We start from the raw sequence: 97,427 nt of genomic DNA on the forward strand, positions 1-97,427 counted from the left end.
ACTATTTAATATCGTCAGATTCATTTATTCATTCAGATCAAGGGGCACATTACACTAGTCCCATATTTCAGAAATTGCTTAAAAAATATAATATAAAACAATCTATGTCTAGACGAGGTAACTGCTGGGATAATGCTCCACAGGAGTCATTCTTTGGACATCTTAAGGATGAAACAAATATTAAAAATTGTAATACATTTGCTGAACTCTTGGAAGAAATTGATGAATATATGGATTATTATAATAATTATAGAGGTCAATGGAATTTAAAAAAGATGACTCCTGTAAAATACAGAAATCATCTTCTTAGTACCGCCTAGTCTTTTTTTAAACTGTCCTTGACAAAGGGTACATTTTAGTATTCTTCAATAGCCTAGATTTTTTAGATTGCCTTTGTCATAATTTGATTACTCCACTTGCTACATCTATCTCCAAAAAAGCCTACAACTTTTCCGGAACTCAATATTTTTATTACTTCACAGCAGTTTCCACAGCCATCACAGTTGTGTGTTTCTGTTTTAAAATTACTTTTCCAAAAGTTAAAGCCTTTAAATTCTGTATTTCTATTTTTTAAAGCTTCACTTTTTCCTAAATGAGATGCTCCTATAGCTCCCATCAATTTATGATTTTCAGGTACATATATTTCACAACCTAATGTTTCTTCAAAGGCTCTTTTTATGCCTTTATTGGAAGCAACTCCACCTTGGAAAAATATTTTTTCTTTTATTTCTTTTCCCTTTGCTACATTACTTAAATAGTTTCTAACTAAAGCCTTACAAAGTCCCCTTAAAATATCTTCTCTACTACATCCTATTTGCTGTTTATGTATCATATCAGATTCGGCAAATACAGCACATCTACCAGCAATTCTTACATCACCTTTTCCCTTTAAGGCTAAACTTCCCAGATCTTCTATGGAAATCCCCATTCTTTCTGCTTGCCTATCCAAAAATGAACCTGTACCTGCTGCACATACTGTATTCATAGCAAAGTCATTTATAATTCCATTTTGTAAGGTTATTATTTTAGAATCCTGTCCTCCTATTTCTATTATAGTTCTAACTTTTGGATCCAATTCTAAAGAAGCTACTGCATGAGCTGTTATTTCATTTTTAACAGCATCTCCTCCTATAAAAAAGGAAGCAAATTTTCTACCACTTCCTGTAATACCAATGGATGATATTTCTTCATCTCTATATTTTTCTCCTAATTTCTTAAAACCTTCTCCTAATATTTGTATAGGATTTCCCATGGTTTTTAAATAAAGACCTTCTACTAAGTTATTATTTTCATCTAAAATGACTATATCTGTACTAACAGAACCTACGTCAACTCCCATATGATACATTTTTAAATTTTCTCCTTTCTAATAAATCTACAAAAGCTTCCAATCTTGTGTCAAAACCTGATTCTCCCGTTAATTCATCTACTACTAAAGACATTATAGGAAAATCCTCTTCTTTAGATATAGTAGGAAGTATTGCCTTACAAACTATTTCTGGCATGCAACCCATAGGAAATATTTGTATAGCACCATGGAAGTCTTTTCTCTTAAATAAAACTGCATCTCCTACACTTTCTCTACAATGTCCTCCTACGTAATAGGGAAGATATTTTCTCGAAGCAAGCCTCATGTCTAAAGAATTCAATTTGATTACAGATAATAATGAATTCTTTATCCACCAACTAGGAGTTAGAGATTTTAAAGTACTCACTCCCATATCCATAAGTTTATCTTCCATATATAAATTAGAAAATGGTTCTAATATAGTATATATTTCTCCTATAATTGCTACTTTTATAGGATCTTTATTTTTATCTAACTCTATATTTTTTATCTCCTTTTTATATTTTTTTAAGACTTTTACTGTTTGCTCAGTTCCCCTACACTCTAAAGCTTCTTTTCTACAAGTTTCTAGAAGTTTTCTACATTGTCCTTTTTTCTTCTCATAACCTGCTAAAAATCTTAAATCCCCTTCTATGCTATCCATTAAATTTATTATTTCCTGGGCAAGCTTTATCGCTTTTATCTTTAATAGTGGATTTACTTTACTTTGTTTATTTATCTTGTTTATCCTATTCATAAATTCATTTTTTCCAATGGCTGCAGGTTTATCTAATAGTATAAGCTCTACTTTATAACCTAACTTTTCTAATGCATTTTTTTGAAGTTCTCCATATTCTCCAAATCTACATGGCCCACAGCTTCCTGGTAGCACCAGAGTATCTGCTCCCTCTTCTATGGCTTTTATATAGGAACCTAATATTAATTTATAGGGTAGACACATTTCCTCTGGTGAATGTTTAGAACCTATTTGTAGTATTTCTTTATTAGTAAATGGAGGCATTATATATTCTATGTCTAAATCATCAAGAAGAGCTTTAATTGCAAAGCAAGTATTCCCCAAGTGTGGAAAAGTTATATTCAATTTTATCCATCCCTTTCTCTATTAAACTAAGATATTTGTAACATGTCAGAAAAAGCTTCTAGTCTTGTATCTATACCAGCTTCTCCTCTTTGTTCATCTAATTTAATTTCAAGTATAGGAACTTCTTCATCTTCATTCTTTATAAGCTCCAAAATAACAGAGTCTACACCACATCCAAAGGAGGATATGTAAACTATACCATCTATCATTTTATTTTTTGTCATATAAGAAGCAAAACCATAGGAATTTCTCACAAAAGTCCAAAATGGCTTTTTGTATAATCTTTCTACTTCTTGATTTATATGATTTTGCCCTAAATACTCCTCTGTAATAACCCCTATACCTAATTTATTTAATTTTTCTGTTATATTCATATTTATATAATTATCAAATATATTGTAAGGATGCCCTATTAATGCTATTTTTCTAGAAAAATTTTCATTATTTATCCCTGCCATGTAATGTTTTTGAGCCTTTAGTGCTTTTTTAAAAGCATTATTTGTAACCATTCTATTTATTCCTAAAATGTTTCCTGTTTTAATAGCCCATTTTTTTAATTCTTTTTCTCCATAAGCGTAAATGGGCTCGCTTATAATAGGAGGTATATCATCTATACTATTTGCTACCATTTCTACTAATCCACAAAATTTCGGACAAATGTATTCATCCTTATTGATTTGCATAATTCTTGGCACAAAAAGTAGATCACATTTATCTTTTAAATAAGAACAATGACCATGAAATACCTTTACAGGAAGACAACTCTCATCTACACAGGTTTTAATGCCATCGTTTAAAATTTTTTCATTGGTATCTGGCGAAGTAATGACTTCAAATCCTAAATTTTTAAAAAAATTCATATAAAAAGGATAATATTTGTAATATAAAAGTCCTTTTGGTATACCTATTCTCATATTTCTTCTCCCCTAATTTTAATTTAATCATTTACATTATTGACCAATATATAAATTTTATTCATCTATATTAAATTATGGTATATTATATATAGCAATGAATAATTAACAGTAAATAAATAGAGACAATTTTTAAATATATAGAAAGAGGCGGTTTTAAAATGAGCAATAAAGTTAAAATTCATTATCTTTATCATGATGGTTTTGCAGTGGAAACGGAAAATCACTTTTTAATATTTGATTATTATATTGATACTCCTAAAGGAGAAGAAAGATCTATTGAAAATGGTGTAATTTCTAAGAAAGATTTGGAAGATAGGAAAAAAGTTTTAGTTTTTTCTTCTCATAGTCATCACGATCACTTTAATCCATTAATACTACAATGGGAAGAATATAATAAAAATATAAAATATATTTTAAGTAGTGATATTTTTTTAGAAAACTATAATAAAAATCACTTAATAGCCTATGAAAATAGAGAACTTAATATAGATGGTGTTAGGGTTAAAGCCTTTGGTTCTACGGATATTGGGGTTTCTTATTATGTTGAAGCAGATGGTATAAATATCTTCCATGCTGGAGATTTAAATTGGTGGCATTGGAAAAATGACCCTATGGAGGAGCAATCAGATATGGAACTTAAATTTAAATCTATTATAAATAAACTACATAATTCTGTGGATAATGTGGATATAGCTTTCTTCCCTGTGGATTATAGATTAGAAGAATTTTTCTATTTGGGTGGTAATTACTTTATAAATAAAATAAAACCTAAATTATTTATTCCTATGCACTATTGGGAAAATACTTACATAGTTAAAGATTTTATAGAAAAAATGGAAGACATAAATGAAGCAATACCTTCTGAAATAGCATTAATAAGAGAAAGAGGGCAGGTTATTAACTTTAGTAAAAGTGTTTGACACTTTTACTAAAGTTAATAACAATGAACAACTAATAATGAATAATGAACAATTGTGGATATTTTTCTTCGCTGTGCTCTGAAAAATTTTAATTTCGTTTTTTGGGCTCGTTAAGCTTTGCTTAACATCGCATACTTTGCTTAGCATCACATACTTTGCTTAGCATCACATACTTTGCTTAGCATCACATACTTTGCTTAACATCGCATGCTTTGCTTAGTGGCTGAAAATTCCACTTAATATTACAGCTATTTAATTAGCTTTTTTGCTTGTTTTAACTGTTGATTGTAGTATTTTTAGAAGTTCTAAACAATCTTGTTTAATATCTTTACTTTCAAATGGCGTAATATAATCTGATTCAGTTAATAATTCTATCCAGTATAATGTTTCACTTGTTTCTTTGAGTGCGATGCTCATTTTAGAGGCGAAATCTTTTTTACTTTCAGCAAATTTTGCTTCCCTAATATTTGCACCTATACTAGTGCCACTTTTTAGAAGTTGTTTTGATATAATATATTCTTTCTTTTCTTTTGTGGCTATTTTACATAGTCTTATTATTTTTAGTGCAAATTCTTTACTTTTAATTGATAAAATATCATGTTCCAAATTTAAGACTCCTTTCTAAATAAAAGTGATAGGCAATAATTACTTATCCTAATTATTACCTATCACTTTTATTTTATTCATTATTTATTATTTTAATAAATTCAATGTTTAGCTGTGCTAAACTAGCCCTTTATTTAATGAATATTGAATATTGAATAATTGTGGTTATTTTTTCTTCACTATCATTACGAAAAAATTTTAATTATCTGATTTATATATTAAGTAGTTCTTAACTAAAACAGCGATGTTTAGCGAAGCAAACGAGCCTACAAAACAAAATTTATAGATTATAAATTACGTTTTTTATCCATTTATTTGATTTAACTCTCTTATAACTTAATATAAACTTTCCAAATTCCTCTATGCCTGCCATACCAGCTACTACATAAACAGGTAATTTTATTATAAAAGCTGCTATTAAAGTTAAAGGAAGTCCTACAAGCCACATAGTTACCGCTTCTGAGATTAATGCATATTTTGCGTCTCCTCCACCTCTTAGAACTCCTACTATCATAACAGCATTAAATACTCTCATTACCATTATGATGGAGGTTATATATAGTATAAGTAAAGAGGATCTCATTACTTCTTGTGATACATTAAATAAATTTAGTATAAATGGTGCACTTATTGCCATGGAAACACCTAATATTATCCCAAGTATTATACCCATTTTGGTAAACTTTTTAGCATATTCCTTTCCTTCTTCTTCTTTTCCTTCGCCTATTTTATTTCCTATCATAACTGCTGAAGCATTTGCTACTCCTAATGTTACTACCATAAATAAATTTTGTACTGTAGTACATATTTGTATTGATGCAATTGCCTTTGTACCTATCCTTCCATATATAGCTGCATACATAACCATGGCTAGTCCCCAACAAGCTTCATTAAATAGTACGCTAGCTATAGTTCTATATATTTTATTTATAAATTTCATATTTATATCTGTCATTTCTTTTATGGATGCTGCTAAAACACCTTTTTTACTGTATACATATATTAAAAGTGCTACACATTCCACTAATCTGGCAATTACAGTGGCTAAAGCCGCTCCCTTAACTCCTAATGCTGGTAATCCAAAATTACCAAATATTAATCCATAGTTAAAGAATATGTTAGTTATTAATGCAATTCCGCTTATAGCCATTGGTATTATGGCTTCTCCAATACATCTTAATGATATACTATATGCTAAAGTTATAGCAGTAAGTATATAGCTTATAGCTATAGTTTTTAAATACTTTGCTCCAAAGTGTATAACTTGAGGATCTTTATTAAATAAAGATATTATAGTTTCTGGCATTAATAAAGCTATTAAAGTCATTAACAATGATATTGTAACACCTGCTATAACATTTACTCCTAATATTTTTCTTATGTTCTTTTCATCTCTTTTTCCCCAAAACTGAGAGATAAATATTCCTCCACCACTAGATATTCCAAGTGCGAGAAGGTTAAAGAAAAAGAAATATTGGTTTGCTACACCTACAGATGCTATTTCAACTTCTCCCAATTTTCCAACCATAACTGTATCTACCATATTTAAAAAAGCTGTTATGAAATTTTGAATTATTATTGGTAGGGCTAGTCTACCTAAAACCTTATAAAATTCACTATTGTTAACTTTTCCTTTCAATGTGTTTTCCAATAAAATCTCTCCTTTCTCCTAAAATATATCTGAAAATTAAAAGCAAACCCCTAGAAGTTTTTCAAAGTGGTTCGCTTCATCACTAATCTATATATTTTTGTTTTCCAAAATAACATTATACCATGTAAACTTGTCTTATTCAATAGTTTTTATCTTTAATCCATTTGTTTATATAGTTCATAAATTTAGCAAAGTCATCTAAATTATTTTTTAATACATTTCTTGTCATTTTAATTATCACCCCTAGAATTTTTTTCAATCCATTCATTAATATATTTCATTTGAGTTCTTCTAAATGGTTCCATATCCATGTATACATTTTAAGCTTAATTTATCCATAGGATTATAATTTTTATTATTTTTACCCTTTGCATAGGAACCAAATATATATAATAATTTAATTCCATAATCCTCAACCAACTTCTCTATATTATTATCTAAAATATCTATAACTTCTTTTAAGTTATTTTGTAACATAATACCACCTACCAAACTATCATTTAACCATTTAAATTATCTTTATTGTATTAATTATACCCTAAATATATATTTAAATTAAGATTTTTTCAGAGTAAAGCTAGGAACTAAATAATGCTGTGCATTAAAAAAGAGGTGTCCTTTCGGACAACCTCCATGTTATACTTTATTAATCATTTTCTGGACAATTACATTGACAACATTCTGGATTCAAATAATGTGTAATAATTCTTGCTTTAAATACTCTGTCATCTCCTTGTGGATCACATGCTTGTGCAATTGCAAAAGTGAAGTTTACATCTAAATCTGCACAGAAACATTGTTGACCTGTTGGACACTCTGCTTCATCCTCAAGAACTTGAACTGCTCTAACTATATCTTGATTTGCTACTCTTTCACATAATACAGCCGCTACTGAAACAGGTCTATTAGGACATAAATTTCTGATAGTTGCAGAAACATCTATTAATAATCCAGGATTTGTTGGGTCTACATCTCCAAGATCTATTTTTGTACAAGTAGTACAAGAATCTATATTAACCGGCTCACAAGGTTCTGCATCTATTGGATCACAAGTTTGTTGTCTTACAGTTAATTCATCTATCTGAATTTTCTTTTTCATTTATAAATCACACCCCACGTTTTTATTTTTAAAGTTTGATATTGTAGTAAAGATTAACAACAGTCTTCACTACAACAAGATTTTTTAAGAATTATTAATAAGATTATTATTATGAGTATAGGCTCTATATTAATAGTACATTTAACTGGCAGGGGCAATGGAGCATCTATATTTACATGTATATTAGCACACATGTCACAAGGTTTAACCTTTACCTCTCCTTGACCACATATAAAATTACAATATCCTCTATTATTAATCATCATTACCCCCCTCAACTTTTAGTGCTTAATTTATTATATGGAGTATTCTCTTTAAAAGTTACAAAATTATATAAAATTTTCATAAACTACTTTATTCTATGAAATTAAGATCAGTAATTTATATAACAAAATTAAACTTAAAATTTGTCACCTTTCTACAAAATATCCCATAGTATAAAAGTATAGGAGGTGATATAAATGGCAAATTTAAATTATAGTCTTGAATTAAAAGATGGTTTCCCACAGTGTAATGCTGCTGGCACTGAACAAACTTGGGTTTATGTTATTACTAAAACAGGAGATACTTCAGGTGCAGAAATTAGTCACTGGGATCTAGAGCTTTGTCCAGACCTTGAGGTATTAAGAGTTTCTAAAAATGGTGTAGAAGTTCCTGTAGAAAATGCAGATGATATAGATGTAGAAATATTTAATCCACCAAATGCAAATGCCTCTTGTTTATTCTTACCTGGTGAAAACGTAAGAGTAATAAAATGGGACGAATTAAGTGATGAGGAGGTTGCTCCGGCTGCTGCAGGTGAATTTAACTTCGTATTAGCAGGATGTTTCCAAGCAGGTGAAATTAGAGCATCCATTAAAGGTGGTAGTGATCAAACTGACGGTTGCGATATAAGAACTATAATAGGTCCTACTTGTCAGGAACAACCTACCCGTGGTATAGATTTTTCAGACTTAAAAGATATGGATATAGTAGAGAATGACTAAAAATAAAAAAAAATGGACCCTTTTAATTTATAGTAATGGAAATAACGAAATAGAGCCTGAAATATACAATAACTTTTCTACTCTTACACATCTTAAAGATATAAATAATATAAATGTAGTTACAGAAATAGGTAGAGCTAAAAGTAGTTTAGTTTCATTAATAAATCCCTCTAAACTTTTGTACCAAAATCAAAGTTGGAATGGAGTTAGACGATATGCATTGAAGGGTTCTGAAAATATATTAGTTGCGGATAGAGCCATTGCCAATATGGCTCATCCTCTTAATTTATATGATTTTATAAAATGGGGTATGGAAAACTTCCCCGCTGAAAACTATGCCTTACTCATATCCGGACATGGATTATCCTATATAGGTGGTATTACAGATTTAACCTTGGGAAACTTCTACACTATGGGTATACCTGAAATGTGTAAAGTTATGAATTTAATAGGAGAAGATTTAAAAGAGCATATAGACATATTAATATTAGATATGTGTAATATGAATTTAACAGAGATAATTTATGAACTTGGATTTTGTAAAAATAATGGATGTAAAAGGGTAATAACTTACTGGGAAAATGGTCCTCTTTTTGGTATACCTTTAAATAATATAGTGGAATTCTTAGATAATAATACCCAAAACACTAATATTGACAATCTGTGTAAAGATCTAATGGATTATTTAAAATCTCCACTTATTTCTTATAAATTAAATTGGAAAGAACTTAATAAAATAAAAGAAAATTTTAATTTTATGGGAGAATACTTTATTCAAAATAATATATATGATACAAAAAAAGTAAATAAATTATTAAAAACTGGTGTGCCTAAACCTTGTTCAAATTATATAGAAGAAATAAATTCATTGATTTCCTCTTTATGTATTTATAATAGTTCTTTTAATAAAACTATTTCTATAAAATTTATTTCCACAGATTTAGGTAGAGCTATAGCTTTATACAAAAGATTAGCTTTTGCAGAAAATAACGCCTGGACTAAGCTTCTTAGTAGATATGATATTAAAAGTAATCAGAAAGTTTCCGATTTAAATCCCCTTATATTATCAGATGCTGCTATATATAGTTTTTTGAAAAATTTAAATCCTTATTTATCTTCTCAGGAAATATTAGATATAATTAAAAAATTAAAATCTAATTCTATATAGTAAGACCCCAGTGCTGAATTTTTAGCACTGGGGTTCTTTATTTTTATTGCTCAAATATTACTATAAGAAGCATTTTAAACTTTTCTGTAGCATATAGAGCATGAGGTATACCTGATGGCATTACTATAGTTTCACCTTTTTTTACATTAAACTTTTCATCTCCAACAGTTATTTCTGTTTCCCCATCTATTACATAAACCATTGCATCTCCCTCAGAAGAATGAGAACTTATTTCCTCTCCCTTATCAAAGGAAAAGAGAGTTACGCTAGAACCTTTTCCTTGTGAAAGAGTTCTACTTATTACTTGACCATCTTGATATTCCACTAGTTCTTCTAAGTTAAAAATCTTTGCAAATTCTATGTTTTTAATTAAATCCTTTTTCATGATAATTCCCTCCAGTTTTAAATAAAATTCAATTTACCTCTTGAAAGTGATAATCTATGATTTTAGTATAGTATATTTTTCCTTTAACCTCTGTAACTTATGTTACTAATTTTCATTTAATTTTAGATTTCTTAATATTTTAATAAGAATTTAATGTTATAATTAAATATATGCACCAGTAAATATACTAAAATATAGTATGGATATTTGTAAAATAAAAGATTTAAAAGGAATTGTGATACTATGAGAAAAATTTATAAACTATTTAAAGTTACTATTCTTCTATTTATATTATTGGCTTTATTTACTTTTTTTAAAAGTATAAATAACAAAGAATTTATATCCAATTCTTCTTCTAAAGTCTATATAAATTCTTCAGACAAAATTAGCAAAGATATAGGTCTTCAAATAAATTGGAAAGAAGTTGCGGCTTTACATGGAGTTTATTTAAAAAATAATTTTTCTAATGCTTCAGAAGAAGAGGTTTTAAATTTAGCTAAAAAATTTGTAGATAAAAATACTCACTCCACTAAATTTAAAGGTTCTATCTATAAATTAGTTCCTTTAGAAGAAGTTATGAATAATCTCTCTTTTAAAGAAAAAGAAAAGAAAAAAGTCTATAAAAATTTAGATTTATTAAAAGATAAATATATAGTAAAAGTTTCTGAAGAAAAAGAGATTTTTATAAATGCTCTTACTCCAGAGGCTAAATCCATATATAAAGAATACGATATTCTGCCCTCTATAGTTATAGGACAAGCTATTTTGGAGTCTGATTGGGGTAAATCCAAATTATCTTCAAATTATAATAATTTATTTGGAATAAAAGCAACAAAGTCTTGGAAAGGTAAAACTGTTAAAATGGAAACTTCAGAAAACTATGATGATACCATAATAGATGTTTTTAGATCCTATGATTCAAAGGGAAATTCTCTAAAAGACTATGCTAAATTCTTAAAGGATAATAGACGATATAGGGAAAATGGAGTATTCAACTCTAAAACTTATATAGAGCAAGCCGATTCTATAACAAAGGCTGGTTATAGTACCAAAAAGGATAAAGACGGTAATCATATGTATGGAAACTTACTTACAGAAATTATAAGGGAATATAATCTTCAATTAATAGATAATGAGGTACAAAATGAATATTTTAAACAAATTTACTCTCAGCAAGAAAATTTTTAATTAAAGGGTATGTAAAACCCTTTAATTAAATTGATATAAATTGATCTATTGTTAATTGTTCAATTTTACTCTCTGAGAGATTAGACAATGTAAGACCTATAAGTCTTAAAGGTTCTTTTATATTTATGCTATCAAGTATTTTACATGCTTCAATATATATTTTTTCTTCTTCATTAATATAATCTTTCAAAGTTTTACTTTTAGTTGTGGTTTCAAACTTATAATTTTTTATTTTTACTGTTACTGTTTTTCCCCACATATGATTTTTCTTTAACCCTTCTGATATGCTTTTGGAAAAAGTATATAAATATTTTTTAATTTCTTCTGTATCTTTAGTATCTTTTCTTAGGGTTGTTTCATTTCCTATGGATTTTCTTTCTCTTCCAACTTGAACTTCCCTGTTATCAAATCCCCTTATTCTTTCATATATTTCTAATCCAAATTTACCAAAATACTCTATAAAAAGATCTAAAGGTAGCTTATACATATCTTCAATTTTAAAGATACCTATATTGTTCATTTTTTCTACTGATTTTTTTCCCATTCCATGCACTTTATTTATTGGTAAAGGCAATAATATATTTGGAATCATATCTTTTTTTATTATCTTAACTCCATTTGGTTTATTCCAATCAGAAGCTAATTTAGCTAAAAATTTGTTATAGGAAATCCCCATAGATGCAGTTAATCCTTCTCTTTTCCATATTTCTTTTTTTATATATTTTACTATCTCTAAAGGTTCCCTACCGCAATTTGTTATATCTAAATAAGCTTCATCTATGGATACAGGTTCTACAATTGGAGTTATTTCATAAAATATTTTAAATATATTCTTAGATACCTCTCTATATCTGTCATGTCTTGAAGGTACATATATACCATTAGGACATTTTTCTCTAGCCATAAAAACAGGCATAGCAGAATGAACACCATATTTTCTAGCTTCATAGGAAGCCGTTGCTACAACTCCTCTACCACTGGTTCCACCAACTATAACTGGTTTTCCTCTTAATTTAGGGTTATCCCTTTGTTCAACTGATGCAAAAAAAGCATCTAAATCTATATGCATAATAATTCTATCCAATTTACATACTCCTTTACATTTTAACCAAACTTATGTTCTTATATATTTTATCATATATTCTAAAATGTTTCTCCTAAATTTAAGAAATTCTTAATATAATATGTAATTTTTACTTAAGATTTAATTCTTATAATGTATATAACAAAACAAAGACAAGGAGATTTTAAAATGGAAATGCGTGAATGGAGAATTGGTTCTTTAACCTTAGGAATGTCTCTTATAATTTCAGGAATTACTTTCATAATTTTTAATATTTATGGCAATGAAGACATTTTAATAAAAGCTTTAAATTGGTGGCCTATTATACTTATAATTTTAGGATGCGAAGTTTTACTTTCCAATAAATTATATATTATGGGCAAAATAAGCTGTAAATTAGATTGGATAAGTATATTATTTATATTTATATTATTAGGTTTTTGTTTTGTTACTGCTTTATTTTGTTTTCTAATAAAAAATGGAATGCTACATTATCTATAACACCCCATCCAAAATAACTAGAGAATAGTTTTTATTCTCTAGTTATTTTAATATTAATTTAAGTTTTTTATAGTTAAATTAATCAAATAGGAATATATAATATCAGAATAAGAGAAACTAAGATTATAGTTTTATTATAAAGGAAGTGCTATATTTATGAAGAAAAAAACTATACTAGTTACTTTATTTATATTTTTATTAGTTCAAACAAATAGTGTTTATGCAGCAAAACGAATAAATAAAAATATTTCTAATGAAAAAATACAAGAAAGTATGTATAAAGATTCTATGCTTGTATTATTGTATCCATATATAACTCAAGCGATTACTGATTATTATGAATCACCTAAGCAGTTTGATTTAACTGATGCAAAAATTTTAAGTATCACAAAACCCAATAAGGAGGTAATGAAATATTATATAACCATTCAAGTAGAAACTTTTACTGGGGCACATAATCCTCCCCGTGGTATAGAAACTATCACTATAAGTACTAGTCCATTAGAAACTAAAATTATAAATTATAAGCATATTTCGGAGTAATAAATATACAACAGCTATCTGATGGATATCATTAGGCTATATAATAGCACTGCATTTTAACATTATGTACCTTAAAACGTATAAGAAGTTTCATCAACTACAATTGATTATTACTTGTTACATATAAATTGACGAAACTATACCTATTTTGCAAATAATACTCAACAATTAACAATTGAGTATTACAAAATGTTATATTAAAATATCCATACCATTTAAAGTAATATGAATATTATTAATAACTTGTTACGTCATAAAAATATATAATGTGAGGGATTTATAATGAATAAAAAAACACTAATTACTTTAGTGATTTTAATAAGTGTGATATCTGTAACATTTAAAATTTATGGACATAAGAATAAATGTGTATCAAATAAACATGAACAAATTAAAGCTCTAACTTTAAAAGATGCTTATAATGTAGCTCTAGTTAAGATCACCACCCTAGATTCAAACTCAAAATTGTATTTTATTACAAGTGTCGATGAGCCTGATAGCAATACTAGTTGTGGACTAGATGGTAAAAGGCGTTATTGGAATTTTATTTTTAATGTACCTAAAGCAAATAAACAATTTATTATTACTATACATGATGGACAAGTAGTAAATTATAATACTTCAAAAAATCCTTTAGATGAAAATGATTTAATTGATTTAACACAGCTTAAAGTTGATAGTACAGATGCTGTCAAGAAAGCTATATTAGAGTATAATCTTAAGCCTGGTCTGTCATGGGCTAGAGGCTATAATTTTGTACTAGCAAAAATAGATGGTAAGATAATCTTAACTGTAGTTGGAAACGATAAAGATGGAAACTTTTCTAGAATAAATATAAATTCCACTACAGGTGATATAGTATCAGCCATACATAAAATATCTACTGGAGGAGGACTATTCAGAAATAATTCTCAATTACCAATATTTCAAAGCCAAACAACAATACTAACAGGAGCATCCTACTCTGATAAGAATGGAACTATTGGTGTATGGGGATATGAAAACACTGACAACTCCAATGTTCTTCCTATTTTAAGTTTAACTGAGGATGGCGGTAACACATAAAGGAAAAACGTGGACAAAACTTGTTAATATTTCAGATGAAATTTTAGACGTGAAAATATTTAAAAATAAAATAGCAATATTGACAGATAAAAAAGCTATGATATCTAATAATTGTGGAATAAGCTGGAGTACTATAGATGTACCAAGTAAATCTCGAATGATAGGTTTAGGAGCTAATAATGCTGTAATAGTTCTATCAGATGAAGGCCTATTTCAAAGAAAAGGTACTTCTTGGGCAAGCTTTTACACTCCATTAAATAATATATTAGGATTTAAATTTAATGGTAAACATCTTGTAACCTATAATTCCAATTCAGTGGCATTACTAGATACTGATATTAACAAATGGCTATCTGTTAATACGTCATTAGAGATATTAGATGTATTGCAAACTACAAACTTTAAAGGCGATTGCAACTTTTATGTAAACTTAAAAGATGGTAGTTTATACAAGTTAAATAAAGGAGGTGATTCTATTGATTGTAATGAAAAAATGACCTTACCCCAAGATGGAGAGCTGGCAACTATCATCTCAGGGCTTGATAATGAAGTTTATTATATTATGATTCCATTACAAGAATGGAAACCAATCGAAGGATTGGTTCAATGACAAGGAGTTATTATTATACAATATTATTATGTGCTGTCAAACACTAAGTATGAAATTAATTAAAAATATAATTGATATTATATACATTGGTAAAGAAACATCTTCTTTTTTATTTGCAGCTAATTTAGCAATAGGATATGCTATAAAACCAAATGCCATACCATCTACTATGCTATAAGTTAATGGAATCATAGTTATAATTAAAAAGGCTGGAAATCCTTCTGTATAGTCTTTAAAGTTTATATTTAAAACATTTTTAATCATTAAACTTCCTATAATTATAAGTATTGGTGCTACAGCTGAATTTGGAATAACTTTTATAAGTGGAAGGAAAAATATTGAAAAAATAAATAAGATTCCTGTAAATATAGAAGTTAAACCTGTTTTTCCTCCAGCTGCAATAGCCGCTGCACTTTCCACAGTAGCTATAGTGGGACTAGTTCCTAAAATGCCACAAGTAATTGAAGATAAGGCTGTGGATTTAAAAGAGTTTTTAAATTTTTCTGGTTGTTTAAGCATAATATTTACATATCCATTAAGAAGTCCTAAATTTTCAAAAACTAATACTAATACCAATGAAAATACTGCTGTCCAAAAGCTTATAGATGTTAGTCCCCCAAAATCTAATTTAAAAAACACATTTTCATAACCTTTAAAACTTACTCCCCCAAAGCTTATTGAGTATAAATCCACTAACCCCAGTAAATAGGAAACTCCTGTACCTAAAATTATACTTATTAAAAAATTTCCTTTTATATCTTTTATGAATAGAAATAATGTTATAGCTAGATTTATAAGGGTCGCTAATACTAATGGATTTTTTAAGTCTGCTAAAGTTACAAAGTTACTTTGATGTGCCACTATTATTCCACCCTTTTGAAATCCTATGAAGGTTATAAATATTCCTATTCCTACTGTTATAGCTTCTTTTAATGAGTGTGAAATAGACTTTGTTATAATATCCCCAAGTTTAGTAAAGGTTATTGCTGAGAATATTATACCTGCTATAAACACTGCTGTTAAAGCTTCTGTTACAGAAAGCCCCATAGATTTTATAATAGTATAGGAAAATAGAGCATTTACTCCCATACCTGGTACCATCATAATAGGTGCATTGCCTAAAAAACCCATTATCATACAACCTAAGAAGGATGCCAATATAGTGGCTATAATTCCTGCTTCTAGGGCTATACCCGCGTCAGAAAGTATCGATGAATTAACAGCTATAATATAAACAACAGAAAAAAATCCTGTTAATCCAGCCAATAACTCTCCCCTAACTGTGGTTTTATATTTTGTTAAGTAAAATATTTTTTCAATTATTTTTTTCATTTTTTCTTACCTTTCTCATATCCCCTCAACCCACCCTCATTATTAATAATGATGTAATAATTATTATATCAAAGGATATATTAAAATGAAACTTAAGGAATTATTAATATTCTATACAATATTTCATTAAGAATTTTACAATACAATAGTATTAAAGAGGTGATAGTAAATGAGAAGTAACAAATTTTTAACTTTTATTTTTTCCTTTATTCCTGGAGCTGCCCATATGTATTTAGGATTTCAGAAAAAAGGAATACAAATTATGCTTTTATTTTTTTCGTTATTATTTTTAGGTAATTTTTTAAGGACAGATATGTTTCTTATTCTTTTACCTATAGTATGGTTTTATAGCTTTTTCGATGTAAGAAAGGCATTTAATCATAGTGACACTTTTGTAGATGAAATTAAATATTTTTCTTTAATTAATTTTGAACTTAAATATTTAGGATATTTCTTAATTTTTGCAGGTATTATTGGATTAATTAATGGAGCATTATTCCCTATACTAAGTGTTTATTTAGATTGGAGAATTATACAAACTATAAAAGATGTGCTTATGTCTCTAATTTTAATAATTATAGGAATTAAGCTTATATCTGGCAAAAAGGTTCATTTTCAAGAATATAAAAGATTAAATCCCCCTTCTGATGAGAATTAATAAGAAACAATTTTAAATTGAAAGGGACTGGAATTTTTAATAATTCTAATTTTCCAGTCCCTTAGTTTATATTAAGTTTCCCATTTTATCTTTTATCTACGTTCTTCTTAATGTATTTTATATATTAATAATATATGTCATCTATAAGTTTATGTTACTCTATTTAAATTCTTTTAGTGAATACTTGGATATACGGATTTTGTAGATTTTTTATTTAAAGTCATATTTCTTCTTTTTCCTAGTTCTTCTATTACATTTTCAATTTCTATATTCTGTTTCATCATAAGAACCATTAGATTATATATTAAATCAGATATTTCATGTACTTGCTCTTCTTTTGATGCATTTTTACAAGCAATTATAACCTCTGAGCTTTTCTCGCCTATTTTTTTTAATATTTTATCCGATTCTTCTTCAAATAAATAAGAGAATATTATGTCATTCTTTCTGTCTTTTATAACTTCTACTAATTCCTCTATTAATTTATTGACTTCCATAAAAATATCTCTCCTTTAATATTTTTTCTTTTCTCTTTTATATATTCTCCAAGATTCTACTTAAAATTACATCCTATTTAGTCTCTTATATAAAATTCAATGTAAAAATAAAGAAACTGTTTCAAAATAATTAAAAAATTATTTTGAAACAGTTTCTTTATATATTAAAATTGAAATGAACTCTATGTTGCATTAGTTCTGAGGGATTTATTCCCTGTCTTATAAGTTTTATTATGTTAGTTTTTATATTATCATATTTTTGAAACACACATTCTGCTTCTTCTAAATTATGATATACTTTCCAATACCCTACCTTAAGACAAGATTTATTAGGACAATGTACAAACATAGCTACATCTGCTATAGGATATCCTAAGAAAATTCCAACTTCATGAGGACAACTTCTTTTAAATCTAGACTTTAGATGTTTTAAAATTTCATCTAATTCCATATCTCCCTCGTATCCAAATCTTTTTAGAAAAGCTCTTTCTCTATCATTTTTCAATATTTTTTCTAAAATACCCTTATTGTAAATTAATACAGTTACAAAGTCTTCTTCTTCATTTAATTCTATGTAATCTATATTAAAACTTTCTTTAACTTTATCTCTTACATTATACCAACAGTCCATTAAATTTCTATTACTATTTTTTAATGTTACAAGGGAGGATGGTTTTTCTCCCGCCAATGTAGGCCCTGAAGAAATAGCTATTGTTGAAAATAAATATTCTTCATCACTAAAATTGTTAGCTTTTTCAAAATATCCTCTTATTATGTTTTTATACAAGTTCTCATCCTCCCTTTAATTACAAATTCTATATACTATCTATAACGTTATGCTTTTACTAAACTTTCTCCTAATTGTTTACATTTTTCTAATCCTTCATCATCTGGAGTATAATTTATAATAAGCCCATCTTCCACTAAATTCGCTCCATAGCCTTCCATTCTAGCTTGCCAATCTTCCATCCATTGTCCACTACCCCATCCATAGGATCCAAAAAGGGCTACATTTTTTCCTTTATATAAGTTGGAAGTCTGTTCTATAAAAGGTTCCATAGATCCTTCTTCTAAAACCTCGTCTCCCATTGATGGACAACCTAATGCTACTGCATCAGCATTCTTAACATCATCTTCTGAAACCTCATCTACACTTACAAGTTTAACTTGTCCACCTGCAGCTTTTGCTCCTTCTGCTAATGCCTCTGCCATAGCTTCTGTATTTCCTGTTCCACTCCAATAAATAACAGATATATTTTTCATGTATATCCCTCCTGGTAATTGATATTGATTATCACTTTCATATATTATATTATTACTTATTTCCAACTTTGTCAATACATAAAAACATAAAAACATAAAAAAAGAAACTATTTAAAATAGTTTCTAAAAGCTTTTAATTTATTTACTTTCTTTTAAAATATCTCTTATTTCAGCAAGTAATTTTTCTTCCTTAGATGGTTCTTCTACTTTAGGCTTCTCTTCTTCTTTTTTCTTAAAAGAATTTATAAGTTTTACAAATAAGAATATAGAAAAAGATATTATTATAAAATCAACTACTGATTGAATAAATTGTCCATATTTTAATACTATTTCAGAACCATCTATAGATGTTACTGTTAAACTTAATGTTTTAAAATTAACTTTTCCCAACAATAATCCTACTGCAGGCATTATTATATCTTGTACCAAAGAAGTTACTATCTTACCAAAAGCTCCCCCTATAACTACACCTACTGCCAAATCAATTGCATTTCCTTTTATGGCAAACTTTTTAAATTCCTCTACTACATCTTTAAACATTGTATTCCTCCTTTGTTCTAATAAAATATATTTAAATTAATTCTATATCTTTCTCTTTTCCTATTTCTCTTAAAATGCCTTCTATTATCTTATGTTCTGTATTTCTAAAGCTTCTAATTTTACACATAAATCTTAATGTTAAAATAATCTTTCCATCTATCATAGAAGTATATATAGTATGTGATAAATTTTGATAATATATAGGGTGCTTTTTGCAGGCTATATCTAATGATTCTTTTACCTCACCTTCTATATCTCCTAATACAGAATTTGCTACTTTATTTATTATATCTTTAGTCTTTTCCCAATTACTTTTAAGTGTTATATTTATTTCTATTTCATTCCAAGTAAATGGAAAATCTCCTGTTTCATTTATTACTTCTGTAGTAATAAGTTTTATATTTGGTATATAAACAAATCTCCCAGTACTTTGTCCATATATTTTATTAGTTTCAGTTACTTCTATTATGGTAGTATAAAACCAATCTATCTCTACCACATCACCAATATTATTTCCTATTTTTATTCTATCTCCAATTTTAAAAGGTTTATGAGAATTAATTATAACCCATCCTAAGAAATTTGACACTAAATCCTTAAAGGCAAATGCCATACCTGCTGAAAATAATCCTAAGAAAGTTAATATATCTCTAGATTCATATACCCATATAGGAATTAGAAAAATCAAGAAAATAATCTTATTCATAAAAGATATTTGTTTTTTTAATTTTATAGTTTTTTCAGAGCTTAGATTAGCTTTTTCTATAGATTTATATATAAACCTATAAATAATATAAAACATAATCAAAAGCATAATTGATACTAGAAATTTAGGAAATGTTCCTACATACTTAAATTTTAAACTTATAGACTTAAACATTGAGGTCAACTTTAATAAAATATCAGTCATTATAAAGTGTCCTCCCTTATCTACTCTTCCTTTTTATCTAATTCTTCTATTATAAATTTATCAAATTGTATATCTTCCATGAAATTATCTTTATTAAAAGTTGTTTTAGTCATTTTTTCAAATTCTTCATGATTTATAGGTAGCCAGTAAGGGTTAGATATATCTAACCTATTACATATTTCTTTTATACAAATTTCTAGATTTTTTTCATAGTCCTTTTCAGAATTATAAGCTACTACTTCTTCGTCAACCATTCTATTATCTTTCATGAGCTTTCCCCATATTCTAGGCATAATGTTCCTCCTACTCTATCCCCCTAATAACTTGTAAGAATTTCCATGAATTTTTCATAGGGTGATCTTTCTTCTCTCATTTTTAAGGTATCTCTTAATGCTTCTACTTCATCGGTTATTATATTATCTACTCCCATGTTTATTAATCTTTCCATTTTCCAATTATGGTTTACTGTCCAAACGTGTATTTCTTTACCATTAGCATGAATTTCATTTACAAGATTACTACTTATTATAGATTCTTCCATACTGTAAAAGTCTGACTTTATGTTGGTCAAATCTCCTTTTACTATATACATTATATATCCTGTTTTTATTTTAGGATTTAGTTCTTTTACCTTTTTTATATCGCTATATTCCAATGAAGTTACAACACAATTATTTATTATATCATTATCTTCTATTATTTTTACTACTTTTTTCACTAAATTTTTAGAGTAAATATCTCCCTTTATCTCTATATTTAATTTTATTTTATCTTTGGATACATCTATAACCTCTTGCAGGAGAGGTATTTTCTCTCCTTTAAACTTCTTATGAAAATGCATTCCTATATCTATATTTTTTATATCTTCATAATTCATTTCCCATACATTTTTATTTAATTTTGCCATTCTTTTTAAGTTATTATCATGAAATACTATAATTTCTCCGTCTTTAGTTTCTTTTACATCTATTTCTGCATAGTCTGATTTAGCCTCTATTGCCTTTTTTACAGATGAAATAGTATTTTCAGGAGCTTCTTTAGTATTTCCCCTATGTGCAGTTACTTCTACTGTATATTTTTGTTCAATTATTTCACTTGTAATCATTCCTATTAATAAAGTTGAAAATAAAAATATAATTGTGAATATCTCTATGAACATTTTTTTATTTTTAAATATTTTATCTAGCAAACTATCTTTTTCTTTTATCTTAAGGTTTAAACTAGGTATAGTTTTATTTTCATTTATATATGCAAATTTATAATACATTCTTGTAGTAAATTGAACCTGTATAGGTATGTATATAAAAGAAAGTAACACTGCTCCCATTTGATGAAAAAATACTATACCACCTAAAATAAATTTTCCTGAGTAAGATCCATAACTTATATTTTTAGATATATTTGCTACTAAACTCATCCATAATACAAGTATTATAAAATATAAAATACCATTTAATATAGAAAATGTTACATATCTTTTTATAAATTCTTTAAGATTTCTTTTAACCAGTTGACCACTTTCTTTTAAAGCCTTTGTTGCAGACTTATTTTCTAATATTATAATGTGTAGAGAAAATATCCACCTTAAAGCAAAATATATCATTATCATCATTAATATATATTGAAATACAATGAGAATATTATCACTATATATGTAATCCTCTATAAAGTCTGGAATTTTCACAAAGGATGTGAAACTACTATTGATTCCTATATCTAGTAATGGCACAAATAAAAAAAATTGAATTAAAATAAAGATACTTCCCACTCCAAATATTTTATAAAATCTTTTAAAGCAATATTTAAAAATATCTGCATAACTACTTTCTTCTTTTCTTAAATATAATTGATTACTTATTATTATTAATCCACCTATTTCACTTAGTATTATAATATAAGCTAATATAAACAACATAAAAAGTGTTATAGCTCCTTCTTTTGAAAGTCCAAATTTTATTATTTCACCATTTACTAAAGGGAATCTATCGCTCTTATGTATTAGTATATTTATCAAGAAATTAAATATAGGTAATATTATTATACTTAGTAGTATTTTCGTACCTATTTGATATTTTATTAATCTAAAAAAACCATATTTTATATCCTTAAATATATTTATTATATGGGCAAAAGCTCCATTTTCTCTCATACATGCACCCCCTTGTTATATAATACACATTTATAATAATAGGTTACATTATATGTACTGTAAATATTCTTATCTATTTTATAAGAAAAAAATAAGAAAACAGTCTTAATTTATATTAAGCTGTTTTCTTATTTCATATATTTTTAAATTTTAAACTGTGAAACATACAAATTATGATAAAATCCTTGGTCTTGCATTAGAGTTTCATGACTTCCTCTTTCTATAATCTCACCATTTTTTATAACCAATATTTTATCCGCTTCTTCTATGGTTTTTAATCTATGAGCTATTACAAAACTGGTTCTACCTTTCATAAGATTTTTTAATCCTTTTTGTATTTGAAGTTCTGTTCTAGTATCTATATTACTTGTTGCTTCATCAAGAATTAGTATATCTGGATTAGAAAGTATTACTCTAGCTATAGATAAAAGCTGTCTTTGACCATGACTTAGATTTTCACCCTGTGATGTAACAATAGTATCATATTTCTTTGGTAAATGCTTTATAAAGGAATGAGCATTGGCAAGTTTAGCCGCTTCTATTATTTCCTCATCTGTAGCATCTAACCTTCCATATCTAATATTATCCTTTATAGTTCCAGAAAATAAATAAGTATCTTGAAGAACTACTCCAACTCTATTTCTTAAAGATTTTATATTGTATTCTTTTATGTCTAAATTGTCTATTTTTATATCTCCATTATTTATATCATAAAATCTTGTTAATAGATTTATTATAGTAGTTTTACCTGAGCCCGTTGGTCCAACTAAGGCTATAGTTTCTCCTGAATTACACTGAAAGTTTATGTTTTTTAATATAGGAGTATCTTCTTTATATTCAAAATTTACATTTATAAAATCCACTTCTCCTTTTAAACTTTCTATTTCAATTGCACTATCTTTATCTTCTATATCTGGAACTTCATCTATAATTTCAAAAACTCTTTCTCCTCCAGCTATAGCTGATTGTATTGTATTATATAAACTAGCTAATTGATTTAAGGGTCTTGAAAACTGTCTTGAATAGTTTACAAAACTTGCAATTATACCTATAGTTGCCATACCCTTTAGTGTTAAAATTCCTCCTATAGCTACTACCAATGCAAAACCTAAATTGTTTATAAAATTCATAATAGGACGCATTGCACCAGATAATATTTCTGCTTTAGTTGTCTTTCCTTTTAACATATTATTTTTCTCTTCAAATTTATTAAATACATATTCTTCCCTATTGAATAAAGCTATTATATCCTGTCCTCCAATAGTTTCTTCTATTAACCCATTTAAATCACCTAAGATTTGTTGTCTTTCTACAAAAGACTTCTTAGTTAGTTTTCCCAAATACTTAGTTATGAAAAACATAATAGGTATTATTATAAGTGTGGATAGAGCCATAATTGGATTTAAAAGAAACATTGCTATTATAACTCCTACTATAGTTATAATACCTGTAAGTATTTCTACTACACCTTGAGTTAAGGCATTATTTAAATTATCAATATCATTAGTAGCACGGCTCATAATATCTCCATGAGCATTATTATCAAAGAATTTTAAGGATAACTTTTGTAGCTTTGAAAATAATTCTCCTCTTATGTCTTTTATAGTTCTTTGAGATACTATAACCATTATATAGGTTTGAATCCATGTAAATATAGATGTTAAAATATATATTATAGCTAATATAGCTATAATATATATAGTTCCCTTTAAATTTTTAACTGCTATATATTTGTCAATGGCAACACCTATAAAATAGGGGCCTAATATTCCTAATACAGATGTTACTAATACCAAGAAAACTACTGTCCATAAAGCCTTTTTGTTTTCTTTTTTTAAATATTGCCAAATTCTTTTAACTGTTCCTTTAGTATCTTTGGCTTTTTTTACAGATCTAAAGGCGTTTTTTCTTTTAGACATTTTCCTCCTCCTTTCCACCTTGAGAAAGGTAAATTTCTTTATATACATCACAATTATTTAATAATTCTTCATGGGTTCCCTGCCCTACTAATTCGCCATCATCTAATACAAGTATTACATTAGAATTAATTATAGAAGATATTTTTGAAGCAATTATAAATGTAGTAGTTTCGCTAAATTCATCTTCCAATGCTTTCTTTATAATTCTTTCAGATTGGGCATCTACTGCACTGGTAGAATCATCTAATATTAAAATAGATGGATGCCTTACTAATGCTCTTGTTATAGATAACCTTTGTTTTTGTCCTCCTGATAAATTTGTAGCTTTTTGAGTTAATTCATAGTTAAATCCATCCTCAAATTTATCTATAAATTCCATAGCACAAGCAGCCTTAGCTGCCTTTTTCATTTCATCTAACTTTGCATTTTCTTTACCATATTTAATATTTTCTTCTATAGTTCCAGAAAACAATAATGCCTTTTGGGGTACCATTCCTATAGATTTTCTTAGAGAAGGAAGTTTTATATCTCTAACATCCACTCCATCTATTAATATTTCTCCACTACTTACATCGTAAAGTCTTCCTATAAGTTTTACTAAAGTAGATTTACCGCTTCCTGTGGAACCTATTATGCCCACTTTACTTCCGCTTTCTATTTTAAAGTTAATATTTTTAAGAACTAAGTCATCTTCATTATAACTATAAGATACATTTTTAAATTCTAATTCTCCTTTAATATTATCAAGTTCTTTGGAGTTTGGATTATCTTTTATAGTTATTTCTGTATCTAATACTTCTATTGTTCTTTCCATAGAAGGAACAGCTCTAGTTATGTGAACAAATATCATAGCTATCATCATCAAAGATATTAGAATTTGAATAAGATAGTTTAAAAATGCCATAATTTGACCTATTTGAATAGTTCCTTTGCTTACATTAACTGCACCAATCCATAGTGCTGCTATCATAGCTGCGTTAATAATCAAACTTACTATTGGAATTAAAATAGATATTAATTTCATTGCATCTATGTTAGTTAGAGTTAAATTTTCGTTTACTTTTTCAAATTTTTTTATTTCATAATCTTCTCTTACAAAGGCTTTTACAACCCTTATGCCAGATAAATTTTCCTGTATGGATGTATTTACTCTATCTAAAGCTTCTTGAACTCTTTTAAATAAACCACCTACTCTTTTTCCCAGAAGTATTATAACTATAAGAATTAGTGGAATAACTCCTAAAAGTATTGGCGATAATTCATAAGCACTTATGAATACCATTACTATACTTCCTATAAATAAAAGAGGTGCTCTTACAACTATTCTAAGCATCATCATTACTGCCATTTGTATGCTGTTTACATCATTAGTTAATATAGTTATTAATTTACCACTTTGAAATTTATCTATATTTTGACCTGAAAACTTTTGTATTTTTTTATATAAATCCCTTCTAATATCTGTGGATAGATTCACTCCTGCTTTTGTGGAAAGTATTATACACATAACACCACCAAAAAGACCTAAAAAAGCAATTAATATCATAAGGGAACCTATTTTAAGTACATAGCTTAAATCTCTGTTTGCTATACCTATATCTATAATATTTTGCATAAGCCTTGGCTGATATAAATCCATAGCCACCTCTAAAACCATAAAAAGCGGTCCCATAATAGCTAGAAATTTATATGGCTTTAAATATGCAAATATTCTTTTAAAGGATGCCATATTATCTCATTTCCTTTCTTTTTAAATTATTATTTATTTTTGCCAAAATATTATCAAAAATCTCTCTTTCTTCTTTTGAAAGTCCTTCAAAGCAACTTTCTTCAAAGTCTTTATAAACTATTTTTATAGTGTCCATTACTTCATAAGCTTTAGAAGTTAAGTATATCCTGTTCACTCTTAAATCTTTTTCATCACTTTTTCTTTCTACGAAATCAGATGATTCAAGCCTTTTTACCATTTTTGTTATGGTTGCTGGTGCTATGTGTAGTCTACTACATAATTCTTTTTGAGTAAGTCCATCACTTTTAGAAAGAATAAATAGTAAGGCAGGTTGACCCCTATAAAGACCTATCTTATTTAATTCTTCTTCTAACCCCTTAAAAGTTCTACCACAAACTCTTAAATGATTCGTAATTAAACTGTTTTCTATATCCATATATACCTCCATTATTTAGCCGGCTAATAAATTGCATAGTATTTATTATATTCAATAGTATTATAAATGTAAACGGATATTTATGGAAAATTGCAGCACACTTTTCTTAGTTAATAGCTAAAATAGTCTATGTAGAAATTAGTTGGAAAAACCCCTATGTGTTAACACATAAGGGTTTTTATTAGCCTTGTAAATTTCTTAAAGAAATTTCTTTATTAGTTATTCTCTATTCACTAAAGAATATTTACTAAAAATTATTATTTTCTTAACATAATTTCATATACTAATTTTGCAGTATTATTTAGATTTTCTACAGTTATAAATTCTTCTGTAGTATGAACCTTTGACATACCAGTAGCTAAGTTTACTGATTTTATGCCATTTCCATTAAATACATTGGCATCACTTCCTCCACCAGAGGCTGCTGGTTCAAAGGTTACTCCTATTTTATCACAAGCTTTTTTAACTGTTCTAACTATTTCATCTTCTACATCTAAATTAACAGGATCATAGCTATGAATTACATCTATATCTATAGTTACTCCAAATTTTTCTGCTGCTTTATTAAAACATTCTAACATATGTTCTGTTTGTTTCTGTAATTTATCCTTATTTAAACTTCTAGCTTCTGCCATTATTTTTACTTCTGGACAAACTATGTTAGTTGCTTTACCACCTTCGATGATACCTACGTTTGCTGTAGTTTCTTCATCTATCCTAAGAAGTTTCATATTGCTAATAGCTTCTGCTGCTACTTGTATTGCACTTATACCTTCTTCTGGTGCTACCCCTGCATGGGCTGCTTTTCCGTTTACTTTAACATTTATTTTAGCCTGAGCTGGTGCTTTTATTATTACTTTTCCAACATCTCCACCACTATCTAATATAAATGCTTGTCTAGATTTTATTCTTGAATAATCAGCATTTTTAGATCCCTTTAAACCGATTTCTTCACAAACAGTAAATACTACTTCTATAGGACCATGGGATATATTGTTTTCTTTCATTGTTCTTATAGCTTCAAGTATTGAAACTATTCCTGATTTATCATCTCCACCTAATATTGTGTCTCCACTACTATATATAACTCCATCTTTAATAACTGGTTTTATACCTATCCCTGGAGTTACTGTATCCATATGGCAGCTAAATAATATTGGTTCTATATCTAAATCACCTTTTAAGTATCCATAAACATTGGTTCCATTGGATCCTACTTTTTCTCCAGTGTTATCTGTAGAAACTTCCATACCCAATTCTTTCATATCTTTTATAAGAGTTTCCATCATTTCTTTTTCATTTAGACTTTCACTGTCTATTTGAACATATTCTAAAAACTTATTTAATAATCTTTCTTCTTTTATCATTTCTTACCTCCTATGATGAATTATAAAATTTCATTTTTTAAATTTTCTTAATATATTTATACTACCATTTAAAGTATGATTTATCAATTATATAAAAAAATTTTTATATATAATATAATTTGCTTTTAGAGGAATACTATTTGTAACTCAGATAAATATCTATATTGTAGAAAGGGGTTTTTTATTTATGGCTCTTACAAATAAAGAGAAAGCATATATTGAAGATAATCTAAATGCTGAATACTTATGTATAAGAAAATATGAGCAATATGCATCTATAGCAGCTGACCCACAATTGAAGCAAATGTTTACAGACTTAGCAAATAAGGAACATGAACATGCAGATACTCTTAAAGGTATGCTTGCTGGCAGCAATATAACTCCTCAAAATATTTTTGAAAGTTATACTAGTCCTACTGGCGACCAATCTAACATTCAAAGTAGTCTTGGTATTACAGATGCTCAACTACTTGATGATGCTTTAGCCACTGAAAAACATGTTTCAAGTACTTATAATACTTCTGTATTAGAATCTATGGATCCTAATATAAGACAACAACTTCAACATATTCAAAAAGAAGAACAAGAACACGCTGAAACCTTATTTAATGCAATGCATTCAAGAGGATGGTATAAGGTAGATTAATTCAAAAGAGACAGACTTTAAAACATGAAAAGCCTGTCTCTTTTTATCATTTTATTAGAGAATTTTCGTTTATATTGCTTAATTTTATTAGTTGCAGTGCATCCCTTGCTGTTATTTCCGATAATAATTCTAGCTTGTCTATGTATTTTAATATTCCTTCACTTACTTGAATTCTTCCTGATGAATTTTTCACTCTTTCTATAAATCCTTTTACATTTTCTACACCTACTTTATAATCAAACACAGAGAAAACTTTAAATCTAAAGAAATCTAAGTAAATATCTTTACTCTTTTCCCATTCTTCAAAACTATTTACATTAGCAAATATTATTTTGATTATATTATCTATTACTCCATTTATGTTTTCTATGTTTTCTTCATATATAAAACTTATAGAATCGATTTCTACAAAACAATTAGCAAGTTCCTTCATTATAGAATTTACTATGTTTTCAACTTGATCTTCTTCAAATAAAAAGTGTAGTTTTGCAAAGCTTTTATTATTGTAAAATCTTCCTTTAAAATATGCTATAAAATCTTCGAAATCCTCTGCATTATTACCTAATTCTATTTCAAAAAGCATTTTAAAGAATAAATTCCATTGGAAATCATCATTTATGGAATTTAACATAACATTTCCAATGATTCCACAAAACTCGTCTTCTATACAAATATGCCTCTCAAATTCTATTTTCTTAGTAAAATCCATTTCATTCTTACCTATTTCATTTAATCTAGATAAGGTCTTTAATAAAGTTTGATTATAATCCTCTAAATTTTCCGCATTATTTGTTCTAAATATGTACTTCATTATAACATCACAGGATCTTCTAAAATCTACAATTAACCCCATATGATTTCTCATTTTTGTAGAAAAGATATCATAGATTATTTTAGCCATCATCATCTCTAGCTGTGATTTTCTAATGGTAGGATCTATAGTATTAAGTTGATTAACCTGTTTATAAATAAGTAATAGTTGATTATCTATCATAGATAAATTCTTTTTAATAGAACCCATTATGTTTCTAAAAAAACTGTCTTCTAACATATAATTATTATTTTTATATATAACTTTATGTTCTATTTCTCCCCAAAATATATTAACTAGAGATTTTATCTGAAGTTCAAAATTAAATTTTCTTTCTCCATATTCATAAAAACCATCTATTCTAAATATCTCAAATCCATTTCTTTGTTGTTGAGGTTGCTCTCCTGTTAATTCCAATTTTATATTCTCATTTATTTTATTATAATAATAACCATCCTCATCTTTTTCATGAAAATTCTTTTTAATTTTTTCATAGATATTATTTTCATCTTCAATGAATCTACATTCAATTCTTATACCTATTAGATCAGAAAGATTTTCAAATAACTCTTCTGAAGATTCATATTTTTTATAGTAATTATTTCTTATTATCTTTTCTTTAAGACTTTTAGGGGATTTAACTCTTGAATTTACATTTAAAAACCCTCCATTTTCCCCTTCTAGTGTTTCCTCAAAATACACCTCTATTTCTTTACATACATTTTCTAAATCTTCCTCTAAGTCTCTTAAATGTGCAAGAGACTTATCAATGAAGTGAAACATTCGCAGTTCCATAAACTTCCTCCTAATCTTACCAACATATGCTAATATATTTATTTTCAATATAAGTTTACCATATTCAACATAGAAATGGTAAAATCAATAAAAAATTTAACAAAAATTATACTTTTATTAATTTCAATAAAATATTACATATAAAAACAGACTAACCTTTTTAGTTAGCCTATTTTTAAATTAATATATTTATTTTTCCCAAGGATTTTTTTCAGGTTCTGCCCCAAAGTATTGATAATAGTAACATTTTATTCTTCCATTATACAGTTTTCTATTCTTATCTGATTTTTCACCAAAACAGTTCTCAAAATCTTCATAGGAAGTAATTACAAAATAGGACCAATCCTTTAGCTCTTGAAATGTTCTTCCCATATCTTCATATAAATTTTCTACTTCTTTAGCGTTTCCTATTCTTTCTCCATAGGGTGGATTTGTTATTATAAATCCATATCTTTTTTTATTTCTAAATTCTTTCATATCCATCCTTTGAAAGGCTATATAATCTGCTACTCCAGCTTTTTCGGCATTATCTCTGGCTGTTTTTAATACTCTTCCATTTATATCTGACGCTAATATTCTAAATTCTTTATCGTTAATTGAGTTTCTAGCATATTTTCTCATATCTTGCCATAAGTTTTTAGGTATTATATCCCAATCTTCTGATACAAAATTTCTATTAAGCCCTGGTGCTATATTTTTTCCTATCATAGCAGCTTCTATGGGGATAGTTCCTGATCCACAGAAAGGATCTGCTAATATTCTAGAAGGTTCCCATTTGCTTAAAAGCACTAAAGCTGCTGCCAAAGTTTCCTTTAATGGAGCTTCCCCTGCAAATTCCCTATATCCTCTTTTATGAAGTCCTGGTCCTGTAGTATCTAAAGTTAGAGTTACTATGTCCTTTAAAATAGCCACTTCTATTTTATAAGTAGCTCCGTCCTCTGAAAACATTTCCTTATTATATTTCCTTTTCATGCTTTCAACTACTGCCTTTTTAGTTATTGATTGACAGTCTGGTACACTAAAGAGTTTTGATTTTACAGACTTTCCTGTTACGTGCATAAAACCTGTTTCTGGAATAATGTCTCCCCATTCTACTTTTAATGTACCTTGAAATAATTCTTCAAAGCTTTCTGCTTTGAATTCTGCCATTTTTATAAGAACTCTATCTGCTGTTCTAAGCCACATGTTACAAGTGACTATATCCATTTCACTTCCTTGAAAGGTTACTTTACCGTTCTCTATAATTAAATCCTCATAACCTAATTCTCTTAGCTCATCTGCTACTACTTTTTCTAATCCAAAAGTGGCAGTTGCAATTAATGTATAATCCATATTTCTTCTCTCCCATATACTTTAGATTTTATACCTTATAGTATATCTTATTTTTATGATTTTAACCTATGAAATCTCTTTTACATCACCTAATGTAGATTCTTGAGATACTTCTTTCTTAAATTGCTTCTTTAGCCAAATGGCCATTATTATAGTTTCTAAAAAAGCTAGTCCATCCGCTGCTGTTTGACAAAACATTACACCATTTAACCCCATAAATTTTGGCAGTACATACATTAAAGGAATATAGAATATTCCCTGTCTAGAAATAGATAATATAAAAGCTCCTACTGCCTTTCCTAAAGCTTGAAATAGCACTGCATAAGTATTTACATACCCAAAGAGTGGAAATAATAAACTTGCTGCTCTAAATGCTTTTATACCTATATCTATAACTTCTCTATCTCTTGTAAATATAAGCATACATTCTTTTGCAAAAATTATAAATAAAAGAGATGTTATTATAGCAGCTATTGTACTCCATCTAATGGATATTTTTATAGATTCCTCTAACCTAGTAAAGTTTTTAGCTCCATAATTGTATCCTGCAACTGGCTGAAATCCTTGTCCTATTCCAAACACTATATAAAATCCTATAGACATAACTCTAAATACTATACCCATTGCAGCTACTGCTGCATCACCATAAGGTTTTGCTCCTAAGTTCATAAATCCTAGAGCAAAACTTGCCAATACTTGAGTTACAAAAATAGGAATACCTATCTTAAGTATTTCAAAAAACATATTAAATGTTGGTTTAAAAAGATTAATTTTAAAATTTATATAATTTCTATTTGAATAATAATATCTTAAAAGAAAAATAAAGGATGTTAATTGAGCTATAACCGTAGCAATGGCAGCACCTTTTATACCCATATTAAAGTTAAACATCAGTATGGGATCTAATATTATATTTACAACAGCCCCTACACAAGTAGCTATCATACTATACCTTGAATTCCCCTCTGCTCTAATAGTGTTGCTCATAATAGCTGTTCCAATAGTAAAAATAGAACCCAATACTATTACATATCCGTATTCTTTAGCATAGGGCATTATGGTTTCTGTTGCTCCATACATCAATAAAAATTCATCTAAAAATACTGTGGCAATTACCGTAAAAATCAAACTGAATATACATCCCATTATTATAGTAGATGTTAGGGTTTTATCTGCTTCCTCTTTTTTCTTTTCTCCCAACAGTCTTGATAAATAAGAAGCACCTCCTGCCCCAAACATAACCCCTATAGCTCCAATGAACATAAATAATGGGTAGACTATAGATACGGCGGCAATAGCACTGGTATTATCTAACATACCAACAAACATGGTATCTACAATGTTATAAATAGCATTAATTAACATAGCTATTATGGCAGGTACTGATAATTTTAAAAGCACCTTTGATATACTCTCTTTCTCCATCATTTCTGCTGTAGATATTGTATTTTTCATATTCTTTTTTTGTCTAATGAAAGCCTAGCAAAGCTTAGACTGTCCTCCCTTCATGGTCTTATTTTTTTAATTTTTTAAACCTAGGCTTTGTGAAATAAATATATATTCTAAGAATATAACATTTATTAATATACCACGTTTCCTATATTTTTTACAAACTTAAAATATTAATTTCTTTTAGTGAGGAAAATCACAGAATTAAACTAATATATGTGGTATTATAAAATTTGTGTAATCATATACATTTTGAATATTTATTAAGTTTTAAACAATATAAGGAGGACAATATGAAAAAAATTGGTATTATAAACTGTTATGAGGTTTCAAAACGTTGCTCAGGCTCTGGATGTTTTAAAGCTTTTAATAATAATACAGGTGCTTTTGAAGATTATTCTGATGAAGATAAAGAACTCATAAGTTTTGTTCATTGTAATGGCTGTGGTGAGCAATCTATAGAGGAAGTTTTATCAAGAGCTAAAAAAATGAAGAAAATCGGAGTAGAATATATACACCTTTCTTCCTGTATAAGATCTAAATGCCCCTGGTATGATGAATTTATTAAAGAACTTTCAAAGGACTACAAAGTGGTAGGGTATACTCATAATAAAAAGAAAAAAGATTAAATCCTAATATAATTTGAGGTATCATTTTCACTACATGAATATTTTTTTATGATCTACTAAAACTATATTTAAATTAACTAGTAAGGAGAAAGATTATGAATAGTGAAAACAAGTTACCTGATAATTCAATATCTTACTGGATTGAATCTACACCAGAAACAAATTATCCATCTTTAAAGGAGGATATAGAAGTAGATGTAGCAATTATAGGCGGAGGAATAGCTGGCATTACTTCCGCTTTTCTTTTGAAAAATGAAGGAGTTAAAGTTGCTATTGTAGAAGGTTATAAAGTTGCTAATGGAACCTCTGGGTATACTACTGCTAAAATAACATCTCAACATGACTTAATATATCATAAAATAGTTACAAATATGGGACTTGAAAAGGCTCAGCAATATGCAGATGCTAACGAATATGCTATAAAATTTATAAAAGATACTATTAGTGAGTATAATATAAATTGTGACTTTCGTACTCTTCCTGCTTATGCCTATACTATGGAATCTCAATATATAAATGAAATTGAAAAAGAAGCGGAAATCACTTCAAAATTAGGCATTAACTCAAAACTTTTAGATGAAATCCCCCTTCCATTTAAAATAAAATCAGCTCTTTGTTTTGAAAATCAAGCAGAATTTCATCCTCGAAAATATCTTTTGCCTTTAGTTGATAAAATACCCGGTGATGGAAGCTATGTATTTGAAAATACACGAATAGTAGATATAGAAAAAGGAAACCCTTGTAGTATTATAACTGAAGATGGCAATAAAGTTATGGCTTCTAATGTCATTATAGCTACTCACTATCCCTGTTATGATGGATTAGGCTTATATTTTACAAGGCTTTATGGTGACATATCTTATGTCCTCGGAACAAAAATAAATGAAGATTTCCCAAGGGGTATGTTTATAAATGTGGAAGAACCTGGTCGTTCTCTTAGAAGCCAAGTTTGTAATGGGGATAAATTAATACTTGTAGGCGGCGAAGGACATAAGACAGGTCATGATAACAATACAATACAGCATTATAATAATTTAAAACTATTTGCTGAAAATAACTTTACTGTAGATAAATTTTTATATAGATGGGCAACTCAAGACTATATAACCCTTGATTCTGTTCCCTACATTGGCAATTTAACTTCTTCTATAGAAAATATTTATGTTGCTACAGGATTTGGTAAATGGGGTATGACTAGCGGTACTGTTTCTGGCATTTTATTAAAAGACCTTATCTTACATAAGGAAAGTCCTTGGCAGGATGTATTTAGCCCTTCCAGAGTTAATTCTTCTAATGCCCTTAAAAACTTCTTTGTAGAAAACTTTGATGTAGCTAAAGAGCTTGTAAAAGGTAAACTCAGTACTATACCTGATAATATAGAAGTTAATAATGGGGAAGGAAAAGTTATTGAAATTGCAGGAGATAAATATGGTGCCTATAGAGATAATGATGGTGTTTTACATATAGTTGATATAACCTGTACGCATTTAGGTTGTGAACTTAAATGGAATGATGCAGAAAAATCTTGGGACTGTCCTTGCCATGCTTCAAGGTTCACCTATAAGGGAGATATTATGGATGGTCCTGCTATTAGAAAATTAAATTATTATAAAGATGAACCAAATAATATTGACCCAAATATACTCTGATCTTATTTATAATTTAAGAAAAGCAAAGGTGTTTAAAAATTTATTTTTTAAACACCTTTGCTTTTCTTAATTAATTTAATTCTCTTAAAGCTACTTCTTATTTATATTTTTCTTATCGCCCTAGACTTTTCCAATGTTCATAGGCTACATTTAATTCAGCTAGGGCTAAACCCTTATCTTTAGCCATAATGGCTCCCTTAAGACGAGCTAAGCTTGCATCTAATTCGTTCATTTCAGATCTTTCAGAACTAAATTGTATTCTCTTTACAATTTTATTCCAAGCATCTTCTAACTTTTCTCTATTTTTATCTGCTACTTCCCAATTTTCATCATTTACATCTTCTATAACTATTTCTATAAATCCCACTACATCATCATCTTTTCCCATAGGTCTTTTTAAATAATTACCACTAAGCATAACTAATATAAAAATGACTAATGTAATAATAGGGATACCTTTAGCTAAATTTTTTTTCATTTTATCACTCATAATATCACCTTTCTTACTATTATAGCGGTCCTTTATAGGTACCATCCTTAGTTACATTTTCTTTTTTCATTAAGTCATTATATTTATCTGCATAGAAATTTCCCGTATTATCCATAGTAGCTAAAAATACTTCTGATGGATCATTTATATTTCGTTTTTTCAATTCTTTCTTTAACCACTTTTTATCTTTTTTAAACCATTTTAAATGTTCTTCTATAATTAAACCATCATAAATTACTTCTATACTTATATCTGATGGAGAAGGTGATATATTCATATCCTGAGGCGTTACAGGTAAATATTCTTCCTTTTTAAGAACAGAAATTTGACCATTTGGCTCTATTATTGCAAATTTAACCTGTTTTAAATCAAATATATCTTTGTTTCTAAGAAGTTGTAAAATATCTGCTGCTCTATACTTCATGGTTTTCAATGCTTCTTCCATTATTTTACCATTAACAATTACAATTGTGGGTTCGCCATCTATATATTTTGCCATTGTTCTCTGTTTCAATGTTATAAGCTGCATTATGTAACCAAGTATTGCCCAACTTATTAGCGCAACCCAATGTGGCCATGCTCTAGTTGATAAATCCGTACTTAATGTACTAGCGGTAGAACCAATTGTAATACCTAGTACATATTCGAAAAATGTAAGTTGACTTACTTGTTGCTTTCCTAGAACTCTAGCAAAAATAAGAAGAGAAAAAAATCCTATAATAGATCTGATGACTACTACTAAACCTTCATTCATTTTCATTTCCCCTTTTTTGTTACTTACATATTATTGTCTATCAAAATTATATAATTATACTAAAATGTAGTAAAAACTTAATAAAAAATAGGCTATCTAAACAATATTATTTTAGATAGCCTATTTTTGATCAGGTTAGATTTATCCTAATACATATTCAGCTAGTACACTTTGCAATTCATATATATTTAAACTTTTATTAAATTGTTTTTCTACTGGTGTGGAACTACCTGAAATCCATATCTTTAACTCTGCATCTAAATCAAAATGTCCAACTGTTTCTATGCTAAAATGAGTTATTGCTCTATAAGGAATTGAGTGATATTCTGTTTTTTTACCTGTTACACCCTGTTTATCCACTAATATTAATCTTTTATTAGTAAATATAAACATATCTCTTATGAGCTTATATGACTTTTCTATTTTTTCATTTGGAGCTAAAATATGTGCGTATTCTTTTTTTACTTGTTCTGAGTTCACTTCTGAGGCATTTCCCATTAATCCATCAAAAATTCCCATGTTAATATCTCCTTTATTTTTTAATTTCATAAGCATTTAATAATAAACGTAAAGTATCATTCTTATCATTAATTTTTTGATATGGAACCATATAAGTAAATCTAGTACTTTTTTCATTCATCATTGTTAATGCTGTATTCCACTTTACTTCTCCTATATCTTCAAGAGGTACTCTTTTAGTATTTTCTATCTTATTCCCTTTAACTCTTCCAATACACGTATATGCCTTTTTATGCTCATTATCTACATAAGTATAAATTATGATATTAGTTTTAGGATTAAATTCTAAAAAAAGATATCCACTATTTTCATCTGAAATTGTAGTAAATTTATTTTTCAAAATATCATATTTTACAATTTTACTTTTTCTATGCCTTTTATTTGTCTTTTTATCATAAACTATAGAATAAATATACTTTCCATCATCAGATATTTCCATACAATCATACATGTAGTCTTTTTGGGTATTCTCTATCTTTTTTATTTCATTAGGATTACTAAGATTATATTCATATATATATTCATATATATTTTCACCTTTGCTTACATAAAAGGCATCTTTTTCTTTGCTATACATAAATGACTTAAATAGAGGTATTTTCATATCATTACTTTTAACAACTTTACCTGTATTAATATCTAACATTCTTATATTTTTAAATTCTTCTTTACCATATTTTTTTATAGTTACAATACTTATATATTTATCACTACCCTTTACAAAACTTATATTAGCACCATATTTACTCATTTCATCTTGAACTTCTGTTAAGTCCCATATTTCTTTAGATTTATTATTTATTAAATCATAAATCCATAATTTATTATTTTTTGAATATATAAGTTTATTATTTTTGACTTCATAGTTCATATAAGTAAATATTGTTACATCTTCAAGTGTATCCACTTTAGTTGCTTTAGATGTTTTTACATTTACATTATATATATCATTTATTTCATAATTGTCATGGGAGTGCATTCCAACAAAATTTTCATCATCCTTCCAACAATAAGGTCCAATGTTTACATATCCTAAATTTGAATTGTTAATTTTTGATATGCTTAAATTATCTTTATCTTGTTTTTTAAATTCTTCTTTAATGTTATCACTTATTATTATATCATTTTTAGAATTATTACATGCTGATAAAATTAAAATTACAAAAATACCCATAGAAATAATAATAAACTTTTTGTAACTTTTTATATTCATAATTCCTACCTCCTTGGATTGTATTGTAATCACTATATCATTTAATTGTTTCTGTTATTAGTTAAGTTATTTCCAAATTGTTTCCAAGACAAGGTATCTTTATTGTTACTTTAATTCGTTCTCCATTTTCTATTTTTATATCTCCATTATGTTCTCTTACTATTTCACTACATATATATAATCCTAGACCTCTACTATTACTATCCACAGATACTTTAGACTTTATAAATGGATTAAAAATATTTTTATAGATATTCACTGGAATCTTATTTCCTTTATTGTAAACCTCTAATATATAAAAATTATTTTCATTAAATGACTTTAAAAAAATCTTTTCTCTTCTCCAAGAGTACTTTATTGCATTATCTAAGACATTTATTATAAGTTGCCTTATTTTATTGCTTTGACCATATATAAATCCCTCATTTATGTTACTTATTAAATTCAAATTATACTTATTAGCCTTAATACTCATATCTTCCGAAATTTCTATTACAAGTTTTTTCATATCTATAACTTCTCTGGTTTCCTCTACACTAGACAATCCTTTAGAAACATCTATTAAATCTAAAACTAATCCATGAAGTCTTTCACTTTCCATATATATTCTATTATAAGCTCTTATTTTAAAATCTTCATCCTTTACATTTTCATCTGATAATATTTGAGCATATCCTGAAATAGCCGTTAATGGAGTTTTTAATTCATGGGTTACATTGTTAAAAAATTCCCTTCTTGATTTTTCTAACTTTATTACCTTTTCCTTTTCTGCATTTATATTATCTATTTGATTTTTTATCTTATTTTTCATATTCATAAATTCTTTTGATAATACCCCTATTTCATTATTACTTTTTACTTCAAAATCAATGTTATAATCTCCTTTAGAAACTTTATTTACTGCCTTAGTTAAATTTGTTATAGGAGTCGTTATTTTCGTAGTAAAAATATAAGATGCTATAAAAATTATTATAAAAATTATAATTTCTATAAAGGTAATTAAATTTATTGCATTTTTATTATAGTTATACAATTGATTATAATCTTTTATTATAGTTATAATTCCAATATGTTCATTTTCATAATACAGAGGATAAGAAAATATAACATAAAGCTCATTATTTATGTTATTAAGTTTTGCTACTACTTTTCCATTTAAGGCTGGTTTAACACTTTCATTAGCAATAGTTTTAAATCTTTCCTCTATATTTCTATATATAACTTCTCCATTTTTTCTTCTTATTTCTCCATCTGCATTATATTCTTTTGAGAAATAATCTAATATACTATTAGATTCAATTATTAAACTGTTTTCATTTAAAGGTAAATCTAACATAGTAAATTTATACTCTATGTGTTCTTTAGAATTTCTGATAATATCTTGAGTTGAGCTTTTAATAATATTTTCTATATTTGATTTAAACACCAATCTAATTAGAATATTTAACCCTATTGCTGATATACAATATATAATTAGTAATCCTAATAAAAATTTGAATTTTATACTATTTTTCAATGCATCACCTCATTACATAGCCTACGCCAAATACTGTTTCTATAATAGATTGTCCATTATTAGAGTCAAGTTTAGCTCTAAGTCTTCTAACATGTATATCAACAGTTCTTATTTCCCCATCATACTCTAATTCCCAAACCCTATCCAATATAGTTTCCCTTGAAAAAACTATGTTTCTATTTTGTGCTAGAAATACAAGTAAATCATATTCTTTAGGTTTTAATTTTATCTCCCTATTATTTTTAAAAACTTCCCTACTTTCTAAATTTATTTTTACTTCATCATTCAGTTCTATAAATTCTTTATTTTCTTTTACAACACTATATTTTTTAACCCTTCTTAATGCAACTCTTACTCTTGTCATTACTTCTTTTATATGAAAAGGTTTAGTTATATAATCATCTGCTCCTAATTCTAAACCTAATACTTTGTCAACTAAATCATTTCTTGCAGTAATCATAAGAATAGGTATTTTATATTTACATGTTATGAATTTACAAAGTTCAAAGCCACTTTCATCTGGTAAATTTATATCTAATAATACTAAATTAGGTCTAAATTCTTTCATTATTTTTCTCGCCTCTTGAGAAGAGAAAGTACTTTTCACTCTATATCCCTCTTCTTTTAATGCAAAAGTTAATATATCATTTATCGAAAACTCATCTTCAATAACAATTATTTTATGTTCCATAACAATACCTCACTTTTAATCTATAATTTAGATACTTTATACTCATTTATATTATAGAATTTCTTACAGTATTTAAGCAAATAAGTTCATTTTAATTAAAAGCAAGAAAAAGCAAACTATTTTATAAAAAGTTATAAAATAGTCTGCTTTTAAATTATATATAAATTATCCTAAGAACATTTTCATGTCATCTTCTACGTTTGTTATTCCACCTATTCCAAAGTTTTCTACTAAAACATTAGCTACATTTGGGGATAGGAATGCTGGTAATGTTGGTCCTAGGTGAATATTTTTTACTCCTAAGTGTAATAATGCAAGTAATACTATTACAGCTTTTTGCTCATACCAAGCTATATTATAGGATATTGGTAATTCATTTATATCTTCTAATTCAAATACTTCTTTTAATTTTAATGCTATTAGTGCTAATGAATAAGAATCGTTACATTGTCCTGCATCTAGCACTCTTGGAATTCCTCCAATATCTCCTAAGTTCAATTTATTATATTTGTATTTAGCACAACCTGCTGTTAATATTACTGTATCCTTTGGAAGCTTTTGAGCAAATTCTGTATAGTAGTTTCTTGATTTAGCTCTTCCGTCACAACCAGCCATAACAAAGAATCTCTTTATTGCTCCAGTTTTTACTGCTTCTACTACTTTGTCTGCTAATTGGAATACTTGGTTATGTGCAAATCCACCTACTATTTCTCCTTTTTCAATTTCTGTTGGTGCTGCACATTTTTTGGCATGTTCAATTATGCTTGAGAAGTCTTTTTCTCCCTTTTCATCAGCATCTATATGCTTTAGTCCTGGGAACCCAACTACCCCTGTAGTATAAACTCTATCTTTATATGAATCCTTTGGCGGTACTAAACAGTTTGTTGTCATAAGGATTGGTCCATTAAATTTCTCGAATTCTTCTGTTTGTTTCCACCAAGCATTTCCATAGTTTCCTGCAAAGTGTGAATACTTTTTAAATGCTGGATAGTAATGTGCTGGTAACATTTCACTATGAGTATAAACATCTACTCCTGTTCCTTTTGTTTGTTCTAATAGTTGTTCTAAATCTCTTAGATCATGTCCACTTATTAATATACCTGGATTATTTCTAACTCCTATATTAACTTTAGTTATTTCTGGATTTCCATAAGTTTGTGTATTAGCTTTATCAAGTAATGCCATTCCTTCTACACCATATTTACCTGTTTCTAAAGTTAAAGCTACTAAATCATCTACTGTTAATGTATCATCTAAAGTTGCAGCTAATGCTTTATGCATAAATCCATGTATTTCTTCATTATCGAAATTTAAATTATGAGCGTGCTCTACATAAGCTGCTAGTCCTTTTATTCCATAAGTTATAAGTTCTCTTAAAGATCTTATGTCTTCATCTTTTGTTGCTAATACTCCTACTTTTTCAGCCTTAGCATTAAATTCTTCTACATTATCAGCGAACCATGTGGCTGCATCTGGAAGTTTAGTTTCTTCTTCTTTTTTCAATCCAACAAAAGATAACATTTTATCTAACCAGTTTTTATTTGCATGAGAATTTTCTACATTTCCTCCTGCTTTTATAACTTGTTCTTTTAATTCTTGTCTTAATTGTAATCCTCTTTTAATTCTTTCTATAAATACTTCTCTGTCAAAGTTAGCGTTTGTTATAGTAGCAAATAGACCCTCTACCATAAAGTTATCCACTTCTTTGTTGATAACTCCAACTTCTCTTCCTTTTACTCCATATACTGAAATTCCTTTTAATATATATATTAATAAATCTTGTGATTTTGCTACATCTTCTGTCTTTCCACATACTCCTCTTACTGTACAGCCTTTACATCCTGCTGCTTCTTGGCATTGATAACAAAACATACTCATTATTTTTTCCTCCTTATATATAAAATTAATTTTATTTTCTCTCTTCTATGTTTTAAATTATACTAATTTAATCTAATTTAATCGGTAACAAATGTTACAATTTAAAAATAAAAACAACTGATTTTAAAAACCAGTTGTTTTTTGTTTTAAATTAATTTTTTAATCATTTCCATAGCTGGATCTATAATTTTTATAAAACTTTTGGCTTGTAACTCTTTATACAAATAAGGAAAATGAGTACATCCTAAAATAATAGCTTCACAGTTGTTTTTTATAAAAAATTCTATTGTCTTTTCTAATGCAAAATCTTCTACAATGTCTTTTACTGGTAAACTTTTCTCAATGGCATTTACTAAAGGTAAGATACCTATACCTATTACATAGGCTTTAGGGTTTACCTCTTGAATAGTTCTTTCTATTCCAAAAGTGCTTTGGTTATTTGCTGCCAACACTCCGATTGTATCAAATTGATTTGCCATTTCTCTATATATTTGTAAAGGTGTTATTATATTTATTTCATATTCTTCTTTAAGTTTATCCATATCAACTGCGCCACTTAAAGAATTGCAATGAATATATATGTTTTTTATTTTCTCTCTTTTTATTTCTTTAATTTTTTCTATAACCATCTCTCTTAATCTATCTGGATACAAAATTTGAAGCTTTGATTGTTCATTTGGAGTTTTCGAAATAGGATAAGCCCTTGAATCATAACCCTTTGTTTTTAGAAAATTCATGCCCATTTGGGTATCAAATGGGGTTCCTGCTATTAATGCAATATTCATATAAACACATCCTTTATTTAGCTAATAGCTAACAGTGAATAGTTGTGAATATTCTTAGAAAGCTAATTTATATATTTTTAAAACATCTTCTTCTTTAAGTGGTCTAAAACCTCCTACATCACCTCTTCTTGTAGCAGCCTTTGCCATTTCAGCTAATTTTTCTTCCTCTATTCCAACTTCTTTTAACGTTGATGGGATTCCTAAAGAAGTAAAATATTCTCTAGTTTTTTCTATGGATTTATTAGCTATATTATATTTATCTTCTTTATCATTAATATTCCAAACATTTATTCCATATTCTACAAAATTGTCTAATGTACTATCATCTAAAACATATTCCATCCAATAAGGGGTTAAGATTGCAAGCCCTATTCCATGAGTAATATCGTAAAAAGCACTTAATTCATGTTCTATTGGATGCACGCTCCATTTTGTTTCCTTTCCATAACTTAGTATGCCATTTATAGCAAGACTAGAAGCCCACATTAAGTTAGCTCTTGCTTCATAATTTTCTGGTTCTTCCATAGCTACTTTTCCATATTCTATACAGGTTTTAAGTATGGATTCAGCCATTCTATTTTGAAGATAAGCTTCTTTTGTTTTGCTAAAGTAGTTTTCAAAAGTATGACTCATTATATCTGCAATACCTGCTGCTGTATGTTTTGCTGGAACGGTAAAAGTATAAGAAGGATCTAATATAGAAAATTTAGGTGCCATAGATGGATGATGTGTTCCTAATTTCTCATTAGTTTCTAAATTAGTTATAACTGCTCCTGCATTCATTTCTGACCCTGTGGCAGACAGAGTTAAAATAGTTCCTAAAGGGATTGCATTTTCTATTTTGCTAGAATTTAACACAATATCCCATGGATCTCCTTTATAATAATAACCTGCTGCTATCACCTTTGAACAATCTATACTGCTTCCTCCACCTACTGCTAATATAAAATCTATATCATTTTCTTTACACACTTTAATACCTTTTCTAACAGTGGTTATTCTTGGATTAGGCTCTACACCAGATAATTCCCAAAAATTTATATTATTATCTTTAAATATGTTAACTATTTCATCATATACACCATTTTTCTTTATACTTCCTCCACCATAAACTATCAATACTTTATTTCCATATTTCTTTATCTCTTTACCTAGAATCTCTATTTGACCTTTACCAAAGAATATTTTAGTAGGTATAGAATAATTAAAATTCAACATCTTTAAATTCCCCTTTCTTTTTCAAATAATTATACATCTAATTTTACTATATACAATATGTAAAAGTAAAACTTTTCAAAATAAATCCCCCCAAGAAACCCTGGGAGGATTTTTTATTATTTAATATTTTTTATAGCTTCTTCTGCAAATTTTGTGGTAACTATTTTATCATAAGGTGCTTTTTTATCAAGCTCTTTTGCTAATTCCATTACATCCATTAATCTATTTAAACTGTCTTCTTTTAATATAGGATTTTCACACCAAGCATCTATGGATTTATATCTATCAACTACCACTATTAAATCTTCCATTTTTATATCTGCAAAAAATGGTTCTATAGATTTCGCTATTTCTTCTGAACTTTTATTTTGTATATATAATTGTCCTTTATATATAGCATTAGTGAATTTTTGAATTATCTCTGGATTTTTATTTATATAGGTATTTGTTGCACAATAAGCTGTATATGGAATTTCACCAGATTCTTCGCCTATGGATGCCACTATGTGTGCTTTATTATCTTTTTCTAAAGCTGTTGCAACGGGTTCAAATAAGGCTACATAGTCTCCTTCTCCTGCAACAAAGGCTCCACTCATTACATTAAATTGTATATCTGTTCTTACATTTACTTCTCCCTTATTAGTATTTTTCCCTATATTTAATCCGTTATTCTTTATAACATATTCTAAAGTCATTTCAGGCATTCCGCCTTTTCTTCCACCAATTACTTCTTTTCCCTTTAAGTTTTCAAATTTAAAATCCTCTTCTTTTTCCCTTCCAACTAGGAAACTTCCATCTCTTTTAGTAACTTGGGCAAAGTTTATGGCATAATCCTTACTTTGTTGATTATGAACATATATTGATGCTTCGGGTCCCATAAACCCTATTTGTACTTCTCCTGAAATAAGGGCTGCCATAGTCTTATCTGCTCCTTGGGCTGCTATAAGTTCTACATCTAGTCCCTCTTCTTCAAAAAATCCTTCATTAAGTGCTACATATTGCGGTGCATAAAAAACTGAATGAGTAACCTCTGCAACTTTTAATTTAGTTTTTTCATCCTCTTTAGAACATCCAGTAAACATTAATGTAGTCATTGTAATACAAATTAATATTAATAATATTTTTTTAATTTTCCTCATGATTTCACCCTTCTTTATATCTTTTTTCTATTGCATTTACAATTTGATACATAACTAAAGCACAAACTGCTAATACAGCAACTCCCATCATAACTAAATCTAATTTAAACACTTGTCCACCGTATACTATTAAATATCCAATACCATATCTAGATACTAAGAACTCCCCTACTATAACTCCTACCCAGGATAAACCTATGTTTATTTTTATAATATTAATGATATTTCCAACATTTGAGGGTAATATAAGTTTAGTTAATATTTGTCCTTTAGTTGCTCCAAAACTCTTTAACATCTTAATTTTTTCTTCGTCTGCGTTCATAAAGTAGTTATATGCAGATAAGATTGTAGTGACTATAGACAACGTTATAGCTATAACAACTATTCCTTTAACACCAGCACCGGCCCAAACTATTAAAATAGGTGCTAGGGCAGTTTTAGGTAATGCATTTAAAACAACTAAAAATGGATCTAAAATTTTAGATGCAGTTTCAAACCACCAAAGTAATATAGCTATTAAAATTCCCAAAATAGTACCTATAGTAAATCCTAAGATAGTTTCCCAAAGAGATATACCTATATGTCTAAAAAGTTCACCGTTTTTTACATATTCTTTGAAAAGACAATGTATATCTGAAGGTTTGCTAAATAAAAAAACATCAATTATTTTATTTTTCGCTAGTATCTCCCATTGAAGTAGGAATATTATAAGAATAAATATTTGCCAAAATAGTATTTTTCTTTTTTCCCTCTTTTTATTTCTTAAAAATTGTTCATAGGGAGTTAAATCATTACTTTTCATATATATCTAACTCCTTCCATAAAAGATCAAAATAATCTTTAAATTCTGGTGCCTTACGAGCAGATAAAGGTGTCTTTTCTCCATTAACTGTAAGGTTAATATCATGTATGTTTTTTATGCTTGAAGGTCTTTTAGATAGGACTGCAACATAATCTGCCATAGATATAGCTTCTGATATATCATGGGTTACCAATATAGTTGTTTTATTTTCTTTTTTTATAATTCTATGAATATCATCACTTACTAAAAGTCTAGTTTGATAATCTAAAGCTGAAAAAGCTTCATCTAAAAGTAAAATATCTGGATCAACCGAAAGAGTTCTTATTAGTGCAACCCTTTGCCTCATTCCTCCAGATAATTCTTTTGGATATCTATTTCTAAATTCCCAAAGGCCATAAGTTTTTAATAGATCATTTATTTTTTCTATAGCTCGATCATTGAGTTTATTCTGTATTTCAAGGGCAATAGTTATATTATCCAATATTGTCCTCCATTCTAATAAATGATCCCTTTGGAACATGTACCCAATTTTACCGTCGATATTAACATAACCAGATGTTGGTTTTAAAAGATTACTTAAAATATTTAAAAGCGTGGATTTACCACAACCTGAAGGCCCTAAAAGGGCTAAGATTTTCCCTTCTTCTACTGAAAAACTTAAATCCTTAATAACTTCCAGTTCTCCTTCTAGTGTATAAAAACTCATATTTACATTCTTAGCTTCTACTATATTCGACATATTCACATACCACCTCCCAATGCGCTACTTGGGCAAAATACATTTACCTATTATCCTTATACTATATTATTTTCAATAGCCTATATTTGTGATGATTAAATGGAAATATTTAATTTTTTAATTTATTTTACAAGATTTTTGTTAATTTTAAATTATTGTGGTATAATACTAATATAAACTAAATTAAACACTCTAAAGTGTTTTTGACAATAGGAGGTCAATTAATGAAAAACGGAACAGTAAAATGGTTTAATTCAGAAAAAGGATTTGGATTTATTGAAGTTGAAGGAGAAGATGATGTATTTGTACACTTCACAGCAATACAATCAGATAGCCCAAGAAAAAATCTTGAAGAAGGTGAAAAGGTTCAATTCGAAGTAGAACAAGGACCTAAAGGTCTTCAAGCGTCTAATGTAATAAAATTATAATTTTATAATTTGTAGACTAGAAAATAATACCACCTTTTAAAGGTGGTTTTTACTTACCTTAATTTAAAGGGAATAAAATATATAAAGGAGAATTTTATGGCAAGAAAAAATTTTAAAATGAAAAAAACAATAACAATGAAGAGATTTATTGCTGATCTTGGTGAAAACTTTTCTGAAAAAATTAAAGAAAGATTATTAGAATTAGAAATAAGAACTGTTTTAACGAGAAAAGAAGTGGAAAACATACTTGATATAAAACATGTAGAACACACGAAATATGATTGTCCAAACACCCCAAAAAAAAGTTCAACAAAAAGTGAAAAAGAGTTTTCCTATGGTCGATTTATTGTAATTAATGGTGACTTATATTTTGCTGAAAGCTGCATAGAAAATGATACCATAATGCAATGCCCAGTTGTAGATACTATTTTTAATTCCTTAACTAGCCAACAGACTGTATATGAAGATATATGTGCTAAAAAAATAGATGATAGTAATATCGACTATATTATAGATACCCTCTTAACAGCCTGTCCTGAAGTATCTCAAAGATATATAGATATCATGGAAGAAGTAATGTCTCGTTCAGAAAACAAACTATCTCACACATTATAAATCATAGCTTATCTATTGTAATTATCCCAATACTTTAAAATTTCACAATGATATTTATTAAATTTTTATAATATTTCGTAAAAGTGACTAAGAAGTTCATTATTTTTTGAATTCCTTGGTCACTTTTACTCTTTACTGTAGTAAATTATATTTTATTATTTTAAGTTTAGTTTTGCTAATGCATCTGCAAGGGCTGAATTCATAGGTTCTTTATCCTGTTCTTTCATCTTTTTCATATATCTTGATACTTCTCTTTTATCTGCATTATTTCCTTTTTCTTTAAATCTCTTATTAAAGGATGAAAGTTTTTCTCTAAATGTACATTTTGAACACACATAAATTTGTCCTTCCCCTTCTCCCCTTAATTCAAGTTTTTTATGGCACTCAGGACATCTTACATTAGTGAATCTACTAATATTTTCTCTGTATCCACATTCTCTATCTTGGCATACAAGTATTTTACCTCGTTTCCCATTAACTTCAAGCATATACTTTTCACAATTAGGGCATTTTGTACCTGTCAAATTATTGTGTATATATTTTTCATTACTATTTTTTACATCCTGTACAAGTTTTGTTGAGTAATTTCTCATGTTGTTTATGAATTCTTTACCACTAATTTTACCTTTACTTATTAATTCTAATTTTTTCTCCCATTCCGCTGTTAATATAGGAGATTTTAAGTCCTGTGGCACTAAATCTATAATTTGTTTTCCTTTTGATGTAGGTATTATCTCTTTACCCTTTTTCTCTATATAAAAAGAATTATATAACTTTTCTATTATATCTGCTCTTGTAGCTACTGTACCAAGTCCACCAGTTTCCCCTAAAGTCTTTGCATATTCTTTATTTAATTTTATATATTTTTGAGGATTTTCCATTGCAGATAATAATGTTCCTTCGTTAAATCTAGCTGGCGGTTTTGTTTGACCTTTATTTATATTAACTAAGTTAAATTTTATAGCATCTCCTTTAATAATTTGAGGCAAAACCTGCTCTTTAAGCCCATCTCCATCATTATTATCTTCGTTTAAATCTTCTTTATTATATACAGCTTTCCATCCATTATGTTTTATATTTTTTCCCTTTGCTATAAAGACTTCTCCATTAACTTCTACTTTAATAGTTGTTTGGATGTATTCAAAAGGTGGAAGCATTACACTTAAAAATCTCTTTATAACTAAATCATATATTTTTCTTTCATCACCACTTAGATTTGATAATTTAACCCTTTCTTCTGTTGGAATTATAGCATGATGGTCTGAAACCTTACTATCATCTACAAATCCTTTATGTGCTACGATTTTTCCTCTTAGTATTTCTTCTGCAAATTTACTGTAAATTCCTATAGATATACTCTTTAATCTTTGAGGTATAGTCGCTACTATATCTTTTGATATATATCTTGAATCAGTTCTTGGGTAGGTTAGTACTTTATGGTTCTCATATAATCTTTGCATTATAGAAAGAGTTTCCTTTGCAGAGTATCCAAATATTCTATTAGCATCTCTTTGAAGTTCTGTTAAGTCATAAAGAGCTGGAGCATATTGCTTTTTATCCTTCTCTATAACTTCCGTAACATTACCAATTTCCCCACTAACCTTAGCTAAGATATTATTTGCAAAATCTTCGTTAAATGTAGCCATTTGTCCTTTTTTATCTTGCCAATTAAATTGAATTCCCTTAGTCTTAGCAACTATATTATAATAATCTCGTGGTTTGAAGTTTTTAATTTCCTCTTCTCTTTCTACTATTAATGCAAGAGTTGGTGTTTGAACTCTTCCTGCAGAAAGCTGAGCATTATATTTACAGGTCAATGCTCTTGTTACATTAAGACCAACTAACCAGTCTGCCTCTGATCTGCATACAGCTGATTTATATAGATTTTCATAATCTTTGCCTGGTTTTAAATTATTAAAACCATCTATTATGGCTTTATCAGTTTGGGAAGATATCCAAAGTCTCTTAATTGGCTTATTAACTCTTGCCTTTTCTATTATCCACCTAGCTACTAGTTCCCCTTCTCTTCCAGCATCTGTAGCTATAACAATTTCATCTATATCATTTCTGTTCATAAGCTTTTTAACTTCATTAAATTGTTTTGAAGTTTTACCTATAACACAAAGTTTCATGTATTTTGGAAGCATTGGAAGCGTCTCCATTTCCCATTTTTTATACTTATTATCATATACTTCTGGATCAGCAAGAGTCACTAAGTGTCCTAATGCCCAAGTAACAACATATTTATTACTTTCTATATAACTTCTAGAGTTTTTATTACATTTTAATACTCTAGCTATCTCTCTACCTACACTTGGCTTTTCCGCCAAAACTAATGTTTTTCCCATTATTTACTTCCTCTCATACTTTAATTTACATAAAATAAGGATAGTTAAATTAAACCTGCTTATTTTCTCATACTATTATATAGCTTACATGTTTCCTTGACAAGTTTGGTAAATTCCACTTTTCAAAATACTTATTTGGACTTAATAGAAAAAATACCGATTATTATTATTTAATAACAATCGGCTTTAATGTTCACATTATCTTTATAATATTAATTATTATAATAAAGACTTTCTGATGGGTACTCTGGATCACAAGTTATATCTATACCAAGTTTTCTAAAGGTTTGCTCCTCATTTCCACTTAAAATCGTTGTGGAATGTGCCTGACATCCCCTTAACATTGATAACTTTTCCATGGCTACTTGCGCTGTTGGATTTGTAACTGCACATATGCTAAGAGCAATTAATATTTCTTCACAAGTTAATGCAGTACTTTTACTGCCTAAGGTTTTTAATTTCAGATTTATAATTGGCTCAAGTATAACTGGAGAAATAAGATGAATTTCATCAGATATATTAGCTAAGTATTTAACTGCATTTAAAATTACAGCAGCAGTTCCATCCATTACATCTGAATTTCTACCTGTTAATACTTTTCCATCTTCAAGTTCTAATGCCACTACTGGGTATACTTCATTTTTATTATATCTTTTCTTTAATTTTGCTGAGTATTCTCTTGCAGGCATAACAACTTTCCTATCGTCTTCTTTTAAATTAAGTTCATGCATGATAATCTTAGATCTATGTAGAGTTTCTTTATCTAAGTATCCTTTTTTGTATTCACAGCCTGTTTTAAAATACCTTCTTATTATTTCCTGCTCCGATGCCTTTTTAACTACTTCATCATCAATTATTCCGTACCCTACTCTGTTTACTCCCATATCTGTTGGTGATTTGTAACCAGATTCTTCTCCTGTTATTTTCTCTATAATTCTTTTAAGTAGAGGAAAACTTTCGATATCACGATTGTAGTTTACAGCAACTTCATTATAAGCATCAAAATGGAATGAATCAATCATATTTACATCCTTAAGATCTACTGTTGCCGCTTCATAAGCTATATTTAGAGGATGCTTTAGGGGTACATTCCAAACTGGAAAGGTTTCAAATTTTGAATATCCCGCAACTTTTCCTTGTTTATACTCATGATAAAGCTGGCTTAGACATGTAGCAAGTTTACCGCTACCTGGTCCTGGTGCTGTTACAACCACAATAGGTTTAGTTGTTTCAATATAAGGATTTTTCCCATATCCTTCATCACTTACAATAGTATCCACATCTGCTGGATATCCTTTAGTGGCTTCATGTTTATATACCTTTATACCTCTACGCTCAAGTTTATTTATAAAAACGGTAGTAGATGGTTGCCCACTGTATCTAGTTATTACAACACTGTTTACCTGAAGATCGTAACTTCTTAAGTCGTCAATTAGTCTTAAAACATCTACATCATAGGTTATTCCAAAGTCTCCTCTTATTTTGTTTCTTTCAATGTCACCTGCGTATACACAAATAATTATCTCAACTTTTTCTTTTAGTTTGTGTAAAAGCTTAATTTTTGCATTTTCATCGAATCCTGGTAAAACCCTCTTGGCATGAAGATCATATAGAAGTTTACCACCAAATTCTAAGTATAATTTGTCATAGTTATTAACTCTTTCTAAAATATACTTTGATTGCTCTTCAATATATTTTTCGTGATCAAATCCTATTTTCATTTTCTCTACCTCACTAAACAATATAAAATACCTATATTATTATTACATACTTTTAACTTTTAGTAAAATATTATTGAGTTATTTTTTAAAGAATAATAGAAATATTAATTTTAATTATAGCATGTTACATCTATCCAGTTTTAATGCTTTAATATCATAAATTTTGCAAAACTCTATATATGTTTATAACATCAAATAAGAGCTGTGCTGCTTTAGAAATTAGTTTCTAAAGTTTCACAGCCCTTTAAATTAAATTGTAACTTTAAGTTTTTTAGCTAAGTTTACTCCTAATATTCCCCCTATAGTTAATGATGGTAAAAATACCCATCCAGATAGAGACATATTAGATAATCCTGAATATAATGCTCCTACATTACATCCTAATGCTATTCTCGCACCATATCCCATCATTAATCCACCTATAGCATAGAATACCACATCTCTTAATTTAAATCCTTTTTTAAATGAGAAGCGTCCTGCTAACAATGGTGATATTAATGCTCCTATTAATATACCTGAATTTCTCATGGAACCTGGATCATTAAAGAATCCAGCCTTCATAGTTGGCATCATTCCTTGAAACCATGGCCAAGTAGATATATCTATTAGTCCTAGAGATTGATAGAACCAACCCGCCCATTCTGCAAATACTGCTGTAACTCCCCAGCTTGTACCTGTTGTTACTAATATTGTAACAAACATAATCATTATACATACTGCTCCAGTATAATAAGACCATCTCTTAACGAAGAATTTATGATATGTTTCTTTGCTAAAGAATTTATATTCTGCTGGTTGAGATAATTCTTTTTCCCAATCAGCATATTGTTCTAATGATAAAGTATTCTCTCTTCTTCTCTTATCTTCATACTTCTTAGCTATAATGTATATACATAAATATCCTAATAATGAAATTATAATAGTTCCCATATATCCAAAAATATCTGGTAAATAAAGCTGTTTCTTTACTTGGAAAAATATACTTTGCTTCCACCAAGGCATATCATGTGCTCCCCATAGAGCTCCAGTACAAAAGAAGAACAATACTATTAATCCTCTTCCTTCTCCTTCACCTGCATCTGTAAGAGTTCCTGAGGCACATCCTCCTCCTAACATCATACCTATACCAAATACTATTCCACCTAATATGGTAGCTAAGTTAGCTGGTTCAACATAATCTGATCCAGGAATTGCAGCTACCCCTGATTCAACAGCTCTATAATATACGTCTGCTCCATTAACATATGCTCCATAATGTATTGCTGCTGTTATTATTAGTGTAATTGAAAATAAAAACATTAAAGCTTTTGTTAAGCTACTATCTCCGGTTAAATATAATTTTCTTATACCACCTGCAAATCCAAATCTTGATCTTTGCATAACGTACCCAATTGTTAATCCAATAATCAAGTGTAATGCTAGTTTATAATCTTTTGTATACTGCATTACACCAAATATAGCCATTAGTATTAAAATAATAAATCCTATGTATACTTGCTTCTTCTTCATCTATCCTTTTCCTTTCTATTATTGTTAATTATCTGTCAATAATTATAATACTTGCTTTTACTTTTTCATAGAAGCAAAATACTATGTAATATAATGTTTTCTTTTATCTAATGGCTCAATATATAAACTTGAATAAATAAATTTATTTATGTACAATATAAAAGATAACTAATCATTTTATTTTTGAGGATGTGACCTTATGAATCTTGAATATCTTCAATCATTTTACATAGCAGTTAAATACAATAGCATATCAAAAGCTGCCCAATTTCTTCACCTTACTCAACCAGGACTCAGTGGACAACTTAAAAGTTTAGAAAATGAGTTAGGTGTAAGCCTTCTAACTAGAAGTAATAAAGGAGTGGAATTAACAGAGGAAGGTAAAGTTGTATTTAACTATGCAGATACTCTTTTGTCTATTCAAGGAAATATAAAAAGAGATTTGGTAAACTTACATAAAGATAAACCTAAATTATTGATTGGTTCATGTAAAAGTGTAGGTGAATATGCGCTTCCTTGCAGTATTTTTACTTTTAAAGATCATCATGATGAAATAGATATACACATGGAAGTAGCCAATTCTACTGAAGTAATTGAAAAGCTTCAGGATCATACCATCAATATAGGTATTATCCAGTATGATCCAAAAGTTGACGATATAATTACAGAATTTATAGTCTCCGATGAGCTATTTTTAGTTGGAAATATTGAAAATTCTCCTAAAAAAATTTCCTTAGAGGAACTAAAAGATATTCCTTTAATTTTACGTGAAAATTCATCTGGAACACGACATATAGTCAAAGATGCACTAAAAGAAAAAGGTATTTCTGTTGAAGATTTAAATGTTATTTATGATTTAAATTCTCCTGAATCCATTAAATCTTCTATTCTTGCAGGTAAAGGCTTTTCTTTTTTACCCAAATTAGCAATTGAGCAAGAAATAAAAAATCAACGCATTAAAGCAGTTTCTATAGACAATTTAAATATTTCTTTTGATTATTATGTAGCTTATAGGAAAAATTATGATTTTACAGAATACGAGCAAATGTTTGTAGATTTTATTCTCTCCAACAAAAGAGGTTTTTGTTAAAAAACCTCTTTTGTTATATAAAGTATTTCGTTAAAATCTTAACCCCTACCCATGTGCCTAACATAGCAAAGACTCCAAAAATCCAAGCATGTAAAGAAAAAGATGGTATTCCACTAAAAAAAGCTCCAATATTGCATCCAACTGCAAGCCTCGTACCATATCCCATCATCACTCCACCTATAAGAGCCATGATAAATTGCTTTTTACTTTTTATTCTTTTCCATTTAAATTGAGAAACTAATAAAGTTGCAATTAAAGATCCTATAAGCACACCTAAGTTTAAAATTGTATATTGATTAATAAACACATTTTCATATAAAATTACTGGTTGATAATAGGATTTAAAATACTTAAAATACTCCCAATTTAACGGTTCTAATCCAAACCATTGTAAAATACCAATTCCCCATAATAAAAATCCGCTAGTTATCTGCCAACTAATTCTAATTGTACCTAGTAAAATTACATTCATCAATCCTAGTAAAATTCCTGCTACCCAATAAGGACAAGGTCTCTTAAGATATTTTTTTATAGACTCCATCCTATTTGTCCCTATTTTTCTATTGATTTTTGGATATATACTTCCCACTCTCCTTCTTCTAGTTCAACGACTTTTACTGGATATTTATGCTGGAATGCCCACTTTTTTATGTCAACTCCTACACAACTATGGTCAGAATGTAAAATTAAGATATCTCCTGCTTCCATTGTTTTAAATTCTTTTATTGCACGAAGTATGGGAATAGGACATACTTCACTTAAACAATTTAGTTTTCTTACTGCCATGTAAACTCCCCCATTATATATCTTCCTGCGACTTATTTTCATACCATAGAGCTAGTCTATATAAAATTATTAATACTATTATTTGGGTAAAAACAACATACTTCAAATCCATATATTCAGAGAAATAAATAGTCTTTGCATTTTTGATAAATCGATGATACCAAAAAGAATAATCTCTTGCTCCTAATAAAGTTCCAATTATAAAACCTAGGAGAACAACTAAATGTAATGCATGTCCTTCACCGATTCTCATTAATACCCCTGAAGCACATCCACCTGCAAAAACCATTCCTATACCAAATATAAAAGCTCCAATCATAACGTGAATTCCTACAGAACTAACAGCTCCTGGAATTAAATCATAATTAATAACTTTATCGTAGGTATACCCAGATTGAATCACAGCAAAACCAATGGTACTCACCATCATTGCTAATATCATCCCTCTTAGAAGTGCTGTATTTCTAGAGATAAAAGGATCTCTAAATGCTGCTGCAAAACAAAATCGTGAGTACCTTAAAATAATTCCAATAATGACTCCTGCACCTAAACATATAGCATATTTATACTGGTTCGGAAATAGTATGCAACACAATATTAATATAATAAAAGAAATTATTACCCCATGGGGTGTCTGATTCTTTTTCTTATTTAGTTTTCCCTGGCGCTCTTCAATTAATTTATCCATTTCATTTTGCAATATAATATCATTCCTCTAAATTAAATCTATATTTTGTATTCATAATTATATACTATAAATCTTTAATAAATCAATTACAGATAAAGGTAAAACCCTCAATATACAAAAGTCACATAAAATAACTAGATGTTCCAACTATTAATTTGTTTGATGTACATCCATTTAGCAAACAGATAATATGCTATTTGTAAAACTAAATATATTCCTGCAATGAATATAAAATATTTTGTATATAAAAGTCCTACAGATTTTACAGCAAAAGCGGCATGGAGGGTTGCAACTGTAAGTGGTAAGAAAAACATTGTAAAACTTTGAATACTAACCACCTTTTTTATTTCTTCTTGTGTAACCCCTATCTTTTTTAATCCTATAAAATCTTGCTTATCTTTCTGAACTTCATTAAACATTTTGAAATATAATATACTTCCTGTTGCAATAAAGAATATAATCGCAATAAAGGTTCCTATAAATAAAAGTACAGATAAAAGTTGCATTACGCTTGCCATACTTATTACCCTTTCAGTAAAGAAAATTTCTTGACCTTTTGTAACTGCATTTTTTATTTCAGTTACTGCATTAGCAGCTTTTAAATTATGTTTAATGTTATATCCATAATAAATACATTTATTACCATTTGAAACCTTTCCCCACAAGTTTTTAAAATCACTGTTATTAACAATTACAGTATTAGTATTTTTTATATCTGCATTTATAATTCCACCTTTTAAATTACCTAGTATATTAAAGCTACTTACTTCACCTTCAATATTTAGATTTAAAATCTTTTGATGCTTAAAAGGAAGTTCTGTTTTCATATTAGCTATATTACTATTGAAATCATAGGTATATACTACCACTTCTCCATTTTTTAAAGTTAAAGGTTTTCTGTTATACTGCTTTGCAAGCTCATTAAAGCTATTTTGAGACATTATGTTAAAATCATCTTTGTTTATTTTTATATAAGGCTCTTTCTTATTTTCTTTTACCGTATCATTATTTTTTGCTTTTATTAATTCTATTTTATTTTTATATTTTATATCAAATTTATGCTTTTTCAATATTTCTTCAATTTTTCTATCAGCTATAACTTTATGAGAATTTATATTCTGCTCTATAACTCCTATATCCTGTGGACAATTTTCTTCCATTGAAGATAAACTTACCTTTTGCAGAGAATAAACTGATATAGCTGATGCAAGAGTAATTCCACTAAGTATTGAAGTAATAAATAGTACCTTTGCATTATCTTTTAATTTATATATAATTTGAGATAAGGTTATTAGATTTGTTCCTTTATAATAAATCCCCTTATTATTTTGAAGCCTATTTGTAAAAAATACACTAAATTGAGAAAACAAAAGCTTAGTTCCTATTATTACAACTATAAGTATGGGAATCATTGTAGCTATAATAGCTGTTCCAGAAAATACGCCTACAATATACCCAGAAACTATAAGTACTATTCCAAGTATTGATTTTATTTTAGAAAACTTTGGTGTCATTTTAGGTATTCTCTCACCTTTTAATAATTCTGCAATATTATTATTTTTTATTTTAAAACTTGTAATAAAACTTATAAGATTAAGTACTATTAAAAAACTTAATATTGTTATTTTTATAGCTTTATTTGATATTAAAAATGGAATTTCTGAATTTAAATCTAAAATTACAGATACAGCCATAAAGAATAATTTTGAAAACAAAATTCCAAAGAACAATCCTGTTATAATAGAAACAATTGAAATTGTTATATTTTCAAACATAACATATCTTCTTATTTGACCTTTGGTTAGTCCAAACATTGATAAAAGTCCAAATTCTTTTTCTCTAGACTTTAAAAAAGTAGTTATTGAGTAATTTGAAAATATAAAAGTAAAAATTATTATTACAAACTCACACAAATACATTAATCTACCGGCAACTTCACTTATGGTCTTGTTACTAATACTTCCACTACTGACACCTGGATTATATATAAAATTAGCAAATATAAAAAATATAGTTACAACTATTACATTGCTAAGATAATACATAGCATATTTATTTAAATTTCCTTTAATATTTTTAATAGCTATATTATTAATTGTCATTTTAACCCTCCTACAGTGTATAATTATTTGATCTACTTCCTAAAAGTGAAAGAGAATCCATAATTTCTTTAAAAAATGTTTGCCTGTTTCCTCCATTCACAATTTCTAAAAAGTATTTTCCATCCTTAATCATAATTATCCTTTTACAAAAACTTGCAGAAAAAGGATCATGGGTAACCATCATTATAGTAGCTTCTTTTTTGCTATTTAGGTTTGTTAAAGTCTCCATAACATCTTGGGAAGCTTTAGAATCAAGATTTCCTGTAGGCTCATCTGCCAAAATTATAGAAGGATTATGAATAAGTGCTCTAGCACAGGCAGCTCTTTGCTGTTGCCCTCCTGAAATTTCATAGGGTTTTTTATTTAAAATATCTTTAATATTTAAAAGGCTTGCAATATCTTCCACTCTCTTTTCTATTTCTCTTACTTTAACCTTCTCTAAAACAAGTGGCAATATTATATTTTCTTTAATAGATAAGGAGTCTAATAGATTAAAATCTTGAAATATAAATCCAAGTTCTTTTCTTCTAAAGAGAGCAATATTTTTCTCATTTAATTTTGTAGGATTTGTACCATTTATAAAAAGCTCTCCTGATGAAGGAGTATCTATAGTTGCCATTATATTTAATAATGTTGTTTTACCACTGCCAGATGGCCCCATTACTCCAACAAATTCACCTTTTTTAATTTCTAAACTAAATCTATCTAGAGCTTTAAATACTGGTCCTCCCTTTTTTCCGCCATATATTTTTGTTATATTTTCAACTTTTAAAACTGACATAATAAAACCTCCTGCTTCATATATTCTTCCAATACTATATCTTTATTATAAAAAAAATAGAGAAATCTTTGTATTGATTTCTCTTTCATTTTGGATATTAATATTACAATTTTGAAAGGTTATAATTTAAATATATTTTTACTTTTATAGAAAGCTATATAAAAACTTGCTCCTTTTCCTTCTTCTGATTCGACATATACTTCATTCCCAAGCTCTTCACAAATACGTTTTGATAAGTACATTCCCATACCTGTAGACTCAGAAGTTTTTCTACCATTTTTACCTGTAAAGAAAGCATTAAATACTCGACCTAAATCTTCTTTTGGTATACCAATCCCATTATCTTCAATACTTACAACTATTTTTGTAGTATCTTCTTTTATGTTAAAGTTTATAGTTTTTTTATCTTTTTCTGTTGCAGCTGTATATTTTATTGCATTAATAACAATTTGATTTATAACAAAGTATATCCACTTTTTATCCGTTTGAACAATTGCAGTTTCACCTGATATCTTTGGAAATATCTTATGCCTAATAAGTAATTTTTTATTGTCATTTATTACTTTTCTTAAAATCAATAGTATATCTATATCTTCCACATTAAAATCATGATTAAATTCATTTATTCTTGCATTATACAACATAATATTAAGCCCCTGTGATATTTTTTCATTTTCTTCACCAATACTATCAAGAATTTCATTAAATTCAGATATATCTTCTTCCTGTAATATTAAATCAATTACAGATACAGGTGTTTTCATTTGATGTACCCATTGATTAATAAAATCTAAGTAATGCTTTTGAATATCTTTATATTTATAAACTTTATCTTCATAGGATTTATATAACTTTTTTAATATTTGCGTAAAAAGTTTTTGTTCTATAGTTCTAACTTCTCCTATATTTATAATGTTCTCTATAATATTTTCAGAATTTAAAATTTCATAAAGTTGCTTGTAAAATGCCCTTACTTTTGAATATTCATATACCAAAAATATAATAAGTATAACTATTGAAACAAAATATGCATATAATATATTTGTTATGGGAAAATCTATTACTTTTATAAATAAGGTCAAATGCATTGTTAATATAACGAAAGATATACTTATTAGATAAACTATTATATAAGCTATTCTATCTTTTAAAAAGTCTATAAAATTCACTTTATTCACCCACTCTTTGATCTACCAATTATTAATAAGTATATATCCTTGACCACGTTTTGTCTCTATAGCATTAGTAATACCTATTTCTTCTAGCCTCTTTCTAAGTCTTGTAACATTAACAGAAAGAGTATTATCATCAATAAAATCAATATCACTCCAAAGAATTCCAAGCAAAGTATCCCTTGAAACAATTTTATTTATGTTTTTTAAAAGATGCAATAAAAGGGAAAATTCATTTTTACTAAGTTCAGTTTTTTTACCTTTATACTCCAATACATTCTTATTTGTATATAATATCAAATCATCAATTTTTAAAAAATCTGTATCACCTTTAGCATAGCTACCATATACTCTTCTTAATACACCTTTGATCTTTGCCAATAGCACATCATAAGAAAATGGCTTTGTTATAAAGTCATCTCCTCCATTATCTATTGCCATAACTTGGTCCATATCTGAATCTCTAGATGATATAAATATTATGGGTACTTTAGAATGACTTCTTATATGGCTACACCAATAAAATCCATCAAAGAAAGGAAGATTTATATCCATTAAAACAAGGTCTGGCTTATGTTCTAAAAATTCATCTTTTATATTTGAAAAGTCTTTAATTAAAAATGTTTTATATCCATATCGTTCTAAGTGATTTTTTATAAGTTTAGCCATTTTCTTGTCATCTTCTATAATCATAATACTATACAAATTTATCACTACCTTTAAATATTTATATATTAATTTTACAATACTTAATATTTATTACAATATATTATAGATACAAAATAAATAAAACCCACCAAAAATCTATGGCAGGTATAATTTTTACTTAAAAAATTTTCTTGCTTTTTCTTTAAAGGTTTTATTCGTACAATCTTTTTGACACATTTCTAACAATTGCTTTGCAATATTTTCATTTCGATTACCATAATCAGTAATCACATCTTCTGCACCTGTTATTGCCACCATTATCTTCGTTTCATACTCACCAATTTCTGTTAATTTAATATAATATGGAACATATCCTCCACCATGATTTATAAATGACACTACATTTACTCCTCCAAAAGATGAAGTAACACCAAAGTAAATTTTAACTCTATGTCCTTCTATAGTTCTTAAATCTTCTGTATGCTCAATCTCCCAACGAAGACCTTTTAAATTGGATTTTAGTCGTTTTTCAATGTCTTTTAAAGATTCATATATGGTAATTTCCATGATTTTAGACATCTTCATTTATATTCACCACTCTTGAAATTTTTATCTTGGCTACATTTTAACACAATTATACTAATTGTTCATTAAATTCATATTTTTAATTTTTTATTTAATCTATATTTTTATAAATTTTATATAGTAAAATCATATTCTAAGAATAATTTTTACGAGGAATTTATTGACGTAAAATAGGTAAAACCCACAAATTTTTTGTTTGAATTTACTTATATTTAAAAATATCTCTAGTTACGCAATACTTAACTACTGATTTATATTTTTAGCTTCTTACCAGTTTTCTTATGAAAGTATCCCATGTTTCTAATTTTGTTTTAAACTTACTATCTATTTCATAATTATGTCTAAGTTTGCTTTCTTCATAATCGTCACCTGTTCTTCCACCTATTATAACTGAATATATATTTATATCTTTATCAGGATCAACATATAAATTATTTATTGCACCTCTAAAAGAGTTAAACACTATTTCTCCATTCTCTGCTTTTCTTCTTACATCATGTATATTTTTCCTAAAAAACTCATAATTTCTATATATAAACCCTAATCTAGTTTTGATTTGATGATCAGCTTCACTAACTTTTTCATTGAATTTTTCTTTATTCTTGTTAACTAAATCAAAATCTGCTCCTTTAATTTCAATAAGATATACATCCATTCTTGATCTTCCCGTTAGAACCAGATAATCTACATACCCATCATCTATAGGAAACTCAGAAAAACAAATATACTCATCTTTAGGACAAGCATATATTTCAGCAAAAATAGATAGATCTGACTTAAGTAGCTGTGAAATAGTTTGCTCTTTAGCTCCACTTTCAATAATCTTGATAAGTTCGCTTTTACTTATTTTATTTTCTTCAATTTCAAGTTTTCTTTTAATAATATCTGGACTTTCCTGACAACAAAAATCATTTCTCGGATTAACAGCATATATAATTCTGCCAATTTCTGAAAGTAACCTTTTATTCTTTTTAGTTAAATCAGATAACTCCTTATCATCACAATCTAATAATTCTTTTAATTTTTCTTTTGTTATAGGATACCAGCTAGGACTCCCATTGTCATGAAATTCTACAATATCAAAACTTGCATTACTAAACTTTTCTTTCTCATAATGTTCTATAAAAATTGATTTTTCATTAACTAGTCCTTTTTGTATCAATAATAACCTTATCTTTTCTATTGAATTTGTTACTGACTCAGATGGATTTAAGTTACCTATATCAGTTATTAATGTGATTATTTTATTGTCCCCTACAAAAATTCTTATCCGACATAAACCATCACGGTTTGAAACTGTGCTAGTTGAAAATTTGAATATAAAATCTGATATCTTCATATATTTCCCCCAATATTAAAGTCCGTTCTATTAAGTTAATATGAACATTGCTCTTCTTCCCATAAGGAAATACAATAAGTTTGACTAAAAACAATTATCCCCCTAGAAAAGGAGAGAAGAACAATGAACAAAACTAAAATTAAGTGTCCTCGCTGCCATAGTGACAAACTATATAAGTTTGGATTTGACAAGCAGGCTAATCAAAAATATCAATGTCAAAAATGTAGGCCTCAATTTACACATGATTCCGTCAATACACAAGTACATTCTAAATATCCTAAATGTCCAAGATGTGGCAAAGCAACTTATCTTCATCACGAATACAAATATTATAATCGCTACAAATGTAGTAATAGAAAATGTAATCACATAATAGTTAAAAATCATACTACCTGTATTGATAGCTCATCTAGTGATTTAGTTACTGGTTCTCTTAATATGAAAGGAATGCGCTTTCCACTTCATATTATATTAACTGCGCTAACCTTATATTTTCTAAATAACTCTTCAACTAGAGCTATCTCTAGATTTTTAAAGATGAACTCAAATATTAAGGTTTCACATGTTACTATTGCTAACTGGACTAATAGTTTTGCACCATTTTTTAAAAATAAAGCTGAAAGCTTCAAAGAATCGTTAGATCTTCAGTCTGACGACTGGCATGCTGATGAAACTGTCGTTTTTATAAATGGTGAAAGATATTATCTTTGGTTAGCTATAGATTCTGAAACTAGATTTATACTGGCATTTCATCTAACTAAATCCAGGGAATCTGATTCTGCTTTTTCATTAATAAATAACGCATCTACTTATGATGCACCTGAGAACTTTATAACCGATAGGTTGCCATCATACACTCAAGCTACTGCTACCTTATTAAAAAATACTACGCATATACCAGTAGCTCCTATGCCTAGTGACATTAGTAATAATTTAATTGAATCATTTAATAAAACTTTTAAAACATGGTATAAAGCTAAAAAGGGATTCAATTCCTTTGAAAAAGCTAATAACTTAGTATACTTGTTTATCCTTCAGTACAATTTCATTCGTCCTCATGGTTCTTTAAATGATTTTACACCAGCAGAAGTAACTGGTTTTAAAACTACTGAATTAGATAAAAATACTTGGTTTACAGCAGTTTAATTTTACTTAATATTTTTAATTAACCTGCAAAAATCAAATTTATTGCAGGCTTGTTTGCTATGCAATAAAATCTTCAAACTTATATAATTTTCAAAGAGCTAGCAATTCTACGAATTTTAAAGATATTTTTTCATATCTACTTAACAGATTCTATATTTTCTTAATATAGATAAGAGGTTCATTATAATAATATATATTTAAAATTACATTATTATACTCTTTTAGTTAATTCTATTATCCAATTAATCCATCTAGTAACTGTTGAAGCTCTCCTTTTATAAGTACTTTTAGCTTGTACATTGTACACTTCTGCATCTTCCATTATCTTAACAATATCTTGTCTATTAGGTATTTCGCTTGTTTTTAAGCATTCATCAAAACATTCTCTGAAAGGTTTATGTTTAAATATTAATTCAACATATTTTAACTGTCTATCTTTATATCTTAATTTAAATAATTTTTTTCCTTCTGACGTTAAAAAAAACTTAATAACTCCATTTTTTCTTTTTTTATCAATTAATCCTAAATATCTTCCTGCATCAGTATAGTAATTTGTCTGCCTTGGATCAAAATCATAATTTACTGTTATTTCTTCCTTACTCATCTCATTTCTACATAATAGCTCACATAAATTAATAACTCTATTAAAATTATCTGCTTGAGGGAAAGAAATTTTAGGCTCATCTAAAACTATTGTATTATTAAATATGTGTATGATATCCGATAATGAAATATCTACCTCTTCAATTATATAGTTTCTTTGTTTTACTAATTTTAAAGAATTATAATTTTGAACATCCTCAAAACTATATTCATAAAAACTATATATACCATTTGAATATACCATAAATACTGGCTTTACTTTTTTTTCTACCTTGCTGCTCCATAGTCTATATGGATAATATAACTGTCTTATAATAAAATCATCAGATATAGAATTTTTTGCTTCAATTAAAATTAGCGTTTCAATTCCCTCATAGCCACCATCAATCTCTATCTGTGAGTTTTTAATTTCAATTTGCATCTTATTATTTATACCTGTGTTTTTAATTTCAAAATTAAATTCATCCGAACTCATTCTTCCACTCACAGTTGGAACTAACTCTTCATCCTCTACAAAGTCATGTATTATTCCTGATACATAGGCACAATTAATAGCCATAGCTTCACTAGTTATATTTTCATAATCTATACTGGTGATATATTCCGGAAATTGTACTTTAACAATTTCCGGATTTATATTTTCAAATTTAGTATATGCTTCAAATTTAGATATTACATACTTGCCTCTTGTAATAGGTAGTATTGATAATTTATTATCTGCAAATATTTTAGGCAAATTCACCTTATGGTCAAACTTAGTCATTAACCTAGCTTCTCTTACTTCGTTAATTTCTTTTGCTGATATTTCAAATTTTCCATTCTTATCAATCTCAGAAATTATATTATACTTATTGAATAGGGTTTCCCATGCAACATCATTTTTATTCTTACTCATAATTTCTCACCAATACTTCATCTACCGCCCCTCTAGAATTACCATTTGAATTTATAGTTCGTTTAGCTTTGACTACTTTTATATTATAATCTTTATATAGTTCTTTAATAAAATCTGTTGCAGAATTTGATAATAAAAATTTTACTCCTTTTTTGTCTAACTTATCACATAAATTTTTTAACCTTATTTGTTCTGCCCTGTTAAATCCACCTTTATCATATCCCGTAAAATTAGCACTACTAGAAACTGGATCATACGGTGGATCTAAATACACAAAAGCACCTTTTCTTATTCTCTTTAAACTCTGTTCAAAATCGCCATTCAAAATTTTTATATTTGCTTTATTAAAATACTTATTTACAGCTCTAAGCGTTACTTCATCAACTATATTAGGATTTTTATATTTACCAAATGGAGAATTAAATTCTCCTGCTTTATTAACCCTAAATAATCCATTAAAACAAGTTTTATTTAAATAAATTATTCTCGATGCCTTTTCAACATTAGTTAATTTTTCATACTCCTCTTTACTTCTATCAATCTCTCTAATTCTATAAAAATATTCTGATGTATTTTCATGTTTTCTCAAATCTTCTATTAATGATTCTACATCGTATTTAATTATATTGTATAAATTTATTAATTCACCATTAACATCATTAATAACAGCTTTGTTAGGTTGTAATTCAAATAATACTGCTCCTCCACCTATAAATGGCTCATAATATGCAGTATATGTTTTTGGCAATACCTTCTTTATCTCACCCATCAACTGTCTTTTTCCACCTACCCATTTCAATACAGGTGCTGCTAATATTATTTTATTCTTTTTCATATTATTCCTCCAAAGTATTATATATTTAAGTATACATCAAATTCTCTGAACAGAACACATGTTTTTTTAAATTATCCTTTAAAATTTAATATTACGTACAAATAACCTTTGAAAAAATCAAAGGCTATCTAAATATTAGTAAATTTACTCACATATTCTTCTTCATTTTGTTATTGAATAACTGGTACAAGACTTAAACTTTCTATTTTTACTATATTGAAATTTATTTAGCATTTTATAACGTATTCTACATAATTTTTTTCATAAAATGATATATATTATAAATATATATTTAATTATATTATACATTATTTTTAAATACATATTATTTTGACTCATATATTCTAAACTTATACATAGGTAAAAACCCTCGACTAAACTAATTAATCGAGGGTTTCATTGGTGGAGGCGAGGGGACATGCTATTCCACTATTTCTAATGGCACTGACTATATATTGCACTTAAAAATTATAGGTTTTAAGTGCCTTGGCGTGTTATAGAAGCTATATTATAGTTTCAAACTTCTATCCTAGTATTTCTTACTTAAGAAAGCTTTATTTCTTAAGGTTAGAAACCTATGAGTCGATACACGGCTGTTGGGTTTCCCCACATACCACTCGGTATTGCCGACGTCTTCACGTTTCGGTTTCACCGATAAAGCCAAGTTTTCACTTATGAATCACTTCATAAGGCGACTCTTATGAATCGAACCCCTGTCCGAAAGCAGTAACCCCTGAGCATCTCCGAGTGCAGTTTACCTTTTAACATTCCCTCCTCTAGACACCGATAAACAGGTTTCTAGATTCAGTAGCTTCATAAGTTCCGTTCTCTACTCAAAGCTTTGTAGAGCTCGGTTCCCCACTAATTGACGCCCTATCTTAGGTCGTGGGACTCCCAAGTAGGACGAGCTGCACTAATTAGGCAGCTAAAACGAAATTATCGTCTGCGTTTATAATTTTTCCCAGTTTTTTAACGCGGGCCCAGGACCCCTCGACTCGCTTCTCAGGAGCAACTTGCCCCCGTCGAAACCATTTACGCCCCCATGCTATATTGCACAGGACGATAATATTTAATTTTAAGGTCTATATTATATGATATAACAACTTAAACAATTTAGCAATAGTAAATTAATACCTACTTCTATCTTTTAATTCTCTTTCAATATCGCGTTTAGCTGCTTTTTCTATTAAATCTTGTCTTTTATCATAGTTCTTTTTACCTTTAGCTACAGCTAAATTTACTTTAACTCTACCATTTTTAAGATATAATGATAATGGTATTAAAGTATATCCTTGTTGAGTAGTATAGGCTGTTAGCTTTAAAATTTGCATTTTATGTAGTAATAATTTTCTATCCCTTAATGGATCTTTATTGAAAATATTACCCTGTTCATAAGGACTTACATGCATATTCCTAAGAAAAACTTCTCCATTTCTTATTTCTGCATAACTATCCTTTAAATTGGCTTTGCCTTCCCTTATAGATTTTACTTCTGTACCAACTAACTCTATTCCTGCTTCATAAGCTTCTTCTACAAAGTAATCATGTCTTGCTTTTCTATTTTCTGCAAGAGTTTTATTGCTTCTACCTTTGACCATACCAACACCTACTTCAAATATTATGTTTCCCTGTGTTATATAATTATATAATACTTTATATTCCTAGTCAAAGAACTTTATAGCTTTAACTATTTAATTGGCTATTCATAAATCCATTTAAGGCTTCTTCTACAAAAGCCCAGGCTCTTCTACTAAATATTACATTAGGATTATTTACATTATTCTTTAGATTAGTCACTACCCCATGATTAATAAAATCAGTTAATACTAATACCATATCTGCCCTCTCTGCCTTATTAGAAATTCTAACCTTCCTATCACTACTTTTTCTCCCGCTTATATGTTCTATTTTATTAAATCCTCTTTTTTCCAACTCATCTCTTATTTTTCCTAATTTGTCTCCCCCAATTACCAATGCACTCATATCTCAATCCCCCTTAATAAGTTTAATTTTTATTTATGGTATTGATAATCATTATCATTAATAGTATATAATATTGTTTTTATTTAGTCAATATTTATAAGAATACTTTTTTTTCCATTAATAATGAAAACCCATGTGTTAATTATTAACACATGGGTTTTCATTGGTTTAAGAAATTTTACTAAAGAATTCCTTCCATTGCTATTCACCATTACTTATTCACTAAATAAAAAACTGTATAATATTTTTTATTTTTTGTCTTCACTTTCTAATAATTCAAAGTAAATTTCATAACTGTCTAAATCTACTTTTTCAACTTTTATCTTAACTTCATCACCTAATCTATACATTTTTTTAGTTTTTTCTCCTACTAATCTTAACCCTCTTTCATCGTAAACATAATAATCATCTAAAAGAGTGCTTATGTGTATAAGACCTTCTACAGTATTAGGCAATTCCACAAATAATCCAAATGCAGTTACTGAAGATATTATTCCATTATAAACCTCTCCTATTCTTTCACTCATATATTCAGCTTTCTTTAAATCATCTACTTCTCTTTCTGCCTCTTCTGCAAGTCTTTCCATTTCTGATGATTGTATGGAAGCAGAGCTTACTTCCCCTTCTAATTTTTTAACTCTCTTTTCTGATATACCATTTTTGATATATTCTTTTATAATTCTGTGTATTATAAGATCTGGATACCTTCTTATAGGTGATGTAAAGTGACAATAATATCTTGCTGCTAATCCAAAGTGTCCTATACATTCTGGAGAATATTTTGCCTGCTTTAAAGAACGTAATAATAATGTATTTATTACTACTTCTTCCTTTTTACCCCTTACCTTTTCTACCACTTGTTGTAAGGACTTAGGATGAACTTCTTTAGAGTATTTTATTGTATATCCTAAATTATAAACAAATTCATTAAAATGCTGAAGTTTTTCTAGATCTGGTTCTTCGTGTATTCTATAAACAAAAGGAATATTGGACCAGAACATATACTCCGCTATTGTTTCATTACAAACTAACATGAATTCCTCTATCATCCTATTTGCTATTTCTCTTTCGTAAGGTTTAATATCTACTGGTTTTCCATCTTCATCTAATATTATTTTACATTCCTCAAAGTCAAAATCTATAGCGCCTCTATTTATTCTCTTCTTATAGAGTACTTTACAAAGTTCTTCCATTGATTTAAAATTTTCCATTAAATAATCATACTTTTTAATGAGCTCTTGGTCATTATCTTTAAGTATTTTATTCACATCAGTATAAGTCATTCTTTCAGAAGAATTTATTACACTTTCTGCCACTTTATGAGCTATTACTTTACCAGTTTTATCGATCTCCATAAAACAACTTAAAGTCAATCTATCAACTTTAGGATTTAAGCTACATATACCATTAGATAATTCCTTTGGAAGCATAGGTATAACCCTATCTACTAGATATACAGAAGTTCCTCTTTTTAAAGCTTCTTTATCTAATGGATTCTTTTCTTTAACATAATGAGATACATCTGCAATATGTACTCCAAGATAGAAGTTTCCATTAGGTAATTTTTCAATAGAAATGGCATCATCTAAATCTTTTGCATCTTCTCCGTCGATAGTTATAATCTTTATATCTCTTAAATCTAGCCTATTTTTATATTCTTCTTCATTTATTTCATTAGGAACTCCATCTAAATAACTTTGGACTTTTTGAGGAAATTCTTCTGGTAAATTATATTTTTTAATTATAGTTAAAATGTCTATGCCCTTTTCTCCCTTTTTACCAAGTATCTCCACTATCTTTCCTTCAGGACTTCTTCTTTTTTCGGGCCATTTAGTTATTTCAGCAATTACAATATCGCCTGAATGAGCACCTGCTACATTTCCTTTTGGTATGTATATATCTTGATATATTCTCTTCTCATCTGGCACTACAAAACCAAAATTTTTGCTATCTTCAAAGGTACCTATTATGGTTTTATTTGCTCTGTTTAATATCCTTATTACTTCTCCTTCGGATTTTTTACCTTCCCTCACCTCTTTAAAAGTTTTTACTACAACCTTATCTCCATTCATTGCACCATTTAAACCTGATGCAGGAATAAATACATCTTGTATATCATCTTCTGGTATTAAAAATGCATACCCTCTTTGATGACCTTGAATTTTACCTACTATTAATCCCATTCTTTCAGGAACACCATAATATTCTGTTCTAGTTTTTACTACTAAGCCGTCCTTTTCCATATAATCTAAAACTTTTTTAAAGTCTTCTATTTCATCACCTTTTATATTAAAAACTTTAGCTAATTCTTTTAAATTCATGGGTTTGTAAGCTTGTTCTTTCATAAACTCAATAAGAGTTTCTTGTATCTTCATAATTTTTTCCTCCCCACTTATATTTTCTAATTCTTTATATAGTTATTTTTAGTTTATCTAATAAAAATATTCATTTCTATCTACTTCTTTTCCAATATTTAAATAAAATACTATATTAATATTGTTTGTTAGTCAAGAATGTAAAAAACCCTAGGGATATTTATTTTATCCTAGGGTTTTTAAATAAATAACTATTTAATTAAGTTTAATAATATTCCACCATATTGTAAAACGACTGGTGCAAATACTAATGAAACTATTGTCATAAGTTTTATTAATATATTCATTGAAGGTCCTGAAGTATCTTTAAATGGGTCACCAACAGTGTCTCCAACTACAGCTGCTTTATGAGCTTCACTTCCTTTTCCACCATGAGCTCCACCTTCAATATATTTTTTAGCATTATCCCATGCTCCACCAGCATTAGACATAAGTATACCTACAAGAACTCCACTCACAAGTGCCCCTGCTAGTAGTCCACCAAGGGCTTCTTTACCTAATAAGAGCCCCATTGCTACTGGTACTACTATTGCTAATACACCTGGAAGAATCATTTCTCTTATTGCTGCCGCTGTAGAAATATCTACACATTTCTTATAGTCTGGTGTAGCTTTTCCTTCCATTATTCCTGGTATAGTTTTAAATTGTCTTCTAACCTCTTCTATCATTTCATTTGCAGCCTTACCAACTGATTCCATTGTTAAAGCACCAAATAAGAATGGAAGCATTGCTCCTATAAATAGACCTACTAAAGTTACTGTATTAAGTATGTCTATACTTTCCAATTCAGTAGCTTGTGCATAGGATGCGAATAAAGATAATGCAGTAAGTGCTGCAGAACCTATAGCAAAACCTTTTCCTATAGCCGCAGTAGTATTACCAACTGAGTCAAGTTTGTCGGTGATTTCTCTTACTTCATGAGGTAGTTCTGACATTTCAGCTATTCCACCAGCATTATCTGCAATTGGTCCATATGCGTCAACTGCAACAGTTAATCCTGTAGTTGAAAGCATTCCCACTGCTGCTAAAGATATTCCATACAGTCCCACCATAGCGTTAGATCCTCCGCCCATTACAAAGAAGGAAACTAATACACCTATGGAAATTAAAACTATTGGCCATAATGTAGAGTACATTCCTACTGCAAGACCCGAAATAATTGTAGTAGCTGGTCCTGTTTCTGATTGATTAGCAATCTTTTGTACTGATGAATAAGCATCTGATGTATACATTTCTGTAATTTTACCTATAATCATTCCAACAACTAATCCAGAAGCTACTGCAAAGAAAGCTTTAAGGTTTCCAAATATAGTATTACTTAATATTGCTGCTGATACTATAACTATAATTCCACCTATATAAGTTCCTGTGTTAAGTGCTTTTTGAGGATCCTTTGCTTTACTTTTTCTTGAAAATAATATTCCTATTATAGACGCTACTATTCCTATAGAGCTTAAAATTAAAGGAAACATAACTCCTTCTTTATTTGCGTATACAACTGTTCCAAGTGTTAATGCAGATATAATTGATCCTACATAAGATTCAAAAAGGTCGGCTCCCATACCTGCAACATCTCCAACGTTATCCCCTACGTTGTCAGCTATTACCGCTGGGTTCCTTGGGTCATCTTCTGGTATACCTGCTTCTACTTTACCAACAAGATCTGCTCCAACATCTGCCGCCTTGGTGTATATCCCACCACCAACACGAGCAAATAGTGCAATAGAGCTTGCTCCAAGACCAAAGCCTGTTACAAATTCCATATTACCACCAAATATGTAATACATAATTCCTATACCTACAACCCCTAGTCCTACAACAGACATTCCCATTACTGCTCCACCTGAAAAAGCTATATTTAATGCCTTTCCTTGGCTATGTCTTGCTGCCTCTGCTGTTCTAACATTGGCTTTTGTAGCTACATTCATTCCAAAATATCCTGCAAATATAGAGAATATAGCTCCTAAAATAAAGCATGCCGCTGTTTGCCATCCTACAAAGATAGCTAAAATTACTGTAACAATTACTATAAATCCCGTTAAGTATTTGTATTCTGTTTTCAAGAAAGCCATGGCTCCATCATGAATGTGCCCAGCAATTTCTTGCATTCTTTCATTTCCTGCACTTTCTTTGGAAATGAAACTACTTAGCATGAAAGCAAATATTAATGCTATTACTCCAGCTAAGACTGAATAAACAATAAAACTCTCCATGATCTTATCCCCCTAACCTTTCTTTAATTTAATTATTTTATTTTAATTTCATACATTTGTAAAAACATATAAAATTTTCCCAAGATTTAAACTAGGTTTAGAGCTACTATTACTATTGCAAAAGCTATAGCACAGAATATAGTAAGCTTTGACATAGTTGATTCAAAAGTTCTTGTTTTGTTTTTTGAGAAAAAAGTTTCTGTAGCTCCTGTCATTAAACTAAATCCTTGTGTTTTAGCAGGTTGAGCCAATACAGAAATAATCAAAACTATGCCTAGTATAACCTGTAGCGCAATTAAAATATTCTTCATAATATTCCCTCCATATGTATTTGTAAATGATTTTAACTTTTTACAATTTTAACACATTATATTTTATCATAATATTTAACTTATAACAATGGAACTGAATAATTTATATTTGAATTTAACACAAAATTCGGAGAAATATTATCTTAATTATTAACATTTCCCCGAATTTTATTCAATTTAATATTTTTTTACTTTTTAATATTATAGAAAGCTTTTAATCCTCTGTATTCTCCCATTTCTCCTAACTCATCTTCAATTCTTAATAATTGATTGTATTTAGCAACCCTTTCACTTCTTGCTGGTGCACCAGTCTTTATTTGACCTGCATTTACAGCTACAACTAAGTCTGCTATAGTTGTATCTTCAGTTTCTCCTGATCTATGTGAAACTACCGCAGTATATCCTGCTCTTTCAGCCATTTCTATAGCATTTAAAGTTTCAGTTAAAGTTCCTATTTGGTTTAGCTTAATAAGAATTGAATTTGCTACTCCTCTTTCAATTCCCATAGTTAACCTATCAGTATTAGTTACAAATAGATCATCTCCTACTAACTGAATTTTTGTTCCTAATCTTTCAGTTATAAGTCTCCAACCTTCCCAATCTTCTTCTGCCATACCATCTTCTATGGATATGATTGGATATTTAGCTACTAAATTAGCATAATAATCTACCATTTCTTGTGGAGTAAGAACTTTTCCCTCTCCCTTTAAATTGTATTTTCCATCTTCAAATATTTCTGAAGACGCTGGGTCTAATGCAATAAATATTTCTACTCCTGGTTTATATCCAGCTTTTTCTATAGCTTCTACTATAACTTGAATAGCTTCTTCATTAGAATTTAGATTTGGAGCAAATCCACCTTCATCGCCTACACCTGTATCATATCCTTTAGCTTTTAATAAAGATTTTAAGCTATGATATACTTCTGAACACATTCTTAAAGCTTCACTAAAACTTGATGCTCCTGCAGGCATTATCATAAATTCTTGAAGATCTACATTGTTGTCTGCATGCTCTCCTCCATTTATTATGTTCATCATTGGAACTGGTAATACCTTTGCATTTACTCCTCCAATATATTGATATAGGCTTAATCCTAAATATTCTGCTGCAGCTTTTGCACATGCTAGAGATACTCCAAGCATAGCATTAGCTCCTAATTTACCTTTATTATCTGTTCCATCTAATTCTATCATTGTTTTGTCTATTGCAATTTGATCTAAAACATTCATACCAACTAATTCTTCTGCAATTATAGTGTTTACATTTTCTATTGCCTTTAAAACACCTTTTCCATTATATACTGATTTATCACCATCTCTTAATTCAACAGCTTCAAAAATCCCTGTTGATGCTCCTGATGGTACAGCTGCTCTTCCTGTAGTTCCATCTTCTAGGATTACATCTACCTCAACTGTTGGATTTGATCTTGAATCAAGTACTTGTCTTGCTGATACATCGATAATTTCAATATAATTTTTCATAATTTATATATCCTCCCTTTACTTTCCTTCTATTAAGTTTCTTCCAGTCATTTCTTCTGGTATTTTGACACCCATTTCTGTAAGCATAGTTGGTGCTATGTCTGCCAATATACCCTCTGATTTTAATCTTTTATCCTTTGCATCTTTACTTACATATACAAAGGGAACTTCATTTGTAGTATGGGCTGTCATAGGTTTTCCTGTGGAGTAATCTATCATTTGTTCAGAATTTCCATGATCTGCAGTTATAAATACAGTACCTTCTTTTTCTAAAATCTTATCTGATATTTCTCCTACACATTTATCTACTACTTCTATGGCAGTTTTAGCTGCATCAAATACACCTGTGTGTCCTACCATATCTGGATTAGCAAAGTTTAATATTATCATATCGTATTTATTAGATTCTATTCTATTTATAACTTCATCTTTAACTTCAAAAGCACTCATTTCTGGCTTCAAGTCATATGTGGCTACTTTAGGGGAAGGTATTAAAGCTCTATCCTCACCTTTATTAGGTGTTTCTACTCCTCCGTTAAAAAAGAAAGTTACATGGGCATATTTCTCTGTTTCTGCAATTCTTAACTGATTTAATCCTAAACTACTTACATACTCACCTAAAGTATTCTTATAACTTTGTGGTTTATATGCTATTCTTACATTCTCAATGGTCTTATCATATTGAGTCATAGTTATAAAATTGAGCTTTAATCTTTTTCTCTCAAACCCATCAAAATCCTTATCATTTAAAGCTCTAGTTATTTGTCTTGCCCTATCTGGTCTAAAGTTAAAAAATATTATAGAATCTTCATCTTTAATGGTACCTGTTGGCTTCCCATCTTTTAATATCACTGTTGGCAACACAAATTCATCTGTTGTATTATCTTTATAAGACTTTTCTATAGCTTCAACAGCAGAATTTGACAATTCACCAGTACCATATACCAAAGCATTATATGCAAGCTCTACTCTTTCCCATCTCTTATCTCTATCCATAGCATAGTATCTACCTGCTAATGTTGCAATCTGACCTACACTAAGTTCTTTCATATAGTTCTCAATGTTTATTATATATTCCTTAGCACTAGATGGTGGAACATCTCTTCCATCTAGAAAAGCATGAACATATACTCTGTTTAATCCTTTATCTTTAGCTAATTTTAGAATAGCTTTTAAATGATCTATATGAGAATGAACTCCTCCATCAGATAACAATCCTAGTAAATGAAGAGAAGAATTATTTTTTATAGCTTCGTCTATGGCATAATTTATCTCAGTATTTTCAAAAAACACTCCATCATTTATGTCTTTTGTTATTCTAGTTAATTCTTGATATATTACTCTTCCTGACCCAATGTTTAAATGACCCACTTCTGAATTGCCCATTTGTCCTTCAGGGAGTCCAACATTTAATCCACTAGCTTTTAATTGGGTATGAGGATACTCTCTTAATAACTTATCAAAATTTGGCTTATTTGCCATCTTTACTGCATTTCCATCTTCATGATTTGTTATGCCAAAACCGTCTAAAATCATAAGCATTACTGGTTTTTTATTCATAGTCTTCCCCCTATTTGTAGTTTACTATAGCTGAGAAGTCATTTGCTTTAAGACTTGCTCCTCCTACTAAAGCTCCGTCTATATCTGACATAGACATTTGTTCTTTTATAGTTGAAGGTTTTACTGAACCACCATATTGTATTCTTAGGCTTTCTGCCACTTTGTCTCCATATAGGCTTTTTACGGTACTTCTTATAAGTGCTATAACTTCATTTGCCTCCTCTGAGGTTGCTGTTTTTCCTGTACCTATAGCCCATATTGGTTCATAAGCTATTACTAGCTTCTCTACTTGTTCTTCTTTTAATTCAAAAAGACCAAGTTTTACTTGTTTTGATACAACTTCTTCGGTTACACCATTTTCTTTTTCATCTAAAGTTTCTCCTACACAAAGTATTGGAATTAAATTGTGTTCAAAGGCTGCTTTAAGCTTTTTGTTAACTGTTTGGTCAGTTTCTTTAAAATATTGTCTTCTTTCACTATGACCTATTATTACATAATCTATATTTAACTTTTCAAGCATTAGGGGAGATACCTCTCCTGTAAAAGCTCCTTTCTCTTCGAAATACATATTCTGAGCTCCAACTTTTATATTTGTTCCTTCTGTAATTTCTCTAATCTTTGGAAGGCATATAAAAGGTGGACAAACTACTACTTCACATTCTGCTTCTTTAACTTTCGGAATTAATTCCTCAACTAATTTCACTGATTCATCTATAGTATTATGCATTTTCCAGTTTCCTGCTATTATTGCTTTACGCAATCCATACACCCCTTTCAATCTTTCAAAAACCTATTTATCGTTAAGTGCTGCTATTCCTGGAAGCTCTTTTCCTTCTAAAAATTCTAATGAAGCTCCTCCACCTGTAGATATATGGGTCATTTTATCCCCAAATCCAAGTTGATTTACAGCCGCAGCACTATCTCCTCCACCTATTATGGTTGTAGCTTGTGATTCAGCCATGGCCTTCGCTACTTCTATAGTACCTTTTGCAAATTTTTCAAATTCAAATACACCCATAGGTCCATTCCAAACTACAGTCTTAGCGCTTTGAACCTCTTGTGAATAAAGTTTTGAAGTTTTAGGTCCTATATCAAGTCCCATATATCCTTCTTTAATATTTTGATCTTCTGTTATAATAGCTTCTGCATCTTCTGCAAATTTTTCAGCTGCTACATTATCTACAGGTAGAAGTAATTTTACTCCCTTTTCTTTTGCCTTTTCTATCATTTCTTTTGCATAATCTATTTTGTCTTCTTCTAAAAGAGAGCTTCCTATTGTGTACCCTTGAGCCTTTTGGAAAGTATAGCTCATTCCTCCACCTATAATTAGAGTATCAACTTTTTCTAATAAATTATTTATTACATTTATTTTATCAGATACTTTAGCTCCTCCAAGAATTGATATAAAAGGTCTTTGTGGATTTTCAACAGCATTACCTAAAAACTTTAATTCTTTTTGGATTAAGTATCCACATACTGATGTTGCAACAAATTCTGTTACTCCAACTGTAGAGCAATGTGCTCTATGTGCTGTTCCAAAAGCATCATTTACAAATATATCTGCAAGAGATGCTAATTCTTTTGAAAAGGTTTCTTCATTCTTAGTTTCTTCTTTTCTATATCTTGTATTTTGTAATAGGATTACATCTCCATCTTTCATATTTTCTACTGCTTTTTTAGCATTTTCTCCAACTACTTCATTATCTGCTGGAAATAAAACTTCCTTATTTAAAAGCTCAGATAATCTTTTAGCTACTGGTGCTAGAGATAATTCCTGTTTAGGCTCTCCTTTTGGTTTACCAAGGTGAGAACATAAAATAACTTTACCGCCCTTTTCCATAATATATTTAATAGTTGGTAGTGCTCCCATTAATCTATTTTCATCTGTTATTTTTCCATCTTTTAAAGGTACATTAAAATCACATCTTACTAAAACTTTTCTTCCTTTAACATCAATGTCTTCAATGGTTTTTTTATTAAATGCCACATAAACCACCCTTTCTTTATATAGGCAAAAGAGGGTTTTGTCTTATAGCTTTACTACAAAGCAAAAACCCCCTTAGTTTTTAACTATAAGTATGACTTATTTACTCGATTATAGTCTATCAGCAACATATTTAGCTAAATCAGCTAATCTTGTTGAATAACCCCATTCGTTATCATACCATGAAACAACTTTAACTAATCTATTTCCCATTACCATTGTGGATAATCCATCAACTATTGAAGATCTTGCATCTCCTCTATAGTCTACAGATACTAATGGCTCTTCACTATATCCAAGAATTCCTTTCATGTCTGTTTCTGAAGCTTTTTTGAAAGCTGCATTTATTTCTTCTGCTGTAGCCTCTTTTGAAATTGTACAAACAAGATCAGTCATTGATACTGTTGGTGTTGGAACTCTTACAGCCATTCCGTTTAATTTTCCTTTTAATTGTGGAAGAACTAATGCAACTGCTTTAGCAGCTCCTGTTGTTGTTGGAATCATTGATTCAGCTGCTGCTCTTGCTCTTCTTAAATCTTTATGTGGAGCATCTAATATTTTTTGGTCATTAGTATAGGAATGAATTGTAGTCATTAGTCCTTCTACTATTCCAAATTCTTGATCTAGTACTTTAGCAAAAGGTGCTAGACAATTTGTAGTACAAGAAGCATTTGAAATTATATTGTGTTCTTCTGAATTATATTTTTCTTCATTAACACCTAAAACTATAGTAACATCTTCATTTTTAGCTGGTGCTGAAATAATTACTTTTTTAGCTCCTGCTTCTATATGTGCTTTAGCTTTTGTAGCGTCTGTAAATAAACCTGTGCATTCTAAAACTATGTCTACTCCTTCTTCTTTCCATGGAAGATTTTTAGGATCTCTTTCTGCAAATATTTTTATTTCTTTGCCATTTATAGCTATAGCATTTTCTTTAGCTTCTACTGTTCCATTGAATTTACCATATAATGAATCATATTTTAAAAGATGAGCTAAAGTTTTTGCATCAGTTAAATCATTAATCCCAACAATTTCCAATTCACTACTGTATTTTTCAATTAAAACCTTAAATACATTTCTTCCTATTCTTCCAAAACCGTTAATTGCTACCTTTACCATTTAAAAGACCTCCTTAAATTTTTAAAAGTTTTAAATTTGATGAATTATAGATATATTAATACTTAAAAGCGTTTTGCTTTTGTATGCTACTTAAATCAAAGAATATTTAATATACTCTTACTTGCACCTTCATCGGTAATCAATATACCATTTGGCTTATTTAATTGAGTGGCTATTATAGCTTCTGCTTTAGAAGCACCACCACCTATAGCTATTATATTTTTTATGTTTTCTACCTTTTCATTTTTTATTCCCATGGTAGATGTAGAGTAAACTATTTCTCCATTTTTATTAAAATAATGACCAAAAGCTTCACCTAAAGCCCCTTTTTCTAATAATTTTGCGATATTTTGTTCTGACATTCCTCTTCTTTTTGCCATTTCATCGGCTCTTCCTACGCCGTATATTAAAATATCTGCATCCTCTATTATGTTCATAACTTCTATTACATCTTTTTCTTTCATTATAATTTTAGCTGCTTCTATACCTAAATTATCTGGAACATGAAGAAGTCTATAATTCCAATTACATTTAATTGCCAAATTAGATACTAAAGTATTTGATTGAGTTTCAAGTTTTTTCCCCATACCACCTCTTGCAGGCACTATGGTTATATCTTCATAATTATTACATCTTGCTATATTATCTACAAAGCTTTTTATAGTACTTCCTCCAGTTAGGGCAACTACGTCTCCATTTTTTAATAGATCTTTAAAACAATTGGATGCAGCTTTTCCCAACTCCTTTAAAACAGAACTATCTTCTTCTATATTTCCTGGAACTATAATAACTTTTTTTAAACCTAGTCTTTCTTTTATTCTAAATTCTAGTGTAGAAAGACCTTTTATCATATATACAAATTCTTTTAATTTGCTTATTAATTCTTCTCCTAATTTAGTAATTACCATTCCAGGTGTATTTATTTCAATAAAACCTTGTTCTTTTAAAAAATTAACCTCTGTTCTTATAATTCTTTCACTTAGGTTTAAATTTCTAGAAAGTAGTCTTCTACCAACAGGTTGGCTATAGTATATATTTCTAAGTATTATATATCTTCTTTCCAAAAGCTCTATGCCCTCTGGAATAATTTTCTGTTGTAGTTTTAATAAGTCTTCCAAATTCAAGCACCCCTTTGGCCGTTTATTGTCCCGCTACTTTCTTTTTAATCCCACTTCTATTATAGAACAAAGCACAATAAATTCCAATAGTTAAATCAAATTTTTTATGAAAAATTAATTTAATTATGAAAAATCTCGCTTCAAACTTTAATATCTCTTTCTACCCATAGAAGATTTTATTCCCATTTCTTCTCTGTATTTTGCCACAGTTCTTCTGGAAATATTCACATCTTTTTTCTTTAATCTGTCTGCTATATTTTGGTCTGATAGAGGCTTTTTCTTATCCTCTTCTTCTATAAACTTTTCTATCATGTTTTTAACTGCAATATTGGATAAGCTATCCTCGTTACCTTTACTTTCAATAGCTGTGGTAAATAAATTTCTTATTTTTATAATTCCTTTATCTGTATGTATATATTTTTCTCTTATAGCTCTACTAACCGTTGATTCATGCACCTTTAATTCTTCTGCTATTTCTTTTAATGTCATTGGTTTTAAGTGCTTTTTATCTTTATCAAAATATTCTCTTTGTATTTCAATTATTTTTTCTAAAACCCTATATATAGTACTTTTCCTTTGTTCTATACTTTTTATTAGATAAGATGCACTATTTAACTTTTCCTTTACATATTCCACTGCGGCCTCATCTTCATTATTATTTATTATGTTCTTGTACAAATTGTTTATGGTAAGTTTAGGTGTTATACTTTCATTCATTAATATAACGTATTCTCGTCCTATTTTTTTAATATATGCATCTGGTACTATGTATCTTACTTCTTCTCCTGTATAAAATCCACTAGATGGCTTAGGCTGTAAGGATTTTATAAAATCTCCATACATCTGTGCTTTTTTAGGTGATATATCAAGTTTCTTTCCTATGTTAGAATACTTATTTTCTGCAATGTCTTCTAAATGATTATCTATTATATTATATATTTTTTCATCCTTTATTTCCCGCTTATTACATTGTATCCTTAAACATTCAATTAAATCTCTAGCTCCAATACCATCTGGCTCTAAATCTTGAACTATATTTAATGCTTTAATTACTAAATTAATAGATACTTTCAATTCTTTTGAAATAGATTCTATGTCTTCAGCCAAATATCCTCTTTCATCTATACCCTCAATTATGTAATTACATATACACTTAATGTATTCCTTTTCATCTAAATACATTATTTGCTCTAATAAATATTCTTTTAAAGATTTTTTACTAGATATAAAATTAAAAGGACTCACTTCTTCTTCACTATGTTGATTGTTTATATAATTATCATCTTGAAGATTTTTTATAATATTTTTATACTTTAACACTTCATCTAAATTCTCTTCCAAACTCTCTTCTTTTTTTATTTCTTCATAATTTATTTCTAAAAGAGGATTTTCTTGTAATTGTTTCTCCACAAGTTTTGTAAGTTCATAAGAAGAAAGTTGCAATATTTTTATTGATAGCTGCATTTGATGAGTCATTATTAATTTTTGTTCTTGAGATATAGATAACTCAAACCCTAAATCCACATTTTTCATCCCCTTTCTACTTTATTATAACATTTATCCAAAATGTAATGTATAAAAATCTATCATGATATAAATTATACTGGTAATTACGAGAATTTTTATAAAATTGTAATAAAATTAACAGAATACAAGAGCATTTACGAGTATTATAGAGACAAATCACCCTTATAACCTGCAACTTTCTAATTATATATAAGTTGTAGGTTGCTATATTGAGTAATTTTCCAATATAATATTTATAGGGAAAATATATCATTTAAAGTGAGTGACATCCAAAACACAGATAATAGGTAAATACGTTTCTAGATTTGTAACTTTTAATTTAAGGAGTTGGTTTCATGCGATCTATTGGATTTTTAATCAGTCCAAAGGAAAACGAAAATAGAAGAGCGTTATTGCCCGTTGATGTAGAAAAAATACAAAATAAGGAATCACTATATTTTCAAAAAGGATATGGAGAGGTATTAGGAATTAGCGATTATGAGTATTTAAAAGCAGGTGCTAATATAGCTTCAAAAGATGATATCTTAAAAAAAGATATAATATGTGATCCTAAAATAGGCGATGCAGGTTACTTAAGTAAGCTAAAAGAAAATCAAATTCTATTTGGATGGATACATGCTGTTCAAAATTTAAATATAACTAATATATTATTAAGAAATAAAGTAAAATGTATTGCATGGGAAGATATGTACGAAGAAGGTAGACATGTATTTTGGAGAAATAATGAAATAGCAGGAGAAGCTGCTATTATGCAAGCTTTCCAATGTTATGGTAAATTTCCATATGAAACAAAAGCTGCTATCCTTGGTAGAGGTAATACTGCTAAAGGAGCTTATAGAATTCTAAATGGATTAGGCTCTGAAGTAACAGTTTATGGTAGCAAACTAGAAAATTTATTTAAAATAGAAATGCATAAATATGATGTAATAATAAATGCTGTACTTTGGGATGTAAAAAGAAGAGATCATATAATAAATAAAGATGATTTAAAAAAATTAAAAAATGGAGCTTTGATAATTGACATTAGCTGTGATTCTAATAAAGCTATAGAAACAAGTATATCCACAACTATTCAAAATCCAACTTATTCTATAGATGGAATTACGCATTATGTAGTAGATCACACCCCTTCTCTATTTTTTAAAACTGCTACAAAATCAATAAGTAAAGAACTTACAAAATATATAGATATATTAGTAGAAGAAAAAGAAGATGAAAACACAGTATTGTCTGATGCAATAATTATCAGTAACGGTAATATTCTAGATGAAAAAATTACTAGATATCAAAATAGAGAAAATGTACAAACAGATATTGCATAAGTATTACACAATCTCTGTGCAACACTTTGTGCGGAGATTTATTTTCTTTAAACTAATATAAGGAGGTTTACTATGATAGAGTTTACAAATGTAAGTAAAAGTTTTAAAAACACAAGTGTTCTAGAAAATGTTACTTTTTCTGTAAAAAAGGGCGAGCTAGTAGTACTTATAGGCCCTAGTGGTTGTGGTAAAACCACCACATTAAAAATGATAAACAAGCTTATCCTACCTTCCTCTGGTAAAATAACCATTAGTGGAGAAGATCTTTCTCAAAAAGACACTATACAACTTAGAAGAAATATAGGCTATGTAATCCAACAAACTGGTCTTTTCCCTCATATGACAGTAGGAGAGAACATTGATTTAATACCCTATCTTCAAAAGTGGGATGAAAAAACTAGGCATAAAAGAACACAAGAATTACTTGAATTAGTTGGGCTAGACCCAGATAAATATATTGATAGATATCCAGAAGAATTAAGTGGTGGTCAGCAACAAAGGGTTGGCGTAGCGAGAGCTTTAGCTGTAAACCCTGATATAATTTTAATGGATGAACCATTTAGTGCTTTAGACCCCATAACTAGAAATTCACTTCAAGATGAAGTATTTAAACTTCAACAAAAACTTCAAAAAACTATCGTATTCGTAACTCATGATATGGATGAAGCCTTAAAACTTGGAGATAAAGTTTGTATCATGAAAGACGGTCATATAATGCAATTTGATGAACCACAAACCATACTAAGAAATCCAGCTAATGAATTTGTTGCTAATTTTATAGGTAAGAATAGATTGTGGAGCAATCCAGAACTAATTACTGCTGAAGATATAATGATTAAAAACCCTATAAAAACCTTTGGTGAAAGAACTATAGTTCAATCTGTAAATATAATGAAACAAAACCATGTAGATAGTATTTTAGTAGTAGATAAAGATAATATATTAAAAGGAATTGTAACTTTAAAACATTTAGATTTAGATAATGTAAATGGAAAAAAACTTAAAGATGTAATGGCTTCTGACTTAAAATATGTAGAATTAGAAGATTCTATTATGGACGTAATAAAAGTTATGAAAGAAAATAGTATATCTTATATACCTGTGGTTGATAAAGACAAAAAACTTAAGGGATTAATTACTCAAAGCAGTCTAATAACTACATTTTCTAAAATCTCTTAATGTAAAGGAGGACTTAATATGGTTTTTTTTAAGTTTGTTATGGAAAGATATTCTGAAATACTTAGTTTAACAGGGAAACACTTACAATTAACAGCCATAGCAGTATTATTAGCAATATTTATAGGAGTTCCTATTGGAATACTAATATCTAGATATAAAAAAGCAGCCCCTTATGTTATAGGGATAGCTAACATAGTACAAGCAGTGCCAAGCCTTGCCCTATTGGGTTTTTTAATTCCCATAATAGGAATTGGTGAAATGCCTTCTATTTTGATGGTATTCTTATATTCTCTTCTTCCTATTATTAAAAATACATATACTAGTCTTGAAAATATATCCCCTGACATTAAAGAAGCAGGTAAAGCTATGGGAATGACTAACTATCAATTACTTACCATGGTAGAGCTTCCACTAGCTTTTCCAATAATAATGGCTGGTGTTAGAATTTCTTCTGTTACAGCTGTAGGTCTTATGACTATTGCAGCATATGTTGGTGCTGGTGGTCTTGGTGATCTTATATTTGCAGGTATACAAAGCCTAAATTCTTCCATGATTTTATCTGGTGCAATTCCTGCTTGTATAATGGCATTACTTTTAGATTTTATTATAGGGAAGATAGAGAAAAAAGCTTCAGAAAAGAAATCTAAAAACAGAAAAAAAACAAGAAGAAATAGGATTATCGCTTTATCTACCTGTATAATATTAATAATTAGCTTTGGTATATTTAACTATAGAAAGAAAGCCAATACCATAGTTATTGGTTCTAAGGACTACGTAGAACAGGAAGTTTTAGGTAATTTAATGGCTGAAATGTTAAAAAATCATACAGATTTAAATGTAGAAACAAAGTTTCAATTAGGTGGCTCATCAGTAGTTGTAGAAGCCATTAAAAAGGGTGATATAGATATTTATCCTGAATATACTGGTGTTGGTCTAATGTACGTTTTAAAGCTTCCTCATGATAGTGACACCGACAGGGTGTATAATACAGTAAAAAAAGGCTTTAAAGATGAAATGAATCTGGAATTTCTAAAACCTTTTGGATATAATAATACCTACGCTGTAGCAGTTAGAAAAGATACTGCACAAGAATATGATTTAAAAAAGGTGTCTGACATAGCCAACGTTTCTAATAACTTAAAATCTGGATTTACTGTATCTTTTGTGGATAGACAAGATGGATTACTTGGATTAGAAAAAACCTATGGCTTAAAATTTAAAGAAGTTTTAAAAATGGATTCTGGAGTGAGATACAGTTCTTTAATAAATAAACAAACAGATGTAACAGATGCATTTACCACAGATGGTATGTTAAAATCTTTAGATTTAGTGTTACTTGAAGACGATAAAGGTGTATTCCCACCTTATTATGCTGCACCTGTCATAAAATCAGAAACTCTGGAAAAGTATCCTGAAATTGAAGAAATTTTAAACAGACTAGCAGATAAAATTTCTGAAAAAGATATGATAGAAATGAATTATAATGTAGATGAATTAGGAATGACTGCACAACAATCTGCTATAAACTTCTTAAGGAAAAAAGGGTTAATAGATTAAATAATATGAAAAGACTATCCGTTAAATTTATTGGATAGTCTTTTTTATATGAAATTAAATAAATTATCTCATTTATCGTTGTCCTTTTTGATAAGGAACTCCATCTGCCGCCGGAGCTTGAGTTTTTCCTACAAAACCTGCTAATGCAAACATAGTTATTATATAAGGAAAAGCTGCATAAAACTCTCCTGGTATTGCCCATCCAAAACCTTTAGCAAATAGTTGGAAGGTTTCTGCAAAGGCAAAAAGCATAGATGCCCACATAGCATTTACAGGCTTCCAATTACCAAAAATCATGGCTGCAAGGGCTATGAACCCTCTACCACTAACCATGTTTTCCCTATATAGATTCATTATACCTATAGAAAGAGTAGCTCCTCCTAATGCTCCTAAAACTCCGGATAATATTACACATAGGTATCTTATACCATAAACGCTTATTCCTAAAGTGTCAGCGGCTTTTGGATGCTCACCAACGGATCTTATTCTAAGTCCCAATGGTGTTTTATATAATACAAAATGTGAAATAATTACTAAAGCTATAGCTATAAATACAAACCAATTTAATTCCTTTAAAATTCCACCTATTACCGGCACTTTACCCATAGCCTCTGTTGGATATGGTAGTGATTTTACAACACTTGTTTGAGAATTTGTTTTAAAGAATTTAACTATTAAATAACTAGTTAAAGCTGCTGCAAAAACGTTTATACCTACACCTGAAACTATTTGATCTGCTTTTAAATGTATACTTAAGTAAGCATGAATAGCTGCCATAATAGCTCCTGAAATTATTGCAAATAAAATTCCCATCCAAGGGTTTCCAGTTACATGTGAGCCATATACGGCAAAAAATGCTCCTGTAGTCATTATTCCTTCAAGGGCAATATTTACAACTCCTGATTTCTCAGAAAATACTCCCCCAAGTGCTGCAAATATTAAAGGAGTTGCTAACCTAAGGGTAGCAGATATAAGCATTACTATACTACTCATTTAACAATGCCCCCTTTTTCTTTCTTTCTGATATAAGTCTAAATACATATTCTCCAGCTATGAATAAAATTATTATACCTTGAATTAAATTTACTATAGTTTTTGGTATCCCATATAGCATTAAAGTACCAGAACTATAATTTAAAGCTGCAAATAAAATAGCTGAGAAAATTATACCTATTGGATTACTTTTTGCTACAAGAGCAACTGCTATACCGTCAAATCCAAAGTTAGGAAAAGAAAATAATTGCATAGATTGATGTTGAACTCCCATAGTATGTACAGCACCACCAATACCTGCTACTATTCCAGATATAACCATGGCAAGTATTATATTTTTCTTTATATTAATTCCACCATATTCTGCAGAAGTAGGACTTAATCCAACAGCTCTTATTTCATACCCAGTAGTAGTTTTCCAAAATAATATATAAACTAATACTGCAAATATAATACCTATAAATAATCCAATATTTAATCTATTATTTTCTCCTAAAAATCTATATAATTCAGCAGAAGGTTGAATTGAGTTTGTACTTGCTGAACCTTGTTTATGAAAAGGTCCCATAGTAAAATAATTGGATAAATGCATGGCTATAAAATTCATCATTATTGTATTTACAACCTCATTTGTTCCCATTTTTGCCTTTAAATATCCAGGTATTCCTGCCCAAATAGCTCCTCCTAATATACCACTAGCCAGTATAAGAATTTGGTGTATTGGTGCTGGTATTCCAGGTATTAATCCTACAAGTGCGGCAGTAATCATACCTATTATAAACTGCCCTTCTACTCCTATATTAAAAAGTCCTGTTTTAAAAGCTATAGCATGTGCAAGTCCTGTAAATATAAGCGGTGTTGCAAATACCATAGTTTCAATAAAGTTTGACTTTGTTCCAAAACTTCCCTTCCATATGGACTTAAAAAGTAAAGAAGCAGCTTCCCCAAAGGAGAATGACTTAGCCCACATTACGAAAAATACAGATATAAATAAAGCTAATACTATAGAAATAATTGATATTGAAAAACTTTTAATTATGTCTGAATTTAGCTTAAATTTATTTGAAGCGTCCTTACTCAAGTTTTGCCCCTCCTTCTTTTTCTTTTTTTAAAGTTCCTCCTGCCATAAGAATTCCAAGTTTTTGTTCTGTGGCATCCTTTGCATCCAATACATCTACAATTTCACCTTCATACATTACTGCAATTCTATCAGATAAAGACATTACTTCATCTAACTCTAAGGATACCAATAAAACTCCTCTTCCTCTATCTCTTTCTCCAACTAATCTTTTGTGGATATACTCTATAGCCCCTACATCCAATCCTCTAGTAGGCTGAACTGCAATTATCATTGCAGGATCTTTTTCTATTTCTCTTGCTACTATGAGCTTTTGTTGGTTACCACCAGATAGTGATGATGCAACTACATCCTCATTAGGAGTTCTTACATCAAAGTTTTCTATAAGTTTTTTGGAATGTTCTCTTATTTTATCATAATCCATAATAATACCTTTAGCAAAAGGAGCTTTATCATGAATACCTAAAACAGAATTTTCTACTAAAGAGTATCCAAGAACCAACCCTCTTTTATGTCTATCTTCTGGTACATGGGCTATACCTAATTCTGTTATTTCTTTAGTAGTTTTTCCTGTTATATTTTCGCCTTTTAAATATATATTTCCTTCTGTAGATTTTCTCAAGCCAACTATAGTTTCGATTAACTCTGTTTGACCATTTCCATCTACTCCTGCAATACCTAGTATCTCCCCTTCTCTTAATTCCAAATTTACTCCTTTAAGAGCAGGTAATCCTCTTTGATCTTTAGCTTTTAGATTTTCTATTTTTAATATAGATTCTCCTAACTTAGTTTCTTCTTTTTCTATTACTAAATTTACCTTTCTTCCTACCATAAGTTCTGCTAAACCGTCTATGTCGGTATCTTTAGTTTTTACTGTATCTATGTATTTTCCTCTTCTTATTACTGTAACCCTGTCACTCATACTCATAACTTCTTTTAATTTATGAGTTATTAAGATTATAGATTTTCCTTCTTTTACTAAGTTTTTAAGTATCTTTCCTAACTCCTCTATTTCTTGAGGTGTTAATACTGCTGTTGGCTCATCTAATATTAGTATTTCTGCTCCTCTATAAAGAGCTTTTAATATTTCAACCTTTTGTTGTTGACCTACAGTTATATCTTCTACAATATCATCAGGACTTATATTAAATCCATATTTATCTGCTAATTCCTTAGTTTCTTTTTTAGCCTTTTCTATGTCTATTTTTAGGCTTCCTTTTTTAGGTTCTTGACCTAAAATCATATTTTCCGCCACTGTAAAATTATGAACCAACATAAAATGTTGATGAACCATTCCAACCCCTAATTTTATTGCATCTTTAGGATTTTTAAGGTTTGCTTTCTGTCCTTTTATATATATTTCTCCACCTTCAGGTTGATATAATCCATAAAGTATATTCATAAGAGTGGTTTTACCTGCACCATTTTCTCCTAAAAGAACATGAATTTCTCCTTTTTTAAGTTCAAAATCTACATCTTCATTAGCTATGGTTCCAGGAAAAACCTTTGTTATTCCCTTCATTTCAACAACTTTTTCCATTTTGGGCCTCCTTCCTATTGATTAAAAAAGCTAGATGCAAAAGCACCTAGCTTTCTCTCTTAAATTTAAATTTCTGGAGCTTTAAACTGTAAAAGTTCTTTTCTTGTTCCTGGAACTTTAAATTTATCTGCTTTTATAGCTGCTTTGTATTTTTCTGATAGTTCATCTGCTTCCTTAGTAAGATCTGGATGTTTTGTTGGTGCTATTCCAACTCTATCTTCTTTTATTCCAAGAACTTTATGCTTTCCACCTTCAAACTTGTCTTCTTGAATACTCTTTATAGTATCTATAACAGCTTCTCCTACTTGTTTTTCCATAGAGATAAGTATTATATCCTTATATTCTGGTAATGCTGCTGCTTGGTCAGAGTCAACCCCTATAGCCCATTTATTCATTTCCTTTGCAGCTTTAAATACTCCAAGCCCTACTCCTCCTGCTGCGTGGAATACTATATCACAACCTGAATTATAAAGCATTTTAGCAGCTTCTGTTCCTTTTTGTTGATCTTCAAAGGAATCTACATATTTTACATTTTTACCAGGAGTTTTTTCATTAACTGGTTTTAATAATTTTCCTGCTTCTGGATTAACTGACATAACCCCAGCTGCAAATCCTGTTTCAAATCTATTTATAACTTCACTTTCTTTTCCACCTACGAAACCAACTTTATTAGTTTTTGTCATCTTACCTGCTATAACTCCAGCTAAGAAAGATCCTTCTTCTTCTTTAAAAGTTATTGATAGGGTATTTGGTGTTTTAACTTCCTGGTCAACGATTAAAAATTTCTTATCTTTTATTTCTTTGGATACGTTTTCCATAGCTTTAACCATCATGAATCCACAACCTACGGTTAAATCAGCTTCACCTGCCATAATTTTTAAATTTGGTTGGTATTGTTCTTGTTGTTTTGATTCTATGGCATTTATTTGTGTTATTCCTAGTTCTTTTTCTGCCTTAGAAATTCCTTCATGAGCTGATTGGTTAAAGGAACCATCATTTACTCCTCCTTGGTCTGTTACAAGACCAACTTTTAATTGCTCTTTTCCTGCTTCAGCAGATTTCTTTTCTGCTCCACCACAACCGGCAAATAATGACACAGTCATTATTGCTGCTGATAGAAGTGCTACAACTTTTTTCTTATTCATTTAATTATTCCTCCCTATGTTTAAATTTAAATTATAATTTCTACTAGTAATATAATATTTCTACATAATAATGGTATTTCCTTCTTATTTTACATTAATAATTTTCTATAAAAAATATTCCACAAGCCCTTTTACCAGAATGTACACCTACAACACATCCAACTTCACACTCCATAAATTCTATTGACTTTTCTTGTAAATGTTCTTCTAATGGAATTCTTATATCTTCATTTTCTATATGTAAAAGTATGCATGGTTCATCTTTTTTTATACCTACTTGTCCTATGTAATCTAGAACATATCTTATAGCTTTCTTATTTCCTCTAACTTTATCTATAACTGCCATTTCTCCATTTTCAACTGTTAGTATTGGTCTTATACCAAGAATATTTCCTACAACTCCTGCTGTTTTTGAAAGCCTTCCTCCTTTGACTAGGTTAGTTAGTTCTTCGAATACAAGTCCACTTTTTATATGAGGAATAGTCCTTCTTACTTCTTTTACAATCTCTTCTAAGTTATATTCCTCATCTCTAAGTCTAGCTGCTTTTATAACCAGCAATCCTAAACCTGAGGTTACATTTTGAGAATCTATTATTTCTATGGTTTCATTTGCTTCTAAAATTTCCTTTGCTAAACAAGCTGACTGATATGTACCACTCATTTTAGATGATAAATGGAGTGAAATTATTTTGTATCCTTCTTGTAAATATTTCTTATAACACTCTATAAATCTTTGAGGAGTTATTTGTGCTGTTCCTGGGAATTCTTCAGAACTTTCCATTTTTCTTAAGAGTTCTGATGTATTTATATCTATACCATCTTTATAACTTTCCTCACCGAAGGTTACTAATAAAGGAATAACTTCTATATCATATTTATCTATTATTTCTTTTGATAAATCTGCCGTACTGTCTGTTATTATTTTAATTTTATTCATAAACTGAAACCCCCTCTATTTCATGTTGGGGAAGTTCATTTGCCTTAATGCTTCATAAGTTACTATAGCTACAGTATTGGATAAATTTAAGGATCTAGTACTACTTTTTATCATAGGTACTTTTATACATGTATCCCTATTATCCTCTCTTACATAATCTGGCAACCCTGAAGTTTCCCTTCCAAAAACTATAAAATCCCCTTCTTCAAATTCTACATCACTATAAGTTTTAGTACTATGAGTGGTAGAAAAATAAAATTTACCATCTTTATATTTTTTTCTTAAATCTTCATAAGATTCATGTATTTCCAATGATAATTGAGACCAGTAATCCAATCCTGCCCTCTTTAAATGCTTTTCATCTAAACTAAAACCTAATGGCTTTATTAAATGAAGCTTAGAATCTGTTAAAACACAAGTTCTTGCTATATTACCTGTATTTTGTGGAATTTCTGGTTGGAACAAAACTATATTTAAATTCAAGATATTCTCCCCCTTATACATAAGGAATTAAAATTTACATAACATATCTTACTCTATTCTTCAAAAATAGTAAAGTTTTATATTATAAATTTTTCTATAGCTTTTGCTACACCATCTTCGTTATTTGTATCTGTAATATAGTCTGCATATTCTTTTATACATTCTGCTGCATTTCCCATAGCTACTCCTAAGCCTGCAAATTTTATCATAGATAAGTCATTTTCACTATCTCCTATACACATTACCTTTTCCTTCTTTATTCCTAACATATCTGCTAAAATATTAACAGCATTTCCCTTTGATATACCCTTACTCATAACTTCAAAATTATTATTATGAGAACTCACTACCTCTATTCCTTCTTCTCTTGCAACTATTTCTTTAACTTCTTTTATTTTATTTATATCCTCGTCTACGATTATAGCCTTTAATATTTCATGCTCATATGTTTTGAGTGCATTTTCCCAAGTATCTACTAATTCTATATCCACTTTATTATTTTTTGATAATACTTCATTCATTTTAGAATAAACTTTCTTTGAAAACTCTAAACTTTCTGTAAGAATTTTATTATGCGTATTAAAGTGTGGACGTAGTTTATATTCCTTTAATATATTTATAATTTTTATAGTCTTTTCATATTCCATAGTTTTTTCATATATTATCTTATCCTCACTGCTGTTTTTAATATATGCTCCATTTGAAGCTATAACTGGTGATTTCACTCCTATCAATTCAGCATAGTAATTTGCTGAAGGAAATATTCTTCCTGTACTTATAGCTACATGAACACCTTTCTTAGTTGCAGCTTTTATAGCATTTATATTTCTTTGACTTAACTTTTTATCGTCTCTTAATAATGTCCCATCTATATCAATACATATTAATTTATATGACAATTAAAAACATCCTCTCTTATTTATATATATATTTTATTATACCAAAAAGTTGTATTTTCTTTTTAAATATAATGTTAACTTATTCCTTTAAATAATTTATAATACCTTTGGCAATGTTTACGCCTGTTATTTTCAATACTTTCTCATTATTTAGTTTTTTTCTATCTTCCACATTAGTTATAAAACCACACTCTACTAAAGCACAAGGTACATTACTCCATCTTAAGATGGCTATATTTTGCTTTCTTATACCTCCATCTCTCCATGTTTCTCCACTTGAAACTTCCTTTTGAATTGTATTTGCAAGTTTTATTCTTTCTTCTTTTTGAAATTCTTCTGAATCATAATAGTACGTAATAATCCCATTATAAGAGCTATCTTTATTTGAATTTACATGGATGGATGTAAGAATATCTGGATTTAAACCATTTGAATAATTGCTTATTTCTCTAAGATATAAAAACTTATCTTCTTCTCTAGTCATAAAAACCTGTACCCCTTGCTTTTCTAGATACTCTTTAGTATAGAAAGCTATTTTTAAATTAATGTCTTTTTCATATAAATCTCCAAAGCTTGTCCCTTTATCCATTCCACCATGACCTGGATCTAATACAACTTTTTTATTTTTTAATGATATATTACTTAAAGTTACTATTTTATTAGAGTTTTCTTTTGCAAAATTTTTGTTATATTTACCCTCATAACTTAAAATCAGCACCATACACATAAATATAAAAATACATGAACTCAAAAACTTCTCTCTATCTTTTATTCTCATAAACACCTACCCCATTTTATTCTAATTTTATATATAAATTATAACCCTCATTTCCATTTTTTTCAATAAGTGTAGGTATTTATTTTATACCCTAAAATACTTGTATAAATAATATTTAACTTTCCCCATTCTTTCTTTAATAATATCTTCTACAAAAATGTATATTTCTCTTTTCTCATTAAAATTTAATTGTTGTTCCTCTACTTCCCCATAAAATTCAATACATGAAGCATTTGTAAGTATTTTCAGTTTATCTTTTAATCCTTCTTCTTCTAATTTTTCTAGAAACTCATACTCACCATTACTTTTTTTATAAATACCTATAGTTTCTAATCTCTTTAAAATATACTCATATAAAAAAATAGATTTCTTACTTTTTAATATCTTATCTACTTTTTTTAATTCTATAAGTGTTTTTATAACCATTAGTATTATTAAAAATATACCTATTAATACAAATATGTATTTTTTATAGTTTATACTATCTGGCTTTTTATTCTCTTTCACTTCTTTTTTAATATTTTCCTTAAACTTTTCTTCCTGATTTTTATATTCCATATTAAAACTTTCTTTATTTTCTTCTTTACTTTTCATTATTTCATTCACTAATTCTGGTGCCTCTGGTACTGTATCTATAATAGTCCATGTATCACTATAGGGGGAGATTAGAATTTCTGTCCAAGCATGTGCACTTCTATTATAAACTACATATCTTCCTTTATCATCCTTATTGTATCCCATATTAAATCCTTCTACATATCTTGCAGGTATTCCTATTATTCTAAACATTATAGTAGCTGAAGTAGCAAAGTATGTACAATAACCCTTCTTTTCATTAAATAAAAAATGGTCCACAAAATCTTCCCCTGCTGGAATATTCCCTACATCTAAAGAGTATTCATAGTTCTTATTTAAATATTCATATATTTTAAAAACCTTTTCTCCTAATGTTGGAGCATCCTTTGTTATATCTTTTGTTAGATCATATACTCTCTTAGGTATATTTTCTGGCAATTGAAGATAGTTTTCATATTGATAAGCTTTAGAAGGATATAAACTTTTAGTCCTTTTATATTCAAAGTTTAACATATTTTTAAAAAAATCTTCTTTTTCTTTTATATTATTAGATACCACAGAATATTTGTAGTTATCATCATAAAATTGAATGTTATATTCCTCTAGAGCATTATTACCTGTTATAAAGTTTTTATCTCTATTAAAATAAATCCTATTGTTCCACCTTATGTCATAGGTATTCATGGGTACAAATAGTGTTGATGTGGATATATTAGTTGGTATTATACTTATGCTATTTTTATTTCCTTCTCCTCTTATAGAGAAAAAAGAATTACTCTTAGGTTGTAGTTCTTCTTTATACTTATCTAATCTTTTAAAAGTATCTTCACTGATTTTCCAAGATGAACCATCATAATAATCTCTTGTTGTACCTCTTAAATAATATGGTTTATCAGATTTTACTTTAAATGCCTCATTATTATCTATATCTATAGGTCCTCCTAGTTTCTTTTCTGTATCACTATATCCAGATTTATTTAAAGAGTAACCTCTATTTGTGTTTTTAGTATTTTGTAAAACCTTATCTACTATCTTTTTCCTTAAATCTTTATTGATTATATTAGAATCATTAGAAATGTGTTTTGTTAAAAAAGGTATTGTTATACTTAGAAATAATATATAAAATAGAGTAACATATTTACTCATGTTTAATTTTATACTTTCTTTATGAACTCTATTTTTTATATCTAAATTTTGATTTATAAGATAAGTAAATATGCTTAAAAATAATAAATATGGTGTTATATTTTTTACTATTTCTTTATATCCATAGTGCCAACAAAACCCAATCCACAAAATAGAAAAAGCTATAATAAAATTTTTAAAATAATTGCCTATGAATAAAATAATTATTGTAATTAAAGGTATACTAATTGATAGAATGTCCTTATATTGATAAAAGTAAGTATTATTTCCTTCATATATATCTGTATTTAAAATTTTTATGTATTCTATATTTTTATATATTGTCATAAGTATATATTTTTCATTATTGTGTATCCATATATATAATGCTGCCATTAAAAAGGGTAATATTAATATTTTATAAAAGTTTTTTTTTGATAAAAGTACATTTATTACATATATAAAAGCCCCTATTAAAAAAACCTGGGTAAAAAATATATAAGAAAATCCTTCTATATTAAAGCATTGTTTCATAACTATCATAGAAAATAATAAATTTACATATGTAATACAAATATCTATCAATGCTTTTTTAAAATTTTCCATAACATAACACATATCCCTTCTCTAATGTGAACTACCCCTCACTTACTCCGTTGAAGTGAGGGCTTCGTGGTCAATACTACTACTGTAGCAAGTTTACCCACGCTCAAAAGGTTGAACCAACCTCGCTTATTACCAAAATTATATAGCTAATTTCAGTAGATTTTTACTTGCATTTATATCCCTGTCATGGTGTACTCCACAATTAGGACATATCCATTCTCTAAGAGCTAGATTTTTTACATCTTCATTTTTATATCCGCATTCAGAACATAACTGACTACTAGCATAATTGAAAGGTGCTATAATTATCTTTCTACCATACCAACTAGCTTTATATTCTAACATCCGTCTAAATTCTGACCAACTAGCTTCACTTATAGCTTTAGCTAGCTTATGATTTTGTTGCATATTCTTAACTTTCAAGTCCTCAATGACTATAGATTGGTTTTCTCTAATCAGTTTAATTGATAACTTATTTAAGAAATCTGCTCTTTGATTAGCTATTTTCTCATGTAGTTTAGCAACTTTTAACCTTGCTTTTTTTCTATTATTACTACCTTTTTTCTTTCTTGATAAATCCTTTTGTAATTTTCTTAATCTCTTTTCAGATCTTCTTAGCCACTTTGGATTACTAAAAAATTCTCCATCACTTGTTATAGCAAATTCTTTTATTCCTAAGTCTATACCTATTTTTTTATCAATTTTAGGTAATATAAAATTTTCAGTATCTACTAAAATGGATACATAATATTTATTTGTAGGAGTTTTAGATATCGTACAGGATTTAATTTTACCTGTAAATTGTCTATGTTGTTTTACTTTAATCTTAGATTTTAATTTAGGAACTTTTATATATCCATTTTCTAAGGATACAGTACCATTCTGATTATTTGTTGTATAGCTATTAGCACTAGTTTTCTTCTTAAATTTAGGAAACCCAACAGATTTATCTCTGAAAAAGTTTTTATATGCTTTATCTAAATTTAGTTGTGCATTAGCTAAAGCTAAACTATCAACCTCTTTAAGCCATTCAAACTCTTTTTTATATTGTGCTGGTGTAGGATATTTAATTTGCTTAATGTCTAAATCTTTATTTTCCTTATAGGATTCAATTCTATCAGCCAACATCTTATTATAGATAAATCTAGTGCAACCAAAAGTTTTAGCTAAATATAATTTTTATTCTTTATTTGGATAAATCCTATATTTATAAGCTTTTAACATATCCTCACATCATTTCATTCCTTGATTTTCTATA

At 28.6% G+C, this 97,427-nt stretch carries 92 protein-coding genes, 1 other RNA gene and 1 pseudogene; 20 read left to right on the forward strand and 74 right to left on the reverse strand.

Going from position 1 to position 97,427, the window contains the following annotated elements:
* Window positions 1–320 (forward strand): IS3 family transposase (locus B5D21_RS09590; protein WP_143323998.1); only part of this gene is annotated, 320 nt, incomplete at its 5' end.
* Window positions 321–382: 62 nt separating this feature from the next.
* Here B5D21_RS09590 and B5D21_RS09595 read toward each other — a convergent pair.
* From B5D21_RS09595 to B5D21_RS09605, 3 genes are read right to left on the reverse strand one after another with little or no spacing between them, the layout of a single operon-like run.
* Window positions 383–1,348, reverse strand: coding sequence for an acyl-CoA dehydratase activase (locus B5D21_RS09595; protein ID WP_011098753.1), 966 nt, complete (start codon window positions 1,346–1,348; stop codon window positions 383–385).
* Window positions 1,329–2,429 carry a 2-hydroxyglutaryl-CoA dehydratase gene (locus B5D21_RS09600; RefSeq protein WP_011098752.1) on the reverse strand — a complete coding sequence of 367 codons (1,101 nt, stop codon included), beginning with the start codon at window positions 2,427–2,429 and terminating at the stop codon, window positions 1,329–1,331. The genes B5D21_RS09595 and B5D21_RS09600 overlap by 20 nt, the downstream gene beginning before the upstream one ends.
* A 26-nt stretch (window positions 2,430–2,455) precedes the next feature.
* Window positions 2,456–3,343: an acyl-CoA dehydratase activase-related protein gene (locus B5D21_RS09605; RefSeq protein WP_011098751.1), complete on the reverse strand. Its 888-nt coding sequence runs from the start codon at window positions 3,341–3,343 to the stop codon at window positions 2,456–2,458.
* A gap of 161 nt (window positions 3,344–3,504) precedes the next feature.
* Here B5D21_RS09605 and B5D21_RS09610 point away from each other — a divergent pair, with 161 nt between their 5' ends.
* Window positions 3,505–4,266 carry an MBL fold metallo-hydrolase gene (locus tag B5D21_RS09610; protein ID WP_011098750.1) on the forward strand — a complete coding sequence of 254 codons (762 nt, stop codon included), beginning with the start codon at window positions 3,505–3,507 and terminating at the stop codon, window positions 4,264–4,266.
* A gap of 252 nt (window positions 4,267–4,518) precedes the next feature.
* Here the strand turns inward: B5D21_RS09610 and B5D21_RS09615 are convergent, their stop codons facing one another.
* The 5 genes from B5D21_RS09615 to B5D21_RS09635 all read right to left on the reverse strand — a co-directional run bounded on the left by B5D21_RS09615 (window position 4,519) and on the right by B5D21_RS09635 (window position 7,885).
* The gene (locus B5D21_RS09615) at window positions 4,519–4,872 is read right to left on the reverse strand and encodes a four helix bundle protein (RefSeq protein ID WP_011098749.1); all 354 of its coding nucleotides are present in this window, start codon (window positions 4,870–4,872) and stop codon (window positions 4,519–4,521) included.
* 280 nt (window positions 4,873–5,152) lie between these two features.
* Window positions 5,153–6,523: an MATE family efflux transporter gene (locus B5D21_RS09620; protein WP_011098748.1), complete on the reverse strand. Its 1,371-nt coding sequence runs from the start codon at window positions 6,521–6,523 to the stop codon at window positions 5,153–5,155.
* A 291-nt stretch (window positions 6,524–6,814) separates the two neighbouring features.
* A complete protein-coding gene (locus B5D21_RS09625) occupies window positions 6,815–7,000 on the reverse strand; it encodes a nucleotidyltransferase family protein (RefSeq protein WP_023437292.1) in 186 nt (61 codons plus the stop codon).
* Window positions 7,001–7,169: 169 nt separating this feature from the next.
* On the reverse strand, window positions 7,170–7,622 hold the full coding sequence (locus tag B5D21_RS09630; RefSeq protein WP_011098747.1) for a hypothetical protein: 453 nt from the start codon (window positions 7,620–7,622) through the stop codon (window positions 7,170–7,172).
* A 53-nt stretch (window positions 7,623–7,675) separates the two neighbouring features.
* Window positions 7,676–7,885 (reverse strand): hypothetical protein, encoded by a 210-nt coding sequence (locus B5D21_RS09635; RefSeq protein WP_035124514.1) that lies wholly within the window; start codon window positions 7,883–7,885, stop codon window positions 7,676–7,678.
* Window positions 7,886–8,083: 198 nt separating this feature from the next.
* On the opposite strand from B5D21_RS09635, the gene B5D21_RS09640 reads away from it, so the two are divergent.
* Together B5D21_RS09640 and B5D21_RS09645 are read left to right on the forward strand one after the other, a co-directional pair.
* Window positions 8,084–8,608 carry a hypothetical protein gene (locus B5D21_RS09640; RefSeq protein WP_011098746.1) on the forward strand — a complete coding sequence of 175 codons (525 nt, stop codon included), beginning with the start codon at window positions 8,084–8,086 and terminating at the stop codon, window positions 8,606–8,608.
* The gene (locus tag B5D21_RS09645) at window positions 8,601–9,776 is read left to right on the forward strand and encodes a clostripain-related cysteine peptidase (RefSeq protein ID WP_011098745.1); all 1,176 of its coding nucleotides are present in this window, start codon (window positions 8,601–8,603) and stop codon (window positions 9,774–9,776) included. The genes B5D21_RS09640 and B5D21_RS09645 overlap by 8 nt, the downstream gene beginning before the upstream one ends.
* Window positions 9,777–9,819: 43 nt before the next feature.
* Here B5D21_RS09645 and B5D21_RS09650 read toward each other — a convergent pair whose 3' ends face one another.
* Window positions 9,820–10,164, reverse strand: coding sequence for a cupin domain-containing protein (locus B5D21_RS09650; protein WP_171816077.1), 345 nt, complete (start codon window positions 10,162–10,164; stop codon window positions 9,820–9,822).
* A gap of 240 nt (window positions 10,165–10,404) precedes the next feature.
* Here B5D21_RS09650 and B5D21_RS09655 point away from each other — a divergent pair, with 240 nt between their 5' ends.
* Window positions 10,405–11,349 (forward strand): glycoside hydrolase family 73 protein, encoded by a 945-nt coding sequence (locus B5D21_RS09655; protein ID WP_011098743.1) that lies wholly within the window; start codon window positions 10,405–10,407, stop codon window positions 11,347–11,349.
* A gap of 25 nt (window positions 11,350–11,374) precedes the next feature.
* On the opposite strand, the gene B5D21_RS09660 is transcribed toward B5D21_RS09655, so the two are convergent.
* Window positions 11,375–12,433, reverse strand: coding sequence for a DNA polymerase IV (locus B5D21_RS09660; protein WP_011098742.1), 1,059 nt, complete (start codon window positions 12,431–12,433; stop codon window positions 11,375–11,377).
* A 168-nt stretch (window positions 12,434–12,601) separates the two neighbouring features.
* Between B5D21_RS09660 and B5D21_RS09665 the strand changes: the two genes are divergently transcribed.
* The 4 genes from B5D21_RS09665 (at window position 12,602) to B5D21_RS09680 (ending at window position 15,131) form a co-directional block, all read left to right on the forward strand.
* A complete protein-coding gene (locus B5D21_RS09665) occupies window positions 12,602–12,913 on the forward strand; it encodes a hypothetical protein (protein WP_035111065.1) in 312 nt (103 codons plus the stop codon).
* 156 nt (window positions 12,914–13,069) lie between these two features.
* Entirely contained in the window at window positions 13,070–13,456 is a 387-nt protein-coding gene (locus B5D21_RS09670) for a DUF3888 domain-containing protein (RefSeq protein ID WP_052042363.1), read from the forward strand.
* A gap of 282 nt (window positions 13,457–13,738) precedes the next feature.
* The gene (locus tag B5D21_RS09675; RefSeq protein WP_011098741.1) at window positions 13,739–14,521 is read left to right on the forward strand and encodes a hypothetical protein; all 783 of its coding nucleotides are present in this window, start codon (window positions 13,739–13,741) and stop codon (window positions 14,519–14,521) included.
* Complete coding sequence (locus tag B5D21_RS09680) at window positions 14,505–15,131, forward strand: hypothetical protein (protein WP_011098740.1); 627 nt, start codon at window positions 14,505–14,507, stop codon at window positions 15,129–15,131. The genes B5D21_RS09675 and B5D21_RS09680 overlap by 17 nt, the downstream gene beginning before the upstream one ends.
* Before the next feature lie 36 nt (window positions 15,132–15,167).
* Here the strand turns inward: B5D21_RS09680 and B5D21_RS09685 are convergent, their stop codons facing one another.
* Window positions 15,168–16,463 carry an NCS2 family permease gene (locus B5D21_RS09685; RefSeq protein ID WP_011098739.1) on the reverse strand — a complete coding sequence of 432 codons (1,296 nt, stop codon included), beginning with the start codon at window positions 16,461–16,463 and terminating at the stop codon, window positions 15,168–15,170.
* Between the two features lie 169 nt (window positions 16,464–16,632).
* On the opposite strand from B5D21_RS09685, the gene B5D21_RS09690 reads away from it, so the two are divergent.
* A complete protein-coding gene (locus B5D21_RS09690) occupies window positions 16,633–17,121 on the forward strand; it encodes a hypothetical protein (protein ID WP_011098738.1) in 489 nt (162 codons plus the stop codon).
* Window positions 17,122–17,294: 173 nt separating this feature from the next.
* On the opposite strand, the gene hisE is transcribed toward B5D21_RS09690, so the two are convergent.
* The 11 genes from hisE to B5D21_RS09745 form a co-directional block, all read right to left on the reverse strand.
* On the reverse strand, window positions 17,295–17,618 hold the full coding sequence (gene hisE, locus B5D21_RS09695; protein WP_011098737.1) for a phosphoribosyl-ATP diphosphatase: 324 nt from the start codon (window positions 17,616–17,618) through the stop codon (window positions 17,295–17,297).
* A 157-nt stretch (window positions 17,619–17,775) separates the two neighbouring features.
* Window positions 17,776–18,405, reverse strand: coding sequence for a DUF3793 family protein (locus tag B5D21_RS09700; protein WP_011098736.1), 630 nt, complete (start codon window positions 18,403–18,405; stop codon window positions 17,776–17,778).
* A 47-nt stretch (window positions 18,406–18,452) separates the two neighbouring features.
* Window positions 18,453–18,881, reverse strand: coding sequence for a flavodoxin (locus tag B5D21_RS09705; RefSeq protein WP_035124511.1), 429 nt, complete (start codon window positions 18,879–18,881; stop codon window positions 18,453–18,455).
* 138 nt (window positions 18,882–19,019) lie between these two features.
* Window positions 19,020–19,421 (reverse strand): large-conductance mechanosensitive channel protein MscL, encoded by a 402-nt coding sequence (gene mscL / locus B5D21_RS09710; RefSeq protein ID WP_011098734.1) that lies wholly within the window; start codon window positions 19,419–19,421, stop codon window positions 19,020–19,022.
* Between the two features lie 31 nt (window positions 19,422–19,452).
* Window positions 19,453–20,331 carry a mechanosensitive ion channel family protein gene (locus B5D21_RS09715; RefSeq protein WP_011098733.1) on the reverse strand — a complete coding sequence of 293 codons (879 nt, stop codon included), beginning with the start codon at window positions 20,329–20,331 and terminating at the stop codon, window positions 19,453–19,455.
* Window positions 20,332–20,351: 20 nt separating this feature from the next.
* Entirely contained in the window at window positions 20,352–20,624 is a 273-nt protein-coding gene (locus B5D21_RS09720) for a hypothetical protein (protein WP_023437270.1), read from the reverse strand.
* Window positions 20,625–20,647: 23 nt separating this feature from the next.
* Window positions 20,648–22,480 (reverse strand): glycerophosphodiester phosphodiesterase, encoded by a 1,833-nt coding sequence (locus tag B5D21_RS09725; protein WP_011098732.1) that lies wholly within the window; start codon window positions 22,478–22,480, stop codon window positions 20,648–20,650.
* A 143-nt stretch (window positions 22,481–22,623) separates the two neighbouring features.
* Window positions 22,624–24,399 (reverse strand): ABC transporter ATP-binding protein, encoded by a 1,776-nt coding sequence (locus B5D21_RS09730; protein WP_035111057.1) that lies wholly within the window; start codon window positions 24,397–24,399, stop codon window positions 22,624–22,626.
* Window positions 24,392–26,128, reverse strand: coding sequence for an ABC transporter ATP-binding protein (locus B5D21_RS09735; RefSeq protein ID WP_011098730.1), 1,737 nt, complete (start codon window positions 26,126–26,128; stop codon window positions 24,392–24,394). The genes B5D21_RS09730 and B5D21_RS09735 overlap by 8 nt, the downstream gene beginning before the upstream one ends.
* Before the next feature lies 1 nt (window position 26,129).
* The gene (locus B5D21_RS09740; RefSeq protein ID WP_052040428.1) at window positions 26,130–26,564 is read right to left on the reverse strand and encodes a MarR family winged helix-turn-helix transcriptional regulator; all 435 of its coding nucleotides are present in this window, start codon (window positions 26,562–26,564) and stop codon (window positions 26,130–26,132) included.
* 257 nt (window positions 26,565–26,821) lie between these two features.
* Window positions 26,822–27,931, reverse strand: coding sequence for a M20/M25/M40 family metallo-hydrolase (locus B5D21_RS09745; RefSeq protein WP_011098728.1), 1,110 nt, complete (start codon window positions 27,929–27,931; stop codon window positions 26,822–26,824).
* Window positions 27,932–28,118: 187 nt separating this feature from the next.
* Here B5D21_RS09745 and B5D21_RS09750 point away from each other — a divergent pair, with 187 nt between their 5' ends.
* Complete coding sequence (locus B5D21_RS09750; RefSeq protein ID WP_011098727.1) at window positions 28,119–28,577, forward strand: spore coat protein; 459 nt, start codon at window positions 28,119–28,121, stop codon at window positions 28,575–28,577.
* 46 nt (window positions 28,578–28,623) lie between these two features.
* On the opposite strand, the gene B5D21_RS09755 is transcribed toward B5D21_RS09750, so the two are convergent.
* From B5D21_RS09755 to B5D21_RS09765, 3 genes are all read right to left on the reverse strand, one after another.
* Window positions 28,624–30,183: a GTP pyrophosphokinase gene (locus tag B5D21_RS09755; protein ID WP_052040427.1), complete on the reverse strand. Its 1,560-nt coding sequence runs from the start codon at window positions 30,181–30,183 to the stop codon at window positions 28,624–28,626.
* Between the two features lie 189 nt (window positions 30,184–30,372).
* Complete coding sequence (locus B5D21_RS09760) at window positions 30,373–31,515, reverse strand: THUMP domain-containing class I SAM-dependent RNA methyltransferase (protein ID WP_011098725.1); 1,143 nt, start codon at window positions 31,513–31,515, stop codon at window positions 30,373–30,375.
* 66 nt (window positions 31,516–31,581) lie between these two features.
* Entirely contained in the window at window positions 31,582–32,970 is a 1,389-nt protein-coding gene (locus B5D21_RS09765) for an MATE family efflux transporter (RefSeq protein ID WP_011098724.1), read from the reverse strand.
* Window positions 32,971–33,257: 287 nt separating this feature from the next.
* Between B5D21_RS09765 and B5D21_RS09770 the strand changes: the two genes are divergently transcribed.
* Both B5D21_RS09770 and B5D21_RS09775 read left to right on the forward strand, forming a co-directional pair.
* Window positions 33,258–33,593 (forward strand): CGGC domain-containing protein, encoded by a 336-nt coding sequence (locus tag B5D21_RS09770; RefSeq protein ID WP_023437258.1) that lies wholly within the window; start codon window positions 33,258–33,260, stop codon window positions 33,591–33,593.
* A gap of 95 nt (window positions 33,594–33,688) precedes the next feature.
* Window positions 33,689–35,242: an FAD-dependent oxidoreductase gene (locus tag B5D21_RS09775; protein ID WP_011098722.1), complete on the forward strand. Its 1,554-nt coding sequence runs from the start codon at window positions 33,689–33,691 to the stop codon at window positions 35,240–35,242.
* Between the two features lie 112 nt (window positions 35,243–35,354).
* On the opposite strand, the gene B5D21_RS09780 is transcribed toward B5D21_RS09775, so the two are convergent.
* From B5D21_RS09780 to B5D21_RS09835, 12 genes are all read right to left on the reverse strand, one after another.
* Entirely contained in the window at window positions 35,355–35,720 is a 366-nt protein-coding gene (locus B5D21_RS09780; protein WP_035111202.1) for a DUF4363 family protein, read from the reverse strand.
* A gap of 31 nt (window positions 35,721–35,751) precedes the next feature.
* Entirely contained in the window at window positions 35,752–36,486 is a 735-nt protein-coding gene (locus B5D21_RS09785; RefSeq protein ID WP_035111051.1) for a DUF421 domain-containing protein, read from the reverse strand.
* 141 nt (window positions 36,487–36,627) lie between these two features.
* Window positions 36,628–37,005, reverse strand: a complete 378-nt coding sequence (locus tag B5D21_RS09790) for a PH domain-containing protein (protein ID WP_023437254.1) — start codon at window positions 37,003–37,005, stop codon at window positions 36,628–36,630.
* A gap of 13 nt (window positions 37,006–37,018) precedes the next feature.
* Window positions 37,019–38,218: a hypothetical protein gene (locus B5D21_RS09795; protein WP_035124508.1), complete on the reverse strand. Its 1,200-nt coding sequence runs from the start codon at window positions 38,216–38,218 to the stop codon at window positions 37,019–37,021.
* 61 nt (window positions 38,219–38,279) lie between these two features.
* Window positions 38,280–39,734, reverse strand: a complete 1,455-nt coding sequence (locus B5D21_RS09800; RefSeq protein WP_011098717.1) for a HAMP domain-containing sensor histidine kinase — start codon at window positions 39,732–39,734, stop codon at window positions 38,280–38,282.
* Between the two features lie 4 nt (window positions 39,735–39,738).
* On the reverse strand, window positions 39,739–40,425 hold the full coding sequence (locus tag B5D21_RS09805) for a response regulator transcription factor (RefSeq protein WP_011098716.1): 687 nt from the start codon (window positions 40,423–40,425) through the stop codon (window positions 39,739–39,741).
* Window positions 40,426–40,590: 165 nt separating this feature from the next.
* Entirely contained in the window at window positions 40,591–42,303 is a 1,713-nt protein-coding gene (gene hcp / locus B5D21_RS09810) for a hydroxylamine reductase (protein ID WP_035111049.1), read from the reverse strand.
* Between the two features lie 146 nt (window positions 42,304–42,449).
* Window positions 42,450–43,088, reverse strand: a complete 639-nt coding sequence (locus B5D21_RS09815) for an aspartate/glutamate racemase family protein (RefSeq protein ID WP_011098714.1) — start codon at window positions 43,086–43,088, stop codon at window positions 42,450–42,452.
* Between the two features lie 54 nt (window positions 43,089–43,142).
* Window positions 43,143–44,306, reverse strand: coding sequence for an iron-containing alcohol dehydrogenase (locus tag B5D21_RS09820; RefSeq protein ID WP_011098713.1), 1,164 nt, complete (start codon window positions 44,304–44,306; stop codon window positions 43,143–43,145).
* A 116-nt stretch (window positions 44,307–44,422) separates the two neighbouring features.
* Window positions 44,423–45,445, reverse strand: a complete 1,023-nt coding sequence (locus tag B5D21_RS09825) for an ABC transporter substrate-binding protein (RefSeq protein ID WP_011098712.1) — start codon at window positions 45,443–45,445, stop codon at window positions 44,423–44,425.
* A 4-nt stretch (window positions 45,446–45,449) separates the two neighbouring features.
* Window positions 45,450–46,247 carry an ABC transporter permease gene (locus B5D21_RS09830; RefSeq protein WP_011098711.1) on the reverse strand — a complete coding sequence of 266 codons (798 nt, stop codon included), beginning with the start codon at window positions 46,245–46,247 and terminating at the stop codon, window positions 45,450–45,452.
* Window positions 46,237–46,986 (reverse strand): ABC transporter ATP-binding protein, encoded by a 750-nt coding sequence (locus B5D21_RS09835; RefSeq protein ID WP_035111198.1) that lies wholly within the window; start codon window positions 46,984–46,986, stop codon window positions 46,237–46,239. Before B5D21_RS09835 ends, B5D21_RS09830 begins: the two co-directional genes overlap by 11 nt.
* A 224-nt stretch (window positions 46,987–47,210) precedes the next feature.
* Between B5D21_RS09835 and B5D21_RS09840 the strand changes: the two genes are divergently transcribed.
* Window positions 47,211–47,414 carry a cold-shock protein gene (locus B5D21_RS09840; protein ID WP_023437243.1) on the forward strand — a complete coding sequence of 68 codons (204 nt, stop codon included), beginning with the start codon at window positions 47,211–47,213 and terminating at the stop codon, window positions 47,412–47,414.
* 96 nt (window positions 47,415–47,510) lie between these two features.
* Entirely contained in the window at window positions 47,511–48,029 is a 519-nt protein-coding gene (locus tag B5D21_RS09845) for a hypothetical protein (RefSeq protein ID WP_035111044.1), read from the forward strand.
* Window positions 48,030–48,184: 155 nt separating this feature from the next.
* Here the strand turns inward: B5D21_RS09845 and B5D21_RS09850 are convergent, their stop codons facing one another.
* The 3 genes from B5D21_RS09850 to B5D21_RS09860 form a co-directional block, all read right to left on the reverse strand.
* Window positions 48,185–50,377, reverse strand: a complete 2,193-nt coding sequence (locus tag B5D21_RS09850) for a DNA topoisomerase III (RefSeq protein WP_011098708.1) — start codon at window positions 50,375–50,377, stop codon at window positions 48,185–48,187.
* Between the two features lie 212 nt (window positions 50,378–50,589).
* Complete coding sequence (locus tag B5D21_RS09855) at window positions 50,590–52,098, reverse strand: DUF1846 domain-containing protein (protein ID WP_035111042.1); 1,509 nt, start codon at window positions 52,096–52,098, stop codon at window positions 50,590–50,592.
* Between the two features lie 249 nt (window positions 52,099–52,347).
* A complete protein-coding gene (locus B5D21_RS09860) occupies window positions 52,348–53,607 on the reverse strand; it encodes a YeeE/YedE family protein (protein ID WP_035127816.1) in 1,260 nt (419 codons plus the stop codon).
* A 199-nt stretch (window positions 53,608–53,806) separates the two neighbouring features.
* Here B5D21_RS09860 and B5D21_RS09865 point away from each other — a divergent pair, with 199 nt between their 5' ends.
* Window positions 53,807–54,697 carry a LysR family transcriptional regulator gene (locus tag B5D21_RS09865; RefSeq protein ID WP_011098705.1) on the forward strand — a complete coding sequence of 297 codons (891 nt, stop codon included), beginning with the start codon at window positions 53,807–53,809 and terminating at the stop codon, window positions 54,695–54,697.
* A 13-nt stretch (window positions 54,698–54,710) separates the two neighbouring features.
* Here the strand turns inward: B5D21_RS09865 and B5D21_RS09870 are convergent, their stop codons facing one another.
* The 9 genes from B5D21_RS09870 to B5D21_RS09910 form a co-directional block, all read right to left on the reverse strand.
* Window positions 54,711–55,238, reverse strand: a complete 528-nt coding sequence (locus tag B5D21_RS09870) for a YeeE/YedE thiosulfate transporter family protein (RefSeq protein WP_035111196.1) — start codon at window positions 55,236–55,238, stop codon at window positions 54,711–54,713.
* Between the two features lie 11 nt (window positions 55,239–55,249).
* A complete protein-coding gene (locus B5D21_RS09875) occupies window positions 55,250–55,483 on the reverse strand; it encodes a sulfurtransferase TusA family protein (RefSeq protein WP_023437235.1) in 234 nt (77 codons plus the stop codon).
* Between the two features lie 13 nt (window positions 55,484–55,496).
* The gene (locus tag B5D21_RS09880) at window positions 55,497–56,183 is read right to left on the reverse strand and encodes a YeeE/YedE thiosulfate transporter family protein (protein WP_011098703.1); all 687 of its coding nucleotides are present in this window, start codon (window positions 56,181–56,183) and stop codon (window positions 55,497–55,499) included.
* Window positions 56,184–56,305: 122 nt separating this feature from the next.
* Entirely contained in the window at window positions 56,306–58,273 is a 1,968-nt protein-coding gene (locus B5D21_RS09885) for an FtsX-like permease family protein (protein ID WP_011098702.1), read from the reverse strand.
* A gap of 10 nt (window positions 58,274–58,283) precedes the next feature.
* A complete protein-coding gene (locus B5D21_RS09890; protein WP_011098701.1) occupies window positions 58,284–59,054 on the reverse strand; it encodes an ABC transporter ATP-binding protein in 771 nt (256 codons plus the stop codon).
* A gap of 119 nt (window positions 59,055–59,173) precedes the next feature.
* The gene (locus B5D21_RS09895) at window positions 59,174–60,223 is read right to left on the reverse strand and encodes a sensor histidine kinase (RefSeq protein WP_035124505.1); all 1,050 of its coding nucleotides are present in this window, start codon (window positions 60,221–60,223) and stop codon (window positions 59,174–59,176) included.
* 21 nt (window positions 60,224–60,244) lie between these two features.
* A complete protein-coding gene (locus B5D21_RS09900) occupies window positions 60,245–60,919 on the reverse strand; it encodes a response regulator transcription factor (protein WP_414646495.1) in 675 nt (224 codons plus the stop codon).
* Between the two features lie 129 nt (window positions 60,920–61,048).
* Entirely contained in the window at window positions 61,049–61,453 is a 405-nt protein-coding gene (locus B5D21_RS09905; RefSeq protein WP_242942728.1) for a hypothetical protein, read from the reverse strand.
* A gap of 265 nt (window positions 61,454–61,718) precedes the next feature.
* A complete protein-coding gene (locus B5D21_RS09910; protein ID WP_011098697.1) occupies window positions 61,719–62,798 on the reverse strand; it encodes a Shedu immune nuclease family protein in 1,080 nt (359 codons plus the stop codon).
* A gap of 123 nt (window positions 62,799–62,921) precedes the next feature.
* On the opposite strand from B5D21_RS09910, the gene B5D21_RS09915 reads away from it, so the two are divergent.
* The gene (locus B5D21_RS09915; protein ID WP_011098696.1) at window positions 62,922–63,944 is read left to right on the forward strand and encodes an IS6-like element ISClte3 family transposase; all 1,023 of its coding nucleotides are present in this window, start codon (window positions 62,922–62,924) and stop codon (window positions 63,942–63,944) included.
* 211 nt (window positions 63,945–64,155) lie between these two features.
* Here B5D21_RS09915 and B5D21_RS09920 read toward each other — a convergent pair whose 3' ends face one another.
* The 15 genes from B5D21_RS09920 to rpoN all read right to left on the reverse strand — a co-directional run bounded on the left by B5D21_RS09920 (window position 64,156) and on the right by rpoN (window position 81,948).
* On the reverse strand, window positions 64,156–65,442 hold the full coding sequence (locus B5D21_RS09920; RefSeq protein WP_011098695.1) for a type II restriction enzyme: 1,287 nt from the start codon (window positions 65,440–65,442) through the stop codon (window positions 64,156–64,158).
* On the reverse strand, window positions 65,435–66,277 hold the full coding sequence (locus B5D21_RS09925) for a DNA adenine methylase (RefSeq protein ID WP_011098694.1): 843 nt from the start codon (window positions 66,275–66,277) through the stop codon (window positions 65,435–65,437). The genes B5D21_RS09920 and B5D21_RS09925 overlap by 8 nt, the downstream gene beginning before the upstream one ends.
* A 701-nt stretch (window positions 66,278–66,978) precedes the next feature.
* Window positions 66,979–67,310, reverse strand: a transfer-messenger RNA (tmRNA) gene (gene ssrA / locus B5D21_RS09930).
* 94 nt (window positions 67,311–67,404) lie between these two features.
* Complete coding sequence (gene smpB, locus B5D21_RS09935) at window positions 67,405–67,875, reverse strand: SsrA-binding protein SmpB (protein WP_011098693.1); 471 nt, start codon at window positions 67,873–67,875, stop codon at window positions 67,405–67,407.
* Window positions 67,876–67,960: 85 nt separating this feature from the next.
* On the reverse strand, window positions 67,961–68,260 hold the full coding sequence (locus B5D21_RS09940) for a DUF2325 domain-containing protein (RefSeq protein ID WP_035111029.1): 300 nt from the start codon (window positions 68,258–68,260) through the stop codon (window positions 67,961–67,963).
* Between the two features lie 248 nt (window positions 68,261–68,508).
* Window positions 68,509–70,635 carry a ribonuclease R gene (gene rnr, locus B5D21_RS09945; RefSeq protein WP_011098692.1) on the reverse strand — a complete coding sequence of 709 codons (2,127 nt, stop codon included), beginning with the start codon at window positions 70,633–70,635 and terminating at the stop codon, window positions 68,509–68,511.
* Between the two features lie 191 nt (window positions 70,636–70,826).
* The gene (locus B5D21_RS09950) at window positions 70,827–72,848 is read right to left on the reverse strand and encodes a sodium-translocating pyrophosphatase (protein ID WP_011098691.1); all 2,022 of its coding nucleotides are present in this window, start codon (window positions 72,846–72,848) and stop codon (window positions 70,827–70,829) included.
* A gap of 86 nt (window positions 72,849–72,934) precedes the next feature.
* Window positions 72,935–73,159, reverse strand: coding sequence for a preprotein translocase subunit SecG (gene secG / locus B5D21_RS09955; protein ID WP_035111025.1), 225 nt, complete (start codon window positions 73,157–73,159; stop codon window positions 72,935–72,937).
* A gap of 188 nt (window positions 73,160–73,347) precedes the next feature.
* The gene (eno, locus tag B5D21_RS09960; RefSeq protein WP_011098690.1) at window positions 73,348–74,643 is read right to left on the reverse strand and encodes a phosphopyruvate hydratase; all 1,296 of its coding nucleotides are present in this window, start codon (window positions 74,641–74,643) and stop codon (window positions 73,348–73,350) included.
* 18 nt (window positions 74,644–74,661) lie between these two features.
* Window positions 74,662–76,203, reverse strand: coding sequence for a 2,3-bisphosphoglycerate-independent phosphoglycerate mutase (gene gpmI / locus B5D21_RS09965; RefSeq protein WP_011098689.1), 1,542 nt, complete (start codon window positions 76,201–76,203; stop codon window positions 74,662–74,664).
* Window positions 76,204–76,213: 10 nt separating this feature from the next.
* The gene (gene tpiA, locus B5D21_RS09970) at window positions 76,214–76,963 is read right to left on the reverse strand and encodes a triose-phosphate isomerase (RefSeq protein WP_035111021.1); all 750 of its coding nucleotides are present in this window, start codon (window positions 76,961–76,963) and stop codon (window positions 76,214–76,216) included.
* A 30-nt stretch (window positions 76,964–76,993) separates the two neighbouring features.
* Window positions 76,994–78,190, reverse strand: a complete 1,197-nt coding sequence (locus B5D21_RS09975; protein ID WP_035124499.1) for a phosphoglycerate kinase — start codon at window positions 78,188–78,190, stop codon at window positions 76,994–76,996.
* Between the two features lie 108 nt (window positions 78,191–78,298).
* Entirely contained in the window at window positions 78,299–79,306 is a 1,008-nt protein-coding gene (gap, locus tag B5D21_RS09980) for a type I glyceraldehyde-3-phosphate dehydrogenase (protein WP_011098686.1), read from the reverse strand.
* A gap of 95 nt (window positions 79,307–79,401) precedes the next feature.
* Complete coding sequence (locus B5D21_RS09985; RefSeq protein ID WP_035124497.1) at window positions 79,402–80,424, reverse strand: sugar-binding transcriptional regulator; 1,023 nt, start codon at window positions 80,422–80,424, stop codon at window positions 79,402–79,404.
* A 147-nt stretch (window positions 80,425–80,571) separates the two neighbouring features.
* Window positions 80,572–81,948, reverse strand: coding sequence for an RNA polymerase factor sigma-54 (gene rpoN, locus B5D21_RS09990; protein WP_035111016.1), 1,377 nt, complete (start codon window positions 81,946–81,948; stop codon window positions 80,572–80,574).
* Between the two features lie 338 nt (window positions 81,949–82,286).
* Between rpoN and B5D21_RS09995 the strand changes: the two genes are divergently transcribed.
* The 3 genes from B5D21_RS09995 to B5D21_RS10005 all read left to right on the forward strand — a co-directional run bounded on the left by B5D21_RS09995 (window position 82,287) and on the right by B5D21_RS10005 (window position 86,009).
* Window positions 82,287–83,273 carry a N(5)-(carboxyethyl)ornithine synthase gene (locus B5D21_RS09995; protein WP_011098683.1) on the forward strand — a complete coding sequence of 329 codons (987 nt, stop codon included), beginning with the start codon at window positions 82,287–82,289 and terminating at the stop codon, window positions 83,271–83,273.
* A gap of 72 nt (window positions 83,274–83,345) precedes the next feature.
* On the forward strand, window positions 83,346–84,452 hold the full coding sequence (locus tag B5D21_RS10000) for an ABC transporter ATP-binding protein (RefSeq protein ID WP_011098682.1): 1,107 nt from the start codon (window positions 83,346–83,348) through the stop codon (window positions 84,450–84,452).
* 18 nt (window positions 84,453–84,470) lie between these two features.
* Window positions 84,471–86,009, forward strand: a complete 1,539-nt coding sequence (locus B5D21_RS10005) for an ABC transporter permease/substrate-binding protein (RefSeq protein WP_011098681.1) — start codon at window positions 84,471–84,473, stop codon at window positions 86,007–86,009.
* Between the two features lie 72 nt (window positions 86,010–86,081).
* Here the strand turns inward: B5D21_RS10005 and B5D21_RS10010 are convergent, their stop codons facing one another.
* The 10 genes and pseudogenes from B5D21_RS10010 to tnpB form a co-directional block, all read right to left on the reverse strand.
* Complete coding sequence (locus tag B5D21_RS10010; protein ID WP_011098680.1) at window positions 86,082–87,002, reverse strand: ABC transporter permease; 921 nt, start codon at window positions 87,000–87,002, stop codon at window positions 86,082–86,084.
* The gene (locus B5D21_RS10015) at window positions 86,995–88,083 is read right to left on the reverse strand and encodes an ABC transporter permease (protein ID WP_011098679.1); all 1,089 of its coding nucleotides are present in this window, start codon (window positions 88,081–88,083) and stop codon (window positions 86,995–86,997) included. Before B5D21_RS10015 ends, B5D21_RS10010 begins: the two co-directional genes overlap by 8 nt.
* Entirely contained in the window at window positions 88,076–89,620 is a 1,545-nt protein-coding gene (locus tag B5D21_RS10020) for an ABC transporter ATP-binding protein (RefSeq protein ID WP_011098678.1), read from the reverse strand. Before B5D21_RS10020 ends, B5D21_RS10015 begins: the two co-directional genes overlap by 8 nt.
* Before the next feature lie 65 nt (window positions 89,621–89,685).
* Complete coding sequence (locus B5D21_RS10025) at window positions 89,686–90,765, reverse strand: BMP family lipoprotein (RefSeq protein ID WP_011098677.1); 1,080 nt, start codon at window positions 90,763–90,765, stop codon at window positions 89,686–89,688.
* A gap of 94 nt (window positions 90,766–90,859) precedes the next feature.
* Window positions 90,860–91,702, reverse strand: coding sequence for a DegV family protein (locus B5D21_RS10030; protein ID WP_011098676.1), 843 nt, complete (start codon window positions 91,700–91,702; stop codon window positions 90,860–90,862).
* Window positions 91,703–91,717: 15 nt separating this feature from the next.
* Window positions 91,718–92,185 carry a tRNA (uridine(34)/cytosine(34)/5-carboxymethylaminomethyluridine(34)-2'-O)-methyltransferase TrmL gene (gene trmL, locus B5D21_RS10035; protein ID WP_078688102.1) on the reverse strand — a complete coding sequence of 156 codons (468 nt, stop codon included), beginning with the start codon at window positions 92,183–92,185 and terminating at the stop codon, window positions 91,718–91,720.
* A gap of 77 nt (window positions 92,186–92,262) precedes the next feature.
* The gene (locus B5D21_RS10040) at window positions 92,263–93,084 is read right to left on the reverse strand and encodes a Cof-type HAD-IIB family hydrolase (protein WP_011098674.1); all 822 of its coding nucleotides are present in this window, start codon (window positions 93,082–93,084) and stop codon (window positions 92,263–92,265) included.
* A 79-nt stretch (window positions 93,085–93,163) separates the two neighbouring features.
* Window positions 93,164–93,862 carry an N-acetylmuramoyl-L-alanine amidase family protein gene (locus B5D21_RS10045; protein WP_035111013.1) on the reverse strand — a complete coding sequence of 233 codons (699 nt, stop codon included), beginning with the start codon at window positions 93,860–93,862 and terminating at the stop codon, window positions 93,164–93,166.
* Window positions 93,863–93,946: 84 nt separating this feature from the next.
* Window positions 93,947–96,169 carry a transglutaminase domain-containing protein gene (locus B5D21_RS10050; protein WP_035111011.1) on the reverse strand — a complete coding sequence of 741 codons (2,223 nt, stop codon included), beginning with the start codon at window positions 96,167–96,169 and terminating at the stop codon, window positions 93,947–93,949.
* Window positions 96,170–96,307: 138 nt separating this feature from the next.
* Window positions 96,308–97,393 (reverse strand): annotated as a pseudogene (gene tnpB / locus B5D21_RS10055) (IS200/IS605 family element RNA-guided endonuclease TnpB).
* Window positions 97,394–97,427 lie beyond the last annotated feature (34 nt).

Source organism: Clostridium tetani, from assembly GCF_900167265.1.
Lineage (GTDB): Bacteria > Bacillota > Clostridia > Clostridiales > Clostridiaceae > Clostridium_G > Clostridium_G tetani.

What these genes read in the sequence shown, in the direction of transcription:
- B5D21_RS09785 (WP_035111051.1), bottom strand. Translation starts at nt 36,486, where the DNA reads ATGAATGAAGGTTTAGTAGTAGTCATCAGATCTATTATAGGATTTTTT.
- B5D21_RS09885 (WP_011098702.1), bottom strand. Translation starts at nt 58,273, where the DNA reads ATGACAATTAATAATATAGCTATTAAAAATATTAAAGGAAATTTAAAT.
- B5D21_RS09635 (WP_035124514.1), bottom strand. Translation starts at nt 7,885, where the DNA reads ATGATTAATAATAGAGGATATTGTAATTTTATATGTGGTCAAGGAGAG.
- eno (WP_011098690.1), bottom strand. Translation starts at nt 74,643, where the DNA reads ATGAAAAATTATATTGAAATTATCGATGTATCAGCAAGACAAGTACTT.
- B5D21_RS09655 (WP_011098743.1), top strand. Translation starts at nt 10,405, where the DNA reads ATGAGAAAAATTTATAAACTATTTAAAGTTACTATTCTTCTATTTATA.
- B5D21_RS09890 (WP_011098701.1), bottom strand. Translation starts at nt 59,054, where the DNA reads ATGTCAGTTTTAAAAGTTGAAAATATAACAAAAATATATGGCGGAAAA.
- B5D21_RS09920 (WP_011098695.1), bottom strand. Translation starts at nt 65,442, where the DNA reads ATGAGTAAGAATAAAAATGATGTTGCATGGGAAACCCTATTCAATAAG.
- B5D21_RS09765 (WP_011098724.1), bottom strand. Translation starts at nt 32,970, where the DNA reads ATGAAAAATACAATATCTACAGCAGAAATGATGGAGAAAGAGAGTATA.
- B5D21_RS09825 (WP_011098712.1), bottom strand. Translation starts at nt 45,445, where the DNA reads ATGAGGAAAATTAAAAAAATATTATTAATATTAATTTGTATTACAATG.
- gpmI (WP_011098689.1), bottom strand. Translation starts at nt 76,203, where the DNA reads ATGAATAAAAAACCAGTAATGCTTATGATTTTAGACGGTTTTGGCATA.
- B5D21_RS09730 (WP_035111057.1), bottom strand. Translation starts at nt 24,399, where the DNA reads ATGTCTAAAAGAAAAAACGCCTTTAGATCTGTAAAAAAAGCCAAAGAT.
- B5D21_RS09915 (WP_011098696.1), top strand. Translation starts at nt 62,922, where the DNA reads ATGAACAAAACTAAAATTAAGTGTCCTCGCTGCCATAGTGACAAACTA.
- B5D21_RS09780 (WP_035111202.1), bottom strand. Translation starts at nt 35,720, where the DNA reads ATGAAAAAAAATTTAGCTAAAGGTATCCCTATTATTACATTAGTCATT.
- B5D21_RS09940 (WP_035111029.1), bottom strand. Translation starts at nt 68,260, where the DNA reads ATGAGTGCATTGGTAATTGGGGGAGACAAATTAGGAAAAATAAGAGAT.
- B5D21_RS09665 (WP_035111065.1), top strand. Translation starts at nt 12,602, where the DNA reads ATGGAAATGCGTGAATGGAGAATTGGTTCTTTAACCTTAGGAATGTCT.
- B5D21_RS10000 (WP_011098682.1), top strand. Translation starts at nt 83,346, where the DNA reads ATGATAGAGTTTACAAATGTAAGTAAAAGTTTTAAAAACACAAGTGTT.
- gap (WP_011098686.1), bottom strand. Translation starts at nt 79,306, where the DNA reads ATGGTAAAGGTAGCAATTAACGGTTTTGGAAGAATAGGAAGAAATGTA.
- B5D21_RS09835 (WP_035111198.1), bottom strand. Translation starts at nt 46,986, where the DNA reads ATGTCGAATATAGTAGAAGCTAAGAATGTAAATATGAGTTTTTATACA.
- B5D21_RS09860 (WP_035127816.1), bottom strand. Translation starts at nt 53,607, where the DNA reads ATGAAGAAGAAGCAAGTATACATAGGATTTATTATTTTAATACTAATG.
- hisE (WP_011098737.1), bottom strand. Translation starts at nt 17,618, where the DNA reads ATGGAAGTCAATAAATTAATAGAGGAATTAGTAGAAGTTATAAAAGAC.
- B5D21_RS09950 (WP_011098691.1), bottom strand. Translation starts at nt 72,848, where the DNA reads ATGGAGAGTTTTATTGTTTATTCAGTCTTAGCTGGAGTAATAGCATTA.
- B5D21_RS09680 (WP_011098740.1), top strand. Translation starts at nt 14,505, where the DNA reads ATGGCGGTAACACATAAAGGAAAAACGTGGACAAAACTTGTTAATATT.
- B5D21_RS09850 (WP_011098708.1), bottom strand. Translation starts at nt 50,377, where the DNA reads ATGGGAAAAACATTAGTTTTGGCGGAAAAGCCAAGTGTAGGTAGAGAG.
- smpB (WP_011098693.1), bottom strand. Translation starts at nt 67,875, where the DNA reads ATGGTCAAAGGTAGAAGCAATAAAACTCTTGCAGAAAATAGAAAAGCA.
- B5D21_RS09805 (WP_011098716.1), bottom strand. Translation starts at nt 40,425, where the DNA reads ATGGAACATAAAATAATTGTTATTGAAGATGAGTTTTCGATAAATGAT.
- B5D21_RS09820 (WP_011098713.1), bottom strand. Translation starts at nt 44,306, where the DNA reads ATGTTGAATTTTAATTATTCTATACCTACTAAAATATTCTTTGGTAAA.
- B5D21_RS09830 (WP_011098711.1), bottom strand. Translation starts at nt 46,247, where the DNA reads ATGAAAAGTAATGATTTAACTCCCTATGAACAATTTTTAAGAAATAAA.
- B5D21_RS09905 (WP_242942728.1), bottom strand. Translation starts at nt 61,453, where the DNA reads ATGTCTAAAATCATGGAAATTACCATATATGAATCTTTAAAAGACATT.
- B5D21_RS09745 (WP_011098728.1), bottom strand. Translation starts at nt 27,931, where the DNA reads ATGATAAAAGAAGAAAGATTATTAAATAAGTTTTTAGAATATGTTCAA.
- hcp (WP_035111049.1), bottom strand. Translation starts at nt 42,303, where the DNA reads ATGAGTATGTTTTGTTATCAATGCCAAGAAGCAGCAGGATGTAAAGGC.
- B5D21_RS09690 (WP_011098738.1), top strand. Translation starts at nt 16,633, where the DNA reads ATGAGAAGTAACAAATTTTTAACTTTTATTTTTTCCTTTATTCCTGGA.
- B5D21_RS09705 (WP_035124511.1), bottom strand. Translation starts at nt 18,881, where the DNA reads ATGAAAAATATATCTGTTATTTATTGGAGTGGAACAGGAAATACAGAA.
- B5D21_RS09840 (WP_023437243.1), top strand. Translation starts at nt 47,211, where the DNA reads ATGAAAAACGGAACAGTAAAATGGTTTAATTCAGAAAAAGGATTTGGA.
- B5D21_RS10005 (WP_011098681.1), top strand. Translation starts at nt 84,471, where the DNA reads ATGGTTTTTTTTAAGTTTGTTATGGAAAGATATTCTGAAATACTTAGT.
- B5D21_RS09640 (WP_011098746.1), top strand. Translation starts at nt 8,084, where the DNA reads ATGGCAAATTTAAATTATAGTCTTGAATTAAAAGATGGTTTCCCACAG.
- B5D21_RS10025 (WP_011098677.1), bottom strand. Translation starts at nt 90,765, where the DNA reads ATGAATAAGAAAAAAGTTGTAGCACTTCTATCAGCAGCAATAATGACT.
- B5D21_RS10030 (WP_011098676.1), bottom strand. Translation starts at nt 91,702, where the DNA reads ATGAATAAAATTAAAATAATAACAGACAGTACGGCAGATTTATCAAAA.
- B5D21_RS09760 (WP_011098725.1), bottom strand. Translation starts at nt 31,515, where the DNA reads ATGGATTATACATTAATTGCAACTGCCACTTTTGGATTAGAAAAAGTA.
- B5D21_RS09740 (WP_052040428.1), bottom strand. Translation starts at nt 26,564, where the DNA reads ATGGATATAGAAAACAGTTTAATTACGAATCATTTAAGAGTTTGTGGT.
- B5D21_RS09750 (WP_011098727.1), top strand. Translation starts at nt 28,119, where the DNA reads ATGGCTCTTACAAATAAAGAGAAAGCATATATTGAAGATAATCTAAAT.
- B5D21_RS09720 (WP_023437270.1), bottom strand. Translation starts at nt 20,624, where the DNA reads ATGCCTAGAATATGGGGAAAGCTCATGAAAGATAATAGAATGGTTGAC.
- B5D21_RS09725 (WP_011098732.1), bottom strand. Translation starts at nt 22,480, where the DNA reads ATGAGAGAAAATGGAGCTTTTGCCCATATAATAAATATATTTAAGGAT.
- B5D21_RS09610 (WP_011098750.1), top strand. Translation starts at nt 3,505, where the DNA reads ATGAGCAATAAAGTTAAAATTCATTATCTTTATCATGATGGTTTTGCA.
- B5D21_RS10050 (WP_035111011.1), bottom strand. Translation starts at nt 96,169, where the DNA reads ATGGAAAATTTTAAAAAAGCATTGATAGATATTTGTATTACATATGTA.
- B5D21_RS09925 (WP_011098694.1), bottom strand. Translation starts at nt 66,277, where the DNA reads ATGAAAAAGAATAAAATAATATTAGCAGCACCTGTATTGAAATGGGTA.
- B5D21_RS09670 (WP_052042363.1), top strand. Translation starts at nt 13,070, where the DNA reads ATGAAGAAAAAAACTATACTAGTTACTTTATTTATATTTTTATTAGTT.
- mscL (WP_011098734.1), bottom strand. Translation starts at nt 19,421, where the DNA reads ATGTTTAAAGATGTAGTAGAGGAATTTAAAAAGTTTGCCATAAAAGGA.
- rnr (WP_011098692.1), bottom strand. Translation starts at nt 70,635, where the DNA reads ATGAAGATACAAGAAACTCTTATTGAGTTTATGAAAGAACAAGCTTAC.
- B5D21_RS09685 (WP_011098739.1), bottom strand. Translation starts at nt 16,463, where the DNA reads ATGAAAAAAATAATTGAAAAAATATTTTACTTAACAAAATATAAAACC.
- B5D21_RS09755 (WP_052040427.1), bottom strand. Translation starts at nt 30,183, where the DNA reads ATGGAACTGCGAATGTTTCACTTCATTGATAAGTCTCTTGCACATTTA.
- B5D21_RS09815 (WP_011098714.1), bottom strand. Translation starts at nt 43,088, where the DNA reads ATGAATATTGCATTAATAGCAGGAACCCCATTTGATACCCAAATGGGC.
- B5D21_RS09790 (WP_023437254.1), bottom strand. Translation starts at nt 37,005, where the DNA reads ATGGGAATTTTTGATGGATTAATGGGAAATGCCTCAGAAGTGAACTCA.
- B5D21_RS09870 (WP_035111196.1), bottom strand. Translation starts at nt 55,238, where the DNA reads ATGGAGTCTATAAAAAAATATCTTAAGAGACCTTGTCCTTATTGGGTA.
- B5D21_RS09770 (WP_023437258.1), top strand. Translation starts at nt 33,258, where the DNA reads ATGAAAAAAATTGGTATTATAAACTGTTATGAGGTTTCAAAACGTTGC.
- B5D21_RS09630 (WP_011098747.1), bottom strand. Translation starts at nt 7,622, where the DNA reads ATGAAAAAGAAAATTCAGATAGATGAATTAACTGTAAGACAACAAACT.
- B5D21_RS09865 (WP_011098705.1), top strand. Translation starts at nt 53,807, where the DNA reads ATGAATCTTGAATATCTTCAATCATTTTACATAGCAGTTAAATACAAT.
- B5D21_RS09995 (WP_011098683.1), top strand. Translation starts at nt 82,287, where the DNA reads ATGCGATCTATTGGATTTTTAATCAGTCCAAAGGAAAACGAAAATAGA.
- B5D21_RS09735 (WP_011098730.1), bottom strand. Translation starts at nt 26,128, where the DNA reads ATGGCATCCTTTAAAAGAATATTTGCATATTTAAAGCCATATAAATTT.
- B5D21_RS10010 (WP_011098680.1), bottom strand. Translation starts at nt 87,002, where the DNA reads ATGAGTAGTATAGTAATGCTTATATCTGCTACCCTTAGGTTAGCAACT.
- B5D21_RS09875 (WP_023437235.1), bottom strand. Translation starts at nt 55,483, where the DNA reads ATGGCAGTAAGAAAACTAAATTGTTTAAGTGAAGTATGTCCTATTCCC.
- B5D21_RS09775 (WP_011098722.1), top strand. Translation starts at nt 33,689, where the DNA reads ATGAATAGTGAAAACAAGTTACCTGATAATTCAATATCTTACTGGATT.
- B5D21_RS09845 (WP_035111044.1), top strand. Translation starts at nt 47,511, where the DNA reads ATGGCAAGAAAAAATTTTAAAATGAAAAAAACAATAACAATGAAGAGA.
- B5D21_RS09855 (WP_035111042.1), bottom strand. Translation starts at nt 52,098, where the DNA reads ATGAAAATAGGATTTGATCACGAAAAATATATTGAAGAGCAATCAAAG.
- B5D21_RS09595 (WP_011098753.1), bottom strand. Translation starts at nt 1,348, where the DNA reads ATGTATCATATGGGAGTTGACGTAGGTTCTGTTAGTACAGATATAGTC.
- B5D21_RS09625 (WP_023437292.1), bottom strand. Translation starts at nt 7,000, where the DNA reads ATGTTACAAAATAACTTAAAAGAAGTTATAGATATTTTAGATAATAAT.
- B5D21_RS09675 (WP_011098741.1), top strand. Translation starts at nt 13,739, where the DNA reads ATGAATAAAAAAACACTAATTACTTTAGTGATTTTAATAAGTGTGATA.
- B5D21_RS09900 (WP_414646495.1), bottom strand. Translation starts at nt 60,919, where the DNA reads ATGATTATAGAAGATGACAAGAAAATGGCTAAACTTATAAAAAATCAC.
- secG (WP_035111025.1), bottom strand. Translation starts at nt 73,159, where the DNA reads ATGAAGAATATTTTAATTGCGCTACAGGTTATACTAGGCATAGTTTTG.
- B5D21_RS09910 (WP_011098697.1), bottom strand. Translation starts at nt 62,798, where the DNA reads ATGAAGATATCAGATTTTATATTCAAATTTTCAACTAGCACAGTTTCA.
- B5D21_RS09605 (WP_011098751.1), bottom strand. Translation starts at nt 3,343, where the DNA reads ATGAGAATAGGTATACCAAAAGGACTTTTATATTACAAATATTATCCT.
- B5D21_RS09795 (WP_035124508.1), bottom strand. Translation starts at nt 38,218, where the DNA reads ATGAATATAAAAAGTTACAAAAAGTTTATTATTATTTCTATGGGTATT.
- B5D21_RS09715 (WP_011098733.1), bottom strand. Translation starts at nt 20,331, where the DNA reads ATGACTGATATTTTATTAAAGTTGACCTCAATGTTTAAGTCTATAAGT.
- B5D21_RS09645 (WP_011098745.1), top strand. Translation starts at nt 8,601, where the DNA reads ATGACTAAAAATAAAAAAAAATGGACCCTTTTAATTTATAGTAATGGA.
- B5D21_RS10020 (WP_011098678.1), bottom strand. Translation starts at nt 89,620, where the DNA reads ATGGAAAAAGTTGTTGAAATGAAGGGAATAACAAAGGTTTTTCCTGGA.
- B5D21_RS10045 (WP_035111013.1), bottom strand. Translation starts at nt 93,862, where the DNA reads ATGAGAATAAAAGATAGAGAGAAGTTTTTGAGTTCATGTATTTTTATA.